Genomic DNA, 115,343 nt, shown 5'->3' with positions numbered 1-115,343 from the left:
CTTTATACGGAGGTTTGAGTGTCACCGCCCGCCCGACTCGGCGTCCCACCGGTCGTCAGCCGGGACCCGCACCGGAATGCAGCGTCTCGTGCGGCGCATCGCCCGGTGCCCGCCGCATGGTTCCCCCGGTGACCGGATCGGCGCGCGGGTCCTTCACGCGCCACGGCGCTGCACCTGGCAGCGCCTCTCCCCCGCACCGGTCGTCAGTCGCCGCGCCAGATGTTGTCGAAGGCCGCGTCCTCGATAGCGCGCCGCTGCCGTACCGCTTCCAGCTCCAGCAACGCGTCACGGACGGCCGCCAGCACCGTCACCACGGCGTCGTCGGCACCACCGAGGAAGTCTCCGGTCTGCTCGTCGCGGATCCCGAGGGCGGCCGCGAGGGCGGCGAGGACGGGCTCGTCCGATGTCCAGCGCTCCGTCGCCTCTCGGCGAGCGGGTGTATCGGCCAGCACCGTCCGGCTGCGCCGGAAGGGCATCCCCCGGCGGCCCTGTCTGCTGAGCTGCCCCTCCGCCTCGAATGCGGCCAGATAGGTGGCGGACAGGCCGCGCCCCCTGCGCCACAGCCAGTCGCCGACCGACTCGTACGGGGTCTCCCGGACCAACGACGTCGCGGCCTCGTCCAACAGGGGATCAGGCAGGACCGGCCTGAGGCCGGGAACGATGTGATCACCGACCAGGCTGATCGCTTCGGCGCCGAGGAGGTCGATCGCCTCCGCCCCCGCGAGCGCGAGCGACAGGTCTCCCTGCTCCACAGTGCGTTCGGGCGCCAGGTCCATGGTGGCGATCATCAGGTCCCGCGGTGTGGTCATCAAGGGCTCCCACGGCACAGGCGTCGACGGCGATTGAGGCGACCCGACATGGCGAAAGGCACGTTCGGCCCGTCGCCGAACCCTCCCGCTTACGAGCTTACGGAGCGCGGACGTCGACTGCATCCCGGTTCGCCGTGGTGGTACACCCACCTCTCGTGTTCGACACTTCGCCCACGGGCCGGAATCACGAACGCGGACTGGTCGCGACCCACTTGCGGCAATGCCGGTGCGGGCACGCCGCACCCCGTCGCGGCGGAGTCCTGCGCCCGCCCCGCACGCCGGTCCACGACGCCCCGACCGGCTGCGTCAGGCCCTGCGGCCGAGCAGGGCGAGCAGTTCGGTCTGCGGGTCGGCATCCTCCGTGGTCTCGACCGCCGGGGCGAACAGGCCGGTCTGCGACAGACCCTTCGCGTACGGTCCGACCTCGCGCCGTGTGAACCCGACCAGTTCCTCCGGCAGTCGTTCGTCGGCGCCGATCGCCCGGGAGAGGTCCCAGGCGTGAATCACCGCGTCGCTGATCATCTGCGCGCAGTACGCGTCGGCGGCGGTGTCCCCGTACGAGAGATTCACCGTCCGCTCCAGCGCCCCGGGGGCCGCGAGCGCCGTGCGGGCGTCTGCCGCCGCCCGGTCCCACGCGGCGGCCGGATCGTCGCCGAGCACATCGCCGTCGACGGCGTCACCGACTTCGGCGACGGTGCGGCCCTCCGTCACCAGCGGCGGGACCCAGAGCTGCTCGGTCGTGAGATGGGCGACCAGATCACGGACGGACCACTGGGTGCACGGCGTCGCCGCGGACCATTGGTCGTCCCGGACGGCGTGCACCCGGTCGGTGAAGAGCCGCAACGCCTCGGCGTGACGGTCGAGAAGTTCCGGACCGGGGGAAGAAGATGCCATGTGACCACTGTCTCCGCCCTGAGATCCGTGCGCGAGCGCGGCTTGCGCTTGGGCACGACCGAGGAGGGTATCCGCACTCCCATGTCCTCACCGAGCCACGCTTCGCCCGTCCCGTCGTCCACCGGTCTGCGGACCTGGCTGCATCAACGCGACCTCGCCGTCTTCCGGGGTGTGGCGGGCAGACACTGGCCGGGCGCCGACCACGTACTGCCGCGGCTGAGCCGCGCCGCCGACCACGGACTGCTGTGGTTCGGCGCCGCCGTGGGCATGGCGGCGCTCGGCAGCAGCGCCCGGGCCCGCCGGGCCGCGCTGCGCGGGGTCGCCTCGCTGGCCGTGGCCTCGGCCGCGATCAACACCGTGGGAAAGGGCGCGGTGCGCAGGGAGCGGCCGCTCCAGGACGTCGTCCCGGTGCTGCGGCAGCTCAAGCGCCAGCCCTTCACCACGTCCTTCCCGTCGGGACACGCCGCATCGGCCGCGGCCTTCGCGACGGGTGTCGCCCTCGAATCGAAGGGTTGGGGCGCGGCGGTCGCCCCGCTCGCCCTGGCCGTCGCGGCCTCCCGGGTGTACACCGGGGTCCACTATCCGAGTGATGTAGTGGCAGGGGCCGTGCTCGGCGCAGGCGCTGCGTTCGCTCTGCGCGGTGTCGTACCGACGCGTGGACAGCTGCCCGCACCGGGCAGACCGCCGGCCCACGCGCCCGCGCTGCCGGGCGGCCGGGGCCTGGTGGTCGTCGCCAACCGGGAGTCCGGGACCGCGACGGCCACGGCCTCCTTGGTGCGGAACTCGCTGCCGCTCGCCGAGGTGGTGGAGTGCGCACCCGGTGACCTCTCCGCCGAGCTGGAGAGGGCGGCCGGACGGGGCCGCGCCCTGGGCATCTGCGGCGGCGACGGCACGGTCAACAGTGCCGCGGCCGTCGCCGCCTCGCACGGTGTGCCGCTCGCGGTGTTCCCGGGCGGAACCCTCAACCACTTCGCGTACGACCTGGGCATCGAGACGGTGGACGACGTCTGTGCGGCGCTCGCCGCGGGTGACGCGGTACGGGTGGACGTGGGCCGCTTCCGGCCGGGGCCGTCAGCGCGCGACGGTGCGCCCGGCTACTTCCTCAACGCGTTCAGTCTGGGCGTCTACCCGGAACTGGTCCGGTCCCGCGAGCACTGGGCACCGCGCATCGGCAGCTGGCCGGCGGGCCTGGTGGCGGCGTTCCACGTCCTGCGCGGGCAGCGCCCGCTGGAGGCCGAGCTGCAGGGCAGGCGGCGGCCGCTGTGGCTGCTGTTCGTGGGCAACGGCATGTTCCAGCGGGTGGGACCGGCGCCGGGACGGCGGCACAACCTGGCGGACGGCCTGCTGGACCTGCGCGTGGTGCACGGCGGCCGCTCGCCCGGCCTGCGTCTGCTCGCGGCAGCCGTCGCGGGCCCGCTGACCCGCTCCCCCGTCCACGCAGCGGAGCGCCGCCGTCAGGTGCGCATCTCCGGGCTGACCCCTGGGACTCCTTACGCCTACGACGGAGAAGTCGCGGAAAGCGAAAGGGAGTTGCTGATCGACAAGCTCCCGGAGGCACTGACCGTGTACTGCCCGCTGCCGATATAGGGCTGTCCACATCGCAAGACCCCTATCTCACCATCCGACATCTCGGCGTACGGTCGACGCATCGCTCAGCGCTTCACCTCACACTCCGAGAGAGGACGCACAGCCATGCCGAAGGAGACCGCCGTCTACACCCACGGCCACCACGAGTCGGTGCTGCGCTCGCACCGCTGGCGCACCGCCGCCAACTCCGCGGCGTATCTGACCGCTGAACTCCGCCCCGGCCTGGCGGTGCTGGACATCGGCTGCGGACCCGGCACGATCACCGCGGACCTGGCGGCGCTGGTCGCCCCCGGCCGGGTGACCGCGGTCGACACGGATCAGGGGATCCTGGACCAGGCCGCCGGGGTGGCCGCCGAACGCGGTCTGGACAACGTCGAGTTCGCCATCGCCGACGTGCACGACCTGGACTTCCCCGACGCGTCCTTCGACGTCGTCCACGCCCACCAGGTGCTCCAGCACGTGGGCGACCCGGTGCAGGCACTGCGCGAGATGCGGCGGGTCTGCCGCCCCGGCGGCATCGTGGCCGCCCGCGACAGCGACTACGCGGCGATGACCTGGTACCCCGAAGTGCCCGGCCTGGACACATGGCTGGAGCTGTACGGCCGGGTGGCCCGGGCCAACGGCGGCGAGCCGGACGCGGGCCGCCGGCTGCTCTCCTGGGCCCGGCAGGCGGGCTTCACCGACATCACCCCGTCGGCCGCCGCCTGGTGTTTCGCCACCCCCGAGAACCGGGTCTGGTGGAGCACCCTGTGGGCGGACCGCACGGTCGGCTCGGTGTACGCGAAGCTGGCCGTGGACGGCGGCCATGCGACCGCCACGCAGCTGGCCGAGATCGCGGCGGCCTGGCACGGCTGGGGTGAACAGGACGACGCGTGGTTCATGGTCCCGCACGGCGAGGTGCTCTGCCGCGCCTGACCCGCCCGGAAGCCGGCCCGGAATCGATCACAGGGGCCGGGCCCGCCAACTACCCTGATCCGTATGGAGATTCTGGGCACCACGCTGCGTATATGCGTCGACGACCTGGAGGCCGCGGTGGCCTTCTACGAGGATCTGACGGCCGGCCGGGCGCTGCGCTTCGAGCGCGGCGGCGTCTCGGTCGCCGCGATCAGCTGCTTCCTGCTGATGAGCGGGCCCGAGTCGGAGCTGGAGATCCTGCGCAGGGTGACGGCGACGATCGCGGTGAAGAATGTCGACGACGCACACGAGTCACTGACCCGGGTCGGCGCCCGCATCGTCGCGGGCCCGGTGCCGACTCCGGTCGGGCGGAACCTGATCGCCGTCCACCCGGACGGGTCGGTCTTCGAGTACGTCGACCGGAACCTGCCGGCCTGAGCCGGCAGGTTCCGGTCGAGGCGGACGTCACCACCGCTCCACGCCCCGTGCGCCGACGCCGTGTCCGCCCGTTCGCACGTGGGCCGCTCGCCGTCCGGAGGGGCACCTCCACGGTGTCGCGCAGGACGTGACCGATCCGCTCGGGCCGTGGGCGAGGGCGCCGGGTCACCGCCGGTGCGGTTCGGCAACCGGCGTGGTCCTGCCGTTGCCGAACGCCCCGTTCCCCCCACACGATCACACGTCGCTCCGCACCTGCCCGCACTCGTTCAACTCTTCGGCCGCATCCGGTAGTTGTACACGTCGGGCAGCGGATCGTCGCTGACCGCGGCCCAGACCTCGTCCAGGATCTCCGCCCCTTCGCGCAGGTCCGCAACCTCGAAGCCCTCGTCGAATACCGCCCGCGCCGCCGCACGGTCGCCCTCGGCGAGCAGGAGGCGGGCCTCCAACAGGCGGAACCGGCCGCGCTGCCGGATCGCCGGCCGCAGTCCGGCCCAGACGGCGCGGGCCTTCTCGGGCCGCCCTGCGGACAGCAGCGCCTCGATCGCCTCGCGGCCGAGGGCGGTGGTGGCGGCCGTCCAGGCGTCGCCGTCGTCCCGGCGCTCCGCACAGAGATCCTCGAACGCCTCGGCATAGTGGTCGGCAGCCCTGTCGCACTGGCCGCCCTCCTGGGCGGCGACGGCCAGGCAGCGCAGCAGCGGCCAGCGGGACGGGGCGAGGGCCAGACCTCGCTCCCAGCTGCGGACCGCCTGCGCGCGGTCGCCCGCGTGCCACTGCGCGACGCCGAGGTGGTACTCGGTGAGCGGTGCGGCGGGCGCCGTCTCCAGCATGTCGCGCCAGTGGGCGGAGACGAGCGACGGTCCGGGCGGCACCACCCGGCGCGGCTCGGGGAAGGTGCCCTGGTCGAGCAGGCCGAGCCAGGGTGCCTGCTGTTCGCCGAGCGTGGACTCGGCGAACGGCGTTCCCGGGAGCTCGTACTTGCCGCGCCGGACCTCAAGGGCGCCCCAGCCGGAGCCGGTGGCGAGGGACTCGCCGGGCTCCGTGTCGGCGTGCGGGCGCCAGGCCGCGTACGCGGCGTCGACATCGGCGCGCGGCAGCGCCGCGGCGAGCCGCTGCTCGGCCTCGGTGCGGGCCGCGGCCCAGTCGTCGCCGTGCACGGCACCGGGGTCGGCGCTCAGTGGTCCGTACGACTCCAGCCAGCTGAACTCGGCGCCGGGTTCGAGCGGGATGTGCTCCAGCTGGGTGCGGGCGAGTCCGGCCTGGATCTCCGCGTAGCCGACGGTGCCGGGTTCGGTGAGCCACTGCTGCCACCGGCGGCCGCCGGCCCCGCTGCCCCAGATGAAGAGCTTGCGGCCGCGCAGCAGGTCGGTGGAGGTCTGGACGAGTCCGTGCCCGTCCTCGTCGAGGGAGGCGATCCAGCGGCGCGCGCCGTCGGGTACCTCGTAGAAGTAGTCGGCGGGGAAATCGCTGCGTAGCGGGTACGTGCGGTCGATGGAACCGGTCTCCGGCACCGGCACCCGGGTCAGGGTCCGCGCGTATCCGAAGTGCCAGGCCTCGTCGGCAGGGGCCAGGACCCTGGTCCGCGCGCCCTCGGGGACCGCGATGTTGGACCACCAGTAGACGGGTGCGGTGCGCTCGTGCGGGTTGCGTATCCGTACCCCCACATGGAGGAAGTCGGAGTCCTCCGGCAGCCACAGGTCCACCTGGTACGGCAGGTCACGCAGCCGCTCCCACTCCCAGAGACGGACCATCTCACCGCCGTCGGGGGCGGGGACACGCGCAGCGTGTACCGGGGCGCAGGACAGTGTGGTGTGGCCGGTCGCGCCGATGTTCCACTCGATGCCGCCGGAGAACCATGCACCGTTGAGCGCGAAGTCAGCCGGCTGCAGGACGGGGTTGGTGTAGAGCAGCTCGCGGCCGGTCGGCTTGTGGTGGAGGGAGTGGATGCGGCCACCGAGCCCGGGCAGCACGGTGGCCCGGATCCGGTCGTTCTCGATGATGATCGCGTCCAGTTCGGTAGGGGTGCGCTCGCGCCCGTACCCGTCGAGAATGCGCACCGGCAGAACGGTGGCCAGCGGCTCGTAACCGATCTGCCGTGCCATGTCGCGCGGCAGTGCGGCCCGGTCGCGGTCGTCGACGACGTGCATCTCGTCGAGCGGCCGCAGCGCCGGCAGTGGGTTCTCCGCCCCCAGCGGTGCGGCGGGCAGTGTCAGTACGGCACGTCGTACGGTCGTGGCCAAGGCAACCTCGCTCCCTCGCGCGGGCCGCCGCAGGTCCGGGCGCCCCCGATGACCATCGAACACGCTCAAAGCCGCGCCGACCAGGGGCGCAGCCGTCACTCTTCGGCAAAAGCCGCCATGATCGGACCGGTGGGCGGCGTACCGGCCGTGCCGGGCCGGGGCCCCGTAAATGCCGAGCCCCGCACCGCGTCGCCGTCGTAGCCTTGATCCTCGAAGACTCGAGCCAGGGAAGCGAAGAAGACGATGAGCACCCAGCACACCTACCGAGTGATCGTGCGCGGCACCTGGGAAGGCCTCACCGACGAGGCCCGCGCCCGTCTGCTGGCCGAGGTGGAGCAGCACGGCCTGGCGGCCATGCAGTTCACCGAGGAGGGCTCGCTCACCTACGACGCGGTGCTCAAGCATTTCAGCTTCCGGTACCTGGTCGTCTCGGATGCCGGGGACGGCGAGGAGATGGCCTCCGCGATCGCCGAGGACAGGGCGGAGACGACGCTCAAGGGGTACGGGTACGGCTATGGCCGGCTTCGCTCCACCGCGACGGACATGGACACCATGAAGATCAACTACAAGGGTCGGCGGACGTCAGGGGCGGCGTAACGGCGGGCCGATGGCTGCTACAGGAGCGCTGACCAGGCATTTCTCTACATTCGGCTCTGTCACGGGCTTACCGGTTTACACGCCGGATCGTCCCGCGAAAAGTCCCTCTGACAGAGCTGAAAGTCCCTGAAAAGTCCCTGGCTCAGCCCGCTTCTGGGTACCGCGATCGAGGTGGAAACAATGACTCCGCAGCCCTCTGGACACCTCCGACAGCACTCGCCCTCGCGAAGCCGGTGTCGACCCGGGCGGCGACGTGTACGGCCGCCTGCTTGCCGCCCTCCTGGTGGCCGGGAACGAGGCGGTCTAGCTTCAGTAGTTATGGGCAGACGGCAGGCGTGACTCAGATGTGCCTCGAGGTGGTCGACTTCGCCGAGGTCCGCCTCGGCTCCCGCGACGACGCTGCCGAGGACATCACAGCCATGTCCGGCGGGGACGGCCCCAGGTCGAGCGACCTGCGCGCAGCCCACTGACCCACGACGCATTTACGCAGAGCGTCAGCCAGGGCACGGCCTGCCCTGGAGCAGCCCAGGCGCCCGAAGTATCTCGGGATTCCGACTCGCATCTGACCAATCGCTTCTTTTGACAATGCCTTGCATTTTTGGGTCGCGTGCGTCAGCGTGGCAGGCGACACATCAGGGATGTCAGACCGGGCTAGTTGCGGGGGAAGAGGGCTTCACAGTGCGCATCAACGCTGCAGGTGTGGCGCTCCAGCTAGGCGTGGTCACCCCTAGGTCGACGTCCCTTTCCTCTCTGTGCGTTGAGCACGAGACATTGAAAACACCCCCGGGAAGCACGCGCAATGAGCCGGATGGAGATGCACTCATGAGGAACAACGTGCGGGACCTAGTGCCCCCTGACGGCGCCAGGAACCGACCCTACGGCACCGTGGTGACGTCGAATGTCAAGGTGGGGGGCTGACATGGCAGCAGCGCTCGAGCTCCGCAACCTCGGCGTCCACCTGCAGACGCTCGACGGGGAGGTCCAGGCGGTTCGGGACGTGTCCCTGAGCGTAGCGGAAGGCGAGATCGTCGGCCTGGTCGGTGAGAGCGGCAGCGGCAAGTCCGTCACGTCGCTGGCGATCATGGGGCTGCTCACTCCGGGCCTGAGCCGCACGACCGGTTCGGTCCTGCTCAACGGCCGCGACCTCCTCACCCTGTCGCCGACTGAGCGCGCCGCGGCGCGAGGCCGCGAGATCAGTATGATCTTCCAGGAACCAATGACGGCCCTCGATCCGCTGTTCCGCATCGGGGACCAGATCAGCGAGACGATCCGGGCACACCAGAAGGTCTCCCGGCGTGCTGCTGCCGACCGAGCGTTCCAGATCCTCACTGACGTCGGCATCCCCGACGCCGCGTCGCGCCTCAAGGCCTACCCCCATCAGCTCTCCGGAGGTATGCGCCAGCGGGTCATGATCGCCATGGCCCTGGTCTGCGAACCGTCGGTCCTCATCGCCGACGAACCCACCACAGCACTCGACGTCACGGTGCAGGCCCAAATCCTCCGACTGCTTCACCGGCTGAGCCAGGAGCACGGGACCGCCGTCCTGCTGATCACCCACGACCTCGGGGTCGTCGCAGAAACCTGCAGCCGGATCCACACGATGTATGCCGGCGAGATCGTCGAGCAGTGCAGCGTCGATCAAGCATTGGCCGGCCCGAAGCATCCGTACACATCAGGCCTGATCCAGGCGATCCCGCGTAGCGAGAGGCGTAGGCAACCGCTCTTTGCCATCCAGGGCCGGGTTCCCGCGCTGACGGCGATGCCGCCCGGCTGCCGTTTCCAGCCCCGGTGCTCCCATGCCCTCGAAGAGTGCCTCGCACCGCAACCAGAGATCCGGACCGGCGACCGCGGAGTTCGTTGCTGTCGCCAGGACGAGCTCGCGCTCGCCGGTGCCGTCCCCCAAGAGCAGCGATGAGCACGCAGCCGATGACCGCCACCGGCCACAGCAATCCGTCGGCCTTGCTCTCGGTCGAGAACCTGGCGGTCCACTACAAGCTTCCCGGCCAGTCCGAGCCCCTGCGCGCCGTGGACGGCGTCTCCTTCGAGATCGGGACCGGCGACGTCTTCGGACTCATCGGAGAGTCCGGCTCCGGCAAGTCGAGCGTCGCGAAGGCCGTGATGCGACTGGCTCCGATCGGCAGCGGTTCAGTCAGCCTCGGCACGACCCGTCTCGACCAGCTCAAGGGCAAGGAACTGCGCCGCGCACGCCGGCGCGTGCAGATGGTCTTCCAGGACCCGCACGAGTCGCTCGACCCACGGATGACGGTGTTCCAGGCGGTCGCCGAACCGCTCAAGCTCGGGGGCAGCCGGGTGGCCAGGAGCGAGCTGAGGGCCCGGGTACTCGACCTCCTTCACCGGGTCGGCCTAGACGAGACCCACCTGGACCGTAAGCCCCACGCCATGTCCGGTGGACAGAAACAGCGCGTCAACATCGCCCGGGCGCTCGCCCTGGAGCCCGAGTTGTTGGTGTGCGACGAAGCGGTCTCCGCACTCGACGTGTCGATCCAAGCGGGCATCATCAACCTGCTTCTCAGCCTCCAGCAGGACCTGGGCATCTCGGTCCTGTTCATCTCCCACGACCTCGGCGTGGTCTCGCACCTAGCCGACCGCGTCGGGGTGATGTACCTGGGCCGGCTTGCGGAGATCGCTCCGGTCGAATCGCTCACGTCCCGACCACGGCACCCCTACACCGAGGCCCTGCTGGCCGCCGAACCGGAAGCGCGCCCGTCGACCCATCGCACGCCGCAGACCCCGATGGTCAGCGGTGACGTCCCGAGTGCGGCCAGTCCCCCGTCGGGGTGCCGGTTCCGGACCCGCTGTCCGTACGTCGCGGAGCGGTGCGCCGAGGAACAGCCCTCCCTGCGGCACATCGACGACGACACGTTCGTCGCCTGCCACCGCGCCGAAGAGCTCACGTTGACCGGGAGGAGAGCATGAAACGGCTATTGGTGGGACGGGTCCTCGCCTTGATCCCGACGGTGCTGCTCGCCAGCTTCGGTATCTTCGTGCTGGTCCAGCTGGCTCCCGGCGACCCCGCCATCGCGATGGCCGGCGAAGGCGCGACGACTGGGCAAATCGAGGCCATCCGCGAGCAGCAGGGCTTCGACCAGCCGATCCTGGTCCAGTACTGGCACTGGCTGACCTACGCGCTGCACGGCGACCTGGGGACGTCGATCACGTCGGGAACCAGCGTGGTCAGCGAGATCAGCCGTACGCTGCCTCCCACGCTCACCCTGGTCATCGGCGCGCTGGGCGTCGCGATCACCCTGGGTGTCGCTGCCGGAGTCGTCTCGGCCCGCCGCGCGAACCAGCCGGTGGACACAGTGATCACCTCGGCCTCCGCGGCCGGCGCCGCGATGCCCAGCTTCTGGCTCGGCCTCGTGCTGGTCTCGGTGTTCGCGCTGAACCTCGGATGGTTCCCTGCGACCGGGTTCGTCGGCTTCAGCACCGACCCGGGGCTCGCCCTCCAGCATCTGGTCCTGCCCGCGATCGCGCTCGGGATCGCGGGGGCGGCGGAGATCGCGCGACAGCTCCGCGCGGTGCTGATCGAAACCCTCGCCTCGGACCACGTCCGCACCCTGCGGGCCAAGGGCCTCCCTGAGCGGCAAACGGTGTGGCGGCACGCGTTGAAGGGCGCTGCCGTGCCGCTGATGACGGTGATCGGCCTGCAGGTGAGCCGCTTCCTGGGCGCCACAGTCGTCGTCGAGGCCGTCTTCGGCATCGCGGGCATCGGCAGCCTGGTGGTCGGCGCAGCGCAGAACAAGGACTACCCGGTCGTGGAGGGTGTAGTTCTCGTCATGGCTTTCATGGTGATCCTGACCAACTTCGTGGTGGACGCGTCATACAGGATCTTCGACCCGAGGATCCGAACATGACCGATATCCAGACTCCTGTTCCGGTCGTCGCCTCCGCAGCGGCAGAGACCAGTCCGTCATCCCGGCGCCGCCGTAACAGCGTCCTGTACCAGTGCCTGTGGGGTGACACCCGCTCGCGGCTGGCGACGTGCTTCCTGATCCTGCTCGCCGGGTTGGCCCTCCTCGCGCCGCTGACCGCGCGGTACTCCCCCTCGGCGCAGGACTTCGAACCGTTCAACGGTATCTCGTGGCAGCACTGGCTCGGGACCGACGACCTCGGCCGGGACGTGTGGGCGCGCCTGGTTCACGGAGCGCGGGCGTCGATGACGGCCGCCTTCATCGCCGTGAGCCTGGCGCTGGCGATCGGGGTGCCCGTCGGCCTGCTGGCCGGCCTGCGTGGTGGCTGGGTCGACGCGGTGCTGATGCGCATCGCCGACACACTGCTGTCGTTCCCCGGCATCGTCATCGCGATCGGGATCACGGCGGTTCTGGGACCCGGGCTGGTGCACTCGATGACCGCGGTCGGCATCGTCTTCTCCCCCAGCATCGCTCGCGTCACCCGCGGACAGGTACTCGTGGTCAAGGAGCGGGTCTACGTCGATGCGGCCGTCACCTTCGGCAGCCCCAGTTGGCGCACCGCACTGCGCCACGTCGTACCGAACTGCATGCAGCCGGTCATCATCCAGACCACGTTCATGCTCGGTCTCGCGGTCATTGCCGAGGCGAGCCTCTCGTTCGTCGGGCTGGGCGTGCAGTATCCGGACCCGAGCTTCGGAATCATGCTGCAACGAGCGGCACAGTTCATCTCGAGCAACCCGGCGGGCGTCTACCCGCCCGGCCTCGCGATCGCCCTGACGGTTCTGGCGTTCAACACCCTCGGCGACTCGTTGCGGGACGCGCTCGACCCGGTCGCCAGTACCCGGCGGCGCCTGAAGGGATCCTCCCCCCGGGTTCTCGGACGCAAGGGCACCCGCAGGGCACGACCCCGGGCAGGCCGCCTCGCCCGGACTCAGAAGCGTGCCGAGGCACCGACTCGGTCCGCACCACTTACCTAGCAGGAGAACCACGGACGTGAACGACACCCAGCATCGACCGGGCACCGAGATGTTTCCCGCGCTGCTCGCCGAGCGGGCTCAGCGTGCAGGAAGCGACATCTGCCTCATCGAGGCCGAGACCGACCACAGCGTCACCTTCCACGAACTGAACGAGGACGCGCGACGACTGGCCCAGGGACTGCGCGGCCTCGGCGTCGGCGCGGGCGACACGGTGGCCACCATGCTTCCGCACTCGGTGGACACCTACCGGATCTGGTTCGGGCTGACGCACCTGGCCGCGCTGGAGGTGCCGATCGGGACCAAGTACCGCGGCAGGATGCTCAAGCACATCCTTCAGGACTCGGGCGCCCGGGTCCTGATCGTCGACGAGGCGCATCTCGCCGAGCTCGCCCCGGTTCTCGGCGACGGCGATCTCCCGACGCTCGCCACGGTGATCGTCAGGGGCGCCGGCACGGCCGAGGTTCCGGGCGGCTTCGACGTCCGGTCCCTGGACGACCTGCGCAAGGCCGCCGACGTCGAGCCCCTGCCCGAGCGGGAGGCGGTCGCCCCGCACGACCTGGCCATGGTGCTCTACACCTCCGGCACCACCGGGCCCTCGAAAGGGGTGCTGATCCCGTGGGGGCAGATCCACGCGACCACGCTCGGCGCGTTCCCGGACGGCACCTTCGAACCCGGCATGGTGATCTACGGGCCGTTCCCGCCCAACCACGTCGGTGGCCGGCTGTTCCCGTGCCTCGGGATTCTGCACGGCGTCCCGGTCGTCCTGCGGAACACCTTCAGCGCCTCCGCGTTCTGGGTCGACATCCAGAAGTACCGCTGCACGACCACGGCGTTGGTCTCGGCGATGGCCTCGATCCTGTGGAACACCCCGGTCAACGAGCACGAGGCCGACAACCCCCTGCATGACGTGCTCATGGTGCCACTGATCGCCGAGTACGACCGGTTCCAGCAGCGTTTCGGCGTCCGGGTGTGCACCGACTACAACATGACCGAGACCAGCATCCCCCTGCACAGCGGCTGGGACTTCGAGGACTGGCGCAGCTGCGGTCGGGTCCGTCCGGGCTACCCGGGTTACGAGCTGAGGATCGTCGACGCGGACGACAATCCGCTCGGACCCGGCGAGGTCGGAGAGCTGGTGTGTCGCACCGACGCGCCGTGGACCCTGAACGCCGGCTACCTCGGCCGTCCCGACGCCACCGCTGAAGCCTGGCGCAACGGCTGGTTCCACACCGGGGACGCGTTCCGGTACGACGAGCAGGGGCAGTTCTACTTCGTCGACCGCACCAAGGACGCCATTCGCAGACGCGGCGAGAACGTCTCCTCCTTCGAGGTCGAGCGCGAGGTCCTCGACCATCCCGACGTGATCGACTGCGCCGCGATCGGCGTTCCCTCCGAGCTGAGTGAGGAGGACATCAAGGTGTTCGTCGTCAAGCGTCCCGGCTCGGAGCTGACCGAGGCGCTCCTGGCCGAGCACGTACGGGAGAAGGCAGCCTCGTTCATGGTGCCTCAGTACATCGAGTTCCTCGACGCGCTGCCGGTGACCGAGGCGACCAACAAGGTCAAGAAGTCCGAACTGCGCGCCCTCGAGGCGCAACGGCGCGAGCAGGCGAGCTCGCTCACGGCTAGCGGATCGGCGGGCTGATCGTGGTTCCCACCATCCCCTCGTCTGCGGGCGCCGGGCGTCCGGGCACGCTGAGCGTCGATCGTTTCGGGTACACCGGACCGGTGAGCGGCACGAACATCGACCCGCCCCCGCACTACTTCCGCGGCACCGAGATGGCGACGTTCGACTTCGAGACCGACAGCGCTGCGGCAGCGGCTCTCGTGCCCGAGGGTCTGGTCCTGGCTCACGAGCCGGCCCGGGCCAGGGTGATGTTCGCCGACTTCACGTTCTCCACGCTGGGTCCGTACCGGGAGGCGATCCTGGCGATCTCCTGCCTGTGGGAGGGGCGCCGGGTGCTGTACTGCCCGTACCTGATCGTGACCGGTGATGTCGGCCTGATCGCCGGGCGCGAGATCTGGGGTGCACCGAAGCTCCTCGGCGACATCGGCTTCACCCGCGCGAACGCTGTGATCAGCTGCCACGTCGACCGGCCGGCGGGTCTCAACCGAATCGCCACCGGCGTGATCAGGCCGCGGGATCCGCTGGTGCCGCGTGGTGGCGAGGATGTCCCGATGGTCTTCCTCAAGGTCATCCCCAGCCCGGAGCAGGGCGCTGCGCCGGAGGTGTGCGAGCTGGTCGAGGTGACGATCGAGAGCAGTGTCCATCTCGGCAGCGACGGGCGTCCGATGCTGTTCAGCGGGCCGGGCAGCCTCTCCTTCGACTCGCGGTCCCCGGCTGACCCTTGGGCCGCGCTGCCGGTCAACCGGATGGTCCACGCCACCTACGGCCGGTTCGACTCCGTACTCAAGCACGGCCGCGTGCTGCACAGATACGACACGGCTGCCGAGGCGAGCCCGTCCACCTCGCCGGTGTTCCCGCGCCGATAGTGCGGTCAGCTTCTCCGCACCGATAGCGCGGTCAGCCTCTCGGCATGCATCGACCTGTCGTCCGGCTGCCCGAAGCCGGACACGAGAGAAGGAACTCCGCGGATGGATCTGTCTCCCGACGGGCTCGGCGCCCGTACGACCCCGGTCGTCCTCGCCGAGCGGGCCGTCACCGAACCGACCAGGACCTGCCTGGTCGAGGCCGAGACCGGAGCTCGGATCACCTACGCCGAACTCCATGCTGACGCGAGCGCGTTGGCCGACCGGCTCGAAGAGCTGGGCGTCAGCCCTGGCAGCACAGTCGCCACGATGCTGCCGCACTCGATCGACACCTACCGGATCTGGTTCGCGCTCGCGGCGCTGGACGCGGTGGAGGTCCCGATCGGCACCCGGTACCGGGGACGCATGCTCGAACACATCCTCAGCGACTCCACCGCACAGGTGCTCATCATCGAGGCCGGGCTCCTTCACGAGCTGCAACGGAGTCCGGAGCTCACCGCGGTGGCGGCGCGGCTGAGGGCCGTGATCGTCCGCGGCGAACGGCCTCCCGGTCTCCGGCTGGGTGAGGCCTCGATCATCGGCCTCTCCGAGCTTGCTCAGCAGGGCAGGTTGACGTCCTCACCTTCACCCGCACGAAGTCACCGTCCCGCGGCCTCAGACCTCGCCGCGGTCATCTACACCTCGGGGACGACCGGGACGTCCAAGGGCGTCCTGGTTCCCTGGGGCCAGGTGCACGCCACCGCCATGGGTACCTTCCCTGACGGAACGCTGAACCGCGACAAGGTCATCTACGGGCCGTTCCCGCCGAACCACATCGGCGGGCGCCTGTTCGTCTGCCTGGGCATCGAGTACGGCGCGCCGACCGTCATTCGGCACGTGTTCAGCGCTTCGGCCTTCTGGACCGATGTCGAGAGGTACGGCTGCACCACGGTGGGCCTGGTCTCAGCCATGGCCGCGATCCTTCACCAGGCGCCGGCGACCGAGCACGACGCGGAGAACCACCTCGCCGAGGTCCTGATGGTGCCGCTCGTCGCGGAGCACCGTGACTTCGGGGTGAGGTTCGGCGTGCGGGTGTGCACCAGCTTCAACATGACCGAGGTGAGCATCCCGCTCGTCAGCGACTGGTCGGTCGAGGACTGGCGCAGCTGTGGTCAGGTGCGCTCGGGGCATCCGGGCTACCGGGTGCGCGTCGTCGACGAGCACGACCAGCCACTGGGACCCGGACAGGTCGGCGAGCTGGTGTGCCGCACCGACGTTCCGTGGACCCTGAACGCCGGCTACCTCGGCCGTCCCGACGCCACCGCTGAAGCCTGGCGCAACGGCTGGTTCCACACCGGGGACGCGTTCCGCTACGACGATCACGGGCGCTTCTACTTCGTCGACCGCGCGAAGGACGCCATCCGTCGACGTGGTGAGAACGTCTCCTCCTTCGAGGTCGAGCGCGAGGTCCTCGACCATCCCGACGTGACCGGCTGCGCCGCGATCGGCGTTCCCTCCGAGCTGAGTGAGGAGGACATCAAGGTGTTCGTCGTCCGGCGCGCGGGCGCGGAGGTCGACGAGGCGGGACTGATCGCGCACGTCGCGGCGAAGGCCGCGAGCTTCATGGTTCCTCGCTACGTCGAGTTCCTCGAGTCCCTTCCGATGACAGAAGGGACCAACCGGGTCAAGAAGGCCGAACTCCGCGATCGGGAACGGCGACAGGGCGCCGGCACCCCCTCCTGACCGAGCGTCGGGTCGCACGGTCGAGCCCATTGTGACGATCATCTTCAAATAAATGTTGAGATCTTTTGACAACCACTTACATTTTACGAAGATGTACGCCAGTGTGGCAGAGCAATGACGCACCGGCGGGCTCACAGCCCCGAGCGCGTCGGCGAAGCCATGCAGAGCATCCCGGCGCACGGGAACAAGACCCAGGAGGATCGATGACGCAGGCAGCTACGGACACGGTGATTGGTGGCCTTCAGGACGCCCGGGTGCTGGTGACCGGCGGTGGCACCGGGATCGGACGGGCCACGGCGCTCGGATTCGCCCGGTCCGGAGCGAAGGTCGCGGTGCTCGGCCGTCGTCCGGAGCTCCTGGAGAAGGTGGTCGCTGAGCTGCAGGAGCTCGGTGCCGAAGCGATGCAGGTGGTCGCCGACATCCGTGACGAGGAGTCGGTCAACCAGGCCTTCGCCGAGATCGAGGCCGCCTGGGGCGGTCTGGACGTGCTGGTCAACAATGCCGGTGGTCAGTTCCCGAAGCCCGCGCTGGAGATGTCGGTGCGGGGCTGGCGTTCGGTGGTCGATCTGAACCTGAACGGGACGTTCATCTGTTCCCAGCGGTTCACCCGGGCCGCGGTGGAACGTGGTGAGGCGGGGCGGATCGTGAACGTGACCACCGCCGCCGCGCTGCGCCCCTCCCGCGGGCTCGCCCACTCGACCAGCGCCCGCTACGGCGTGATCGCCCTGACCCGTTCGCTGGCACTGGAGTGGGCCGAGCACGGGGTCACCGTCAACGCGGTCGCCCCCGGCATGATCAACACTGCCGGCTTCGTGGAGGCCGAACTGCACGGCGACAGCAGCCACGTCGACCAGCTGGCGCACGCCGTGCCGCTCAAGCGGGCCGGAACCGCCGAAGAGGTCGGCGGCCTGATCGTGTTCATGGCTTCCCCCTCGTGCGCGTACATGACCGGCGAGACGGTCCTGCTCGACGGCGGCTACGTCCTCGGCCCCGGCATGCACCTCGACGAGAGCGGTGTCTTCGCCTGACCCGCACGCGAACCGCTCCGACAGCGGTCGCCGTTCAGCAGTGGCCCCCTCGCGCCAGCGGGCCGGCCCCACCCGACCGACGAAAGGCTCCACGATGCAGTTCTTCCACTTCAACGTCGTCTGCTCGGACTTCGACAAGTCCTACGACTTCTACACCAAGGTCCTCGGGATGACCCCGCTGACAAGTTCGAACGCCGGCACCGCCGGCGGCGGCCGGGAGTCCTCCGACATCCGTCCCGGTGAGGGCCGTTCCCGCCCCGGCGACGGCAAGCAGATCGCAGAGCTGCTGGGTTACGAGGGCTCCGGCGACTACCGCGGCTGCTTCCTCTACTTCGGTACGCACCGCTCCGGCGGATACATCGACCTGCTCGAGTGGGACGACAACCTGCCCCCGGTCGAGCGGAACCCGCGCAACGTCGGTCTCTCCCGCGTCGCCATCCGCGTCGACAACATGGACGAGGAGCTGGCCCGGCTCAAGGAGCACGGCGTGCCGCTGCTGAGCGAGCCCAAGGAGCTGACCCTGGGTGTCACCAAGGTCCGGGTCGTCTGCTTCCGCGACCCCGACGGCGTGCTCCTGGAGTACCTCGAGTTCGTCGAGCAGCGCGCCTGGGGCGAATGACCCCTCCGGGTAGCCCGGCGACAAGCCTGGCACCCAGAGGTCCAACCCCTTCCCCCCGTGCAGTGACCACGCCTTCTGTTGACTAGGAGTCAGTTCCATGCCCGAGGCAGTGATCGTCTCGACCGCCAGGTCTCCGATCGGACGAGCCGTCAAAGGATCCCTCAAGGAGATGCGCCCCGACGACCTGACCGCCCAGATGGTGCAAGCCGCCCTGGCGAAGGTACCCGGCCTGGACCCCCGCGACATCGATGACCTGATCCTTGGCTGCGGTCAGCCCGCCGGCGAAGCCGGCAACAACCTCGGACGCGCGGTAGCCGTCCTCGCCGGGATGGACCACCTGCCCGGTGTCACCGTCAATCGCTACTGCTCAAGCAGCCTGCAGACCACCCGAATGGCCCTGCACGCGATCAGGGCCGGTGAGGGCCAGGTCTTCATCTCGGCAGGTGTCGAGACCGTCAGCCGGTACTTCAAGGGCAACGCCGACGGCATGCCCGACACCCAGAACACGCTCTTCGACGAGGCGCAGGCTCGCACCGACAAGCTCGCCGGCGGGGGTCAGACGTGGGTCGACCCGCGCACCGAGGGCCTCCTGCCCGACCTGTACATCACGATGGGGCAGACCGCGGAGAACGTCGCCCAGCACGCGGGCATCAGCCGGGCGGACCAGGACGCGTTCGGCGTGCGCAGCCAGAACTTGGCCGAGGCCGCGATAGCCAGCGGCTTCTGGGCACGCGACATCACCCCGGTGACGCTGGCCGACGGCACGGTGACAAGCACCGACGACGGCCCCCGCGCCGGCGTCACCCTCGAGGCCGTGTCCGCGCTGCGGCCGGTGTTCCGGCCGGACGGCACCGTCACCGCGGGCAACTGCTGCCCGCTCAACGACGGAGCCGCGGCGTTGGTGGTCATGTCCGACACCAAGGCCAAGCAGCTCGGCCTCACCCCGTTGGCCCGGGTGGTGAGCACCGGTGTCTCCGGCCTCTCCCCCGAGGTCATGGGCCTCGGGCCGGTCGAGGCCTCCCGCCGGGCACTCGCCCTGGCCGGCCTGACCATCGACGACATCGACCTGGTCGAGATCAACGAGGCGTTCGCCTCCCAGGTGATCGGCTCGGCGCGCGAGCTCGGCATCCCCGAGGACAAGCTGAACGTCAACGGCGGCGCGATCGCGATCGGTCACCCGTTCGGCATGACCGGCGCGCGCATCACCAGCACCCTGATCAACTCGCTGCGGTGGCACGACAAGCAGTTCGGCCTGGAGACCATGTGCGTCGGCGGCGGCCAGGGCATGGCGATGGTCCTGGAGCGGCTCTCGTGACCGGCCGGCACGCGGGCAGGACCGCGATCGTCACCGGCGCCAGCCGCGGCATCGGCCTGGCCATCGCCCAGCAGCTCGTCACCGAAGGCGCCAGGGTCGTCATCACGGCCCGGAACAAGGACACCCTCGACGAGGCCGTGGAGCAGCTCGGCGGCCCGCAGCACGCCCTGGCCGTCGCCGGCAAGGCCGACGACCCGGCCCACCAGGACGACGCGATCCAGCAAGCACTGAGGTCCTTCGGCAGGGTCGACTTCCTGGTCAACAACACCGGGATCAACCCGGCGTACGGTCCGCTCGTCGACCTCGACCTCGGCCTGGCGCGCAAGATCGTCGAGGTCAACTGCATCGCGGCGGTCTCCTGGGTGCAGAAGGTGCACCGGGCCTGGATGCGGGAGCACGGCGGCGCGATCGTCAACGTCTCCTCGATCTCCAGCGTCCGCACCGCACCGGGGATCGGCTTCTACGGCGCCTCGAAGGCGATGCTGAACTCGATCACCGAGCTCCTCGCCGTCGAGCTCGGTCCGGACATCCGGGTCAACGGCGTCGCGCCCGCGGTGGTAAAGACGAAGTTCGCCATCCCCTTGTACGACGGCCGCGAGGCCGAGGTCGTCCAGGCCTACCCGCTGGGGCGCCTGGGCGAGCCCGAGGACATCGGGACCGCGGTCTCCTTCCTCCTCTCCGACGACGCCGCCTGGATCACCGGGCAGACCGTCCCCATCGACGGCGGCATGTCCCTGACCGCGGGCCTCGAGTAGCCCCGCCCGGTCCTCGAACTCGCACTGATGACAGGAATTCGCATGAGCACCACAGCCCGAACCGACACCCGCGTCGCCATCGTGACCGGCGCCGCCCGCAACATCGGCGCCGTGGCCGTCCTCGACCTCGACGCGGACGCGTGCGCGCCCGTGGTCGCCGAGATCGAGACCGTCGCGCTGATGGTGCCGTGATGAGCAGCGCGGACCTGCAGCGTCGCATCGAGGATTTCCTCGCGGCCCACGACCCGGCCACGACCGATCGGACGGAGTTCCTCCGGTCCCGGTACGACGCCGGACTCGCCTGGATCTCCTATCCCGAGGGTCACGGCGGCCTCGGCCTGCCTTCAGTGTTGCAACCCGAGCTGGACCGGCTCTTCGCCGAGGCCGGTGCCCCGGACAACAACCCGCAGGCCAACACGATCGGGCTCGGGATGGCGGCCCCGACGATCCTCGCCTTCGGTACCGAGGAGCAGAAGCAGCGATACCTGCGACCGCTGTGGACCGGCGAGGAGGTCTGGTGCCAGCTGTTCAGCGAGCCCGGCGCCGGTTCGGATCTCGCCGCGCTGGCCACCCGCGCGGTGCGAGACGGCGACGGCTGGACGGTGAACGGCCAGAAGGTCTGGACCTCCAGCGCCCACCTCGCCCGGTTCGCGATCCTGGTCGCACGCACCGATCCCGACCTGCCCAAGCACCGCGGCATGACGTATTTCCTGTGCGACATGAACGACCCGGGGGTCGACGTGCGCCCACTGCGGCAGATCACCGGCGAGGCCGAGTTCAACGAGGTCTTCCTGACCGACGTCCGGGTCCCGGACACGCAGCGCCTGGGGGAGGAGGGTCAGGGCTGGGCCGTGGCCAACGCGACCCTGAGCAACGAACGCGTCGCGATCGGCGGGAGGGCCGCTCCCCGCGAGAGCGGGATGGTCGGGGTGGTGGCACGCACCTGGCGTGAGCGCCCGGAACGCCGGACGCCGGAGCTGCACGACCGGCTGCTGCGGCTGTGGGTCGACGCCGAGGTCTCCCGCCTCGCCGGCGCACGGTTGCGCCAGAAGCTAGCGCAGGGGCAGCCCGGGCCGGAGGGATCAGCGATGAAGCTGACCTTCGCCCGGCTCGCCCAGCAGCTCTCCGGCCTGGAGCTCGAGCTGCTCGGCGAGGACGGACTGCGATTCGACGACTGGACGATGACCCGCCCCGACCGGGTGGACCTCCTTGCCCGGGACGCGGGCTACCGCTACCTGCGGGCGAAGGGCAACTCGATCGAGGGCGGCACCTCGGAGATCTTGCGCAACATCGTCTCCGAACGGGTCCTGGGCCTTCCGCCGGAGCACCGCGTCGACAAGGACATCGCCTGGAAGGAGCTGGCCAAGTGAGCGAGCTTGATCTGTTGTACACCGAGATCGAGGACGACCTGCGCGCGAGCGTGCGAAGCCTGCTGGCGGCGCGGTGCGACCCGGCGGCCGTGGTCGCGATGTACGACGGCGACCGGTCTCTGGTCGACGACCTGTGGAGTTCCCTGGCGGCGGACCTGGGCCTGGCCGGCCTGCTGGTGCCGGAGGAACGTGGCGGACAGGGCGCCTCGGCGCGCGAGGCCGCGGTGGTCCTGGAGGAGCTCGGGCTGAGCATGGCCCCGGTTCCGTTCCTGACCAGCTCGGTGATTGCCACGACGCTGCTGCTGCACACGCGCTCCGGGCTGCTCGGTGCCGTCGCCGCCGGGGAGCGGACCGCGGCCCTGGCCGTGCCGTGGTCCACGGCTGTCTCCGACGCCCTCCCGGCGCTGCGGCTCTCCGGGGAACTCGTGACCGGCTCGGTCACGAGTGTTGCCGGGGCGCTGGAGGCCGACGTCCTGCTGGTTCCCGTCGCGACGCCGACCGGTGTCGCCGTCTACGCGGTGGAGGCTGCGGCGGCCTCGGTCGCCCCGGTCGTCTCCCTCGACATGACGCGCCAGCTCGCCGACGTCAGCTTCGACTCGGCCCCGGGCACCCTCGTCCTCGCCGAAGCCGAGGCCGAGGCCGCGATCCGGGACGCAATCGGCGCCGGCGCCTCCCTGCTCGCCTCCGAGCAGCTCGGCGTCGCGCGCTGGTGCCTCGACACGACCGTCGCCTACCTCAAGGAGCGCCGCCAGTTCGGGCGGGTCCTCGGCGGCTTCCAGGCGCTCAAGCACCGGCTGGCCGATCTGTACACGGGCGTCGAGTCGGCCGCCGCCGCCGCGCGCTACGCCGCCGCGGCTCTCGCGGAGGACGGCTTCGACGTCCCGGTCGCGGCCGCGGTGGCCCAGGCCTACTGCAGCGACCTCGCCGTCGCGGCCGCGGAGGAAGCGGTCCAGCTCCACGCGGGTATCGGCATGACCTGGGAGCACCCGGCTCACCTGTACCTCAAGCGCGCCAAGTCCGACCAGATCGCGCTCGGCACGCCGGGCGGACACCGGGTTCGCCTGGCGGCACTCGTCGACCTGCCGCGGTGAAGGCCACTCGTCATACCCGCACCCCTCACCTCGTCACTGACAGGGAGCACCACTCATGATCATCGGAGTCTTGAAGGAAGCGCGGTCCGGTGAGACGCGCGTCGCGGCGACCCCGGAGACTGTCGGGCGGCTGCTCGGCCTCGGCTATGAGGTCGTCGTCGAGCAGGGCGCCGGGCTGGGGTCGGACTTCTCGGACCGGGCCTACTTCGAGGCGGGCGCGAGCATCGCTCCGACGTCGAGCGCCGATGTCGTCCTGGGCGTCAACGCCCCGTCGCCCGATCAGCTGGCCGCGCTCAAGCCCGGCGCGACGTTGGTCAGCATCCTCGGCCCGGCGCTCGACCCGGCCCTGGTCGAGGACCTGGCCGGCAGACCGATCACCGCGCTCGCGATGGACGCGGTGCCGCGGATCTCGCGCGCACAGTCCCTGGACGTGCTCTCCTCAATGGCGAACATCGCCGGCTACCGCGCGGTCATCGAGGCAGCCCACCTGTTCGGACGGTTCTTCACCGGCCAGGTGACGGCCGCCGGAAAGGTGCCGCCGGCACAGGTCCTGGTGGTCGGGGCAGGCGTCGCGGGGCTGGCCGCCATCGGCGCCGCCGGCAGCCTGGGTGCGGTGGTCAGGGCCACCGACCCCCGGCCTGAGGTGGCGGACCAGGTGCGCTCGCTCGGCGCCGAGTTCCTCTCGGTCGCGACGGCACGGGCCGACGAGAACAACGTCTCGGCCACCGGCTACGCCACCCCGATGTCCGATGACTACAGCGCCCGGGCCGAGAGGCTCTACGGGGAAACCGTGCCGGGCACCGACATCGTCATCACCACGGCGCTGATCCCGGGACGGCCCGCCCCTCGCCTCATCACCGCCGAAATGGTGACCGCGATGCGCCCCGGCAGCGTGATCGTCGACATGGCCGCCGCCAACGGGGGCAACGTCGAGGGCACCGTGCCCGGTGAGGCCGTGGTCACCGAGAACGGCGTGACGATCGTCGGCTACACCGACCTGGCCGGACGTCTCCCGGCGCAGGCCTCGCAGTTGTACGGCACCAACCTGGTGAACCTGATCAGGCTGCTGACGCCCGGCAAGGACGGGGAACTCGTCCTCGACTTCTCCGACGTCGTCCAGCGAGCCATGACCGTGGTCCGTTACCAGGACGGGAAGAGCGAGCTGACCTGGCCGCCGCCTCCGGTCCAGGTCTCGGCAGCCACCCCCTCCCCGGCGGCCGTCTCACTCGCACCGGTCGCGGCTGCCGATGAGAAGGCGCAGTTGAGCGTGGGACGTCTTCTCGGCGGCGTGCTTGCCGCGGCGACCGTGTTCTTCGCGCTCGTCGCGCTCGCACCGCCGGCCCTGGAGCCCCACTTGGTGGTGTTCGCCCTCGCCATCGTGATCGGCTACTACGTGATCGGGAAGGTGCACCACGCGCTGCACACACCGCTGATGTCGGTGACCAACGCGATCTCGGGAATCATCGTCGTCGGAGCGATGCTCACCCTCGTCGACGACGCGCGCACCGTGGTCGTCCTCGCCACCGCCGCGACTCTGCTGGCCTCCGTCAACGTCTTCGGCGGCTTCGCCGTGACCCGCCGCATGCTCGCGATGTTCTCGCGCAGCTGACCCTTTCGTCCTGGAGTTGACTACCCATGACCGTCGACACTGCCACCCAGGCGGCGTACATCGTCTCCGGGCTGCTGTTCATCCTGGCGCTGGCCGGGCTCTCCCAGCACGAGACGGCCAAGGCGGGCAGCTACTTCGGCATCGCCGGCATGGCCATCGCCCTGGTCGCGACCGTCGCGCTCGCCCTCGACCACGACATCAGCCGCACCAACCTCGGGCTGATACTCGCCGCGACGTCCGTGGGGGGAGCGATCGGCCTGCACCGGGCGAAGGTCGTCGAGATGACCGGCATGCCCGAACTCATCGCGCTGCTGCACTCGTTCGTCGGCCTGGCGGCCGTGCTGGTCGGCTGGAACGGCTTCCTGCTCGTGGAGCGGGACCGGCACAGCGCCGAGGCGCTGTCCCTGGGCGCCTCCGGCACACTGGGCATCCACCACGCCGAGGTGTTCATCGGCGTCTTCATCGGCGCGGTGACGTTCACCGGTTCGATCGTCGCCTACCTCAAGCTGTCCGCACGGATCAGCTCGGCGCCGCTGGTCCTCCCGGGGAAGACGGCGCTGAACGCCGGCGCCCTGGTCGCGTTCGCCGCGCTGACCGCCTGGTTCTGCGTCGACCCGCAGCTGTGGCTGCTCGCCGCGGTCACGCTGCTGGCCCTCCTCCTCGGGTGGCACCTGGTCGCCTCCATCGGGGGCGGCGACATGCCGGTGGTGGTGTCCATGCTCAACAGCTACTCCGGGTGGGCGGCAGCCGCGTCGGGCTTCCTGCTGGAGAACGACCTCCTAATCATCACCGGCGCCCTGGTGGGCTCCTCGGGTGCCTACCTGTCCTACATCATGTGCAAGGCGATGAACCGCTCGTTCGTCTCCGTCATCACCGGCGGCTTCGGGATCGAGGCCGGACCGAGGACGGACACCGACTACGGCGAGCACCGCGAGGTTGCCGCGGACGGTGTGGCCGAACTGCTCAGCACTGCCCGGTCGGTTGTGATCACCCCCGGCTACGGCATGGCCGTGGCGCAGGCCCAGTACGGCGTGGCCGAGCTGACCCGGAAACTCCGAGACAGGGGCGTCCAGGTCCGGTTCGGGATCCACCCGGTCGCCGGCCGGCTTCCTGGGCACATGAACGTACTGCTGGCCGAGGCGAAGGTCCCCTACGACGTGGTCCTGGAGATGGACGAGATCAACGGCGACCTCGCTGAGACCGACGTCGTACTGGTCATCGGCGCGAACGACACCGTCAACCCAGCCGCTGCCGAGGATCCCACCAGCCCGATCGCCGGGATGCCTGTCCTCACTGTCTGGAACGCCCGGGACGTGGTCGTGTTCAAGCGCTCGATGGCCTCGGGCTACGCCGGAGTCCAGAACCCGCTGTTCTTCCGGGAGAACACGTCGATGCTCTTCGGCGACGCCAAGGACCGGGTCGAGGACATCCTGCGGGTGCTCTGAGCCCACCTTTCCCGATGTGGCGCACGCGCTGACCGGATCGACGGACGCGAGCCTGACGCTGGTCCACGCGAAGACGCTCGGCACCGTGCTCTCGGTGTGCGGGAAGGAGCCTACGTCGTGGATCAAGCACGGGCAGCCGTTCCGTGCTGTCGGCGGCGCCCGGACCTGTGAAGCGTGCTTCCGGGCTGTCGCCGATGAGTAGCGACACCGCGCGTCCGCGACCGCGACCAAACGGGCCGCGTACAGGGCCTGAAGTCGTTGAACTTTTCGACTGTCATCGTCTAGTGAAAGTAATCGTCATATGAAAGCATTGGGCACATGGATCTGGTGAACCTGCTCGACCCCCAGCTGACGGACCTGGTTGAGACCTATGGCCGTTTCGAGCTCGCGGACGCCAGCCCGGCACCTGCGCTCTCAGCGCGCGCTGCCGCAGCCCTCTCCGACGGGGTCGTCCGCCGCGACCTGGTGGTTCCCGGCGACCCGGACGTGACCATCCGCGTGCACCGGCCGGCGGGCGCCGACGGGCCACTCCCTTGCATCGTCAGCATGCACCCCGGCGGGTACGTGCTTGGAGACATGTCGTGGGACGACCCGCTGTTCGACGACTGGTGCCCCCGGCTCTCGGTCGTAGGCGTCTCGGTCGACTACCGGCTTTCGCCGACCACGCCGTACCCGGGTCCCCTGATGGACTGCTACACCGCCCTGAAGTGGGTCTACGAGAACGCCGCCGAACTCGGCATCGACCCTTTCAAGATCGGCCTCCACGGCATCGGTGCCGGCGGCGGACTCGCCGCGGCGCTCGCTCTGGTCGCCCGAGACCACCGCGAGGTGCCGCTGGCGTTCCAGCTACTCGACAGCCCGATGCTCGACGACCACCAGCAGACGCTTTCGAGCCGTCTGCCGGGTCTGCCGATCTGGTCCTCCCGGTCCAGCGAGGTGGGCTGGCAGGCCTACCTCGGTGAGCTCCACGGCACCGAGGACGTTCCGATGTACGCCGCAGCGGCACGGTGCGGGAACCTGCGCCGGCTGCCGCCAGCCTTCGTGAGCGTCGGAAGCCTGGACGGGTTCCACGACGAGGACGTGGCGTACGCGACCCGGTTGAACCAGACCGGGATCCCGACCGAGCTGCACGTCTACGCGGGAGCACCGCACGGTTACCACCTCGCGGGCGACTCCGACGTCGCGCGCCGCGCAGCCACCGACAAGGCCAGCTGGCTGCGTCGGCACCTGACTCAATAGCACGGCTGCCAGCTGCGCTGACGCCGCACCGTGAATCAGCACGCCCGCTTTCGGCGGGCGTGCACCAACGACAGGAGAAGACAGTGACGATGCACCTGGACGAGCTCGCCACGAAGGTCGGCGAGGAACTCGGCGTGACGGGCTGGATCAGTGTCGAGCAGGACCGCGTCGACCTGTTCGCCGACGCAACCGGGGACCACCAGTGGATCCACGTCGACGCCGAGAAGGCAGCCTCCGGACCGTTCGGCGCGACGATCGCCCACGGCTACCTGACGTTGTCGATGATGCCGATCTTCCTGGGCCCGTTCATGGAGTTCGACGGCGTCGCGATGTCGCTCAACTACGGCGTCGACAAGGTCCGCTTCCCGCACCCCGTGCGGGTCGGCTCGAAGGTCCGCGCCCGCGTCTCTGTCGTGTCGGTGGAGGAGAAGCCCCAGGGCATCCTGCTGACGATGGGCTGCGTCGTAGAGATCGACGGCGTGGACAAGCCCGCCTGCGTCGCGCAGCCACTGGCCCTCCTGGTCCGCGGGTAGGGACCAGAAAATGAAACGCGACATCTACGAGGAGGACCACGAGGCGTTCCGGTCCTCTGTCCGGGAGTTCCTGCAACGCTCGGTCGTATCGGACGTCGGGGAGTACGCCACGAACAAGGCGATCCCACGGGAGTTCTGGCTCGAAGCGGGCAAGCAGGGATTCCTGGGTCTGGAGATCCCCGAGGAGTACGGCGGCTGCGCGGCCGGGGACTACCGGTTCAACGCCGCGCTCGGCGAAGAGTTCGCCAAGGTGAACGCGGCACTGATCTCCTGCTGGGGGATCCACGCCGACATCGTGGCGCCGTACATCGTCGAGCTGGCGACCAAGGAGGCCAGACAGCGCTGGCTGCCCCGCATCGCGTCGGGCGAGCTCATCTGCGCCATCGGCATGACCGAACCGTCGGCCGGTTCGGATCTCGCGGCGCTGAAGACGACCGCGGTGCGCGACGGCGACGGCTGGGTGATCAACGGTTCGAAGACGTTCATCACCAACGGCTACTCGGCGGACCTCGTGCTCGTCGCGGCCCGGACCAACCCCGCCAAGGGAGCCCGCGGCATCACCCTGTTCGGCGTGGAGGCGGACAGGGAGGGCTTCAGCCGCGGCCGCAAGCTCGACAAGGTCGGCCAGGACGAGTCCGACACGGCGGAGCTGTTCTTCGACAACGTGCGGGTCACCGATGCCGAGATCATCGGCGAGCTCGACCAGGGCTTCGTCCACATGATGCGGAACCTGCCCCAGGAACGCCTGGGCGCGGCAGTGTCCAACATCGCGCACGCGAAGCAGATCCTGCTCGAGACGCTCGAGTACGCCCTCGACCGGAAGGCGTTCGGGCAGTCGATCGGCTCCTTCCAGCACAACAAGTTCCTGCTTGCGAACCTGTTCACCCAGGTGGAAGTCACCGAGGCATATGTCGACAAGTGCGTGCTGGCACATGCTCGCGGCGAACTCGGGCCGGTGGACGCGGCCAAGGCGAAGCTGTGGTCGTCGACCGTGCAGAACGACGTGCTCGACCACTGCGTTCAGCTGTACGGCGGTTACGGCTACATGAACGAGTACCGGGTCGCCCGCGCCTGGAGAGACGCCCGGGTCACCCGGATCTGGGCCGGCTCGAACGAGATCATGAAGGAGCTCATCGGCCGCGACCTCGGTCTGTAGCTCCCGAACCCGCACCCGCACCGAGAGGAGTCGAACGTCGGTGGAGCCAGGAACGACGACCCGGGGTGCCCGACCCGGAACATCGGCGAGCACGCCAACTGCCTACGCGGTCTCGCCGGACTCCGGTGAGCACTGGAGCGCCGAGGGCGCGTGGAAAGTAGCCGACGGCATCTACCGGATTCCGTTGCCGCTGCCCATGGACAGCCTGAAGGCCGTCAACGTGTACGTCATCGAGCACACGGACGGGCTCACCCTGGTCGACGGCGGGTGGGCGATCGAGGTCGCGCGCAGCACCCTGGAGCGCTGCCTGCGCCAGATCGGGTACGGCTTCGGCGACATCAGGCGATTCCTGGTCACCCACATCCATCGCGACCACTACACCATGGCAAGCGCGCTCGGCGGCGAGTACGCAGCGGAGATCCTCCTGGGCGCCGCAGAGAAGCCCGGCCTGGAGCTGGTCCACCGGCTCGACCAGCTGGCCGAGAGCCCGTTCGCCGGCGCGTTGGCCTTGGCCGGCGCACTCGAGCTGGCCGCCGCTTGGTCCCGCGTGGATCACGAGGTCTACGACCCCCGTTGGTGGCGCTCCCCCGACCGCTGGCTCGACGGTGACGTCCAGATCGATGTCGGCACCCGGACGTTCGGGGCGATCCACACACCCGGGCACACCCCGGGGCATTACGTCTTCACCGAGCTGGAGGCCGGCCTGCTGTTCGCCGGCGACCACGTGCTGCCGACGATCACGCCCTCGATCGGGTTCACCGCCCCGCCGTCGCCTGACCCTCTGGGCGACTTCATGGCGTCGCTGACGAAGGTGCGGGCCCTGCCCGACCTTCAGCTCCTGCCGGCGCACGGCCCGGTCGCGCCGTCCGCGCATGCCCGGGTCGACGAGCTGCTCGCCTTCCACGAGCACCGGCTCGAGGCGAGCCTGCAGGCACTGGCGCCGTCGGCGGCGACCGCGTACGCCGTGGCCCACCAGCTGCACTGGACGCGCCATGAGAAGGCGATGAGCGAGCTGGACACGATGAGCCAGGGCATGGCGGCGATGGAGACCAAGGCGCACCTGGAGCTCCTGGTCGCCCGGGGTCAGGCCACCCGGCAGGACTCCCCCGATGGCGTCGTCTTCCGTGCCGTCCACCCCGGGACCACGGCATGACGACGTCGGCCGGCTCCGCGCACGACAGGTCCGACTGCGAGAGAGGTGACGCATGCAGAAGGCAGCGGTAGCAGGGATCGGCAGCACCAGGTTCACCGAGGACCTGGATGCCTCGGGCACCGACCTCGCACTGGAGGCAATCACCCTCGCCCTCCACGACGCGGGGCTGGACCCCAGTGAGGTCGACGGCGTCGTGAAGTACAGCCTGGACACCTCGACGTCCCCCGAGATGCTGGCAGCGAACCTGGGCGCCGACATCGGGATGTGGGCCGAGCTCCCCCACGGAGGCACCGCGTCGTGCGCGACGCTCGCCCACGCCGCGATGGCGGTGGAGAGCGGTGCTGCCGAGGTCGTGGTCTGCTTTCGTTCCGTGACCGCCTACGACTTCGGCGCGGGCGCGCGGCACAACTCCCAGTGGATCGCCGCCCGGCAGGCGGGCCTGCGCGAGTTCGTCCGCCCCTACGGCTGGGGCCAGCTCGCCCAGACCTTCGCACTGCAGTGCCGGCGCCACATGCACGAGTTCGGGACGACCGAGGAGCACCTGGGACTGATCGTGGAGGCGATGCGCGCCCATGCCGTGACCAACCCGAACGCGCTGCGCGGAGCGCTGGCGCCCGGCGAGTACGGCGCGTCGCCGTACGTCGCGGCGCCGCTGCGCGAGGCCGACTGCTTCATCTTCCCGAGCGCGGGGGCGTGCGCGGTCGTGGTGACGTCGACGGCACGGGCGCGCAGCCTGCGCCAGCAGCCGGTGGTCATCGCCGCGGCTCTCGGAGCGACCGCGCCACGCACGACACCGTTCTGGGAGCTCTGGCCGCTGCGCGACGGCCCGATCACCGAGTACGCGTCCCGGACGCTCGCGCCGCGCCTGTACGCCCGCGCCGGGATCTCGGTCGCGGACATCGACGTCGCCCAGATCTATGACTGCTACAGCTACACCCTGCTCGCCCAGCTCGAGGACTACGGATTCTGCGAGAAGGGCGAGGCCGGCCCGTTTGTCCAGGACGTTGGGATCCAGCTGGGCCAGGGCCTGCCCGTCAACACGCACGGCGGCCACCTCGGCGAGGCGTACATCCACGGCTTCAACCACATCGTCGAGGGAGTCCGTCAGATCCGGGGCACCGCGGCCGCGCAGGTGCCCGACGCGGAGGTCGCGCTCGTCACCGGCGGCGCGCCGGGTCCGACCAGCGCCCTCGTCCTGACCCAGGATCGGTGAGACGTGCGTACCACTGTCGTCCCCCGCGTCACGCCCGAGACCGCAGGCTTCTGGGCGCACTGCCGCGACGGCGTGCTGTCAGTCCAACAGTGCTCCGACTGCGGCCACCGGCGGTTCCCGCCGCAACCGATGTGCTCGCAGTGCCATTCCCGGTCCAGCTCCTGGGCGCCGGTCGACCCGAACGCGACGCTCTACACCTACACCGTCGTCCCGGGTCCCGGTGCCGCGTGGGAGGTGCCCCTTCCCGGGGAACACGGGTACCCGTTCGCGATCGCGATCGTCGAGCTCGGCACGGCCAACCCCGTTCGGATGGTCACCGACATCGGCACGGAGTGGCTCGACCGGATTCGGATCGGGATGCCGATGACGGTGGTGTTCGAGCGCGTGAACGACGAGATCAACCTCCCCAGATTCGTGCCCGACCCCGAGGAATCCACAGGTGCCGCTGCGCGAGCCGAGAACCAGGAAGGGTGACCGAGAGCTGATGACCGAGGTGACGACGCGACCCGGTTCGGCGATCGACCGGGACGGCCCTCAGAGCCGGACACTGCCGGGGTTCCTGGCCGAACGAGCACGGGACCGAGGCGACGACGTCTGCCTGATCGACGCGACGACGGGCGAAAGCGTGAGCTACCGGGCGCTGTTCGACGGCGCCCGCCGCCTGGGTGCGGGCCTCGATGTTCTCGGGGTTGCCGCCGGCGACACCGTGGCCACGATGGTCACCCACTCGCTGGACACTTACCGCCTCTGGTTCGGACTCACCGACATCGGCGTGCTCGAGGTCCCGATCAACACCAAGTACAAGGGGCGGATGCTCGAGCACATCCTCCAGGACTCCGGCGCGACCGCGGTCGTGATCGACCCAGCCTTCCATGACGACCTGTGCGAGGTGCTCAGGTCGGCGTCGCTGCCGAACCTGAGGTGGGTGCTGGTCACCGGTTCGGCCGCCGTCCCGAGAACTTCGGCGCACCTCGAGACCCGCGCACTCACCGAGATCTGGTGCGACGCGCTTCCCGAGGACGTTCCGGCGGCCCACGACCGGGCACCGCACGACCTCTCGATGGTCATGTACACCTCGGGCACCACCGGGCCCTCGAAAGGCGTCCTCGTGCCGTGGGGCCAGGTCGACTCGACGACCACGGGCGTCTTCCCCGAGGACACCTACGTGCCGGGGACCGTCCTCTACGGCCCGTTCCCGCCGAACCACATCGGCGGCCGGCTGTTCGCCTCGATCGCGATTCGGTACGGGGTCGTCGCGGTCATCCGCGACACGTTCAGCGCGTCGGCCTTCTGGACCGATGTCGAGCGGTACGGCTGCACGACGACGGCGCTCGTCTCGGCGATGGCAAACATCCTGTGGAAAGCCGCGGCCGGTGGGCACGATGCCGACAACAGCCTGCGCGACGTCCTGATGATCCCGCTCATCCCTGAGTTCAAGAGCTTCGAGACCCGCTACGGCGTCCGGATCTGCACGGTGTTCAACATGACCGAGGTCAGCGTCGTGACCGAGAGCGAATGGGCCGTCGACGAGTGGCGCAGCTGCGGCAGGGTCCGCCAGGGAGGTCCCGGTTATGAGCTGCGGATCGTGGACGCGCACGACTACCCGGTCCCGGCCGGCGAGGTCGGAGAGCTGGTCTGCCGCACCGACACGCCCTGGGCGATGAACGCCGGCTACTTCGGGCAGCCCGCTCAGACCGCCGCCGCGTGGCGCAACGGGTGGTTCCACACCGGCGACGCGTTTCGGGCCGACGACGAGGGGCGCTTCTACTTCGTCGACCGGATCAAGGACGCCATCCGCCGACGCGGCGAGAACGTCTCCTCGTTCGAGGTCGAGCGGGAGGTGCTCGACCATCCCGACGTGCTGGACTGCGCCGCGATCGGCGTACCGGGCGAGCTCGGCGAGGAAGAGATCAAGGTATTCGTCGTCCGGACAGCGGGCGCGGAGCTGAGCGCGGAGCTGCTGATCGCCTTCATGGCCTCGAAGTGCGCGGCCTTCATGGTGCCGCGCCATGTCGAGTTCGTCGATGCTCTGCCCAAGACCCAGGCGACCGACCGCGTGAAGAAGGCCGAGCTGAGGCAGCTCGAAGCGCAGCGCCGGCAGGCGCGGGGCGAGGTTCCGGTCACCGAGACCGGCTCCTGAGGAAGCCACAATTTCGGTGATACTCGTCAGGAGACTGCTACTTTCAATAGACTATTGTCGTCTGATCGGTGATGGCGGCTCCGTGGCGTCCCAGCCGGAGCAGGGTCCCGGTCGCCCATCGAAGCGAAGAGAGTCAACGTGGCGAAGACCCAGTCCTCGAGTACGGCGAACGCCGGCGAGCAGTCCGAATCCCGGATTCCCGCGAACGCCGCTCCCCCCCGCGACCTGCGGGCTCGCAAGCAGCGGCGCGCACGCGAGCGGGCAGCCCAGGTGGCGAGCCAGCTCTTTCGGGAGCGTGGTTACGACGAGACCTCCCTGGAAGAAATCGCAGACGAGGCGGAGATGTCGGTCAGCTCTCTGCTGCGCTATTTCGGCAACAAGGAACGCTTGGCCCTGGCTCGCCACATCGACCACCTCGAGGCCTTCCGCTCGCACATGACCGAGGATCAGCTGACGACCCTGGAGCGATGGCGCGCGTTCATCGTGGACCAGACCACGTCATTGCTCTCGTTCGACAGCTACAACGAAGAGCGACAGCTGATCATCTCCGTCCCGGCGCTGCTTCGGCTCCTGTCCCGGATCCAGCTCGACCAGCAGGACGAGCTCGCCGAGGCGTTCGCGCGCGAAGCCGACCTCGATCCCGAGGAGGACCTCTACGGTCGCCTTCTCGCGGCGCTGCTCGTCGCCGGCAACGAGGCTGTCTACATCCAGTGGCTGCGGTCCAAGGGCAAGGGGGACCTCGCACAGATGTCCCTCACGGTGGTCAACTTCGCGGCGACACGCCTCGGCTCACGCGATGAGGTAGCCGCCGACTTCGTCACGATCGCGCCGGGCCCGCGCGAGGCTTCCCACCTCTGACCTCCCGAGGCCGGCGATGATCCGGCACCTCGTCGACCGAGCCCTCATCAGTGCCGACTGCCCGCAGCGCACCTTCGGGGCCGCTCGGCACGTCGCGCGCCGCCGGGGCGCAGCCTGCCCGGGCGCACAACCGGGCGCGCCCTGCCGGCGACCAGGGCTCCTCAAAAAGAAAGTGATTCGCATCTGACGAAAGAATTTTTCTGACAATCATTTGTATTTTGGAGTGACTTGCGCCACGCTGTCGGGGACAGCCGATCACGGGGATAGCTGACAGCTAGTAAATGGAGAATCTTGTGCGCACAAAGCTTGCGGGTCTCGTGCTCGTGGTCGGATTGGCGACCGCGGCCTGTGGAAGTAACGACAGCGCGGCACCGGCCGACCTGTCGGCGGCGCCGAAGGCCGGCGGCAGCCTCACGGTCGCGGACCCGCTGGTCCCGTCGTCGCTGGACCCGATCGCCAGCTTCGGCGGCGGAGACCACATGTCGCTCTACCCGATCTACGACCGCCTGGTGAACTTCGACGCCAAGACGCTCAAGCCGGAGCCCGGCCTGGCCACCTCCTGGAAGTTCTCGGACCCGAAGACGCTGGTGCTGGCACTCCGCGACGGCGTGAAGTTCCAGGACGGCACCCCGGTGAACGCCGACGCGGTCAAGTTCAACCTCGACCGTGCCATCAACGACAAGACCTCGAAGATCGCCTCCGACCTCGCGACCGTCGACTCCGTGAAGGTCACCGGTCCCGTTGAGGCGACGATCCACCTCAAGCAGCCCGACGCTTCCATCGTCCTGACCCTCGCGGACCGCGCCGGCATGATGGCCTCCCCGACCGCGGTCAAGAAGTGGGGCGCCGACTACAGCCGGCACCCGGTCGGCGCCGGCGCGTACGTGTTCGACAAGTACGCGGCCAACGACCAACTGGTGGTCCAGAAGAACAAGGACTACTGGCAGGCGGGAAGGCCGTACCTGAACACCATCACCTTCAAGTACTTCGCCGATCAGCAGACGGCGAACAACGCGCTGCAGGCGCACCAGGCCGATGTCGTGCTCAACGCCGACCTGGCTGACGTCTCGACGCTGAAGGCGATGTCCGGCGTGAAGGTGCTCAGCGCGCCGTCGCTGCTGACCGGCGGCTGCTACATCAACTTCTCGCGTGCGCCGTTCAACAACGTCGACGCACGGCACGCGTTGGCCGTGGCCATCGACCGGAAGGCGCTGAACAAGTCCTACGCGTTCGGACTCGCCGAGCCGACCAGCTCGATCTTCCCGAAGGGCTACTGGGCTGCTGACGCCAAGCTCGACGACACTTTCGCCTACGACCCCGACAAAGCCCGTGACCTGCTGGCGAAGGCCGGCCACTCCGGCGGTCTGAAGATCACCGGGCTGGCGTTCCAGGACACCGGCGAGGTGCGTCGTGCGGAGATCATCCAGGAGCAGCTGAAGAAGGTCGGGATCGACATGAAGCTCGAGGTCTTCGACGCCGCGACGGTGGCCAAGAAGTTCTTCACCGACAAGGCCTACGACATCGCCTGCGCGAGCTGGAGCGGTCGGCCGGACCCGAGCCAGACGGCCGGCAGCCTGCTCTCGAGCACCTCGTTCTACAACGCCGGTGCGTACGCCGCGCCCGGCATGCCTGAGGCCCTGTCCGCCGCCGCCGCCGCGCAGACCGATGCCGACCGGGTCGCCGCGCTGAGCAAGGTCGTGGACCTGAACCAGCAGTCCGTCGTATGGCTCCCGCTGCTGAGCGAGCCGAACGTCACGGCAGCCTCGGACAAGGTCCAGGGCATCGATCCCAACCTCTACGGGAAGATCGACGTCTCCTTCCTCTCCCTGATCAGCTGAGGCATCAGTCCACCCGGTACCGGGTGGACTGATCCCACTTCCCTGGCGTGCTACCCCCCGGCGCACCTGAGCGAGGGTCGGACGGGTCACCGCCCTTCCGGCCCTCGCGTGCACCCTGACCTCACGGGCAGGACGCGTGACCGCCATACCGCGCCGCGCCGGACGAAAAGGCCCTCTCATGACGGCCCGCAAGAGCACTTGCGCCCGCTCCACCGCAGGTGAGCAGCCGCGCCTCGTGGAATGCTTCGCGCCCGGCTGCGGCGCGGAACCCAGCGTCCTGCGCACGGTCTGGGAGAGCGAGTGCCTGCGTGAGAGGGAACCAGTCAGCCTTCCGGAGGACGCCTCGCTTCCTGCCGGCGCACGGCTTCTCAACGCTCTGAAACACCCTCCACGTACGCGCCGGCCGCCCCACGCCGTACGGGACGGGCTCCTCACGGAAGGAGCGGTGTATCTGTCGGGGCAACACGCCCCGGGCGGGACGGAGCAGCCGCCGCCCCGACTGTCGGCCTAGCTGAGCTGGCCTCGGGCTTTCACCATGAGTGGTGTCCGGTGGGTGACCGGGACAGCAGAAAGCACTCCTGACCTGCAACGATAGGACTTGCTGAGGGTCCTGTACGCGGCGAGGAAAGAAGCACTTCTCAGGTGAAGAAGAGTATCGGGTCCCATCGCCTGTCCGCCTCGAGGGCGGTGGCCGCTCGGTGGTCTCGCAGGCCGGGTCGGTGCTGCTGGTCGAGACGGTCCGCAAGTCCGGCCTTGACCGAGCGATATCGACGGCGCTGGCGCCCTGGTGCAAGCCGCGGGCGGTGCACGATCCGGGCAAGGTCCTGCTGGATGTTGCGCTCGCGACGGCTCTGGGCGGGGACTGCCTGGCGGATGTGGCGATGCTGCGGCACGATCCGCTGTAACGGCTGGCCTTCTTGATCCGTCAGTCTCCGGACCTTGATCGGCTCCGCCACCGCGCCTCCCCGAACCTCGGATACCTGCCCACATCCAAACGGTCCGGACCGTGCCACCGCCGGCAGCGGGAAGAGGCGAGTGAGGTCGGCATCCAGGACACCCGGCCGGTCAGCGGCGGGGACCGGGAAAAACCCGGACAACGCCGTCGAAATGTCCGCCTTGGTGCGGCCGCTGTACGACTCCGCCATGGAGGTGCCGACGTGCCCGTATTGCAGTCCAAGGACGATCCGGCCGCCGGGACGGCGGTAGATGAACCAGGCGACCGTGCGTCGCAGCCGCCGCAGGGTGACGGACCCGTGCGGGTCGGGGGAATAATCTTGTGATCGCGGCCGAGGCGGATGGCCTGCTCGTTGGCCCAGGCGATGAACTTCTTGATCCGGGCGGGTCAATCGCCCCGCCGTGGAACTCTTCCTCGTCGTCGGACCTCGCCTTCTGTGTCAGTGAGCGAGGGAACAGCAGTTGGTCGTCGTGTAGGGATTCGAGCACCTTCACGGCCCGGTCAACCAGCTCGATGACGGTCCAGGGCGCGGGGCGGATCTCTCCTTCCGGGAGGGTGTTGCCCTCGTCGTCGGTGATGCCTTTGAAGTGCCGGCCGGTGATCCGGTACCGGACGGTGCCGTCCTCGCGGTCCTGGCGAGTGGAGCATCCGCGCTCGAGGTGGAGCACTTCTTCAGGACGCATCCCGGACAGGTATCCGATGGTGACCAGCGCGGCAGTTGACAGACGGACGGCCAGGGCGCGGGCCTCGGTGAAGTCAATGAAGTCCGTCCAGCACTGCCCGTCGACGGCGCCAGTGATCGCCGTCTGCAGGAAGGCGCCGTCGGCGAACTCCAAGCCGTCTAGCTCATGTGCGTGGTCCCGGACTGTCTTGACGACCTGGCCCTCACTGATGCGCCCGGAGCGCACCGTCGCTGAGAGCGCGACATTATGCCCTTCCATTCCGTCCAGATGTCCGGTTCATCTCCGCTCGCGCGGCGAGCACCCCGACTGGTCGTGAGCAGCGGTTTTCACAGGCTGTCCCGCACTTCCCGGCGGATCAAGCAGCGGAGCCCGGTGCGTGCGAACGCAAGACGGCCGGAAGGCCTGGTAGCGGAGCCACCAGGCCTTCCGGCCGACGCGAGGCCTAGCCGTTGACGACGTTGTCGTAGCGCAGGGCGACGTACCCGGAGGCGGCGTGGCCTGCGATGCGGCCGTCGGTGCCACCGTTGAGGTAGTCCTGGCCGCGCATCATGTCGTCGTTGGTGTTGGCCTCGTGGATGTACGAGAACTTGCCGGCTGCCTTGTCGACCCACTTCTCGAAGAGCACCACATGCCCGTCCTGGGTGTTCAGCGCGTCGCCGGGCTGGAGGTCGGACTTCGAGATGGTGCTGCCGGCGCCCGGCAGGCTGGCGGTGGTGTAACTGGTGGCGGCGTGCCAGGTCATGGAGACGAAGCCCGAGCAGTCGGTGCGGTACGTGTGGTCGCCGTCCGGGTCGGAGGCGTACGCGCTCTGGCTGTAAGGGATGTCGCGGTTCAGCCAGTTCACGGCACGGCTCATGATCTCGGTGCGAGTGATCTGACCGCCTCGGGTGGAGGGGGTGGAGGTGGGAGGCGCGGGCTGCTGGTAGGTGCAGTCGCCGGCGTAGGCGGAGAGCAGGGTCTGGGTCCAGCCGCTCGCATCGACCGGGTCGTCGGAGTGGTAGGCGATGTCGCTGCCGTTGCCGTCAGTGGGGTCGGCGTCGTGGTACCAGTACATACCGCCGTTCGTACGGCCGTAGTAGAGACCGCCGCCGGGTGAGACCAGGCTGTCGACCGCAGACCAGCCGCTGCTCTTCAGGTCCGAGCGCTCCCAGTCCCCGACGCCGTTGATCTGGTACGAGAGGAGCTTGCCGTCGGACGTGGTGGCGAGGAGGACGTCGTCACCGACGGCCGCGAGGGTCTTGAGGACGAAACCCTCGTCGATCACGACGTGCTTCGCGATGTGGGCGGGCCCGCTGGGCTTGGCCTGGGACACGTTGTAACGGTGGAGTTGGCCAGCGACCGTGCCGTAGAGGTGACCGGCGCCGTCGTACGTCATCTTGTCGAAGGTCCAGCCGCTGTCCCAGATCCGGGTGACGCCTGCCAGGGCCAGGGCGTTGTTGTTGGTCTGGATGTCTACGCGATAGAGCTCACCGGCCGTCGAGGTCACAAGGACGGTGTTGAAGTTGAGGGTGGCCATCGCCTTGGGTGTGAAGCCGAGGTCAGGGCCGATCAACGTCTTGACCCGGTCGCCGGTGTTCGGGGATATCGCGGTGTAGGTGAGGCGTCCGTCGGGAAGCGTGCCGTAGACCGAGACGTCGCCACCGCAGATGGCGGCGGCCTGGGCGGGAGCCGTCGAGAGTGTGACCAGGCCGAGGCTGGTGGCGCCGAGGGCGAGGGTGGCGGTCAGACGGCGCTTGAGGGACGTCGAGAGCATGGGATTCTCCGATTTCGGGCAGCCCTGACACAGGCGCGTCGGGCTGGAGGTGTGTGAACGGGGAGGAGGTGCGGTGCCGGGCAGGCGTGAAGCGGCCGGCTGCCTCGTGAAGCCGGGTGGGAAGCGGGTCGGTCGGGGTGCTCGGGCAAGCTTGGTTGGCCGGCCTGGGCGGGGATCGGATCGATGAGCGTTCTGATGGTCGTCCGAGTGAGCGCCAGGGACTCGAGGTGGTCCCGGCCTCCCTCAGCGGGCCCTGTGCTTCGTCGAGGCGGGGCCCCGGTGGTTGCGTGGCCGTTGTGCGTGTTCAGGTCTGCCGGGGGCGGGTCCTGAACCAGTGACTGCGGATCGGTGGATTCCGCCCGCACCCCGCCATCGGACGAGGGCGGAGTCGCTCATGGACTCGTGAACTGCCTTCTCAGTACCAGTTGTTGTTCACGAAGTGGGTCCAGGCGCCGCAGGGTGTGCCGTACTGGCCGTCGATGTAGGACAGGCCCCACTTGATCTGCGTGACGGGGTTGGTGAGCCAGTCGTCGCCGAAGGCGTCCATCTTGGAGCCGGGCAGCGCCTGGGGGATGCCGTAGGCCGTGGAGTTCGGGTTGTCGGCCCAGTAGCGCCAGCCGCTCTCCTTGTCCCAGAGCTGCTCCAAACAGTTCCACTGGGTGGTGCTGTTCCAGGCTCCGCCGTCGTACTTGTTCATCAAGTCGTGGCCGGCCGCCTTCACGGCGGGGATGTCGGTGCCGTCGAGCGGGTCGACGCTGGTGGTGCAGCCGAAGGTCTCCGGCTGGGCAGAGAGCAACTGTTGTGTCCAGCCACCCGTGTTGACGGGTGTGTCGTTGTGATACGCGATGTCGGTGCCCGTGCCATCGGCCGGGTCGGCGTCCTTGTACCAGTACATGGCGCCCGTGGTCGCGATACGGCCGTAATAGAGGCCGCCGCCTGGCGAGACGACCTGATCGAAGCCGGACCAGCCGGACGTCTTGAGGTCGTCCCGGTCCCAACTGCCGTCGCTGCTGATCCTGTACGAGAGGAGCGCGCCGGCCGCGGTGGTGGCAAGAAGGCGGTCGTCGCCGACGGCGGTGAGGGTTTTCAGGACGAAGCCGCTGCCGATCTCCTTGCGCTGGCCGATGTGGGCGGAGCCGGTCGGCTTGGGCTGAGAGACCAGGTACTGGAGGAGAAGGCCGCCGGCCGTGCCGTAGAGGTGGCCGTGTCCGTCGTAGGTGAGCTTGTCGTGGGTCCAGCCGCTGTCGAAGAGCTTGACGGGCGGACGCTCCAGGACGAGGGAGGTGTTGTTGGTCAGGACATCGAGACGGTAGAGCGCACCGGTGGTCGACGTGACGAGGATGGTGTTGAAGTTGAGCGTGGCAATCGCTCGCGGCTCGAAGCCCAGGTCCGCTCCGACCAGTACCTTCTTCAACTCGCCCGTGGCAGGCGTGATGGTGCTGAAGGTGAGGCGACCGTCGGGCAGGATGCCGTAGATCGAGGCGGTCCCGCTGCATGTGGTCGCGGCCTGCGCGGCCGGGGCGGTGGCGACGGCGCTGAGCAGCCCGGCGCCGAGGAGGCCGGAAAGGGCTGTCAGAGTGGTCTTGCGGGCAGTCATGCGGAGAGCGGTGGGCACGGTGTTTTCCCCCAAGGAACATCAGGTGCAGGCAGGCCGGGCGCAGAGCCTTACGACGGTGGTGTGCCGCAGCGCTGCGACGTCGTCGGCCCCGGTGCGGCGGGTTCAGCGGAGCGGTGCGGCGATGGTGTAGCCGAAGGCACGCAGCGGCGTGCGGGCGCTGGTGAGGATGGCGTGGGCCTGGCCGAGAGCGGCGGCTTCCGAGGTGGCCCGCAGGAAGAGGTAGAGGTCCATGCCGTCGTCGGAGGCCCTGGCCCGCAGATGCTCGAGCCCGTGCGCCGCGGTGGTGTGGGCCCAGACGAGATCGGTGAGGACGGCGGGCACGTCGCGGTGGACGTGGTGCGGTCCCGCGAGTGTGGCCCTGATGACGTGCACGCGCTCTAGTCCCAGTTGATGCTGCCGGCCACGGACCCGGGTGCCGTGTCCCCGTTGGTGCTGCCTGCCGCGGATCCGGGCACCGTGTCCCAGTTGATGCTGCCGGGGACGGAGGCGCTGACGCGATGGCCCTCGGCGCCGGCCGCCGCGGTGGTGACGGCGATGCAGCAGAGAAGGGTGACGACGGCGACAGAGGCGGTGCGGGCGGTGCGGGACATGGTTCCCCCAGGATCAGAAGTCGGGATGCGGTTCCTTCGGTGTGCTGTGTCGCGCGCTGTTCCGGACCGTCCTTGCGGCTCTGGCCCCGAGCCGGGGACTTTCGCCCCGCCGTTCCGGTGAGCACCATGCTGCTGCCTCCGCCACCTGGCGGGAAGGGATTCCGGCTGTCCCCAAGAAGCCTTGGCACGTTGGTGACAGCCTTCGCCTACGATCGCGTCAGGCGCCGCTCGGGGAGGGCGGCCGGACTTCAGCTGGGGGGCCGGAGGACATGCTGCAGGCACTGGGTCTTGAGGCGAACGCGGAAGCTGTGTACCGGGGGATGCTGGCGGACCCGTCGGGCGGGATCGCCGAACTGAGCGTCCGTCTGGGGCGCACGGAGGCGCAGGTGCGCGCGGGATTGGATCGGCTCGTCGATCTCGACCTGCTCCGGCCCTCCCGTGACAGTCCCGGTGCGCTGCGCCCGGTAAGACCCGAACTGGGCCTGGAAATACTGCTGTTCCGTCAGGAGGAGGAACTGGCCCGGCAGCAGAAGGAGATGATTCGCAGCAAGGCGGCCGCGGCGCAGTTGGTTTCCGAGTTCGCCGAGCTCCGTCCGAACACCGAGGTCGACGGCGCGGAGCGGCTGGTGGGGATGGACGCCATTCAGGATCGGCTCGAACAGCTCGCCCGCGGCCTGGAACGGGAATGCCTGGCGATCCTGCCGGGCGGCGCGCTCTCTCCGGCCAGCCTGGAGGCGTCCCGGCCGCTCGACGAGCGGGCGCTGGCTCAAGGTATCGAGATGCGTTCGGTGTACCAGGAGAGTGCCCGCAAGGATCCGGCGACGCTGTCCTACGCCCGGTGGCTGACGGAGCAGGGCGGACAGGTGCGCACCAGTCCGCTGCTCCCGCCGCGCCTTCTGGTGTTCGACCGTACGGTCGCGGTCGTCCCCATCGACCCCGATCACTCGCGCCTGGGCGCACTGTGCACCCGCGCGCCGGGTATCGTCGCCTCGCTCATCACCTTGTTCGAGCAGACGTGGAACGCCGCTGTCCCGCTCGGGGCGGACCGTCCCAGTGCCACCGATGCACGTCCGAGCCCGGTCGAGCTCGAGTTGTTGAAGCTTCTGGCCTCCGGCATGACCGATGAGGCGGCCGGTAAGCGTCTGGGTGTCTCGTTGCGCACCGTCAGGCGACAGATGTCCGCGCTGATGGAACGCCTCCACGCCACCAGTCGCTTTGAAGCCGGCCTCAAGGCGGCGCGGCAGGGCTGGATCTGAGAGAACAGGTCGGCGCCGAGACCCTCACCCTCAACGGCATCCGCCTCGACGCGGGCGCCGCCGTTCGACGGACGCAAGAACTCCGGCATCGGCCGGGAGTTCGGCCCCGAGGGCCTTGCCTTGTACTTCGCGTACCGGACCGTCAACCTGCCCGCCCCTGCCCCGGTCTCCCGACGGAGCGCCGTCGGCCCAGCCGTGCCGGCGGCTCCCGGTACCTCCCAGGCGGCCCGTCCGAGGCACTGTTCCGGCCGGGCACCGCCGGGCGGGCAATGCCCGGCGGGTCCGTGCGGCGCCACTGCGTCGCACGGACCCGCCGCCCCGGCGGGCGTGCACCCCACCGGCGAAGTCGATCCCTCGGCCGAGCGGTGCGCTGCGGCTCAGCCGGTGAAAGGCACGTACAGGCAGGGCACGGGCTTCGGGTGGGCGGGGTCCAGTGCGTTGAGCACCAGGGTCAGCGCCCGCGGCCGGAAAACCAGCTCGACGTGGCCGGACAGGTCGATGGCACAGCCGTCCTGGAGCGTGATGTTGGTGACGTCCGGACCGCTGAGGAAGTCGTTGGTGTACGGCGAGGCCAGCTCGTCGTACTTGCTGGCGATCACGGTGTAGTGGACCCCGGGGACGGTGTCGCCGCCCGCGTTGAGGTCGGCCAGGAAGTCGGAGCCGGCCAGCTGCTGGGAGCACGCGTCGCAGACGATCGAGTCGACGTCGGAGACCGCCCCCAGCAGATGCAGGTAGTCGAGTAGGGGGGTGAACCCGCTGACGGTGCCGCCGTGGTTGGTGGGGCCGAGGCCGACCAGGGTGTGGACCTTTGCGGCGCCGCTCAGGTACTTGAGGTAGTAGCGGGGCACCATGCCGCCCTGCGAGTGGCCGACCAGGTCGACCTGGTCGGCTCCGGTGGCCGTGAGCACCTGGTCGACGAAGGTGCGCAGGGTGTCGGTGCTGCCCTGGATCGACCAGACGCCCTTGTTGACGAACAGCTCGGGGCCGCCGTAGTTGAAGGTGAAGACGCAGTAGCCGTTGTTGTGGAGCAGCGGGGAGAGCACGTCCCCGTTCAACCGCTCGTTGGCGAGCGTGCCGTGGACCAGCACGACCGGACGCGGGTGGGCGGCGCTCGGTCGGCAGGACCAGTCGTTGGCGCCGGGGGGCGGGGTGTTCGGCGACCGGCGTGTACAGAGCCGTGCACAGCCCGGGAGGGCGGCGCCGAACAATGTGTCCCGCCGCACAGTTCGCCGCGCCTCGGACTGGGCTCCGCAACAGCCGTTCCGTCACGTCGTCCCATGTCGATGACACACAACTGTCGGAGGCCACCGCGGGTGGAGCGGTGGTCTCCGGCAGTCTGGATGTGTCCCGTGATTCAGTCCGCAGGGTGGCCGGCGAACTCCGCCCGGGTCAGCTCCTCGTACCGCTGCTCGGCTGCCGTGGCCTTCGGGCGGTTGAGGACGCTGCCGAGCCAGCCGTGCTGACCCGCGAGTTCCGCCCTCAACTTGCCCGGATGTCGGCGCAACAGCCCGCAGATGGCAGGACAGGACATGGTCGCGCGGCCTGTTTGATCGTCACACACCAGACAACTTGCGCGGCGTCACCAGGTCCCCGCCTCTACCGACCAAGATCAATCGCAGGTCGGCTCGATTAGGGTCGGAGGCATGACGACACCCCTTGCCGGCAGTGCCTTCGACTCGCTCCGTCTCGACGCCGTGCCCGACCAGGCGGCGTTGCGCCGGGCTTACGAACTCCCCAGCGACGCGGCCGTGCGCAAGCAGATGACTGAACTCACCGAACACACACGGCGGTTGATCGGCTGCTCATCGCTGGTCCTGGTCGCCAGCGCGGACGCCGAGGGCAACTGCGACGTCTCGCCGCGCGGCGGCCCTGCCGGGTTCGTCGCCGTCCTGGACGCACGGACGGTGGCGATTCCGGACGCGACCGGCAACAAGCGGCTGGACACCCTGCAGAACGTCATCGCCACCGGACGGGCCGGGCTCCTGTTCATCATCCCCGGGCGGACCACCACCCTGCGGGTGAACGGCCGGGCCGTCGTCTCCACCCGCCCGGAACTGCTGTCGCAGCTGACCGCCGTGGGAAAGCCGCCGGCCAGTGCGCTGGTGCTGGGGATCGAGGAGGTCTACCCCCACTGCCCCAAGTCGCTGCTGCGCAGCGGGGCCTGGAAGCCGGAGCAGTGGCTGCCGGCGGACGCCCAGCCGACCTCGGCCGAGGTGACACTGGCCCAACTGCGGATACCGGAGCTGACGATCGCCGACATCGAGCAGGCTGAGGCGGACTCGCTGAAGTACCGGTACGAGTAGCGGGCCGATCTGCGAGTGAACACCGGCCGGCCGAACCCCCAGGCCGGCACGCCCCACGATCAATCGCGGGTCAGCCCGTTGGACGCATGGGGAGCGTTGGGTGGGGCTGGATCGTTCCGGACGGGCTGTGGGAGAACGACGGGCTACGGGAGAGCGCGGAGCCCTTGTCGGCAATCGGGCGACGGATGTCCTGCGCCTACGACAGCTCTGGCGCCACCACTGACGCCCGACGAGCCAGGGACGGGCGACACGGCGCCCGACGCCACGCAGCCGTTCTGCTGTCAGCCGAGACGGTCGCACCTCCTGAAGCCTGGGCGACAGGATCGTCACATGCAGCCGATCTTCGTTCTCGTGCACAGTCCGTCCGTGGGTCCCTCCACCTGGGACCCGGCAGCGGAACACCTCAAGGCTGCGGGGTACCAGGTACGGGTGCCGTCCCTGCTGGACATCGGCGCAGGTGCTCCGCCCTTTTGGCCCCGCATCGCCAACACCGTCCGCGACGACCTCCGGCAGGTCGCGGCCGACAGCCCCGTCACGCTGGTGGCGCACAGCAACGCAGGCTTGTTCCTGTCGGCGATTCGCGCGGGTATCGACCAGCCGGTGACCAGCTCGATTTTCGTCGACGCCGCGCTACCGGCCCGGATCGGACCGACGCCCGTCGCGTCACCCGAGTTGTTGGAGTTCCTCGGCCCGATGGCGGTGAACGGCAGGCTGCCGCGCTGGACCGATTGGTGGGACGAAGCAGACGTCGCACCCATGTTCTCCGATCCGACGGTGCGGCAGACAGTCGTCGATGAGCAGCCCACTCTGCCGCTGTCCTACTACGAGCAGCACATTCCGGTCCCCGACGGCTGGGACGACCATCCCTGCTCCTACCTGCTGTTCGGCCCTCCGTATGACGACTGTGCCACCGAGGCGCGCGCACGTGGCTGGCGTGTGGCACACCTGCCCGGCGCACACCTCCATCAGATCATCGATCCCGCCGGCACAGCCCGGCACCTCGTCGAACTCGGCGCTACGACGTGATCCACTTCCGATACACGCCTCAAGCTTGATCTTTAACCCTTCAACCGTTGCAGGGCGGTAAGCGTCTTCTCGCGTCGGACGGTCTTGCTCACGTCGCAGCGGGGTGCCCGGCTCCCCTTCCTCGTGCCGGGTAGTCGTCACGGCCGGGCCGGTGAGGTTTCGGTGCTCCGGCGGGGCAGGGCATGTGCCGGCGGAGGCCCGAGACGTCCGGCGAACCCGGGCCGGGGTGAGCCGGCCGGGTGCGCCCGGCTTCGGCCGGATCAAGCCTCACCCTTTGACGGCCTCGGCGACCCGCAGGGCGGCCTCGGCGGGCGTGAGGTGCGTGGTGTCGACGACCTCGGCCTCGCCGTGCAACCACGTGCGGGCCGCCTCGGCGTAGGGCTCAAGGTATGCAAGACGGAACGGGGAGTCGGGGCCCATCACCGTGTCGCCCGCGATGCGTGCGCGGAGGGTGTCCTGGTCGGCGTGGAGGACGAAGTGCCTGACCGGGATGGCATGTTGGGCCAGGCCCGCGCTGATCTCGCGCCAGTACTGCTCGACCAGGACGGTCATGGGAATCACCAGAGTGCCGCCGGTGTAGTCGAGTACGCGGCGGGCGGTCTCCACGACGAGTGGCCGCCACGGCGGCCAGTGCTGGAAGTTGTCCGTCGCGGGCAGCCCCGGCTTGATGTCCATGAGTGTCTCGCCGACCTTCTCGGCGTCGAACACGCGTGAATCCGGGAGAAGCTGCTGCACGAGTGCACTGGTCGTCGTCTTGCCTGCGCCGTGGGTGCCGTTGAGCCATACGATCATGGGACGGAGGCTAGCGGTGTACAGCCCGCAGCCGACGACGGTCACGTCACAGAACAGGCACGGCGGGGTGTGGCCGGGCTTGGGCAGCCGGGCCACCGCCCGTGCAGCGACCGTCACGGCGGACCGGGCAGCTCGCATCCGGGCCACCCGGGTGTGGCCGGGCCCGACCCCACCAGGCAGCCTGTACTCATGACAGCAGCACCGATCGTCGTCCATGCGCCCACGCCGTCCGGCGGCCGGCCGGTCACCATCAACGGAGAGAGCGCCGGACTCGCCCACGACGACCGCGACCTCATCGAATTCCTCCGGCGGGCCGGGATCGACGACGCCGAGAGCTGCCTCGACGACCCGCACTGGATCGAATGGCGCGGCGGCCAGGCCCACGAGTACGAGGCGGCATAGGAGCGGACAGACCCCGACCCTCCCGTGGGGAGGGCCGGGAGGGGCGGCACGCCCCGCCTGCTTCGCAACACGCGGCGGGGCCCGAACGGGATGCCTCGGCCTGGGGGCTTCGGGGATCCCGCGTGATGAACGATGCACCCGAAACCGGCCACACGGATAGAGGCGTGACCGGAAACGTTTGGTCAGCCTGTGCCCGACCGGCACTCGTACTGTCCCGTCTCCGGCAGCTCGTGGGTGACCTGGGTCCCGGAACTCCGGGCAGTAGTGGGTAACCGCCAGTACCAGCAGCTTGTTCGCGTCCGGCCCGGCCGTTCTCCACTCCGGCCGATCGGGTGGGCCGGCGCGTCTTTGCGGCGTCACCGACACACCGGCAACGCCGCCGCCCCGCGCACGTCACGGCTCAACATCGGTACGGGCAGATGGAACACCAACCGCGTCATGTTCCGATGGGGTCTCCGGTCCAGGCCACCGTCGGCCCGGAACGGCCCTCTTCTTCGGTGACAAATCGCGATGGATGAGGCATTCCGCGTCCCGCCCCTCGCAAACAGGTCGACCGGTGTAGATCTCGTGCAGCGGTGCTGAGAAGCTGTGATCCGCCGTGCCGGTCCGGCACGGCGGATCACAGCAGAACCACATACATGGAGAACTACGTGGCCAAATTCTCTGGCCTCAAGGGCACGGGCTTCGTTTCCCGTGCCACGGTCGCGGCGATAACCGCCGCTCTGGTCGGCACGACCACCGTTGCGGTGGCTGCCGACAACCCGCAGGGTGCCGCTGAGGTCGCGGCGTCCGCGGGGACGTTCCAGTCGGCCCCCGCGATGAAGGCTGCACCGCTCGCCTCCACCACGTCGGCCGGCGCGGAGAACCGCGCCTTGATGGCCGTCTCAGGCTCCAGCCTCTACTTCTACGAGCCGAACGGCTCGGGCGCGTACAACGCTCGCGAGCTGCTCACCACCGACTGGGGCGACGTCAAGAACGCCCAGCAGGCCGACAACGACGGCGACGGCGTCGCTGACGACCTCTGGGTGTGGACCACCGACGGCTACCTGGGCTATGCGTCCAGCGAGGCCACAGACGGCATCACCGTCGGCGGTGGCTGGAACACCTACAACAAGGTGCTCTCGCCGGGCAACCTCGGCGGTGCCGCGGCTCCGGACATGATCGCCCGTGACTCGGCCGGCGCCCTGTGGCTCTACCTCGGCTACGGCACCGGCAAGCTGACCGGCCGTACCAAGGTCGGCAGCGGCTGGAACATCTACAACCAGATCGCCGGTGTCGGCGACCTGAGCGGTGACGGCAAGGCCGACATCGTCGCCCGCGACGCGGCCGGCGTGCTCTGGCTCTACAAGGGCACCGGCGACTACAAGGCCCCCTTCTCGGGCCGCACCAAGGTCGGCGCCGGCTGGGGCGTCTACAACTCGCTCGTGGGCGTGGGCGACCTGGACGGGGACGGTCGGAGCGACCTGATCGCCCGTGACAGCTCCGGCGTGCTGTACCGCTACTCGGGCACCGGCAACGCCGCGGCCCCGTACAAGGCGCGTGTGAAGATCGGCGGCGGCTGGAACACCTACCGCCTCATGTTCTGATCCACACCCGTGTGACAGCACGAACGGGCCGCGCTCCTCTTCGAGGGGCGCGGCCCGTTCCGCGTTTCTACCCGTCGCCGGCCGCACGGGTCACTCGCGGAGAGGAGACGGACGAGGAATTCAACGCCGGCATCGGCACCTTCACCCTTGAACCGGTCCAGCTCGCCGATCGCTCGTACCGCTCGAGCCGGACCCGCAGCGCCCCTCGTCTCATACGCGCCGACGCCCCCAGGACTGCAGACCGCCTCGGGCGTTCAGCCCATCCGACTCGTCGCACATGCCCGGTCACCGGCCCCTGCCCCGTCCGGGGAGCGCGGACGGCCGGGGCGAGAACTCAGCCTCGCCCCGGCCTGTGCCCTTACGGGCGGTTCGCCGCCTGCGGCGGCACCCGTCAGCGCAGCGTGTACGCGCTGGGGATGGTCTGCCTGACGGTGTTGCCCTTGCTGTCGGTCGCGCTGATCCTCAGTCCGACGCCCTTGGCGGCCTGGTCCCGCCGAGGGTTCTTGACCGTCGTGGTGAAGGTGTTCTTCCCGGCGGACCTGGTGGACGCCGGGTGCCAGGTCCTGCCCCCGTCGAAGGTGGTCTCCGCCTTCAGGGAGGTCACCTTGGGCAGGGCGGCGAGGCTTTCCTGGTAGTAGCCGACGACGGTGATCTCGTGGTTCTCCCCGGCCTTGACGGTGTTGTCCAGGGCCAGGTCGAAGTCGTAGCGCAGGAAGATCAGCGGCTCCGGGCGGCAGGCCGCCTGGTTGCCGCCGACCACCTCGCCCATGCACGGGCTCAGCTTCGGCGCGTCGTTCTTGATCGCCTCGGCGGAGGTGTACTGCCACACCGTCTTGACCTCGTTGGTCTGCGCCTCGAACGTGTACCGGGCCGACTTCGCCGGAAGGTCGTACGAGACGAGGTCACCGCCCTTGCAGCCGGAGAGCCCCAGCATCACCGCGGCGGCGAGCACCATGAGGGCCCCTCTGCGGCGCCGTGCCGATGGCACAGGGGTGTTCATCGTGTCGGTCTCCTTGGCTGTCTCGCGTGCCATCACAGGGTGTCCCACTTCTTGTCGGGAAGGTGCTGCGTGTGACGCTCGATCTCGTCACCGGACGCGTTCAGCAGCTTGAAGTCACAGGTGGAGTCGAGGTTCGGCACGGCGGGCGAGGGAACCGGCCCGCAGGAGGGAATCTCGACGAACTCGTGCTGGAGCACCTCGTCGCCGACGATGCCGATCAGCGCCTGGCGGCCGCCGCCGCTGCCCGTCAGATAGACGGTGGGGTAGAAGGTGTCGCCCTGCCGGCAGCCCGAACACGGTCCGGCCCCCACAGAGAAGCCGGACTTGGTCCGCACCTGCGGCACGGCCCCCGGTACGGCCGGTCCCGCGTTCCAGTGGATCTCGTTCCTGCCGGTGAGAACCAAGTCGTTCATCTCGGAGCGGTTGTGCGCCAGGAAGGAGTCCCCTCCGACCTCGGCCCAGGAGGCGGTGAACCGGCTGATGGCGTTGTCCTCCCGCTTGACGAGGACGGTCATGGTCTGCCGCGTGGACGGGTGCGGCAGCTCCACGTCGGACGTGATGGGGGTCGCCTGGAGGAACTGCTTCCAGCTCAGCTGGTGGACCTCTCCGAGCCGTGCCGCGTGGAAGTGGAGGTCGACCCGGTCGAGATCGTCCTTCTCGACCCGGTAGGCATTCGGCCGGATCTGTCCCTCGTCGTGGTACCTGGCGACGTAAACCCTCGGCACGACGCTGCCGCCGAGACTGATCCCGACGTGCGAGCGATCGGCCTTGATCCGCTTGATCAGCCCTTCGGCCTCGGCGTAGGGGACGGACACCACGGGCAGTTCGCCGTACTGCTGGATCGCCGGACAGCTCTGCGGCCCGTCCAGGCACTGGTCGAGCGTCGAGGGGCGGCCCAGCGAGGTGAGGTCCGGCGCCGCGACCAGCACGCCGACGGCGCCCGCGGCGGCAGCGGCCGCCACCCGCTCGTCCCGGAGCTTCGCGAAGTCGCAGGTGTCCTGGCAGATGTCGGTCGGCGTCAGGAGTACGAGCTTGCCCCGGGCGTCGACGTCCGCGAGTTCGGCGGCCGTGCCGGTACCGGCGTGGACCACCGGCAGGTGTCCCTTGACCGGCAGTCGCGGAACCGGAATCACGCCGTCGCGGATGCTCGGGTCACCGTTGTCGCGCAGCCACGCCTGCGACTCGGTCAGCGCGGCGTCCGGGGTCACGTAGCGGGCGGACAGGCTGGAGGGGGCGCCTCCGCCCGTGGTCCGCATGGTGACGACGGGAGTCGTCCGTGAGCTGTAAAAGTCGTGGGTGAGGGTGCCCATGCTCACCTTGCCGGTGGGCAGTACCCACCAGTTCGGATCGTGGGCCTTGTAGTCGGCGTCGAGGGCCGTCTGAATCCCCCACGCCCCGGTAGCCGAGACCCGGTCGACGAGGTCGTTCGCCCGGTAGCTTTCGGTGGTCTCCGGATAATGCACGCTCAGCGGCTTGGCCTTGCGCAGGTCCAGCGTGACCGTGGTCGCCTTGGTGAGGCTCACCTCCGGTGCGATCGGCTGGGCTTGCTGCCACTCACCGGTCGCGTCCCGCCAGCTGACCGGCATCTGCACCGCATAGGTGCCGCGGAAGAGCTGCTCGGTCATGCTGTCCGTACCGTTGACGCTGACCGGGCCCGCGTGCAGGTGTACCTGGCCGTCGACCGGCATGAAGGTGGCGCTGCCGTAACGGACGTCGGTGGCACCCGCCGGGGGGACGACGTTCAGGGTCAGCGGGAACTCCTGGGCCTCGACAAAGGTGTGGATCCTTGAGCTCAGCCGTATGGCGCCGGAGTCGTCCCGGGCGCTCAGCAGCCCGTTGTAGCCACCATGGGCCCCGTCCGCGCCCAGCACGCTGCCGTCGAGTGTCACCGACACCTCGGCCGAACCGCCCGCGGGGACGACCACCGTGTCCGTGCTGAGGGTGAACAGCCCCGCCGCGGCCGGCTTCCCGTCGGCGAAGGAGACCGGCATCGTCAGATGCAACGTGGTCGCCTTGTCACCGCGGTTGGTGTACGTGATCTTCTTCGTCACCGCCGACTGCGGGTAGGCCAGGCGGCCGAAGTTCAGGTTCCCCTTCGGGACGATCTGCGGATTGGTCGCGGCCGCGAGGTCCACCAGGCCGGTGCCCTGGGCGTACATGTCGTGCCCCAGGTCGGAGGCGGTGTCCATCAGCAGCGCCTTGATCTGCTGACCGGACAGCTCCGGGTGCTGCTGGGCGACGATGGCCGCGGCGCCGGCCACGTGGGGCGTGGCCATCGAGGTCCCGTCGGCGGCGGTGTAGTACTGGTCCACCGGCCTGCCCATGGCCGTGCCGGCCGCGCGTGCCGCGATGATGTCGACACCCGGGGCGGCGATGTCGGGCTTGGCGGCGCCGTCCCCGATCCGCGGTCCGCGGTTGGAGAAGCCGGCCATCTCGCCGCTCTTGTCGACGGCCGCCACGGTCAGGGCGTCGTCGGCGGAGCCAGGGGAGACGACCTTCTGGGCGACGAAGCCGGAGTTGCCGGCCGCGACCACGAAGAGGGCCCCGGTGGCGCGGCTGAGCTCGTTGAGCGCCTGACTCAACGGGTCGGTGCCGTCGGTGGGTTCACCGCCGAGGCTCATGTTGACGACCTTGGCTCCGGAGTGCGCGGCCCAGTCCATCGCCGCGATGATCGCGTCGTCAGCGCACTGCCCGTTGTCGTCGCACACCTTGCCGACCAGCAGCTTGGCGCCGGGGGCCACGCCCTTGCGCAGCCCCTTGGACGCAGCGCCGCTGCCCAGCACCGTGGACGCCACGTGGGTGCCATGTCCGTGCCCGTCCTTGGCGCCCGTGGGACTGCCTGTGAAGTCGACCTGCCCGGCGATGCTTCCGGACACGTCCGGGTGGGTGGCATCGATGCCGGTGTCCAGCACCGCCACGGTCACGCCGGTGCCGTCGTAGCCGCGTTCCCAGGCGACGGGCGCGCCGATCTGCGGCACCGACTGCTCGAGGTCGACGTGGGCCAGGCCGTTGAGCCAGACCTTCTTGACCCCGGCCAGGGACCCGGCGGACCGGGCGGCGGCGGACGTGGAGGCCGTCTTGCCACGGACCTGCTGCCACCATTGGCCGCCGTCGGCGATGTTCATCGAGCGGCCGTTGATACTGGGCAGCGCCCTGCCGCCGGACGCCCCGGCGGCCTTCCGTGCGTGGTCGGCGCCGGCCGTGCCGGTGTAGGTGACGAGCACCGGCACCGCGTCGCCCTTGCCCGCCGCGACGAGCGTCACCAACTGGGTCACGTCGAAGAGTCCCCAGTCGAGCAGTCCCTTGCCGACCAGCGCGAGGGCGTCGTCCGGCACGGCGTACACCCGGCCCTGCCGGGTGATGGTGTGGAACACGACCGGGAGTCCATCGGGCCGCGCCGCGCTCTCGATGTCGCGGACGACCGGTCTGCCGTCAGCGTCGACGCCGACGTGCACCTTGTCGCCGGTGATCAGGGTCACCGGGACGGACCCGCCGAACGCCGAAACGACTCGTGCCAGGTCTTCGTTGGCGATCTTCGTCGGGCTGTTCGTCTGAACGACACCGGGAATCGGCGTCCGCCTGGTCGGCTCGGCAGCCTGGCTCGCCGTCGTCGACACGACCATGCCGAAGACGGTCAGGCCGACGGTCACCGCGCCCAGGCGTCTACCGAGACGCTTCCTTGCGCTTCGACTCATCTATGGGTCTCCTGTGAGATGAATGACGGGGGAATTCGGAGGGGTCCGGCGTGGAGGCGTGCAGCACGTCGGCGATCACGGGCCGACGACGGGACTCCGCGCTAGAGCGGTTCGTACTCGCCGGCAACAGCGGCATCGCCCGCGGCCTCGGTGGTCGGGGCGTCTTCCGGGTAGGCCTTCGGTCCTGCCGGTACCGGTCCGTCCTTCGCACGGCGTGCCGAAACGGCCGGGCCGTCCGCCGGTCCGGGTGTGAGCGGTTCTGCGGGCAACATGGGCACGAGTGTGCAACCGGGCCGGGCGCCGGTTCGATTGGTCAGATGCGGGATAAAACTCGTCGTTCGCCCGGGCGCCTTTTTTCGTCCCGGGCGACGGCGGTGAATTCACTCGTCGGCCGGCGGTGTTTGCCCCTGCGCGCCGACGAGTCCCAACTCCACGACCCTGAGGGCGAGCCCGGTCCGCGTCGTCACCTGCAGTTTGCGCATGGATGACTTCACCTGGCTGGCCACGGTCTGTGTGGACACGACCAGCACGTCGGCGATCTGCCGGTTCGTCCGGCCACCGAGCAGCAGGCGGACGACTTCCAGCTCGCGCGGGGAGAGTTGGTTGCCGTAGCCGGGCCGTCCCCGGCCGCGCGACTCACGGGTGTCCCCACCCCGCTCGTCGAGGGACCGTGCCACCCGGTCTGCGTCGTTCTGGGCGCCGAGCTCCGACAACGCTCGCCGGACGTCGGACAGCACCGGCAGAGCGGTCTCGTCGCGGCCATCGGCCAGCAGGCAGCGGGCGTGGCCCTCCCGTGCGAGGAGGGCGTCGTAGGGGCGCGGCAGCGCCTGCCAGGCGTCGGCCGCCCGGGCGAACAGCGCGGCGGCGTCCGCGAGCCGGCCGCCGGCTTCGGCCAGGATGGCGCGGCACAGCACCAGGGACGCGCGCGGCGCCGGGGCGTCCCTGTCGCCCAGGGCCCCCTCGAAGGTGTCGGCCAGGTCGGCGGCGCAGCCGAACCGACCGGCGGCGACCAGGGCCGCGACCCGTGCCGGAGCGAACTCGACGGCCCGCGACCAGATGCCACCGCTGAGGGTCATCTCGGCCGACTGGTCCGTGAGGCGGAGCGCCTCGTCCACGTCGCCGTCGCGCAGGCGCAGTTGTGCCAGCGCGGCCGCGGCCTCGATGCGCTGCTGGTCGTCGCGCGCGGCGAAGCGCAGGCGTGCCTCCGCTGCCTCCCGGTCGCCGGCGGCAGCCTGGATCAGGCCCGCCACGAGCGCGGCCTCGCACCGGTCCTTCAGCCGTACGCCGCCGTCGTCGACCAGCCGGGCCGTCCGTTCGGCGAGTCCCGGCCAGTCGCCGGTGAACCAGTCGAGGTGGGCCCGGGAGGAGGCGATGCTGTCGAGGTAGTCCAGGAGTTGATGGCGCTCGGCAAGTTCCTGGGCGATGGCCAGCCGTGCCCTGGCCTCGTCGTACCGGCCCCACCGCGTCGCCTCCTCGCCGACGTTCGTGTGGCCTGTCGCGACGATGGCCGCCGCCCGGGGATCGGACACGTCGTCCGGGATCTGCCGGGCCGCGTCCCAGCCGGCCTCCTCGCCGAGCGTGAGCAGCGCGAAGGTGCGTTCCACGAACAGGCGCAGTCGCTCGTGGGAGGCCATCGACTGGGCCGGCGGCGGCGCCTCGTGCAGCCATCGCAGGTGTTCCGCCACCGGGCGCGCGTTCCCCAGGGGCAGCGCGAGCAGGATGCGGGCGCGCGCGGCTTCCGGCGAGTCCGGCGCGAGATGGGGCACCGCTCCGAGTATCTCGAGGCGGCCCGCCTCGAACTCTCCCGCCACCATGAGCACCCGGCCGACCTGGAAGCGGACCAGGGCCTGCTGTCCCGGCGTCAGGACCTGGCTGCCGAGGGCCGCTCGCAGCGCGTCGATGGTCTCCGAGTACGGATCGGAGCCGGACAGCACCTGGAACTGGATCTTCGTCACGAGTCGGACCAGAGATTCCGCCGGGAGGGCCACGGTGGTCACCAGGCTGTGCAGCAGCAGTGCCGCGGTGGCCACGTCTCCTGACTGGACGCAGAGTTCGGCCGCCTGCTCGGTGTACCGGCGAGCCGCCTCGACCTCGCCGGCCAGCCGGAAGTGCCGGGCCAACTGCGCCACCGGCGGCACCGGCCATTGCTCCAGCGCCCGGCCCGCACGCAGGTGCATGGCACGCCGCTCCTCGGCCGGGATGGCGTCGTACACGGCGTGACACGCCAGCGAGTGGCGGAACGACCACTGCCCGGGTCTGTCCTCACGCAGCAGGCCGCCGCCGAGTGCTTCGGCCGCCTGCGCGGCGAAACGGTCCGCGGGCAGGCCGGTGACCGCCCCCAGGGTCGTGTGGTCGGCCGGGCCGGACAGTACCGACACCGCGTACAGGACGGTCCGGGTATCGGGCCGGAGCCGCTGGACGCGTTCGAGCATGGCGTCGCGGATCGTGGGCGGCACGTCAATGCGGTCCAGCCGGCGCCGTGCCCACCGGCCGTCCTGGCTGACCAGGTCGGCCCGGTCGTGCATCAGCCGCACCGATTCCTCCACCGCCAGCGGCACACCCTCCGTGCGTGCGTGCAGGAAGGCCGCGAACTCGGTCGAGACATGGCCGCCGGCCAGCATCGACGAGACGAATGACGCGGTCTCGGCGACGTCGAACGGCTGCAGTGTCAGCCTGACCAGGTGCGCGTCGGCGGGCGGCCGGGAGGACAGCCGCAGCAGCAGGGAATCGGCGGGCACTTCCTCCCGCCGGTAGGTCAGCACCACGCTCAGCGTCTGCGGTCGGCGTGAGACGAGGAACAGCAGGAACTCCAGCGTCGCCTCGTCCGCCCAGTGCACGTCCTCGATTGCCAGCACCGCGACGTCGAGCCGGCCGAAGACCTCGACGAACGCGCGGAACAGCCGGTGCCGGGCGGCGGTCGCGTCCTCCAGTGGCTCCGGCGCCGGAGGCAGGTCGTCGGCCCACTCGGGGAAGAGGGGCCGCAGCGCACCGCCCAGCCCGCTCAGGCCCAGCGTGGCAACGTTGTCAACGCCGTCGCGCACCGCGTCCACGACCGCCCCCAGCGTGTACGGCACGCGCAGCTCCGGGCAGGCGCCGACCACCACGCGACACCCACGCTCGGCCTGGGAGGCCAGGAACTCCCGCAACAGCCGGGACTTCCCGATGCCCGCCTCACCGTCGATCAGGACCACGGCGGGCCGTTTCCCGAGCGCTCCGCCGAGTGCGGCGACCTCCCGGTCCCGCCCGACGAACCGCGGCACGGAAAGCGCTGGAAGTGGACTGACATCGGTACTGGCCCGTCTGACCAACGCGCGCCCCCTCGGTCGATCACCGCTACGCCAGTGTTGAACTGTAGCCGCACCGGCACACGGGGCGGTGGCGCCGTGACCGCCCATCAGGCCATGGCCCACGACCTGCCCGGATCCGTCGTCGGCCTCGCCCGTCCGCCCGCGGCGTCGTAGCGGTATGGCCCGGCCGATCCCAGCATTAACCCGTGGTCAGCGGTTGCTCAAGGCCGCCTTAAGAACCTCCCGTACGCCGCCGACCAGCCCTTTCCCCGCCTGCGCCGGCCCTAGGTTGACGACGTGACGATCGAGGCGGCCGAAAGCCGCAGCACCCTGCCCACGCCGCCGCCGCGGATTTCGCGTCGGGTCCTCCGGGACGCAGTCACGGCCGGCGCCCTGGGAGTTGTTCTGATGTGGGCCGTCCAGGTCGAGCCGTCGGCTCGCCTGGATGCGGTCTTCGCCACCGGCGCACATCTCAGTGGACTGCTCGCCGGGTACGGCATCCTGGTCATGCTGCTGCTCATGGCGCGGATACCCGCGATCGAGCACGGCGTCGGTGCCGACCGGCTCGCCCGGTGGCATGCGCTCGGCGGCCGGCACGTCCTCGGCCTGTGTCTCGGGCACGCGCTGCTCGCCCTGTGCGGTTACGCCGCCCACACCGGCACGGATCTGTTCGCCGCCACCGAGGAACTCCTCGGCTACGACGGCATCGCGGCCGTCGCAGCCGGAACGGTGCTGCTCATCACCGTCGGAGCGGTGTCCGCCCGTGCCGTACGCCGCCGGGTGCGGCACGAGACCTGGCGCGCCGTCCACCTGCTCACCTACCTCGGCGCGGCACTCGCCTTCGCGCACCAGCTGGCCGGGCCCGACGTCGCGGGGACCGTCGTGGCCGGGTGGCTGTGGGCGATGATGCATACGACCGTCGCTGTTCTGCTGCTCTGGTACCGGGCCGTCGTCCCCGTACGGCAGGCGCTGCGCCACGGTCTGCGCGTCGTGGCGGTGCACCGGGAAGGCCCGGACGTCATCTCCGTCGTGATGCGGGGGACGGGGCTCGACGAACTCCACGCAGAGGCGGGCCAGTTCCTCCGCTGGCGGTTCCTGCAACGCAGGCTGTGGCACACGGCCCTGCCGTTCTCGCTCTCCGCGCCCGTCCGCGACGACACCCTGCGCGTCACCGTCAAGACGATCGGCGACCACACCCGCCGGATGCGCCGCCTCCGGCCGGGCACGCGGGTGTGGTCCACCGGGCCGTTCGGGGCGATGACCGCGCACCGCCGCACCCGGCGCAAGGTGCTGCTGCTCGCGGGAGGCGTCGGGATCACACCGATGCGGGCGCTGTTCGAGGTGCTGCCCGGCGACCCGGGAGACCTCACGTTCCTGTACCGCGCGGCAGACGCCACCCAGCTCGTGCTGCGCAGCGAACTTGACGAGATCGCCCGGGAGCGCGGGGCGGCGCTGCACTATCTGCTCGGCCCCTCCGACGCGGCCTTCGACCCACTCGCCCCGCAGGCGCTGCGCCAGCTCGTGCCCGGGCTCACCGAGCACGATGTGTATCTGTGCGGGCCGCCCGGCATGACCGAAGCCGCGACCGCGGCGCTGCTGCGGGCGGGCGTACCGGAGAACCGAATCCACAGCGAATGCTTCGCGTTGGCCTAAGGGCTGTCCCAGAGGCGCGCTCTGGTCATCCGGCACACCCTGGGCTGCCGGCGAACGCCGACCGACTTGAACCCGGGTGGCCCCGGCACGATTCCACGATCTGCCGGACCTCTCTGACCGGGGGCCCGAGCCCACCCTGCCCCTTGCCCCCCGGTCGAACCCCGGCCGGAATCCCGCGCCCCGAGTACTCCCAGGAGCCCATCCCCGTGGCACGCCATCGCAGACCGACCCGCCGTACCGACGAAGAGGCGCGTCGCCGCCTTGCCGCCACGCTCGCCGTCGCGAGCGCGCTCACCGCGACCCTGCTCACCGTGGTGGTCCAGCCGGCCGCCCCGCCCGCCCCCGACCGGACAGCCACCGGCGGAACCACGGACGTTGCTCAACCCTCCCGGGAATAGGGGACGCTGCATGTGCCTTTAACCACGCCCGGCCGACGCGTGGCCGGCGTGCCCGGCGGCGCCACCCGCGCCCTCCGGGTGAGCGGTGCCGACGGCACCGGGCAGCGACGGCCTCCACCGGCCGCACCCTGCTCGCGCCGCTCGGCAGCGGTCAGGCCTGGAGGTGGGCCAGGACCGCGTGGTGGGCCGCGGCCACGGCATGGCGGGAGTCGTCGATGTGGTCGGCCGCGTCGAAGCCGTGGTGGCCGGAGGGGACGTCGACAATCTCGATCCGGGCGCCGACGTCCTCGGCGGCGGCCAGGAAGTCCGCCACGGTGGCCGCGATTTCGGCCTGCTCCAGGCCGGCCCGGCTGAGGACGATCGGCAACTCTCCGGCCGACCGGACGGCGGTGACGGGGCGGAACCGCGCGTCCACGGGGCTCCACCCGGGGAGCGGTGCGAGGACCGGATAGCTCGCGGCCACACAGCGCAGCCAGGGCGGCGGTGCGGCGAGCCAGTCGGCGGCAAGCAGCCCGCCGGCGGAGAAGAACCACACGGCGATGCGGTCGGCGTCCACCCGCGGGTCCGCCCGGACGAGCTCGACGGCCGTGGCGATGTCCCCGGCGGCTTGCGCGTAGTCGGTGAGGGCGTGCAGGCCGTGGTCGACGGTCACACCCACGACGCCCCTGCTCGCCGCGTACCGGGCGTGGCCCGTGTAGAGCGGCCAGTCCCGCGGAGTGGGGCGCACCTCGGCGGGGACGGGGCCGCCGTGGACGAACACGACGGCGGGCCGCGGCCCGTCCACGTCCGGCAGGAAGAGGTCGACCGCGCCCGTGCGCTCGTGCGGCCGCTCGGGGACGTCCAGCACGAAGGGCTTCAGATAGAGGGGCTGTTCGTCGCGGCTCACGGTGATCCGGTGCCCCTCGCCTGCGGCCGCCCGCAACAGGACGGCGGCCAGTTCGGCGGGGGCGGAGAGCATGGGCCAGTGCCCGGTGGCGAGTTCGAAGAAGGTGACCGCGGGATCGGCGAGCGCGCGGAACTGCGGCAGCCCGGTCCGCGCGAAGGCCTCGACCATGGCGATCGTCATCCCGCCCGCGGCGTTCGTCCCGGACTCCCCCGGCGAGGTGCAGAAGATGCCGGTGCTGGGCAGTCCGGCGAGCGCCCCCGTCAGCCGCAGCGGCTGTACGAGGGTGCCGGACGGATGCGGTGCGGCGTCGCGGGACAGTCCGGCCAGCGCCTCATCCGAGAGGCCGGCCGTACTGCCCCAGCGCTGCCACTCGTCCGGGCGGGGCACCGGAATGCGCCAGTCGTGCTCGGCCGGCCCGTCCGGGCGCAGCAGCCGCTCACGGACCTCCTGGTCCGGGACGAGAGCAAGGGCTGCGTCACCGTCTTGCGGCAGGCCCGCGTCGAGATGGACGATCCGGCCGATCCGCTTCGGTCGTCGGTCGGCGGCGGCCAGCACCGGGTGGATGGCGTAGTCGTGGGCGACCATCACCAGCTCCGGCGCGTCGAGGTGGTCGATCAGCTGCACCACGTCCTCGATGTGCGTCTCCAAGTCGGTTGCTGCTCCGTCCTGTTGGAGACGCTCACCCAGACCGGTGAGGGTCAGCGGATGCACCTCGGCCCCCGACTCACGCAGCCGCTGGGCCGTCTCCCGCCAGATCCAGCCCCCGGTGAAGGGGCCGGAGACCAGTACGAACACCGTCATGATCGCCTCCTTGCACAGATCGGTCCGCGCGGTCGGCCGTACAGGGCGTCCGCGCTCACGGGTACGGTAGGAACTCCCCCTGAGGGAGGTTCAAGTGGTGTTTTCCGACGGCGCGTTGAGCATCGGTGAGCTCGCCGAGCGGGCGGGCGTCACCGTGAAGACCGTCCGCTTCTACTCCGACCGGGGCCTGCTGCCCGAGGCCTCCCGCAGTTCCGGCGGCCACCGGCGTTACGGGCCCGAGGCGCTGGAGCGGCTGCGGCTGATCCGCTCGCTGCGCACCCTCGATCTGCCGGTGCCGGAGGTGGGCCGGGTGCTCGACCACGGTGAAGGGCTGCCGGACGCACTGGAGAAGGCCATCGACGGTCAGTTGAGCAGGCTCGGCTCGCAACTGACCGCCCTGCGGTGGCGGGAGGCCGCCCTGCAGCTCGTCCGCGAGTGCCCGGCCGAAGAGCGCGCCGAGCGCCTGCGACTGGTCGGCGCGGTGTCCGCCCCACCCAGTACGGCGCCGATGGCCCGCTTCTGGCGGGGCGCGCTGCCCGTCCGGCTGTCGCCCCGTCTGGTCTCCTCGATCCTCGAGTACGCGGTCCCGCAGCCGCCGACGGATCCGACGCCCGCCCAGGTGCTGAGCTTCGCCCAGCTGCACGCCATCGCCACCGCCCCCTGCCCGTCCACCGATCCACGCCGGCCGGCGGGCAACCGTACCGACGTGGTCCACCGCCCCGACGTGCTGTACGACGGCCTCTTCGACGCGTACGTCTTGGCCGCCCCCCACCTGAAGGCGAACCGGACGCCGGCCCGGGGGCAGGCGCTCGACTGCTTCGTCGCGGCCCATGCCGAATCGCGTGGCCTGCGGGACGGACCCGTGTTCCGCCGCAGGCTCAGCGGGCTGCTGGCGCAGGCCGCCGATCCGCTGGTCGAGCGGTACTGGGAGCTGACCGGCGAGGTGTCCGGCTCGCCCGACCCGACCCTCGGGGCCGCCCATGAGTGGCTGCGGTCCGCACTCCACGCCGACGTCGCCGCAGCAGCCGCCGTCGAGCCAGGCGACCCCATGTCACGGTGATGTCACGGATTCGAACATGCCCGGAAAAGTCACCATGGGCGAACAATCATGTACCCCAGGTCACCATCCAGTGTCTTGGGAGCAGCTGTGTCAGGTGTTGCGCTGGCCGGAATCCTGGGGGCCCTCGCCCTGGCGGTGTTCCTCTTCCAATGGGTGCATCAGAGATATCGAGAGACCACCACCCAACTGAGCGCCTCCGTCGGTGACCGAGCCCAGCCCGTCTGGAAGGGGCATCGCGCCGCCACCATCGCGGTGACCGCCGCCGCCGTCGCCGTCGCCGTCGCGCTCGTCCTGACGCCGGGCGGAGGCACACCCCGAACTGCCACCGCCGTGCCGCCCACCGCTTCATCGGGCTCCGTCCCGGACGCCGGCCAGGACGAGAAGGGGCACAGTCACGAGGCGGAGCGCAGCCCGGCCGAGGACGGTGACGACGCAGCCGTCACCCATGACGACAGCGACACACGCACGTTCTCCGGCCCCGGATCGGTGGCCCCCGTCGAGGGCGAGCCCACGCCCGGGACCAGCAGCACGTCCGCCTCCGGTGACGGGGGCCGGGCCGAGCCCACCGAAGGCACCACCGCCCCGGGCAGCACGACTGCGCCCGGCGCGCCCGAGACCACCGCACCCGGCCCGAGCACGTCCCCCACCACGACGCCGCCACCTCTCCCACCGAAGCCGACAGCGCCGCAGAAGCCGGACGAGTGTGATGGCCTCATCGACCTCCACCTCCCACTGCTTCCGGACCTCTGCCTCATGTGAAGCAGCGGGCGAAGCGCGCCGTGCGACCTGCTGAAGGGAAGCCACCGGCCCCCAGGTGCCAACGGCTCGTCGAACGGCGGCGGCCTGCTGGGCGTCACTGCGGGCGTAGCCATCGGAATGCGGCGATGGTGACGAGGACCGGCGTGGACCGGACCATCGCGGTGGCGTCGCCTTCCTCACCCCCACCGAGGGTGTTGCCGGCGTGGACGATGCCGCGCGTGTGGACCGAGGAAGGGGTGACCCCGTTCGCCCGGTCGGGCGAATGTCCTTCCCATTGGTGGCCTTCGGCGTGCTGTTCTCCGCCTCGCAGGGGTTTGCTGGCTGGGAGCAATGGAGATCCACATGAGGCACACCATCGGCAGAGCGCACGCCGCGCCATGCGGTGGTCTGCGCGCCGTGGTGCTCATCGTCCTGCTGGCCTTCGTGCACTCGATGTTCACACCCGGCCCGATCCACATGCCGGCATCCGACGCAGACGACTGCCGCCGCGGCGTCGCCGCTTCCACGGCTCATTCATCCGGCGTGGGCGAAAACTGTCCCGCGACGTGCGCCGGGGTCACCTCAGGTGAAGGCGGTGAGTCCCCCGGCGGCGGCGCCGCGTCCGGTTGCGCTGCCGCGGCCTACACACCGCGGTCCCACTCGGCGGCGGCACACCCGGCGAAGGCCATCGTCGGCACGCCGTCGGGCGACACACCGGCGGGGCACGGAAACGCCCCTGCCTGCGCCGGCTCCTCGGTCGTTTCTGACGCACGGCCGTCACGGGCCGGCGTCCTGCGGTGCTGACGGACCCCGACTGCCTCGCCCGCCCGGCTCTCCCACCGAGATCCGACGGGTAACGGGCGGTCCGCTGCCACCGTTCATTCCGGACCAGCACCGCAAGGGATCCGCCATGCCCATCGACGTCTATGCCGCTGTCTGCGCACTGGTACAGGCCGAAGCCACTCGCTCCGGACGCACGCAGACACGCACACCCGTGAGCGCCGTGTGCTCCTCGGCCGACCGATCCGTGGCAGAGGAGCAACCTCCCGTGCCGGACGCGCTCACCGGCCCTCGGGTTGCAGAGCATCGTCGGCCGGCGCGCCCCGTCTCGGACGCCCTGCGTCGGCTCGCCGCCATTTTCCACTGACGCCCTCGTGCGTGGCCGCACCGGACATCGGGTTTCTTCGGCATCCACGAGCCGGCGAAGCACCATGGCGGACCCGGCCGCCGGGAGATGGCCGGACCGTCGTCGTCCGGCGGCACCTGACGGCCCGGCTCGACGACCGGCGCAGCCACCCCGCGGGTCGCCCGGCGCCGGCATCCGGGCGGCTGTGCCTGCATGCCCGGTACAGCGCCGTCAGCACCGGCGAGGTCCCGGCCGACCGCCCCGGAAGACCGGCTTCCGGCCCCTGTGAACCCGCCCGGACGACGGCCACCCGCCGCACCGTCCGGTCGCGACAACGCGACGTTCCTTCCCCTCCGACGAAAGAACGCCATGCCCGCCATCTGCACTCCGCTCCAGCGCACTCTGCGTACCGATCTGACTGCTTCCCTCGTCGTCTTTCTCGTCGCCCTGCCGTTGTGCGTGGGCGTCGCCGTCGCCTCGGGCGTCCCGGCCGAACTCGGCCTGCTCACCGGCATCGTGGGCGGACTCCTCACCGGCCTGCTGCCCGGCAGCAGCCTCCAGGTCAGCGGGCCGGCCGCCGGCCTGACCGTCCTCGTCCACACCGCCGTGAAGGAATTCGGACTGCCCGTCCTCGGCGTACTGGTCCTCGCCGCCGGACTGCTCCAACTCCTCATGGGTGTCCTGAAGTGGGGACGCTGGTTCCGCGCGATCTCGCCCGCCGTCATCCACGGCATGCTGGCGGGCATCGGGCTGGTACTGATCGTCGGGCAGCTCTACGCCCTGACCGACACGAAGGCCCCCGGCACGAGCGCGGCGAATCTCGCCGGGCTGCCCGGCCTGGCCGCCCGGTCGCTCGGCTCTCCCACAGCCGTGACCGCCGTGGGCATCGGGGCAGGAACCATCGCCGTCGTGATGCTCTGGAAACGGCTGCCGGCCAAGGCACAGCTCGTCCCCGCGCCGCTCGCCGCGGTGGCGATGGCGGCCGCCGCCGCAGCAGCCTTCGACCTGCCGGTCGCCCGGGTCCAGGTGCAGGGTCTGCTCGACTCGGTCCAGCCGCCGGGGGCCGACGCCTTCGGTCGCCTGGCCGAGTTCGGGGTTCTCAGCACGATCGTGGCGTTCACCCTCATCGCCTCCGCCGAAAGCCTGTTCAGCGCGGCAGCGGTGGACCGACTGCACGACGGGCCCCGCACCCACTACGACAAGGAACTCATGGCCCAGGGAGCCGGCAACACCGTCTGCGGGCTGCTCGGGGCACTCCCGATGACCGCGGTGATCGTACGCAGCGCGGCCAACGTCCAGGCAGGGGCACGCACCAAGGCATCCCGCGTGCTGCACGGTGCATGGCTGCTGCTGTTCGCCGCGCTCCTGCCCGCGACACTCGGCGTCATCCCCAGCGCCTCACTCGCGGGCATCCTCGTGTACGCGGGCTGGAAGCTGCTGCCCGTGAGCGAACTGGGCCCGCTCTGGCGCGAGCACCGCGGTGAGGCCGTCGTGCTGGCCGTCACCGCCGGAGGGATCGTGCTGACCAACATGTTCGAGGGTGTGCTGATCGGGCTGCTGCTCGCGATCGTCAAGACGGCCTGGGCCACCTCTCACGTGCACATCGACAGCATCGACCCCGCGGCAGGCCCGATCCGGGTCCGGCTCCAGGGCAACGCCACCTTCCTGCGGCTGCCCCGGATTCTGGACACCCTCGCGGATGTCCCGAAGGAACGTACCGTCGAGCTGGATCTGGCCGGGCTTCGGCACCTGGATCACGCCTGCATGACAACACTCCACGCCTGGGCCGAGCAGCACAACACCCGGGCCCGGCATGCCGTCGGGGCCTCTTCGCCGGCCTGATGCCGGCGGGACGGACGACCGCGATGCAGCACCAGCTCTCTCCCCCGGGGACCGCTTGCGCCACCCGCCGGACCGCGGACACCCTGTCCCCTGCCATCGGTGGGTGGCCGGGATCCGATACGGGGAGGCAGTCATGGGCGGCGGCGGAGGGCTGGTCTGGCGGGACGGCGAGCAGTCACTTGATGCGTGGATCGAGTGGGTGCGCAGGTGTCTCGTCGGTGACGGCGGCTTCCGGGTCATCGGGGATGTGCAGTGGCCCGACCAGCCCTACGGCAGGGAGCTGCACTCCGGACTCGATGCCGCCGGGCTCGCGGACGTGTTCCGTGGTGCCGGGGTGACAGCACTGTACGTCTCCACGACGCACGGCCTCGAGCTGTCGTCGCCGGGCGTGGAGATCATGCCCGTGCCCGTGGGCCCGCCGGGCCCACCGCTGCTGCGGGCGCAGGCCGAGCCGGGCGGCAGTGTCCGGCTGGCGGCGCCCGTGCGGAACTTCGCCGAGCTCGACGCATGGCTCACCCAGTTGTCACCCCTGCTCCCCCGGCCTGTCCCCGCGCGCGGCGGATCGGAAGCGCCCTTCGCGCGGCCGCTCGCCGGCGGGCTGCTCGGCCGGCCCGACGGCATCCGGCTGTGTCTGGACACTCTGGAGTCGCGGCTGCGCCGGTTCGGGAACCCCACCTCGGTGGTCTCCCTGATCTCGTCCGCCGAGCGGCTCGCGGACGACACCGTGCTGCTCCGCGATCCGCGGGTCGTGGAGGAGTCAACCGTCGGCACTGTGCACGAACTCGCCGAGGCCCTCGCCGCTTTGGAGCGGGTCTGGAGTCCCGGAGGAGTGCCGGACGGATCGCCGTTCACCGGGCTCGGGATATGGGCCGGGTCCGGAGTGGTGGGCTCGGGCAGCCGGATTCGGGTCGTGCGGATCGAGCACGGCAGTGCGCAGCTGAGCATCACGCGCAGGCGCACGCCCGAACTCCGGGCCGAGGGCGCGGCGACCGAGCTCGCCATCTGGGCACGTCCCTTGCTGGATCCGGCCGTGCACGCCACCGCGTACGCGGGTCGGCGGCGGGCTCTCGTCACGTGGCTGGAGCGGCTGGAGCGGGCCGTGTTCGGCACTCCGGCCCGATGGAGCGTCTCGGGCGGTCGGAACGAGGAGGTGCCCGCCGGGCCGCTCGACGCGTCCGGGCTCGGACAGTGGCTGCACTCCCGCTTCCCGCAGCAGCGGGTGTCGGCGGGACTCGTGACCGCCGACTCGCTCCAGCTGGACGACCTGCTCACCGGCACCGGGCGTCTGACGGTGACCGCGCACAGAGGCTGACGGCGCTCGACCGGCGCCGGTGCGGTCGCACCCGCTGGGGGAGAGGAACCCCGCTCGGCCGGGCGGGGGACGACGCCCCGGTTCGGTGTACGTCTCCCCCGGCGGCGCGCCGAGCGGCATCGCCTCGGGTGTCCTGGACCGCGGACCGTTCCATGCGACCGCATCGACAGCCGACGGCTGCGACAGCGCGCAACGGGCGTCGATCGCATACATCGTCAGTGACCAGGGCACCGCCTCGGTCCGGGCGCACTGAAATCACGCCCGAGCAGGTCTGGACCGTGCGGTTCCCGGCCCGACGGGCGCGGTCCTGTGCTGTGGCGCACGATGGGAAAAAGACGCCAGAGGTACACCTCGTCGTCGCCATAAAGGAGTGTGCCTCCCAGCCTGCCCTGTGCGGAGCCGGGGCCGGTACCGAGCCGGTCGATGGCAATCGGGCGATGAATCACGCAAAACGGCATGGATAGCCAGAAAGTGTTAGAAATATCGCCATGGTCGACCCTTCCGACCGGTCCCGCAGTGGACCGGTGCGGTCACCGCGCGGCAGGCTTCCGCGAAGCGTGGCCGGGCAGGTATTTCTGCTACAGGCGGTGGTCATCGTCCTGCTCGTGGCGGGCGCGGTTGTGGCCCTGGTCCTCCAGTCGCTGCACGACAGCGAGGAGGAGGCGCAACGTCGTTCAGTGGCCGCGGCGGAGGCATTCGCACACTCCCCGGGGATTGTGGAGGCACTGGAAGCTCCCGATCCCTCCAAGGAGCTGCAACCGCTGACCGAGGAGGCGCGGAAGCTGGCAGGCGTCGACTTCATCGTGGTGATGGACACCCACGGAACTCGCTACACCCACCCCATTCCGGGTCTGATCGGCAAGAAATTCGTCGGCAACATCCAGCCCGCGCTGGAAGGCAAGGTCCATGTCGAGAGCGTCCAGGGCCCTCTCGGCCGTGAAGTACAGGCCGTGGTCCCCGTCGACGCACCCGACAACTCGATCGTGGGCCTGGTGGCTGCCGGCCTGAAGATCGAGAGCGTCGCCAACGCGCTCAACCGCCAGATGACGGTCATCCTTGTCAGCGGAGGAGCCGCGCTCGCCCTGGCCACGGGCGGGACCGCGCTGGTGGCCAGACGGCTGCGCAGGCAGACCCACGGGCTCGATCCCGCCCAGATGACCCGGATGTACGAACACCATGACGCGGTGCTGCACTCCGTGCGCGAAGGAGTGCTCATCGTCGGGAGCGACGGTCGGCTGCTGCTGGCGAACGACGAAGCCGAACGGCTTCTCGATCTGCCGCCCGACGCCCAGGGACGACCCGTCGGAGAACTGGAGAACCTCGACCCGGCCACCGCGGAACTGCTCACCTCCGGCCGCGTGGCCACGGACGAGGTCTACCCGGCGGGGGAGCACATGCTGGTGGTGAACCAGCAGCTCACGGACTACGACGGAGTCGCCCTGGGAACGGTGGCGACCATGCGCGACTCCACGCAGCTCCTCGCGCTGTCGGGCAAGGTGGAATCGGCGAACGCGCGCCTCAGGCTGCTGTACGACGCGGGGGGGAGCATCGGCACCACCCTGGACGTGACGCGCACGAGCGAGGAACTGGCCGAGACGGCCGTCCCCCGGTTCGCGGACTTCGTCACGGTGGACCTCGCCGAGCCCGTCCTGCACGGCGAGGAGCCGACCGGTGCGGCCGACGAGATGCGCCGCACCGCCGTCAGCGGTGTGCGCGACGACCACCCCCTCTACCCGCTCGGCGCGCACATCTCCTTTCTGCCCTCCACGCCTCAGGCACGCGGATTCGCCACCGGCCGGTCGGTGGTGGTGCCCGACCTGTCCTGCGCACCCGAGTGGCGCGCCCAGGACCCGGAACGGACGGACGCCGTCGTCGCGTACGGAATCCACTCCTTGCTCACCACACCGCTGCAGGCGCGGGGCGTGCTTCTGGGCCTGGCCAATTTCTGGCGCCTGCGGGAGTCCGAGGTGTTCGACGAGGACGACCGGTCACTCGCCGAGGAGCTGGTCGCCCGTGCGGCCGTCAGCATCGACAACGCGCGCCGCTACACCCGCGAACACGCCCTGGCCGTGATGCTGCAGCGCAGCCTGCTGCCCCGCGCCTTTCCCGAGCAGAACGCCCTGGACGTCGCCCACCGCTATCTGCCCGCACAGTCCGGAGTCAGTGGTGACTGGTTCGACGTGATCCCGCTCTCGGGCAGTCGCGTCGCGCTGGTCGTCGGTGACGTGGTCGGCCATGGGCTGCACGCCGCCGCCACCATGGGGCGGCTGCGCACCGCGGTGCACAACTTCTCCACGCTCGATCTGCCGCCCGACGAGATCCTCGTCCACCTCGACGACCTCGTCGACCGCATCGACAAGGAGGAGGGCAGCGCCACGGACGACGCGGGGGTCGTGGGCGCCACCTGCCTGTACGCGATCTACGACCCCGTCTCCCGGCACTGCACCATGGCCCGCGCCGGGCATCATCTGCCCGCGCTGGTCCACACCGACGGCAGCGTGGAGTTTCCCGACCTCCCTGCCGGGCCGCCGTTGGGCCTGGGCGGCATGCCGTTCAAGACCGCGGAACTGGATCTGGCCGTGGGCGCCCAGCTGGTCCTCTACACCGACGGGCTGATCGAGGACCGCACCCGGGACATCGACGTGGGGATGGAGCTCCTCCGCCGGGCCCTGGCCCATCCCGGTCGTTCGCCCGAAGAACACTGCCGGGCCGTGCTCGACGCGCTCCTTCCCACCCAGGCCAAGGACGACGTCGCCCTGCTCATCGCCCGCACCCGCGCGCTTGCCGCCGACCAGATCGCCGAATGGGACGTTCCGTTCGATCCGGCCGCCGTGGGCGAGCTCCGCGCCGCCGTCGCGGAGAAACTCGACGACTGGGACCTGTCGGATCTGGCGTTCACCACGGAACTGGTACTCAGCGAACTGATCACCAACGCCATCCGGCACGCCTCGGCACCGATCCGGGTGCGGCTGCTGCGTGACCGCACCCTGATCTGCGAGGTGTCCGACGGCAGCAGCACCTCACCCCATCTTCGGTACGCGGCCACGATGGACGAGGGTGGCCGCGGGCTGTTCCTCGTCTCCCGGATCGCCGAGCACTGGGGCACGCGGTACACCCCTGACGGCAAGGTCATCTGGGCACAGCAGGCGCTGCCTCCCCACACCCTGGGCACGAACGGCGCGGACCCGGCGCCGGCGGCCTCGTCGTCCTGACGGCACCCGGCCCGCCGGCACCGGTCCTGTGCCCCGACGACCGCCGTCGGCGCATTCCACCGCCGGTCGGGGCAGGGCACTGTCGAACGGGCGGCCGTCACGGGATATCTTGATGTCAAGCAATGTTGCAGACGTGGAGCGGAGCACCCGGTGACTGACTCGACCATCATTTACACGCACACCGACGAGGCCCCGGCCCTCGCCACGTATTCGTTCCTGCCGGTGATCGAGGCGTACGCCTCGACGGCCGGGGTCACCGTGGAGAACCGCGACATCTCCCTGTCGGGCCGGATCATCGCCACCTTCCCCGAGCGCCTCGACGAGAACCAGCGCATCGACGACGCACTCGCCGAGCTCGGCGACCTGGCCAAGACGCCCGGCGCGAACATCATCAAGCTGCCGAACGTCTCGGCGTCGATCCCCCAGCTGAAGGCGGCCATCGCCGAGCTGCAGCAGCAGGGCTACGCGCTGCCGGACTACCCGGACGACCCGCAGACGGACGAGGACAAGGACGTCCGCGCGCGCTACGACAAGATCAAGGGCAGCGCGGTCAACCCGGTCCTGCGCGAGGGCAACTCCGACCGTCGCGCCCCCGCCTCGGTCAAGAACTACGCCAAGACGCACCCGCACCGCATGGGCGCCTGGACGGCCGACTCGAAGACGAACGTCGCGACCATGGGCGTCAACGACTTCCGCTCCACCGAGAAGACCGTCGTGATCACCGAGCCGGGCACCTTGCGCATCGAGCTCGCGGGCGAGGACGGCACCACGTCCGTCCTGCGTGAGTCCGTACCGGTCCTCGCGGGCGAGGTCGTGGACGCGTCCGTCATGCGCGCCGCCGCGCTGCGCGAGTTCCTGACCGCGCAGATCGCCCGGGCCAAGGCCGAGGGCGTGCTGTTCTCCGTGCACCTGAAGGCCACGATGATGAAGGTCTCCGACCCGATCATCTTCGGCCACGTGGTCCGCGCCTTCTTCCCGAAGACCTTCGCCGCGTACGGCGAGACGCTGGCCGCGGCCGGTCTGTCCCCGAACGACGGCCTCGCCGGCATCCTCAAGGGTCTGGACGCGCTGCCCGACGGTGCCGCGATCAAGGCGTCCTTCGACGCCGAGCTGGCCGACGGCCCGGCCCTCGCCATGGTCGACTCCGACAAGGGCATCACCAACCTGCACGTCCCGAGCGACGTCATCGTCGACGCCTCCATGCCGGCCATGATCCGCACCTCCGGCCACATGTGGGGCCCGGACGGCCAGGAGGCCGACACCCTCGCCGTCCTCCCGGACAGCAGCTACTCCGGCGTGTACCAGGTCGTCATCGACGACTGCCGTGCGCACGGCGCCTACGACCCGTCCACCATGGGCTCGGTCTCGAACGTCGGCCTCATGGCGCAGAAGGCCGAGGAGTACGGCAGCCACGACAAGACGTTCGAGATCCCCGCCGCGGGCACCGTGCGCCTCGTCGACGAGGCGGGCAACGTCGTACTGGAGCAGCAGGTCGGCCCGGGCGACATCTTCCGCGCCTGCCAGGCCAAGGACCTGCCGATCCAGGACTGGGTCAAGCTCGCCGTCACCCGCGCCCGTGCGACCGGCGCCCCGGCCGTGTTCTGGCTCGACGAGGACCGTGCGCACGACGCCACCCTCATCGAGAAGGTCCGGACGTACCTCGCCGACCACGACACCGAGGGTCTGCAGATCGAGATCATGTCGCCGGTCAAGGCGACGGCGTTCTCCCTGGAGCGCATCCGCCGCGGCGAGGACACGATCTCCGTCACCGGCAATGTGCTCCGTGACTACCTGACCGACCTGTTCCCGATCCTGGAGCTCGGCACCAGCGCGAAGATGCTGTCGGTCGTCCCGCTGATGGCGGGCGGCGGTCTCTTCGAGACGGGTGCCGGCGGCTCCGCCCCGAAGCACGTCCAGCAGCTCGTCAAGGAGAACTACCTGCGCTGGGACAGCCTCGGCGAGTTCTTCGCCCTCGCGGCCAGCTTCGAGCACCTCGCGACGACCACGGGCAACGCGCGTGCCCAGATCCTCGCCGACACCCTCGACCGCGCCACGGGCACCTTCCTCAACGAGGACAAGTCGCCGAGCCGCAAGCTGGGTGGTATCGACAACCGCGGCAGCCACTTCTACCTGGCGATGTACTGGGCCCAGGAGCTGGCGAAGCAGACGGACGACGCGCAGCTCGCGGAGGCGTTCGCCGGTCTCGCCAAGACGCTGACCGAGCAGGAGCAGACGATCGTCGACGAGCTCATCGCCGTGCAGGGCTCGCCCGTCGACCTCGGCGGCTACTACCGCCCGGACGCCGCCAAGGCCGCGGCCGCCATGCGTCCGTCGGCGACGTTCAACGAGGCCATCGCGTCCCTCGGCTAGAACAGCGCCGTCCTGTCCCCCGGGCAGGGCCGTCCGAACCGCCCCGGCTGCACTTCTGTGCGGCCGGGGCGGTTCCCGTTCACGGCGGTACGGACCCCGCCGCGGATGAGCCTGCCCGGACAACCGGACGGCTCGGGCGGGCTCATTTCGGGCGACGGCGGAAGAGGTAGCCGCCGCACACCATCCCGGCGACGAACATCGCCAGCAGCGCCAGCGAGAGCGGCAGCGTCACCAGGGGGACCAGCAGACGGAGGGTGACCTCGCCGGTGTTCTCGACGATGAAGACGATCGACAGGATGGCGAGGACGAGAACGACGATGCGGGACGGCGTGAACGGCCCGGTGGAGCCCTTGGCGCCGCTCGACACGTCCTTCGGGCTCATTGGCCGGCCCCTTCCCTGGTCCTGATGCTCCACCGCCCCCGCCACCAGGATGTCTCCCTCAGGCGCCCCGGGGGCGGTGGTGCGCGGCCGTACGGGTGACGGTCCGGCCGCCGTCGGGCGGCCCTCTGCCGGTCCGCCCGGTGTCAGTTCACCCGGCCGGCGACCACGGGCAGCTCCAGCACGCCCGTGTCGTCCGGGGCGCTGACGACCGTGACCGGCTTGATGCCGCGGTTGCCCACGTACGCGCTGTCGCTGGCCGCGATCACGAACTCGAGCCGGTGGCCCGCTGCGTACCGGTGCACGATGCCCGGCAGGTGCACGGTGAACGACCGGGTGACGTCCGGCACCCGCACCGGCGACACGAGGCGGTTCACCAGGGTCCTGGAGCCGTCCGGTGCCACGTCGTACACCTTGGCGAACAGGACCAGCTTGTCGGCGGCGTCACCGCTGTTCTGCACCCGCTCCGTCTTCGGCGAGACGACCCTCAGCGTGGCCTTCGGCGCGCCGACGACATCGACGGCGGAGGTCAGCGGGGCGCTGGTCCAGCCGAGGTAGGTGCCCTTGGTGTCGTACGGTTCGGGGTCGGGCAGTCCGATGAGGCCGGCCAGCGAGCTCTCCGAATGGCTCGTGGGAACAAGCCCGTTGGTGTACTGACGGCTGCCGCGGGCGACCTTGGAGCGGTTGTCGACGAGTCTGCCGTCACCGGAGAGGTAGACCTTCTGCGACAGCGCGGGCACGGCGGCCGCGGTGCCGTAGCCACTCGCCCAGTCGCGGTAGTAGGCGAACTCCGGCCCGGTGTCGGTCTTCTTGTGGTGCCGGAGGTAGCGGTCGAACCAGGCGAGGACACGCTGTCCGACGTAGCTGGTCTCCAGATTCCCTTCACCCAGGTCGAGTTCACCGGGCACCTGGCCGCCGCTGTGTCCCCAGGACTGCCAGATCATCTTGGTCGTGGTGCCCTGCGACGTGAGCGTCCGGTACGTGGCGGTCGCCTCGTTCAGGTTGAACAGGCTGTCCGTCTGGCCCTGGACCAGCAGGGTGGGTGCCTTGACCTTGCCGAGGTAGGAGACGGGCGAGACGCTGCGCGCGTACGCGAGCATCGCCGCCGCCCTGTCCGCGGGGTAGCGGCCGGAGTTGAGCAGCCGGATCGTGTCGCAGGCCTGCGCGGCGAAGTGCAGACAGGTGAGACTGCCGAACCGGGACGGGTCCAGGGCGGGAGCGGTGATCGTCTGCCCCTCCCCCAGCAGGTAGAAGCCGTTGGTCCACTGCCACTTGAAAACACCCGGGGTGTCCGAGGAGACGCCCTTGCCGGTGGCCGTGTTGTTGGGCGCGAGTGCGTACGCCAGGTCGTTCCAGGTGATCAGCGGGACGAGGGCGTCCACGCGGCGGTCGACGGAGGCGGCGGCCAGCTGGATGGCGCCGCCGTACGAGCCACCGATCATGCCGACACGCGGGTCGCCCTTGCCGTCCTTGGTGACGAAGTCGGCCCTTGTCCCGTCGTCGGCGGCGCGGGTCCCGGCGAGGAAGTCGATGAGTCCGGTGGCGGCCCTGCCGTCGACCGCCGGGTCGTCGAGCGTGATCAGGCAGCCGGACTTGCCGAAGCCGAGACCGGAGTAGACGAGTCCGACATAGCCGCGGGCGGCGAAGGCCTTGCCGATGGCGTCGGTCGAGCCATCCGATTTGCTGCCGCCGAAACCGTTGGTGGCGAGGACCGCGGGGGCGGGGTGCCGGGCGTCGGCTCCGGCGGGGCGGTAGAGGTCGGCGTCGACGGTGCAGGAGTGGCTGCCCGCCCCGACGGTGAACTTCAGTGCGGTGACGGTGTATGCGGAGGCCGCCGGTCCGGTCGCGGCGTGTGCCGTACCGGTGAGGGCCAGGGGGGCGAGGAGCGCCGCCCCGGCCACGTGGGCGAGTGACATGCGGGACAGGGACCTGCGAGCAGCACGCGACACGAAGACCTCCACGCCGAGGGCATCTTACCGACCGGTAAGTACCGGGTCGCGCCCATGCTGTGACATGTGTCATGGCGAAGTCAACGACCGTGACGGCGTTTCCTGAGGGTTGTTCAACTTCTTCGCGTACGCGCGCGGTTCAGACCAGCGCGGGCACCTCGACCGTCAGCGTGCCCGGGCTTCCGTCCTCCGGGGCGTCCAGCACGGCGGGGACACCGAACGGAATCGTGAGCGCCGTCGGACCGTGCCCGAAGCCCAGCTCCTCGACGACGGGCACACCCAGCCCGCCGAGCCGGTCGGCCAGCACCGTCCGCACCTCCTCGTACGGCCCGCAGTCCGCCCAGGATCCACAGGCCACTCCGGATATCCCGGCGAACGCCCCGGCCCGCAGCAGCTGGGTGAAGATGCGGTCGAGATGGTACGGCTCCTCCGTCGTGTCCTCGATCATCAGCAGCCCGCCCCGGGCCGACGTCCACGCGTGCGGGGCACCGATGCCGGCGGCGAGCAGGCTCACACAGCCGCCGTACGTGATGCCGCGGGCCCGGCCCGGGACCAGCACCCCGGCCGTGCGAAGCCCCAGGGTCCGTACCGACTCCGGCTCGAACAGAGTGGCCCGCAGCGACTCCTGGGTGTCCGGGTCCTTGAGGAAGGTCCCCGTGGCGACCATCGGGCCGTGCAGCGTCGAGAGCCCCACGCGCCGGGCGAACGCCTCATGCAGCACGGTGATGTCGCTGTAGCCGACGAACACCTTCGGCCCGGCCGCGCGCATCGCCGCCCAGTCGACCAGGTCGACCATCCGGTGCGCCCCGTACCCGCCGCGCGCGCACAGCACCGCGTCGACCGACGGATCGCACCAGGCCTCCTGGAGGTCCCGGGCGCGCGCCTCGTCCGTACCGGCGAGATAGTCCAACTCCGGGTGCACAGCGCGGACGTGAGGCATCTCGACGGGCTCGAGGCCCCAGCCCCGCAGCACATCGAGGCCCGCTTCCAGCCGGTCGGCGGGCACCGGCCCGCTGGGCGACACGACGGCGACCCTGGCCCCCGGTCGCAGACGGGCGGCACGGGTCAGAGGAGTGAGCGTCACTTCTTCAGCTCCAGGTGCGGTACGTCGGGGCGGTCGATGCCGAAGGTCTGGGCATAGAGGGAGAATTCGGCCTCGAGCGCGCGGATCATGGTGTCGGCGCGCCGGAACCCGTGACTCTCCCCGGCGAACGTGAGGTATGCGTGCGGGATGCCGCGTCCCTCGATGGCGGCCAGGAACCGCTCGCACTGCACCGGTGGGCAGATCACGTCGTCGAGCCCTTGGAGCAGCAGGAACGGCGTGGCCAGCCGGTCGGTGTGGTTGATCGGCGACCGCGACCGGTAGCGCTCCGGAACCTCGGCGAGCGGGCCGACGAGGGATTCCAGATACTGCGACTCGAAGTCGTGGGTCTCGTCGGTGCCCCAGCCGGTCAGATCGAGGATGGGGTAGATGACGGTGCCGCAGGCGTAGACATCCGTGCCGGTCAGGGAGGCGGCGGCGGTCCAGCCGCCGGCGCTGCCGCCGCGGACGGCGAGCCGGTCCGGGTCGGCCGCGCCCTCGGCGACCAGCGCCCGGGCGACCGCGGCGCAGTCCTCCACGTCGACCACACCCCACTGCTCGCGCAGCCGGTTGCGGTACGTCCTGCCGTAGCCCGTGGACCCGCCGTAGTTGACCTCGGCGACACCGATGCCGCGTGAGGTGAAGTAGGCGATCTCCAGGTCGAGTACGAGCGCCGCATGGCCGGTGGGGCCGCCGTGCGCCCACACCACGTAGGGCGGCAGCTCGCCGTCGGGGCCCACTCGTCCGGGATGGCGCGGCGGGTAGATCTGGGCGTGGACCTCGCGGCCGTCCGGACCAGTGAAGGTGCGCTGGCGCGGTTCGGGGTAGTACGCGGGGTCGACCTCGTCCCGGTGCTGCGCGCCGATGATCCGGGTGCGTCCGGTCGCCGTGTCCAGCTCCACGATCTCGTAGGCGCTCCGCGGGCTCGCGGCGACGCCGACGATCCGGCTGCCGTGCACGGCGAGCGTCTCGGCCCATTCGGTCCACGGACCGGCGATGTCGGCGAGTTCACCGGTCTCCGGGTCGAGGATGCCGAGGGTGGTGGTGCCCTTGCCGTGGATGGTGGCGATCAGCCCGTTCGCCAGGGGCCGGAACCAGCTCAGCCCGACGCGCCACAACGGCCCGCCGAACTCCTCCTCCCGGGGGCAGAGGGCCACCGTGCCCCCGTTCAGGTCTGCGCGGTACAGGTTCCACCAGCCGCTGCGGTCGCTCGCGTACAGAAGCTGCCCGTCGGCGGCCCATTCGATCTGCGGTACCGATTCCTCGGGTCCGCCGCCGAAACTCCGGGCGTCGTGGAACGTGCCGTCGTCGGCGAGGTCGGCGAGCATCACCTCGGTGCCGTCCCACGGCATCCGCGGATGGTCCCAGGCGATCCACGCCACCCTGCGCCCGTCGGGCGAGAGCTTCGGTCCGGTGACGAACCGGTGCCCGTCGTCGGTGAGTTCGCGCACCGCGCCGCGGTCCTCGGCCGCCGATCCGTCCAGCGGCACGGCGGCGATGACGCGGCGCACATCGGTGGGCCGCTCGCCGGTGAACTCCTCCAGGACGCACCACACCTCGCCCTGCTCGCCCCGGTCGAGATGCAGCTGCGGATCGGCCCAGCGCAGTCCGTCGCCGACGTCCGACAGCGGGGTGAGCGGCCAGGGTTCACCGGGACCGTCCGGCGCATGCGCATACAGCCGCTGGTCGGTGAAGTCCACGAAGACGACGAGCGGTCCGCCGTCGGCGCGGATGGCCCCGGCCCAGGGTCGTCCGCCGTACTCGATGACGCGGCTGCGGACATTCCACGGCGCGGGCAGCACGGAGTCCGTGCTGCCGTCCGCCCGGCGGCGGACCAGGGCGCGGCGGCCCGCCTCCGCAGGACGCGGCTCCGTCCACCACACCTCGTCGCCGACCGTGCCGACGAACTCCGGGCGGCCGTCGTGCGACGCCGCCAGCCGTGCGTCGATCGGCGACGGCCATGTGCCGTAGGCCCCTGTGGACACCATCATCAATCTCCCCCCGTGCGGGTCAGGCCGTACGCAGATAGTGGTCGAGTACGCGGACGCCGAAGTGCAGCGCCTCGACGGGGACGCGTTCGTCCACCCCGTGGAAGAGCGCCTGGTAGTCGAAGCCCGCGGGGAGCTTCAGCGGCGAGAAGCCGTAGCCCGTGATGCCGAGCCGGGAGAACTGCTTGGCATCCGTGCCGCCCGACATGCAGTACGGCACGACATGGCCGTCCGGGTCGAAGCGTTCGATGGCGGCGCGCAGTTTCGCGTAGGTCGGCGAGTCGACCGGAGCCTGCAGGGCGACCTCGCGGTGGTGGAACTCCCACTCGACATCGGGTCCGGTCAGCCGGTCGAGGGTGGCGCGGAACTCGTCCTCGCCGCCGGGCACCATTCGGCCGTCGACGTACGCGACGGCGTGGCCCGGGATCACGTTGACCTTGTAACCGGCCTCCAGCATCGTCGGGTTGCTGCTGTTCCTGACGGTCGATGCGACCAGTGCGGCGGCCGGACCGAGCTTGCCGAGGAGTTCGTCCACGTCGAAACCGGGGGCGTCGACGTCGACATGGATACCGTGCAGCGCGGCGATCTCGGTGAGGGCGGCACGCACCGTCGGGGTGAGCCGAACCGGCCATACGTGCGCGCCGATCCGGGCCACGGCGGCGGAGAGTGCGGTGACCGCGTTCGCTTTGTTGACCTTGGAGCCGTGGCCCGCCTTGCCGTGTGCGGTGAGCTTCAGCCATCCCGTACCGCGTTCGCCCGCGGCGATCGGGTAGAGCTGCATCCCCGGTCCGGCGTGGAAGGTGAAGGCACCGGACTCGCTGATGCCCTCGGTGCACCCTTCGAAGAGATCGGGGTGCTGGTCGGCGAGAAAACCGGAGCCGTCGGCCGCGCTGGCCTCCTCGTCGGCGGTGTACGCGATGACGATGTCCCGGCGGGGGCGGATACCGGCCCGCGCCCAGGCCCGGACGACGGCGAGGATCATCGCGTCCATGTTCTTCATGTCGACGGCGCCGCGGCCCCAGACGACCCCGTCGCGGACCTCCCCGGAGAACGGGTGCACGGTCCAGTCGTCGGCCTCGGCGGGCACGACGTCCAGATGTCCGTGGACGAGAAGCGCGTCCGCGGACGGGTCCGTACCCTCGATCCTGGCGACCACGTTGGTGCGGCCCGGCGTGCGTTCCAGCAGCGTGGGCGTCAGTCCGGCGGCGGCCAGCCGTTCGGCGACGTACTCGGCGGCCGGGCGCTCCCTGCAGTCGCCGTCGCCGCGGTTCGTCGTGTCGATCCGGATCAGTTCGGAGGTGAACGTCACCGATTCGTCGAGCGCCAGATCGTCGACGGAGTCCTGGGGGGTGGTGGCCTCAGCCATACTGCTCCTCCACGGCGGACGACACGATCGTCGTCACCGCCTTGAACGTGCGAATGCCTTCGTACATCGTCGTACTGGTGTAGGCGACACGTCGTTCACCGCTCGGCGCCACGCCGGGAACGACGGTAGCGGCCGCCGCCAGATGCTCGGCGTCGAACTCCAGCTCCACGGTGAACGAACCGCCCCGCGCCGGTTCGCGACGCCCGGCGAGCGCGGTCGCCTCCTTGGCCGCCGCACGGATGTCCGCGGCGGTGCGGGTCGGGGTGCGGCACACCGCCGCGTACCGCGACACGTAGTCCTTCACCGCGACCTTGCGGGCCTCGGGGGCGTATCCGTCCGCGTCCACGCAGGTCAGGTCGTCGCCGGTGACGAGGACGACGGGCACACCGTACTCGGCGGCGACATGGGCGTTGAGCAGCCCCTCGCTGGCGCGGACACCGTTCAGCCACACGCCGGTGATCGAGTTGGCGAGGTAGGTGTGGGCGAGCACGCCCTCCGTACCGGCACCGGTGTGGTAGCCGATGAACGCGACCGCGTCGACGTCACCGTGCTGGATGCCCTCCACCATGCTGAGGGACTTGTGCCTGCCGGTGAGCATCTGGATCCGGTCGTCGAGCTGCTCCAGCAGCAGGTTGCGCATGGACCAGTGGGCCTCGTTGACGAGCACCTCGTCGGCGCCCCCGTCGTAGAAGCCGAGAGCCGCCGCGTTCACATCGGAGGTGAACATCGAGCGGCAGCGCTCCCACTGCGGGGTGCCGGGCAGCACGTCGGCAGGCCAGGTCACCCCCGTGGCCCCTTCCATGTCAGCGCTGATGAGGATCTTCACGATGTACCAGTCCTCCCACAGGTCAGAATTCCGTGCAATCTTCCTGCCGCCACACCGTACGCGGCGACAGAGCCCCAGGCCAGCGGCGTTTTCGGCTCCAGAGGTCCAGTCCTTTGCCAGGTCGCCGTGGTCCCCTGCCCGCGAGCCGTGCGGAACTCGGCCGGGACCGGGGCCCGGTCAGCGCGTGGGTTCGCGCCGCTTGCGGGCGGCCCCGATCAGTCCGCAGCCCGTCAGCACGGTCACGCCCGCGAGACCACCGAGGCCCACGAGGGCCAGGGTGCCGACCCGGCCCGTGGCGGCCATGGCCGGCTGTGCCGGTGACGCGTCAGCGGCGGCCTGGCGGATGAGTGCGGTGATGGCCACCGCGTTCGGCACCGGGGCGACGCGGGAGCCGGCGGACGTGACGGCGGACGAGGCCCCGGGGAGGTTCGACGCCAAGGTCGCGTGGGACTTCGCGGTCTGCACGTAGAGGTCGGACACCCCCGTGCCGCCGTTGTTCAGGAGCGGTCCGGCCCGCAGGGCCGGACCGGGTCCGCCGCCCGGGAGCCTGTCACTCAGGACGCCGGGGGCCGGGCCCTTGTCCGGAGTGAGCGGGGAGACGTACACCAGCGACTTCACCTGGGGGTTCTCGGCGGCGGCGGTTCTGATCACGGCGCCGGCGTAGGAGTGGCCGACGAGCACGATCGGCCCCTGAATGCTCTTGAGGACGCCGGCTATGTACAGGGAGTCCCGCGCCAGTGCGCGGAGCGGATCGGCCGGGGCGAGGACGCCGTATCCGTCGTGCTGCAGGCGCTCGGTGACACCGTCCCAGCCGGAGGCGTCGGCGAACGCGCCCTGCACCAGCACCGCGGTCGGCTTGGTACCGATGTCGGCCGCGGCAGTTCCGGCCGCTGCGGCGAGGACCGTCGCGGTGAGCACGGCGATTGCCTGCCCGCGGCGCGAACACAGCGAAAACACCGAACGTATCCACCGGTTCCGGGGGGCGAGGACGGGTGACACTGTCATGCGGATCTCTCTTCGGAAGGAGGGGACGACGCACCCAGCGTTTCCGGGGCCGGCCGGTGTGGCGCGGTCCGGAAAGCAGCGGAGTGACGTCGGCCCGCCGTCCGGGTGAAGACGGCGCCCGACCGCATGCCGACGGGGAGATCGGGGCATTCCTGCGGGCCGCCCGGCCGGCTCCGCCCCACGACGACGCAGCCGTTCCTGACGCGAGAGGCTTCAGGAGGTCTTCAGCAGGTCCTCGATACGGGCCAGTTCCACGTCGCTGAACTCCAGGTTCCGTACCGCCTCGACGCTGTTCTCCAGCTGGGCGACACTGCTCGCCCCGACCACGGCGGACGTGACCCGTCCGCCGCGCAGCACCCAGGCGAGCGCCAGCTGCGCCAGGGACTGCCCGCGCTCCGCGGCGATCGCGTCGAGCGCACGCAGGCGGCTGATCAGTTCGGGGGTGACCGCCTCGGGTGTCAGGAAGGGGCTGCTGCCCGCCGCGCGCGACCCCTCCGGGATCCCCTGCAGATAGCGGTCGGAGAGGATGCCCTGTTCCAGTGGCGAGTAGGCGATGGAACCGACGCCCAGTTCGTCCAGCGCGGTGAGCAGTCCGTCCTCGGGCCGGCGGTCCAGCATCGAGTAGCGCGGCTGATGGATGAGCAGCGGGGTGCCGAGGTCCTTGAGGATCCGGGCCGCCTCCCGGGTCTGCTCCGGCGAGTAGTTGGAGAGGCCGACGTAGAGCGCCTTGCCCTGCCGGACCGCCGAGTCCAGCGCCCCCATCGTCTCCTCGAGCGGGGTGTCGGGGTCGGGCCGGTGGGAGTAGAAGATGTCGACGTAGTCGAGGCCGAGCCGGGTGAGGCTGCGGTCGAGGGAGGCGAGCACCGACTTGCGGGATCCCCACTCGCCGTACGGCCCGTCCCACATGAGGTAGCCCGCCTTGGTGGAAATGACGATCTCGTCCCGGAGCCGGGCGAAGTCCGTGCTCAGGGCGCGTCCCATCGCGCTCTCGGCCGCGCCGGGCGGCGGGCCGTAGTTGTTGGCGAGGTCGAAGTGGGTGATCCCGAGGTCGAACGCCCTGCGCAGGATCTGCCCCTGGGTCTCCGGGGTCCGGTCGCTGCCGAAGTTGTGCCAGAGGCCGAGCGAGAGGGCGGGGAGCAGGAGTCCGCTGCGTCCGGTGCGCCGGTACGGCATGGCCTGGTAGCGGTCGGGCGACGGGAGGTACATGCGGGGCTCCACGGGGAGGAAGGGGGTGCGGCAGTGCGCGGGGCTCCAGCCTCCCCGACAACGATCCAGCAGTCCAACAGAAAATTCAGGTTGGATTTATCGTCTATGTTTCTCAATCATGGAGCTGCGCCAGCTGGAACATTTCATCGCCGTCGCCGAGGAACAGCACTTCACGCGCGCCGCCGAGCGCGTCGCCGTGTCCCAGTCCGGGCTGTCGGCCTCCATCCGCTCCTTGGAGCAGGAGTTGAAGACCCCGCTGTTCAGCCGGACCACCCGCACCGTGCGGCTGACCGAGGCGGGCCGCGCACTGCTGGTGGAGGCGGAGCGCACGCTGGCGGGAGCCCGGGCGGCGAAGGACGCCGTGGACGCGGTACGGGGACTGCTGCGCGGCACACTGACGGTGGGGGTCGAGCAGTGTGTGGCCGGTGTACGGGTTCCGCGGCTGCTCGCCGCGTTTCACCACAAGCATCCGCAGATGGAGATCCGGCTCCGCCAGGAGGGCACGTCGAGTCTGGTGGACGGGGTGGCGGGCGGGCGGCTCGACGTCGCGTTCGCCTCGACGGTCAGCGCCGGGGAATGGCGTGGCGACCTCGTCCCGCTGGCGCGGGAGCGGATGGTGCTGCTCTGCGCCCCCGGTCACCGGTTCGCACAGTCGGTCCGTGTCGCGTGGGACGAGCTTCCCGGCGAGTCGTTCATCGACTTCCATCCGGACTGGGGTCCGCGGCGCGCCGCCGACGAGGCGTTCGCCGCCGCGCGGGTGCGCCGCACGGTGGGCCTCGAGGTGAACGACGTGCACACCTTGCTGGAACTGGTGCACGAGGGACTGGGGATCGCGGTGGTGCCACACCACTTCTCCCGGAAGCCGGAGGCCCGGGGGCTGGTCGCCGTGGAGCTGGACGGGGCGGCCCGGCCGTTCTACGAGAGTGTCGTGGTGCTTCCGGCCGCCGGGGCGATGAGCCCCGGCGCACGGTCGCTGATGGCCCTGGTGCGCAGCGACGCGCACGACGGCGCCGTGCGCTGACCGCGGCAGGTCACCCGCCCAGCGCGGTCGCGAAGGCTCCCGGCTTCTGCTCGACTCCGCTGCATGTGTCGCTCGCCGTCGAGGTGTCCTCGCCGGCGGCGCACTCCCGGTCGCGGAAGGTGGCCCACAGGGAGAGCGCGCCGACGCCCGTCCGTCGGGCGAAGGTGCGCAGCGAGGCCGCGTCGGCGAGGGTGAACGTCTCCCCGGCCATGTCGTTGACACCGAGCATCACCGTGATGTGCAGCGCCTTCCACGCCTCGGTGTCCGACAGGCCGAGTACGTCGGTGAGCTGGTCGTGGGTGGCATCGGCGGCCTGCTGCGCATAGTCGCTCATGTCGCCGTCGTGGGACGTGCTGTAGTTCATGGCCATGATGTTCACCGCGGAGAGGTCGACCTTCTGCTCGGCGGCGTCGTCGAGGAGGTCCGTACCGGTGGACTCCAGGCCGTCCGGCATCACGGGCAGGGTGTACGTGACGTCGAGGTGCCGCTTCTTCTGGAGCAGGCGGAGCGCCTTGTCGCGGAGCGTGATGGACGCCCGGTCGGTGAGTGCGTCGCCTTCGATGTCGAAGTCGGCCTTGGTGGCGCCCACGGCGTCGAGCACCCGGGCGTAGGCGTCGGCCAGTTCCCCGGCGCTGTCGCAGGCGAGCGCCAGCTCGGTTCCCGCGGCGCCGCCGAACGAGACCCGGACGTCCGCGCCGGTCGCGGTGAGTGCGGCGACGCGTGAGGTCACCGCGGTGCTGGTGGGCTCGGTGGTGCCGCCCCAGAGCGGGGTGCAGGCGTCGCCGTCGGCGACGACGAAGGCGAGGTTGTACGTGTCGGGCGAACCGGCGGAGTCGGTGCCGGTCGCGGTCGTGGCGCTGACGTACGGGGTGTAGGCGGTCGTGGCGACGGAGGCCGTGGGGCCGCCGGAGCGGGAGGGGGCGTCTTTGCCCTGGTCCGCCGCAGCGCCCGTCGTGCACGCCGAGCAGGCGAGCCCGAGTGCGACGAGTCCGGCGACGGCGGCGGTCACCCGCCTCGTGCGGCCCGTGCCACCCCCCGAAGAGCACTCCGGTGACATACGCATAAAGTTTGCACCCGTTCTCGCGAGAATTGTTCCGGAACAGCAACAGTAAAGAAAGCTGAACACCGGAAACCTCTCACACATCGCCCGGTTTCCGAATCCGGATAATTTTCTCCCGAGTCCGTCGAGAAACCTCAAGAAATTGTCCATTCGGCCGCCGGCAAAGCCCATATGACGAGGCGTCACGCATGTGGGAAGCCAGGTGGAGAGCCGTCACGTTCTCAGTCCGCCCACAGGCTTCCCGCCCTCTCACAGCGTTCGGCCAGGAACGGCTCAGACTTCGCACATAGCAGTTCGTCAGCATGCGCACATGCATTCCGACACCGCCATCGAGAAGAATCCGACCGGACACGGCCGCCGTAAACACGCCGGTGGACGCAGGCCACGGACCGGCGCCGAAGCACAGGACGGTCCCGTCTTCGTGGACAGTTCCGGGCGCCGGGCCCGGCTGCTCCGCCGCGCGGGCATCGCTCTGGGCATCGCCTGCGTCGGTTACGCGGCCGTGCTGGCTCTCGCCTTCATGGGCGGCATCTCCATGTCGCCCTCGGAGCTGCTTCCCTTCGACGGCGCCCCCTCCGCCCAGCGCGGCCCCCAGGGGATCACGCCGCCGGGAGTCACCGGCGCACCCCCGAGCGGCCCTCCCGCCGACGGGGTGGGACCGTCGCCCTCGGCGTCCGTATCCGTGTCCCTGCCCGCGACCACGGCGACCGGCTGACCCTTGATGAACCGGAATCAGCCACGACCCCAGGGACGCCACGCCACACCGAGCCGGATCGGGCGGGCCCGCCGCCAGGCCGCGCCCGGACCGCGGGTGATCATCGCCCTGCTGCTCCTGCTCGGTCTCATCTCCGCGATGCTGCTCGACGGCTATCTGCGGGCCGAGGTCGGCAACGACCAGCGCGTCCGCTCCGGGGCGAGCGCGAGCAATGTGCCGGACAGCGTCCTCGACGGCGGGCCGTTCCTCAGCTTCGAGGGCGGCACGGCGCGGACCCGGTCCGTACCGGACAAGACCATCGTGCTCACCTTCGACGACGGACCGGACCCCGAGTGGACGGAGCAGGTGCTCGACATCCTGGACGACAACGATGTGCCGGGCACGTTCTTCCTGGTCGGCTCGATGATCTCGCGCTACCCGGACGTGGTGCGCCGGATGGTCGACGACGGCAACGAGGTGGGCGTCCACACCTTCACCCATGTCGATCTCTCGTACCAGAGCACGGCCCGCGTGACGCGGGAGATCGCACAGACCCAGCTCGCCCTGGCGGGCGCCGCGGGCATCACGACGACCCTGTTCCGCGCTCCGTACTCGTCGACGAGCGACGCGATCGACAACTACAGCTGGCCCGTCTACAAGAAGCTCGGCGCGATGGGCTACACCAGCGTCTTGATCGACACGGACAGCGAGGACTGGCAGCAGCCGGGCGTGTCCGACATCGTCAAGTGGGCCACGCCGAAGGCCGGGAAGGGCGCCTCGGTGCTCTTCCACGACGCGGGCGGCAACCGCGCCCAGACGCTCGAAGCGCTGCCGCAGTACATCAAGATAATGAAGTCGAAGGGCTACACCTTCACCACGGTCAGCGGCGCTCAGCAACAGACGCAGGGGCAGCAGGCACAGGCACAGGCGCCGCAGGGCGCCCCCGGCGCCGTGGGCAACGCCCGGCAGAGTAACCCCGAGCAGTCCGCGCACCGCACGGCCGACACCGCCACCCTCTGGGAGGGCCGCGCCCTCCTCGGTGCGGTCGCCGTCGCGGAGTGGACCGTGCCCGGCCTGGCCGCGGTGCTGGCGGTCGTGGGCGTCGCCGTACTGGGCAGGTTCGCCATGATGCTCGTCCTCGCCCGGCGCCACCACCGGCAACGCAACGGGCGGAGATTCGTCTGGGGCCCCGAGGTCACCGAACGGGTCAGCGTGATCGTCCCCGCGTACAACGAGAAGGAGTGCATCGCCAACACCCTCAACTCGCTGGCGGCCAGCACCCATCCCATCGAGATCGTGGTCGTCGACGACGGTTCGACCGACGGCACCGCCGAGATCGCCGAGTCCCTGGGGCTGCCGAACGTGCGGGTGATCCGCCAGGCGAACGCGGGCAAGCCCGCCGCGCTCAACAACGGTGTGCGGCATGCGCGTCACGGCATCGTGGTGATGATGGACGGCGACACCGTCTTCGAACCCGACACCGTGCACAGGCTCGTGCAGCCGTTCGGCGACCCGGCCTTGAGCGGCACGATCAGCAGGGACCGGTGGGTGATCAGCGGGCGCAGATCGCGCTTCTCGAACTCGCCGGAGATCCGGTTGCTCAGCTCCTCGCTGACGTACGGAATGAGGACGGGCTCACCGGTCACCATGCACTGGAAGAACGGTGTGTGCTCGGGGAAGGCGATGGACTCGCCGACCGGGACGGTGTCGTCCCAGCGGCCGGGTTCGTCGTTGTGCTCGACCCAGACCCGGTGCCAGACGGTGGTGACGTCGGGCGGCCCGTCCGGAAAGCCCTCACCGGCGAGGACCGCGGCTCGCAGATGCGTGCCGGCGAAGTCGGTGAAACGGGGGACGGCGGCGCTGGTGACCTCGCGGATGGTGCGTTCGAGATCGAGGGAGGTGCCGATGCGGCCGCTGACCTCGTTGAGGAACTCCAGCCGTTCGCGGACCGCACCGTATTCGAGGTCGAGTTCGGGGCGGGGCACGGCCCGGGGCGCGGCCGCCCCGTCGGGAGCGGCCCCCGGATCCTCGGCGGGGCGGCGCGGGGTCCGGCGGGGCACACCCCAGTCGGGGGTGACCGGGACCCGGTCACGCTGACTGAACTCCAGGATCGGGTACCCGAGTTCGAGGACCTGCGAGACGATCCGGGTGGCCTGGTGGACGCTCATGTTCGGCAGGATCTCGGGGAGCCGGCCGGCCAGTTCCCGGGAGCCGGGGAATTCGGTGTGGAGGGCGAAGCCGGGCGCGATCGTCTCGCTGTCCCGGCCACCGCCGCCGTCGCCCAACTGCCCGCCGTCCGCGGCGAGGACGAGGAGCCGTTCGGTGCCGGGCCCGACCAGCGGGTAGGCCCACCACAGGACGTCGATCCGTCCGCGCTGCGACTCGTCGACCCGGGCGCGTCCCGCCGCCGGATAAGCGGTGCTCCCGCTGAGCGAGCCGTCGAGACCGTGGCCGGGCCCCGCGTACGCACCGCCGCCATGACCCGACCCGGCGTACGCACCGCCGCCGTCGCCGGACCCGGCGTACGCACCGTCGCGCCCCGGCTCCCCGTCACCTCTCAACGCCCCGGAAACCGGAAGGAGTTCACCGGCCGGGCAGCCGATGGCTTCCTCCCGGGCAACACCGAAGAGCCGTCCGGCCCCACTCGACCAGTGCGACACGAGCCCGGCCGTGTCGACGACGACCACGGCGAGCGGCACACGTCCCGTTGCGGCGTCCCGGGGCTGCGGTGCCCTCTGCGGCGGTACACCAAGGTCCATGGCGGAAGGCTCCTTCCCTACCGCAAGGCTCTGCGGCATGTGACTCCACGGTACGACTCCGTGTCCGGCGCCCGCCGGTCATCGGCGGAATCACCTCCGGGGGTGGTGCGCCCCGCGCGCGCCGCCGCGCGGGACGGGGCCGGCTGCCGCGGGAGGCGGCCTGCGGCCGCGCGCCCCGGCCGTCAGTCCTCGTGCCCGAGCTGGAGGTCGCGTTCGGTGCGCCCGCCGCCCGCGACTTGGAGGACGGTCGCCACGGGCGGGTATCCGGCCGCGATCACCGTGTACTCGCCGGACGACAGGTCCACGAACCGGAACGCCCCGTCGGGCCCGGTGGTCAGGGTGTCGACGACGTTGCCCGCCGCGTCGAGGAGCGTGACCCGGGCGTCCTCGACGGGCCGGCCGCCGCTCGCCCGTACGATGCCGCGCAGCACCGCCCCGCCCGCCAGTTCGATGTCCTGCCGGGTCTCCCTGGCCGCCTGCACGCTGACCGGCAGGGCGGCGGGCCGAAAGGCGGGGGCGCTGGCGGCGAGGGTGTACTCCCCCGCCACCAGCTCCGAGATCACATAGCCGCCTTCACGGCTGCTGCGGGTGGACGCGACGACCTCCCCGCGGACATCGGTGAGGGTGACGGCGGCGTCCCGCACCGGGATCCCGTCGGCCGTGACGACCGCCCCGGCCAGCCGGCCCGCACCGCCGAGCACCACATCGAGCTCGACCGGCCGTTCGCCGACGGTGACGCTGACGGCCTGCGGCTGATGCCCGCCGGCCGCCGCGATCAGGACGTAGCTGCCGGAGCCCGGCACGCTCAGCGCGTACCGCCCGTCGTCACCGCTCGCACCCCGCCCGACCTGCCGTCCCTGGACGTCGATCAGGGTGAGGGCGGCGCGCGGGACCTTCGTGCCGTCGGGGTGTTGGACGCTGCCGCACACGGGCACGCCCGAGAGGTGGACGGGCGGCGCGGTGGCGGTGATGCGGGCGGCGGGGATCGAGGCGGACTCGGCGGCTGTTTCGGGGCTGTGGTGGGACACCAGCGGTTTCTCCTTGAGGAAGCAGGCGATGACGAGGCCGAGCACGAGCACCGGCACGAGGTAGAGGAAGATCCGTGGCATCGCGTCGGCGTATGCCTGGATGTAGCTGTCGCGGAGCGCGGGCTCCATCGCGTGGACCAGCTGAGGGGTGATCGACTCGGGGTCGGGGAGGCCGGCACCGGACGGCAGGCGGACGGCCAGGGCATCCGCGAGACGGCCCGCGAAGAGCGTCCCGAACACGGCGGCGCCGACGCTGCCGCCGATCTGCCGGAAGTAGTTGTTCGCGCTGGTGGCGGTGCCGAGGTCGGCGGGCGGAACGGAGTTCTGCACGGCGAGGATGAGTACCGGCATGATCAGGCCGATCCCGATGCCGAGCACGGCCTGCGCCACGCTGTATTCGATGCGTGGGGTGTCGGTCTCGAGGCGGGAGAGCAGCCACATGCCGACCACCGAGATCGCGCTGCCGAGGATCGGGTAGACGCGGTAGTGGCCGGTACGGGAGATCAGCTGGCCGGAAACGACGGACGCGCCGACGATGCCACCCATCATCGGGAGCATCAGGAGGCCCGATTCGGTGGCGGTGGCGCCGTCGACCATCTGCAGGAACGTCGGCAGATAGCTGGCGGCACCGAACAGGGCGACGCCGACGACCGCGCCGACCAGCGCGGTGACATTGAAGATCGAGTCGCGGAACAGCCGCAGCGGGATGACGGGTTCGGGTGCGTGGTGCTCGACCACGAGGAAGAGCAGTGTCGTTCCGGCAGCTCCGGCAGCCAGCCCCAGGATGGTGCGCGAGCCCCACGCGTACTCCGTACCGCCCCAGCTGGTCAGCAGCACCAGGCAGGTGGAGGCGGCGGCCAGCAGCAGTGCGCCGAGCACGTCGAGGCGGGGCCGGACGGTGGGCCTGGGGAGCTTCAGCACGACGGTGATGACGGCGAGGGTGACCAGGCCGAACGGGACGTTGATGTAGAAGCACCAGCGCCAGGAGGCATGGTCGGTGAAGAAGCCGCCGAGGAGCGGTCCGGCGACGGACGCCAGGCCGAAGGCGGCGCCGATCAGTCCCATGAACCGGCCGCGTTCGCGGGGCGGGACGACGTCCGCGATGATGGCCTGGACCCCGATCATCAGCCCGCCCCCGCCGACGCCCTGGACGGCGCGGAAGGCGATCAGCTCGTCCATGGTGCGTGACCAGCCGGCCAGCGCGGAGCCGACGACGAAGACGACGATCGCGAACTGGAAGACACCCTTGCGGCCGAAGAGATCGCCGAGTTTGCCGTAGATCGGCAGTCCGATGGTGGAGGCCAGAAGGTAGGCGGTGACCGCCCAGGACATCTTCTCCAGACCGTGCAGTTCCCCGACGATCTTCGGCAGCGCGGTGGCGACGATCATCTGGTCGAGCGCCGCGAGCAGCAGAGTGAGCATCAGCCCGATGAAGACCAGCCGGATACGGCGGGGGCCGATCTCCTGTCCGGCCGTATCCTGCGAGTCCGGGACGGACGGTGGCGAGGACGAGAGCGCGGTCTCCGTGCCGGGCGGGGCGGCCGTCTCCGCGCCGGTGTCTCCCGCGCCGTCCGGCTCGTCCTTCACCAGAGTGATCCCGCCGCCCACCACGTGCCGCTCCCCTCGTCGCATCTGCGCCGCCCATTTCTCGCATTGCGCGACAAGAGAGGCAAACGCGACGAAGGGGCGCTGACGGCGCACTCGGGGGCTTATCCCCCGGTGGGAGCCACTACGGCGCGCAACCGACGGCCTGGGAAAACCACCCGAACCGGTGAGTCCGGTACGGGGCGCCCGGTGCTACTTCTCGACCTCGGTGGCGAGGTTCTGCAGCAGCTCGTCGTAGATGCGGCCAAGCCCCTTGGGCGCAAAGGTCTTCTCGAAGAACCCGCCGATGCCGCCCGCGCCGTTCCAGACGGTCGAGACGACGGCCTTGGACCTGCCCTCGCCCGCCGGTGTGACGGTCCAGGTGGTGACCATCGACGAGTTGCGGTCCTTCTCGACGAGCTGCCCGTCGGTGGGCTCGCTGACCTCCAGCAGGCAGTCGCGGACGCGCTTGCTGGTGGCCTGGAGCTTCCAGTGGACGAGGGTGCCCTCGCCGTCACCGCCCTCGCGCACCTCGTACTCGCTGAAGTGACCGGGGAGCACCTTGCCCCGGACCTCCTTGTAGTCGGCCAGCGCGTCGAACACCGTCTCCGCGTCCGCGGCGATGATCCGCTCTGTCGTGGCCTCGACCTGCGCCATGGCTGTTCCTCCACCACTCGGTTGTTCGGGGTGTGCTGAGCCAATCACTTCGGGCACTCCGCTCAAAATCCGGACCGGGGACGAAGGGGAGAAAGCGATCAAGGGAACAAGCGTTCTATTCTGTCGCCAGTGCTACCGAGGAGGCGTCCATGCGCTGGGACAATCTGGTCGAGAACACCCGGGGGGCCGGTACCGGGGCGCTCTTCGCCGCCGACGCGGTGACCACGCATACCTTCGACACATCCGAACTTCCCTCAGACGCACATCAAGCCAGCTACGCTGCCGTCCATGACGACACGCCGCCCGCGGGCCAGCCTTTACGCCCGATTGTCCGTTGCTGCCGACGCGGAGAACGTCTCCCTGGAGGGCATGATCGATGACATGCGTGCCCTGTGCGAACGGGAGGGGCTGGAAGTCCTGGAGCCAGTCCACGTTGACGACGGAAAGTCCGGCGGCTACCGCGACCGCGGGGAGTTCGAAGCATGGCTGGACGATGCCCGCTCCGGCCGCTGTGAGGTCCTGGTCCCGTACCACACAGACCGGTTGACCCGAGAGGGCCTGAACGTCGCTGCTACGATCCTGGACACGATCGAGGGCAAGAACCCTGCCACGGGTCGGCCCAGCCATCGCCCGGTGCGCCTGGTCGACTGCTTCGGCCTGGACTCCAACCACGGCGACGCCTTCCGCTTCCGCTTCGTGATCCAGGCGGAGGTAGGCCGCTCCGAACGTGAACGCATCAGGCAGCGAAGCAAGGACAGGGCCCGTCGCCTGCGCCGCGCTGGCCGCTGGGGAGGCGGTACGCCACCGTTCGGATACAAGGCCATCGAGAACCCTGACGGGCCTGGCTGGGCTCTAACCATCGAACCGACGGAAGCACATCACGTCAGAGAAGCTGCAGAAGCACTCCTTAAGACGGAGCCTGACCCGCTCAACCGCATCGTCCGACGTCTCAACCACGCTGGTGTGAAGCCCAGGCGGGCCAGGGAATGGTCCCGCGTGACCCTGGCGAAGGTTCTGACCGGTGACGCCATCATGGGCCGGGCCACGGAGAATGGCCGCCCGCTCCGCGACGATGAGGGCAACATTCTGACCCCGTGGCCGGCGGTCCTCACGGCGGGCCAGGTAGCCGCTATTCGCACTGTCCTGGCTCCCAACCCAGCCGCGCCCTATAGCGGCGGCAGACACCCCGCCAGGCTTCTCTCAACACTGCTGTCCTGCCAGGGCTGCGGAGCAACCCTCCAGGTCTACCGGCGCCGGAGTCGCACGCAGAATCCGGAGCCTGTCATCGGCTACCGCTGCACGGCGCGGAGCCAGGGCGGGACCTGCGGAGGACCTGTCAGCGTGACGGCCGGCCCGATCGAGGAGTACCTGACGGACCGCTACCTGACCGCTGTCGGGCACATGCCTATGTACAGGGAGCGCGCCATTGTCTCCGGCGTAGAGGAGCTGGCCACGGTGGAGGCCGACATCCGTGACACGCTGGCGGACCTGGCTACGGCCGCCGATACGGAGACTTTCGCCAGGCTCCAGCGTCTCCAGGCCCGGCGGGATGAGCTGGCGGACGAGGAGCCGGAGCGCCGGACGGAATTGGTCGCGACGGGTCTCACGATGTCAGAGTTCTGGGCGCAAGCCATGGTTGACGATCGCCGCGAGCTACTCGCCGACGCCTTCGAGGAGTTGATTCTCCTGCCTGGCCGCCGTGGCCCGAAGGGCTTCGATCCAGCGCGGCTTGTCGTGCGCTGGGCAGATGTCCCGGACGTCGGCGGGGAAGAGGAACACGCCGCGTCGGAGTAGCCGCCGACAGCGCAGACGTGGGGCTGGCCCGCCGGGGTCGGCCCCTTCGTTGTGCCGCTGACCTGGGGTTTCCTGCGGCAGGTGGCACCCTCACCGGTCTAGTACCGCGAGGGTTTCTCACGTCCTCCCCGGTCAGTGATGACGGCGCGGTTCAGCGCCACCGACAGCGCGGCAGCTGCCAAGCACTCCGCCCGCGCATCCTCCGAAGATCTCCGGCAACGAGGACAGCCGGTAACCAACGTCCTCCCGTGGGCCTGTCTCGGCAGGCGCGCGCTCCTTCCCTTGCCTGGCAGCTGGGGGTCGGATGCGTCGCGCTGTCGTGGCAGGCCCATTTGCGATCCCAGACTCCGGGGTGCGGACCGGTCAACTCCGCACGGCTCCTTTCGGGATGGGTGAGACAGCCCGGGTCGACAGCCAGTCGGCCCGGGTCGTCGCCGTGCCTGCTCAAGGAGCGTTCACAACCCCATCCAAGAACCAGCAAGGAGACTACCCCGATGAACGACGCCACTCCCCAGGTCACGCCGCGCGTCACCCGAAAGTTCCAGGTCAGATCGCATGGACAGCAGACGACGACGTCCTCCTGGTCCAACTTCCTGGCCGCGCGGCCTGTCCGCTTCGCTGCCGCTGTCCGGCCGGCACTGGCCTGGTGGCCGGTCTGGCCGGACACACCGAAGGCCCTGACCGCTCCCAATCTCGGGAGTGGCCAGGGCCTTTGTCGTTGTGGCCGCTGTCGTGGCCAGGGCGGCCACTACTGGCCGCGGGCCTCTCCGTCCTTCTTGCAGCGACGGCAACGGCACGGGGGCCAAATACCCGTGAGGAGCGGCGAGAGATTGTCAGCGGACGTGAATGCAGTCCGCGCGCCCCAGGTCTTCCCGCCATCCCGGCTGACCCGCAGCGTCAGGAGGGGCCTGGGTGCGTCGCTCATGACGTCACCGCCGGGAACGCGTCGAACAGCCCGTCCAGCGTGAGCAATGCGTCAGCCAGTACATCGGCGTCCGACGCGTCCACGCCCAGGGCCAGCACCGACAACACCACCGCTCCGAAGACCACATCAGCAGACTCGGAACTGATGTCACCCAGCATCGCCGTCAGGAAATCCGCCCTGTCGGCCACGGTCTTCCCGAACGTGCTGCGGTCCTTCTGGGGCGCCTGGTCCGGCTTGGACCACCAGGCATAGCCGTTGTGGTGGCTACCGTCATGCCCGGGGGCCAGACAGCAGTCGGCTGCCAGCTCCATCAGGGCGTCCCTGGAGTGGTCCGCAGGGACGGGGGCTTCGTCGCCGCAGGTCTCTATGATGTCCACCGTCGCCTCCTTGTAGGCAGCCAGCCCCGGGACGTTCGCTGCGTCGCCGGGGCGCTTTCATCTCCGACCTTACGCGCTTACGCGGTACCGCGGTAGCCCGCTGACGCATAACCGCACACGCTTGTGACATGGACCTTGATCGCTCTGTACCCGTCTGGCCCCAGGTGGCCGACGACCTCCGCCGCCGCCTCGATGCCGGCGAGTGGGCGCCAGGCGAGCGGTTCCCCGGAACAGTCCCGCTGGCAGCGGAGTACGGGGTAACCCAGTCCACGGTCCAGAAGGCAGTCGTGGCCCTGCGTGAGGAGGGACGCCTCCGCACCGTCCTGGGCGCTGGGAGTTACGTCCTGCGTTAACGGCCGTCGGCAGGGCCGAAGCGTCGTGACTGACATCCCAGCCCCCGCGTTGCCCCACGAAACAAGGCCCCCGGCTTCGGCTGCGGGGCCTTCTTCATGCCCGGGACGAGCTTGACCCCGCATGGGAACGGGTGTTCTATTTTGAATGCGAACACCGACAACTATGGGAGCGCCCATGCGCTGGGACAGCTTGAGAGAGGGAACGCCAGGCCAGCTGGGACTCTCATACACTATTGATGACAACTCGGACACCCCCGAGTTCCGGGGGATCACCTTCCATGAGATCCGGGCCCGCTCGATCGTGAACCGGGTACCGGGCGCGTCGCGGATGCCGTTCGAATGGACCGTGAACCCGTACCGGGGCTGCACGCACGCCTGCGTCTACTGCTTCGCCCGCAAGACCCACAGCTATCTGGACCTCGACACCGGGCTCGGCTTCGACTCGCAGATCGTCGTCAAGATCAATGCTCCCGAACTGCTCCGCCGCCACCTCGCCTCCGGCCGGTGGCACGGCGCGCACATCGCGATGGGCACCAATGTCGACTGCTACCAGCGCGCCGAGGGCCGCTACCGGTTGATGCCCGGCATCATCGAGGCGCTCCGCGACCACGCGAACCCCTTCTCGATCCTCACCAAGGGCACGATCGTCCTGCGCGACCTGGAGCTGCTGCGGCAGGCCGCGGAGGTCACCGAGGTCGGCATCTCCGTCTCGGTCGGCTTCGTCGACGCCGAGCTGTGGCGCACGGTCGAACCCGGAACCCCCTCCCCCGAGCGCCGCCTCGACGTCGTGCGCACGCTGAGCGAGAACGGCATCGACTGCGGCGTCCTGATGGCGCCCGTCATCCCGTTCCTCGGCGACCGCCCGGAGCAACTGCGCGCCACGGTCCGGGCGATCGCCGAGGCCGGGGCGAGCTCGGTGACCCCGCTCGTACTCCACCTGCGGCCCGGCGCCCGCGAGTGGTTCATGCAGTGGCTCGGCCGGCACCACCCGCAGCTGGTGCGGCGTTACGAGCGGATGTACGCGGACGGGTCGTACGCACCCACCTGGTACCAGCGGGCCATCACCCGCCGGGTGCACGAGCTTGCGGCCGAGTACGGGATCGGTCCGGCGCGCCGGGGCGAGGCCCGCCGGATCCCCGTGCAGCAGGAGCCGCAGTCGCCGGCGGACGGCTCCGCCCCCACCCAGCTGACCCTGCTCTGAGTCGGCGGTCCGACGCAGGACCCGGGCGGGGCCGTGGCAGCGCGGGCCCTGCATCGGGCCCGTGCGGACCGAGAGCGGGCAAATGGGTCAACTCTCCCCAGAACATGTCCTTCCGCCCCCGAATGTGGGGAGCATGCGGCGGGGGCTGTGCCACGCGCAGCCGCGTTCCCCCCACCACGGGAGGCCATATGACGAACCGTTCAGGAATTCTGTTCGCCGTCGGTGCGACGCTCGCCGGTCTGGTGACCGCCGCACCGTCCGCGGCGACCGCCGAGGCAGCCGCGCCGCCTGCCGCGCCGCTCCACTGGACCGCCTGCGGCACCAAGAAGTACCCGAGGCTGCAGTGCTCAACCGTGCGTACGCCGCTCGATCATGACGACCCGTCGGGCAGGAGCATCACTCTCGCCCTGTCCCGGATCCCGCACACCGCGAAGACCTCCCAGGGCCCGCTGCTCGTCAACCCGGGCGGCCCCGGCGGCAGTGGGCTCGCGATGGCCGGCTTCGTGGCGGGCACGCTGCCCGAGAAGGTCGCCGCGCAGTACGACGTGATCGGCTTCGACCCACGAGGGGTGGGGAAGAGTTCCCCGGCGCTGAACTGCGTACCGAAGTACTTCCAGCCGATGCGCCCCGACTCGGTGCCGCTGGACCCCGAGGACGAGCAGGCCAACCGCGACCGCGCCGCGTCCTTCGCCGCGGCGTGCGGCAGCAAGTACCCCGATCTGCTGCCGTACATGGACACGATCAGCACCGCCAAGGACCTCGATGTGATCCGGCAGGCCCTCGGCTCCCAGCAGCTCAACTACTTCGGGTACTCCTACGGCACCTATCTGGGCGCGGTGTACGCCAAGCTGTACCCGGTGCGGGTGCGGCGCCTGGTACTCGACTCGAACGTCGACCCGGACGGGGTCTGGTACGACGACAACATCGGCCAGGACTACGCGTTCGACGCCCGGCAGAAGGCGTTCGCCGCCTGGGTCGCCGCGCACAGCTCGACGTACCGGCTCGGCAGCGACCCTGCGGAGGTCGAGGCCGCCTGGTACCGGATGCGCGAGGCGGTCAGGCAGAAGCCCGCGGGCGGGAAGATCGGCGCGAGCGAGCTGGAGGACACGTTCCTGCCGGGCGGCTACTACAACGGGTACTGGCCGTACCTGGCGAACGCGTTCGCCAGGTACGTGAACGACAAGGACCAGAACGCGCTCGTCGACGCGTACAAGAAGCTCGGCGCCGTCGACGCCGAGAAGGACAACGGCTATTCGGTCTACACCGCCGTGCAGTGCCGCGACGCCCCGTGGACGCGCGACTGGAACACGTGGCGCAACGACAGCTGGCGGGTGCACGCGAAGGCGCCGTTCTTCACCTGGAACAACGCCTGGTACAACGCGCCGTGCACGTCCTGGCCGGTCGAGCCGCTCAACCCGGTGCGGGTCTCCAACGAGGCGCTCCCGCCGGTGCTGCTCTTCCAGGCCACGGAGGACGCGGCGACACCGTACGAGGGCGGGGTGACCATGCACCGCAGGCTCGACGGCTCCAGCCTCGTCGTCGAACAGGGCGGCGGCAATCACGGCATCACGCTGAGCGGCAACGCGTGCCTGGACGGGTACTTGGCGGACTACCTCGACAAGGGCATCGTCCCGCGCGGCGGCGGCAGCAGCTCCGACGCGGACGCGGTGTGCGCGAAGTCGCCCGACCCGAAGCCGGAGCCTGCCGAGGCGTCGGCGAAGTCGGCACGGAGCGCTGCGGCGGACCCCGCGGGCGCCACGCTGCACGGCATGCTCGGCTTCCGCGGCTGACGGCATCCGCCGGCTCCCGGCCCCGGAACCGGTATCCCGGCCGCAGGCCTTCAGGGGGCGTACGCCACCATGGTCCGTATGACCACACGGACCACTTCCGCGTACGCCCCCGGCCTGTCCGTCCGGCCCATGACCGTCGACGACTGCGAGGCCGTCGCGACGGTCCGGGTGCGCGGCTGGCAGGCCGCCTACGCCGGGCTGATGCCGCAGTCGCATCTGGACGCCATGGACATCGCCGAGGACGCGGAACGGCGCCGCGGATTCTTCGCCGAGGGCAACACGGTCGTGAACGTGGTGGCCGAGCGGCCGGGCCCGGGAGTGATCGGCTGGGCCTGCTACGGCCCGTACCGCGAGAACGGCAGGCGCCTGGAACGGGGCGAGCTGTACGCGATCTATGTGCTGCCCGAGCACATCGGGACCGGGGTCGGCCGCGCCCTGATGACGGAGATGCTCACCCGCGCCACCGCGGACGGCTTCCCGGACCTGGCGCTCTGGGTACTGAAGGAGAACGCCCCGGCGCGCCGTTTCTACGAACGCGCGGGTTTCCTCCCCGACGGCGCCGAGGAGCCTTTCGAGGTGGACGGCGTACTCGTGCCGGAGATTCGGTACGTACGCGCCCTCACGCCTTCTGCTCCCTCAGCCGGCTGAGGGCTTCCCGCGCCGCGCCGCCCAGCCGCGGGTGAGGCAGCGCCGCCTCCAGGAGCGGGCGGGCCTGCTGATCCCCGAGCTGTCCGAGCCCTTCCACGCAGGCGAGCGCGACCCGCCAGTGCGGATCGTCCGGAGCCAGGAGCCGCCGCAGGGTACTCATCAGCGCCGGCACGGACTCCGGGGCCCCGAGCGCGGTGAGCAGCCGCACCGGGTGCAGGGCGTACGCGGTGCGCAAGGTGTTCGTCGCCAGGGCGGCGGCGGCCCGGGGAGTGCGCGGATCACCCAGGCGCACCAGGGCGTGCGCCGCGGAGACACAGCGCTCCGGGTCACGGTGGTTGAGCAGCAGGACCAGCGCTTCGAAGGCGCGTCCGTCGCCGCTGCAGCCGAGCCGGAACGCGGCGATCTCGCGCGCCCAGAGCGGATGTTCGCGCTCCACGAGGACCCGGGCCAGCTCTTCGTCGTCCTCGGTGGCGAGCAGCCTGCGGTACGCCGCCGACTCCCCCGCCTCGTCCGCCAGCCGGTCGGCCAGCGACCGGAACTCCTCGTCCATGACTGTCAGCCTATCGGCGGGCACGGTGAGTGTGAGCGGGCCCACAGCGATGCGGGACTGGCGCGCTCGTTACCCACCAGTTAAGCTCATGTGAGCGGGACACACTCCCCGCCGACTCCAGTGGCCTGGTGACGCAGCCACCCGGAGTGCTTGTCGGTTCGGCAGCTTTGCGCGACGTGACTCCGGGACAGAGTCCGTCACCCCCATCCCGGTCCGGGCGTGCTCCACGCATCCCGGCCCTGGGCACCACGACACGCAATTCCCGCACACCATGCGCCGGTTGGGCTTCGCGGCCCCACCTGAATCCGTACGCACAGTGCGCCCACACAGTCGTCACTCATCCCTGGAGTCCCGTGATGGACACCCCTCTCTCCACCATTGCCGTCGTCGGTCTCGGCACCATGGGCACCGGCATCGCCGAGGTCCTCGCCCGGGCCGGCCGCGAGGTCATCGGTATCGACATCAGCGAGGCGGCCGCCCGCCAGGCCGTCGCCGCCCTGGAGGCCTCCACCGCCCGCAGCGTGCAGAAGGGGCGGATCACCGAGGACGAGCGGCACGACGTCCTCGCGCGGTTCCGCACCTTCTCCGACCTGCAGGCCGCCGCGGAGGCGCAGCTCGTCATCGAGGTCGTGCCCGAGTCGTACGAGATCAAGCAGCAGGTCTTCCGGGAGCTCGACGCGATCACCTCGCCCACCGCGATCCTGGCGACCGGCACCAACGCCCTGTCGGTGACCCGGCTGGCCGCCGAGTCCCTGCGCCCCGAGCGCGTGCTCGGCCTGCACTTCTTCAACCCGGCGCCCGCGATGAAGCTGGTCGAGGTGGTCTCCTCGGTGCTGACCGCGCCGCCGGCCGTCGAGGCAGTCACGGAGCTCGCCCGCGAGCTGGGCAAGGAGCCGGTCGCGGTGGGCGACCGGCCGGGGTTCGTGGCCGACGGGCTGCTGTTCGGCTACCTCAACCAGGCTGCCGCGATGTACGAGGCGAACTATGCCTCCCGTGAGGACATCGACGCGGCGATGAAGCTGGGCTGCGGGCTGCCGATGGGCCCGCTCGCCCTGCTCGACCTGATCGGGGTGGACACCGCCCGTACCGTCCTGGAGGCGATGTACTCCGAGTCGCACGACAGGCTGCACGCCCCTGCCCCGATCCTCAAGCAGCTCAGCGAGGCCGGACTGACCGGCCGCAAGTCGGGCCGCGGCTTCTACACGTACGCGGCGACCGGCAGCCAGACCGTCGTGCCGGACGCGAAGACGCCGCAGGAGAGCGCCGGAGCGGCGGCCGGACGCACCGTGCGGTCGGTGGGTGTCGCCGGGTCCGGGACCATGGCCTCGGGCATCGCGGAGGTCTTCGCGAAGGCCGGCTACGACGTGGTGCTCGCCGCCCGCAGCCAGGAGAAGGCGGACATCGCGAAGGGCCGGATCGCCAAGTCGCTGGAGCGTTCGGTCACCAAGGGGCGGCTGACGGCCGAGGCGCGGGACGAGACCCTCGGCCGCATCACCACGGCCGGTTCGCTGGACTCGTTCGACGACGTCGATCTCGCCGTCGAGGCGGTCGCCGAGGACCTGGCGGTCAAGCAGCAGCTGTTCACCACGCTGGACAAGGTCTGCAAGCCGGGTGCGGTGCTCGCCACCACCACGTCGTCGCTGCCGGTCGTGGCGTGCGCGCGGGCCACCTCACGCCCGCAGGACGTCATCGGGATGCACTTCTTCAACCCGGCGCCCGCGATGAAGCTGGTCGAGGTGGTCCGTACGGTGCTCACCGCGGACGACGTCCACGCCACCGTCCGTGAGGTGTGCGGGAAGATCCGCAAGCACCCGGTGGACTGCGGGGACCGGGCCGGGTTCATCGTCAACGCGCTGCTGTTCCCGTACCTCAACAACGCGATCAAGATGGTCGGCGAGCACTACGCGACGCTCGACGACATCGACGCCGCGATGAAGCTGGGCGGCGGCTACCCGATGGGCCCGTTCGAGCTCCTCGACGTCGTCGGGCTCGATGTCTCGCTCGCCATCGAGAAGGTGCTGCACAGCGAGTTCCGCGACCCGGGCCTGGCCCCGGCACCACTGCTGGAGCATCTGGTGGCCGCGGGCTGCCTCGGCCGCAAGACGGGGCGCGGCTTCCGCGAATATGCCCGCCGCTGAGGGCCGGCCGACGGCCGCGGGGCCGGCCGGCCCCGCGGTTCCGGGGCCGGGGGCCGGCTGGGGCGGGCTGCTCGATCCTCCGGGCGGCCCGCCCCCGCAGGCGCGCTCCCCTGCGCCGATGCAGTACGTTCACACCATGTCCCAGCCTGCCAGGTCCCCCCGTGTCTCCGCCGCGCCCGACGCCCCGGAGAGTGCCGCAGGCACGCGCGCCGCCGCCCAACGGCTCAAAATGCGCCGCGAACTGGCCGCCGCGGCGATGGAGCTCTTCGCCACCAAGGGATACGAGGCGACGACGGTCGACGAGATCGCGGGCGCCGCGGGAGTCGCCCGGCGGACCTTTTTCCGCCACTTCCGCTCCAAGGAAGAGGCGATCTTCCCGGATCACGACGACACCCTCGTCCGGGCCGAGGCCGTCCTCAATGCCGCTCCCGCGCACGAGCACCCGCTCGACACCGTCTGCCGCGGCATCAAGGAAGTCATGAAGATGTACGCGGCCAAGCCCGCGGTCTCCGTGGCCCGGTACAAACTGACCCGTGAGGTCCCCACGCTGCGGGAGGCCGAGATCGCGTCGGTGGCCCGCTACGAGCGGCTGTTCACACGCTATCTGCTGGGCCATTTCGACGAGCGCGACCACCATGTCGGCAACGACGATCCGCTGCTGGCGGAGGTCGCGGCGTCCGCTGTCGTCACCGCGCACAACCATGTGCTGCGCCGCTGGCTGCGGGCGGACGGCCAGGGCGACGTGGAGGCCCAGCTCGACCACGCGTTCGCGATCGTCCGGGACACCTTCGGGACCGGGATCGGTGCGGGCCGGATCGCCGGGACCGAACCCGCGTCCCCGCCGCCCGCCGCTTCGGTGAGCACGGAGGGCGAGGTGCTGGTCGCGGTTGCGCGCACCGACGCACCGCTCGACGAAGTGATGCGGACGATCCAGCAGGCACTCAAGGACCGTTGAGCGGGGGCCTGTTGGCCGATCCGCCACGTCGGACTCCGCACGCCGGACGGGCTCGCCGCCGAGCCCGTCCGGCGTGCGCGTACCCGGGCGCCGAAACCTGGTTGCCACCCGGACTCCCCGGTGTTGTGGTGGGCGCATGATCCCTGATGACAACACCTTGCTGTCCCTCTTCGACCACGAGATGCGCGAGCACGCCCGCCCCGACGGCCCCGGTGTGCGCGTCGAGCGCACCGCCGACGTCGTACGTCAGGTCGGCGCGGCCGACGACTGGAACGGCGTCGTCTGGTCGTCACCGGATCTGGACGCCGTCCGGGCCGATGCCGCGATCGCGGCGCAGGTGGAGCACTTCGGCGCACTCGGCCTCGACGCGTTCGAGTGGAAGCTGTACGCGCACGACCGGCCGGCGGACCTGGGGCAGCGGCTGCGGGCGGCCGGCTTCGTCGCGGAGGAGCCGGAGACCCTGCTGGTGGCCCCGGTCGCGGACCTCCCGACCGCGGTGGAACTCCCCGAGGGCGTCCGACTGCGCACGGTGACCGACGCGGCCGATGTGGAGCTGATGGCCCGGGCCCATGAGCGGGCGTTCGGCTCGGACTGGTCACGGCTGCGGCACCAGGTGCTGGCCCGGCTGGCCGAGGACCCGGACAGCTTCGTCGCCGTGCTGGCCATGGCGGGCGACGAGCCGGTGAGCTCGGCCCGCATGGAGCTCTACCCGGGCACCGGCTTCGCGGGGCTGTGGGGCGGCGGAACGGTCGAGCCATGGCGGCGGAAGGGCATCTACCGGGCGCTGGTGGCCTTCCGCGCCCGGATCGCCGCCGAGCGCGGTTTCACGTATCTGCAGGTCGACGCGTCCGACCAGAGCCGTCCGATCCTTCAGCGGCTCGGTTTCAGGGCGCTCGGCACCACTACGCCGTATGTGTACCGGGGCGCCGTCTGACCGTACCGAGCGGGACAGAATCCGGCGAAACACCCCACATGTTGCTCATGCGTGCCCGCCGGACGACAAGTGAGTGAAATTGTTGGCACCGAGTGCCTTGCCAGGTGTCACGGAGTGCCATACGTTGAAGTTGTCCGGGCGGCCGGCGTGCAGAGACCTCACGTACGCCGGCTGTCCCCGCAAGCCATGTGCCTGCGCGCCCGGGCGCCTGCGTCACAGGCAAACCCTTCTGCTCCACCAGAGCAAGCCGAAGCCTTACCAGCCGAACCGACGGCAGCACCTCCACATCGCACCGCATCCCCCCGTTGGCAGGGAACTCAAGCGTTCCCTCGACGCACTCCCCGAGCTCTCGGCTCCGCTCGAGCAGGGGAGACCCCATTCCGGAGGCACACCGTGAAGGAAATCCTGGACGCGATCCAATCGCAGGACAGCACGGCCGCGGATTTCGCGGCCCTGTCCATCCCCGAGTCGTACCGCGCGGTGACCGTGCACAAGGACGAGACGGAGATGTTCGCCGGGCTCGACACCCGCGACAAGGACCCCCGCAAGTCGCTGCACGTCGACGACGTCCCGGTCCCCGAGCTCGGGCCCGGCGAGGCGCTGGTCGCCGTCATGGCCAGCTCGGTGAACTACAACTCGGTCTGGACCTCGATCTTCGAGCCGATGTCCACCTTCGGCTTCCTGGAGCGCTACGGACGGCTCAGCGAGCTCACCAAGCGCCACGACCTGCCGTACCACGTCATCGGCTCCGACCTGGCGGGCGTCGTCCTGCGCACCGGCCCCGGCGTCAACGCCTGGCACCCCGGTGACGAGGTCGTCGCGCACTGCCTCTCGGTCGAACTGGAGTCCTCGGACGGCCACAACGACACGATGCTCGACCCCGAGCAGCGGATCTGGGGCTTCGAGACCAACTTCGGCGGCCTCGCCGAGATCGCGCTCGTCAAGTCCAACCAGCTGATGCCGAAGCCGCAGCACCTCAGCTGGGAGGAGGCCGCCGCTCCGGGCCTGGTCAACTCCACCGCGTACCGCCAGCTCGTCTCGCGCAACGGCGCCGGCATGAAGCAGGGCGACAACGTGCTGATCTGGGGCGCCAGCGGCGGACTCGGTTCATACGCCACGCAGTTCGCGCTGGCCGGTGGCGCCAACCCCATCTGCGTCGTCTCCAGCGAGCAGAAGGCGGACATCTGCCGGAAGATGGGCGCCGAGGCGATCATCGACCGCAACGCCGAGGGCTACAAGTTCTGGAAGGACGAGCACAACCAGGACCCGCGCGAGTGGAAGCGGTTCGGCAAGCGCATCCGTGAGCTGACCGGTGGCGAGGACGTGGACATCGTCTTCGAGCACCCGGGCCGCGAGACGTTCGGCGCCTCCGTGTACGTGACCCGCAAGGGCGGCACGATCGTCACCTGCGCGTCCACGTCGGGCTACAACCACGAGTACGACAACCGCTACCTGTGGATGTCGCTGAAGAAGATCGTGGGCTCGCACTTCGCGAACTACCGCGAGGCGTGGGAGGCCAACCGGCTGGTCGCCAAGGGCAAGATCCACCCGACGCTGTCGAAGGTCTACTCCCTGGAGGAGACCGGCCAGGCCGCGTACGACGTGCACCGCAACCTGCACCAGGGCAAGGTCGGCGTCCTGGCGCTGGCCCCGCGCGAGGGTCTGGGTGTGCGCAACGAGGAGCTGCGCGAGCAGCACATCGACGCCATCAACCGCTTCCGGGACATCTGACATGAGTGGCCGTCAGAAGGACCGCCCATGGCTCATGCGGACGTACGCCGGTCACTCGACCGCCGAGGCGTCCAACGAGCTCTACCGGCGCAACCTCGCCAAGGGCCAGACGGGTCTGTCGGTCGCCTTCGACCTCCCGACCCAGACGGGTTACGACCCCGACCACATCCTCGCCCGCGGCGAGGTCGGCCGGGTCGGGGTCCCCGTCTCGCACCTCGGCGACATGCGGCGGCTGTTCCAGGACATCCCGCTGGAGCAGATGAACACCTCGATGACGATCAACGCCACCGCGATGTGGCTGCTCGCGCTCTATCAGGTGGTCGCCGAGGAACAGGGCGCCGACGCCGCCAAGCTCCAGGGCACGACGCAGAACGACATCGTCAAGGAGTACCTCTCGCGCGGGACGCACGTCTTCCCGCCCGGCCCTTCCCTGCGGCTGACCACCGACATGATCACGTACACGGTCAACCGCATACCGAAGTGGAACCCGATCAACATCTGCAGCTACCACCTGCAGGAGGCGGGGGCCACTCCGGTCCAGGAGATCGCGTACGCCATGTCGACGGCGATCGCCGTGCTCGACGCGGTCCGTGACTCCGGGCAGGTGCCCGAGGAGAAGTTCGGCGATGTCGTCGCCCGCATCTCCTTCTTCGTGAACGCGGGCGTCCGCTTCATCGAGGAGATGTGCAAGATGCGCGCCTTCGGCCGCATCTGGGACCAGGTCACGCGCGAGCGGTACGGCATCACCGACGCCAAGCAGCGCCGGTTCCGCTACGGCGTCCAGGTCAACTCCCTCGGGCTGACCGAGGCGCAGCCGGAGAACAACGTCCAGCGCATCGTCCTGGAGATGCTGGCCGTCACCCTCTCCAAGGACGCCCGCGCGCGGGCCGTCCAGCTGCCCGCCTGGAACGAGGCGCTGGGGCTCCCCCGGCCCTGGGACCAGCAGTGGTCGCTGCGGATCCAGCAGGTCCTCGCGCACGAGAGCGACCTGCTGGAGTACGAGGACATCTTCGCCGGATCGCATGTCATCGAGGCCAAGGTCGACGCCCTGGTCACCGACTCGCTCGCGGAGATCGACCGGATCCAGCAGATGGGCGGCGCCATGGCCGCCGTCGAGTCCGGCTACCTGAAGTCGGAACTGGTCTCCTCGCACGCACAGCGGCGGGCCCGGATCGAGGGCGGCGAGGAGAAGATCGTCGGCGTCAACATCTACGAGACGACCGAGCCGAACCCGCTCACCTCGGACCTCGACGGCGCGATCATGACGGTCGACCCCGCCAACGAGGCCAGGGTGGTCGCGGCGCTCCACGAGTGGCGCGACAACCGGGACGAGACCCGCGCCACCGAGGCGCTCGCCGCACTCAAGAAGGCCGCGGCCGGCACCGACAACATGATGGAAGCGACCGTCGAATGCGCCCGAGCGGGTGTCACCACCGGCGAGTGGTCGTGGGCGCTGCGCGATGTGTTCGGCGAGTTCCGGGCCCCGACGGGCGTGTCGTCCGCACCGGTCGCGGTGACCGCGGAGGCGGGCACGCCGCTCGCTCTCGTACGGGAGAAGGTCGCCCGTACCGCCGAGGACCTCGGAGCCGGGCGGCTGCGGCTGCTGGTCGGCAAGCCGGGCCTGGACGGGCACTCCAACGGCGCCGAGCAGATCGCCGTACGGGCCCGTGACGCCGGGTTCGAGGTCGTCTACCAGGGGATCAGGCTGACCCCCGAACAGATCGTCTCGGCGGCACTCGCCGAGGACGTGCACTGCGTCGGTCTGTCGATCCTGTCCGGCTCGCACGCCGAGCTGGTGCCGGACGTGCTGAACCGGCTGCGCGAGGCCGGCGCCAACGACATACCGGTCATCGCGGGCGGGATCATTCCGCCCGCCGACGCCACCGCGCTGATCGAGGCGGGCGTCGCCGCCGTATTCACCCCGAAGGACTTCGGCATCACGGAGATCATCGGCCGTATCGTCGACGAGATCCGGAAAGCGAACAAGCTCGACCCTCTGGAGGTCCCCGCATGACCCAGCCCGTGAACCGTCTGCGTCCGCGTCGCTCCTGCCTGGCCGTCCCGGGCTCGAACCCGCGGTTCCTGGAGAAGGCCCAGGGCCTCCCGGCCGACCAGGTCTTCCTGGACCTCGAGGACGCCTGCGCCCCGCTCGCCAAGGAAGGCGCCCGGCACCACATCGTCGACGCGCTGAACAACGGCGACTGGACGGGCAAGACCCGGGTCGTGCGAGTGAATGACTGGACGACGCACTGGACGTACCGCGATGTGATCACGGTCGTCGAGGGCGCCGGCCAGAACCTCGACTGCATCATGCTGCCGAAGGTCCAGGACGCCCAGCAGGTCGTCGCGCTCGACCTCCTGCTGACCCAGATCGAGAAGACGATGGGCTTCGAGATCGGCAAGATCGGCATCGAGGCGCAGATCGAGAACGCCAAGGGCCTGGTGAACATCGACGACATCGCCGCCGCCTCGCCGCGCCTGGAGACACTGATCTTCGGCCCCGCGGACTTCATGGCGTCGATCAACATGAAGACCCTGGTCGTCGGTCAGCAGCCGCCCGGCTACGGCGCGGACGCGTACCACTACATCCTGATGCGCATTCTGATGGCGGCCCGTACGCACGACCTGCAGGCGATCGACGGCCCCTTCCTCCAGATCCGTGACGTGGACGCGTACCGCGAGGTGGCGGGCCGTGCGGCGGCGCTGGGCTTCGACGGCAAGTGGGTGCTGCACCCCGGTCAGGTGGACGCGGCGAACGAGGTGTTCTCGCCCTCGCAGGAGGACTACGACCACGCGGAGCTGATCCTCGACGCATACGAGTGGTGCACCTCGGAGGAGGGCGGCAAGAAGGGTTCGGCGATGCTCGGCGACGAGATGATCGACGAGGCCAGCCGGAAGATGGCCCTGGTCATCGCGGGCAAGGGCCGCGCGGCCGGAATGCAGCGCACCTCCAAGTTCGAAGCTCCGGAGGCCTGATCATGCAGTTCGGACGCACATACGAGGAGTTCGAGGTCGGTGCGGTCTACAAGCACTGGCCGGGAAAGACGGTCACGGAGTACGACGACCATCTTTTCTGTCTGCTGACCATGAACCATCACCCGCTGCACATGGACAGCAACTACGCGGAGAAGACCACCGATTTCGGCAAGAACGTTGTCGTAGGCAACTACATCTACTCGCTGTTGCTCGGCATGTCCGTCCCGGACGTCTCCGGCAAGGCGATCGCCAACCTGGAGGTCGAGTCGCTGAAGCATGTCGCACCGACCTTCCACGGCGACACGATCTACGGCGAGACGACCGTTCTCGACAAGATTCCGTCAAAGTCCAAGAGCGACCGCGGAATCGTTTACGTGGAAACCAAGGGATACAAGCAGGACGGCACGCTCGTCTGTGTGTTCCGTCGCAAGGTGATGGTCCCCACCGAGACGTACATCAAGGAGCGCGGCGGCGAGCAGCCCGGCCGCCCGGAGCTGAACCAGCCTTCGCAGAAGAACGTGGAGAAGTAGCCATGACGCGACTCGCCCAGACCGCCGGTCTGAACGACATCCAACAGGAAATCCTCTCCACGGTCCGGGATTTCGTCGACAAGGAGATCATTCCGGTCGCCACCCAGCTGGAGCACCGCGACGAGTACCCGACGGAGATCGTCGAGGGGCTCAAGGAGCTCGGCCTGTTCGGTCTGATGATTCCCGAGGAGTACGGGGGTCTGGGTGAGTCGCTTCTCACGTACGCGCTGTGTGTGGAGGAAATCGCCCGCGGCTGGATGAGCGTGTCGGGAATCATCAACACGCACTTCATCGTGGCGTACATGCTCAAGCAGCACGGCACTCAGGAGCAGAAGGACACGTTCCTGCCGCGCATGGCACTGGGCGAGGTCCGGGGCGCGTTCTCGATGTCCGAGCCGGCGCTGGGTTCCGATGTATCGGCGATCACTTCGAAGGGCGTCAGGGACGGCGACGAGTACGTCCTGAACGGCCAGAAGATGTGGCTGACGAACGGCGGCACGTCGTCGCTCGTCGCCGTGCTGTGCCGAAGTGACGAAGGACACCCCGAGGGCACGGCCCCGCACAAGTCGATGACGACCTTCCTGGTCGAGAAGGAGCCGGGCTTCGGCGAGGTCCGGCCGGGGCTCACGATCCCCGGAAAGATCGACAAGATGGGTTACAAGGGCGTCGACACGACGGAACTCATCATGGACGGACTACGCATTCCGGCCAATCGTGTACTCGGCGGCACCACCGGCCGAGGGTTTTACCAAATGATGGACGGCGTCGAGGTCGGCCGGGTGAATGTGGCCGCACGTGGCTGCGGGGTCGCCCAGCGTGCATTCGAGCTGGGCGTTTCCTACGCCCAGCAGCGCCACACCTTCGGAAAGCCGATCGCCCAGCACCAGGCCATCCAGTTCAAGCTGGCCGAAATGGCCACCAAGGTCGAAGCGGCCCATGCAATGATGGTGAACGCGGCACGCAAAAAGGACTCCGGGGAACGAAACGACCTGGAGGCAGGGATGGCGAAGTACCTCGCCTCCGAGTACTGCAAGGAAGTCGTCGAGGACGCCTTCCGTATCCACGGCGGTTACGGCTTCTCCAAGGAGTACGAGATCGAGCGCCTCTACCGGGAGGCTCCGATGCTGCTGATCGGTGAAGGTACCGCCGAGATCCAGAAAATGATCATTGGGCGCCGACTCCTCGAGGAGTACCGGTTCCAGGGGTGATCATCCCCTTTGTGGCGATTTAACCGCGAAGAAGATCACACCCTGTCATCCTCAGCCGGTGCCTTCCAGCCGTCCGACTCGGCTGCTGGCTTGCCCAGTTGCGGGCCGCAACCGATAGCATCGCCGGAAAAGCCGCCGTCCCCCGTTGCCAGCGCGGCATCATCCGCTACGAAGGTCATCCATGCCCGACAGCCAAACCTCTGCACCACGCGGCGGAGTCCGCCTTGCGCGCGGAGCTTCGCCGTGGCTCCTCCCGACCGTCGCCACCGCGGCACTCAGCCTTGCCCGGGCCCGCAAGTCCGGACGCTGGGCCGCCGTGGCGGTGCCCACCACCGCCCTCGCCGCGGGCATGCTGTGGTTCTTCCGCGACCCCGAGCGCGAGATCACCCAGGGCCGGGTCATTTCGCCGGCCGACGGCGTGGTGCAGAGCATCATGCCGTGGAAGGACGGGCGTACCCGCGTCGCGATCTTCATGAGCCCGCTCAATGTTCACGTCAACCGCGCGCCGCTTGCCGGCACGGTGACATCGGTCGAGCACATCCCCGGTGGGTTCGTTCCGGCGTTCAACAAGGAGAGCGAGAACAACGAGCGCGTTGTCTGGCACTTCGACACCGAGCTCGGCGACATCGAGATGGTGCAGATCGCGGGTGCGGTTGCCCGGCGCATCGTCCCGTACATCCCGCAGGGCACGAAGGTGGAGCAGGGCGAGCGCATCGGCCTGATCCGCTTCGGCTCCCGGGTCGACATCTACCTTCCGGAAGGTATCGATGTCGCGGTCGAGGTCGGCCAGGCCACCACCGCGGGGGTGACTCGAATTGACCGTGATTGATCCCGACACGCAGGCCGGCTGGGTCCCGGAGGGCGAGTGCGAGGCGGACGCCGAGGACATGCCGCTCTCTTTGCGGCTGTCGATAGCCGACACCCTCACTCTCGGTAATGCCACGTGCGGTTTCATGGCGGTGTACTTCACCACCACCGGGATCCTCATCCCGCACCTCACCGGCAGCGACGAGAGCGGCATGGCCCGGCACTCCGCGGCCACCGCGGTGATATTGATGCTCCTCGCCGCGGTCTTCGACCTCTTCGACGGGCTGGTGGCGCGCAAGCTCCGCTCGTCGCCGATGGGCGCGGAGCTGGACAACCTCTCGGACCTGATCAGCTTCGGCCTCGCCCCGGCGTACTTCGTGCTGGTGTACGGCATGGTCGCGGACGACGCACACCAGAGGGTGTCGGCGCTCGCGGCGATCGTCGTGCTGCTGGCGGTGGTGCTGAGACTCGCCAGATTCTCCTGCGTCACCATGAAGGACGGCATGTTCCAGGGCATGCCGAGCCCCTTCGGAGCACTCACGGTCGTCTCGATCGTGCTCCTGGAGCTGCCCTTCGTACCGACGCTGCTCGCCATCGTGGGCGTGGCGTGGCTCATGGTCAGCCGGGTCGAGTACCCGAAGCCGCGGGGTGTCCTCGCGGTGGCGATGCTCAGCTGGATCGTGGGCGCGATGGGGCTGCTCGCCGCCTGGGCGTTCGACGCCCCCGGCGGTCAGCTGCTCCTGCAGACCGGCTGCGCGCTGCAGGTGGTCCTGGGAGCGGTCATCCCGCTCTTCGCCACGGCGCGGCGGGTGAACACCTTCCGCGACAACCGGCGCGAGGCACGGGCGACTCAGCTGCCCTAGCGGTACGGAACGCGTCATGACGCACGAGGGCCCGGGTGCTCCCCAGCACCCGGGCCCTCGTGCATGCGGTGGTGACGATTCACCGCCGGGAGCACCTCGCCGCAGCTGCGGCGAGGTGCTCCCGGCCGCGTAGGCCTCGACGTCCTCGCTCACCACGCTGACCGAGGACACCGATCCGTCGGGCCGGGTGTACGCGGCCATGACGGCAGCAAGAGCCAATCGCAGTGCCGACCGTCAGGGCGCGCCGTCAGGCGACAGCGGTCATCGCGGAGGACGACGTAAGGGTTGGGCGGTCCGGCTCTCGTGGTGGAGTCCGCGGTAGTGCACCGGCCCGTATCCGCCCTGGGCGTCGTGCAAGGGGCCGGCCCCGGGAATTCCTCCCGGGGCCGGCCCCTTGCAGATCAGCCGTGCGTCAGCGGACCAGGGCGGTGCTGGTGGCCTGTACGTCCAGGACGGTGCTGCGGCCGGCGGTCAGTCGACCGGACAGGTCCAGGCTGAGGGCGCTCCAGACCAGGTTGGCCAGAGGCAGGAGGGCCGGGGAGCCGTCTGCGTTGGCCTTCACCGGTTCGGTCTCCCAGACGGACGAGATGCGTCCGCCGCTCGGGAAGACGTTCTGCGCGTCGTAGGCGCGCGTCCGGTCACCCTGCGGATGACGCAGTCTCAGCGGGGTCCGTCCGTTACGCGGAGTCCCAGCGAGCGGCGAGCAGGAGTGCGATGTCGTCGGGCCGGTCGGCCTCCCGCTTCGCCTCCCGGATCACCAGGTCCGCCATGTCGGCGAGGGACGGCGAGTCGGCGTGCTCGATCGTGGAGCGCAGCCGCTCGATGCCCACGTCGATGTCGGTACCGGCCTGCTCGACCAGCCCGTCGGTGAACAGTGCCAGGCCCGCACCCGGGGCCAGCAGGAAGTCGCTGACCGGGTACGAGGCGCCGGCGGTGACACCGAGCACGATGCCGCCGGGGAGGTCCATGACCTCCGTCGTACCGTCGGGATGGCGCAGCAGCGGCTGCGGGTGCCCGGCCCGGACGGCCTGGGTGCGACCGGTGACGGGGTCGAGGACGACGTAGCAGCAACTGGCGAACTGGCCGGAATCGAGGTCGATGAGCAACCGGTTCGTGCCGCTCACCACCTCCTGCGGCGTGTGCCCGCTGAGAGCGAAAGCCCTTACGGCGCTGCGCAGTTGGCCCATGGTCGCGGCTGCGGCGACCCCGTGTCCCTGGACGTCCCCGATCACCAGGGCCAGCCCGCGGTCCGTCTCGACGACGTCGTACCAGTCGCCGCCGACGTCCATGCCCAGAGTGCCGGCGAGGTACCGCCCCGCGGTGTCGACGTGATCGAGTACGGGCAGCCGGTGCGGCAGCAGTGCGTTCTGCAGCCCCTTGGCCAGGGCTGACTCGGTGTCGTAACGCTGGGCTCGTTCGAGGGACTGGGCGATGAGTCCGGCCAGCGCGGTGAGCACCGTGCGCTCCTCGGGGGTGAAGCCGCGCGGCTGGTCGAAGCCGAGGATGCACGAGCCGACGGGTCGCCCGGAGGCGATGAGCGGCAGGAAGGCGCGGGCCCCGACATCGGCGTCCAGCGGAATGCCGGGGTAGGAGGCGGCCAGGCGCTCCATCGACTCGAAGAAGATGGGACGGCCGGTGGTGAGCGTATCGACGCCCGGCAGGTGCGCGTCCAGTCCGACCCCGTCGAACCGGTCGAGGAAACCGTGCGGGAATCCAGTCTCCCAGGCCAGGTAGAGGTGCCGCTCGCTGAGCAGATAGATCGCCAGTTGTCGGCCGCCGAACGCCGGCAGCAGCTCCTCCGTGACCACCACCGACACCTGCCGGGCCGTGACGGCCTCTGTCAGCGCGATGGCGAGGGCGACCGGCCGGTACAGCGCGGATGCCCGGTCGGCCGGGGAGCCGAGTCCCGCACCCGGTGTGACGACGGACCCCGGCGTATAGGCGGGCTGGTCCGTGACGGTGAGCGTCCCGGTCACACCGTCGTGACCGGGGTAGAGGGACACCGACATCCAGTCGTCCGGGGCGCGCCGTGCGAGGAAGTGCACCGGCTCGTGGGAGAGCATGGCGGCCCGGTGGTGGTCGTCGTACGCGGGGTGTCCGAACCACGGCAGGACCTCCCACAGCACGCTTCCGACCAGTTCGGCCCTCGCCCTGCCGAGCACCTCCTCCGCCAGATCGTTGACGTACGTGATCCGCCCGAGCCGGTCCAGCGAGAAGATGCCGTGCGGGATCCGGTCGGCCGCCTCCGCGACGGCCGGTCCGACGCCGAGGTCGACCAGAAAGCCGGTCAGATGACCGCCTGTGGCGTCACCGGGCGTCCGGGGCGGGCGGCTGGAGATCTCGAGGAAGCTCGTCCGGCCGTCGACGCCGCGCAGCTGCATCCGGCGTACGACCGGTCCGGTCGACCTCGCCGCCCGGCGGGCGACGGCCTGCAGTCCGTACGCGTCCTCCGGAGCCAGCAGCGCTGTCAGCGCGTCGATGGTGCCGGGAAACCGCCCGGGCTCCGTACCGAGGATCCCGCACAGCGCGGCATCGGCGTCGACAGCGCCGGTGCCGAGGTCCCAGTCGAGGTGCCCGATCCTGACCGGAGGCGCAGCGATCGAGGGCAGCTGGACGCAGGCCGGCTCGCCGTCCCACACGACCTCCAGGCCATAGGCCACGAGCTCCGCGAGGTCGGCTCCGAGCTGCTCGGCGACCTCCTGCAGCCGGTGGCGATCGGCTTCCGTGACCTGCTGTCCGGGCGAGGCTGCCTGGCGCATCACCACCAGCACCCCGAACTTCTCGTGCCTTCCCACGACGGGCACGTACAGCGAACCGAACGGGAACGGCAGGCCCGCCATCAGCTGCGGGAACCGGCGCATGGCCTCCTCGGCGTCGGCAAGCATGATCGGCCGGCGTGAGCGGTAGACCTCGGCCACCGGGAAGGGCCGGTTCACATGCATGCGCCACCAGGGACGGAACAGCTGACCCGGCAACCCCGCGAGCACCGCGAGCCTCAGCAGCTCAGGGATGCGGGAGCACAGATATACGCCGCCGGCGAACCCGCCGACGGCCTCGATCGCGCTCACGGCGGCCTGCGCAAGCACCAGGGACAGTTCGTCGGGCACTCGGCTGCCGACCGCCGCCCCCGGCACCGTCCCGCTCTCTCCGCGCGGGCTGCGCCGGGCCGCGCCGTACCAGGTCACACAGTCAGGATGCGCCCTGGCTGTCGTGGCTCGCACCCGGTGGGTGGGGTCACGACAATAAGCTGAATCTTCCAGCAACATGTGAGTCTTTTGCGTGAGACATGGGTGCGTCATGCGCACGGAAGGGGAACTGACCATCGGAGGGTTGCAGATTCAGCCGCATCATCCCCACCATGTTGGGAAATTCCTCGCAAATGCCCCTCATCAAAGTTCTGATTTTGAGTGATCAAGCCATTATTTTGCGCACAGCATGGACGTCTTTGCGGTCTGCTCCTAGCCTGTGGGCGTCCGAAGAGCCCCCACGAGCCGCAAGGACGACGGTCACGTGACCCCACCACCGAAACGCCTCCTGCTCAGACGCTCTCTGTCCGCCTCCCTCTCCCTGGCCCTCGCCGCGTTCGGCACCGCCGCCGCGGTCGTCCTGTCCAGCGCCCCGCCTGCCCGCGCCGCGGGTGTCCCCGCGCCTTCCCCCCTCGCGGTTCCCGGCCGCGGCGCAACCGTTCCGTTCAAGGAACAGGAAGCCGAGTACGCCGCCACCAACGGCACGCTGATCGGACCGAACCGGCTGTACGGCACGCTGCCCTCCGAGGCCTCGGGCCGGCAGGCCGTGACCCTGGACGCCGTCGGCGAGTACGTCGAGTTCACCCTCACCGCCCCGGCGAACGCGATGTCCTTCCGGTACTCGCTGCCGGACAGCCCCGACGGGACGGGCCGGGACGCCTCGATCGACGTGCGCGTGGGTGACGGGGCACCGAAAAGCGTCCCCGTCACGTCGAAGTACGGCTGGTACTACGGCGGCTACCCGTTCAACAACAACCCGGGCGACACCAACCCGCACCACTTCTACGACGAGGCCCGCACGATGTTCGGGTCGACGCTCGCCGCCGGCACGAAGGTACGGCTCCAGGTGTCGTCCACCGCCGCATCGCCGGCGTTCACCATCGACCTGGCCGATTTCGAGCAGGTCGGCGCGCCGGCAGGCAGGCCGTCGGGGGCGCTGGACGTGGTGAGCGACTTCGGTGCCGACCCGACCGGGGCCGCCGACTCCACCGGCAGAATCCAGGCGGCCGTCGACGCGGGCCGGGCCCAGGGCAAGGAGGTGTACCTCCCTCAGGGCACCTTCCAGGTCCGCGACCACATCATCGTCGATCAGGTGACACTGCGCGGCGCCGGTCCCTGGTACAGCGTGCTCACCGGGCGGGATCCGTCGAACCGCAGCAAGGCGGTCGGTGTCTACGGCAAGTACGCGGGGGCCGGCGGCAGCAGCAACGTCACCCTCAAGGACTTCGCCATCATCGGCGACATCCGCGAGCGGGTGGACAACGACCAGGTCAATGCCATCGGCGGGGCCCTGTCGAATTCGGTCGTCGACAACGTCTGGATGCAGCACACCAAGTGCGGCGCCTGGATGGACGGGCCGATGGACAATTTCACCGTCAGGAACAGCCGCATTCTGGACCAGACCGCCGACGGCGTGAATTTCCACTACGGCGTC

At 70.1% G+C, this 115,343-nt stretch carries 95 protein-coding genes and 1 pseudogene (1 of these 96 cut by a window edge); 64 read left to right on the top strand and 32 right to left on the bottom strand.

What is annotated here, in order from left to right:
- Nucleotides 1-203: 203 nt before the first annotated feature.
- Both LRD69_RS29415 and LRD69_RS29410 read right to left on the bottom strand, forming a co-directional pair.
- A complete protein-coding gene (locus LRD69_RS29415) occupies nt 204-809 on the bottom strand; it encodes a GPP34 family phosphoprotein (protein ID WP_277329555.1) in 606 nt (201 codons plus the stop codon).
- A 306-nt stretch (nt 810-1,115) separates the two neighbouring features.
- The gene (locus LRD69_RS29410; protein WP_277329554.1) at nt 1,116-1,703 is read right to left on the bottom strand and encodes a TIGR03086 family metal-binding protein; all 588 of its coding nucleotides are present in this window, start codon (nt 1,701-1,703) and stop codon (nt 1,116-1,118) included.
- A gap of 81 nt (nt 1,704-1,784) precedes the next feature.
- Here LRD69_RS29410 and LRD69_RS29405 point away from each other — a divergent pair, with 81 nt between their 5' ends.
- The 3 genes from LRD69_RS29405 (at nt 1,785) to LRD69_RS29395 (ending at nt 4,622) form a co-directional block, all read left to right on the top strand.
- Entirely contained in the window at nt 1,785-3,290 is a 1,506-nt protein-coding gene (locus LRD69_RS29405) for a bifunctional phosphatase PAP2/diacylglycerol kinase family protein (RefSeq protein ID WP_277329553.1), read from the top strand.
- Between the two features lie 105 nt (nt 3,291-3,395).
- Nucleotides 3,396-4,205: a methyltransferase domain-containing protein gene (locus tag LRD69_RS29400; RefSeq protein ID WP_277329552.1), complete on the top strand. Its 810-nt coding sequence runs from the start codon at nt 3,396-3,398 to the stop codon at nt 4,203-4,205.
- 63 nt (nt 4,206-4,268) lie between these two features.
- The gene (locus tag LRD69_RS29395; RefSeq protein ID WP_277329551.1) at nt 4,269-4,622 is read left to right on the top strand and encodes a VOC family protein; all 354 of its coding nucleotides are present in this window, start codon (nt 4,269-4,271) and stop codon (nt 4,620-4,622) included.
- A 266-nt stretch (nt 4,623-4,888) separates the two neighbouring features.
- Here the strand turns inward: LRD69_RS29395 and LRD69_RS29390 are convergent, their stop codons facing one another.
- A complete protein-coding gene (locus tag LRD69_RS29390; protein WP_277329550.1) occupies nt 4,889-6,859 on the bottom strand; it encodes a DUF5107 domain-containing protein in 1,971 nt (656 codons plus the stop codon).
- Between the two features lie 95 nt (nt 6,860-6,954).
- Complete coding sequence (locus tag LRD69_RS29385) at nt 6,955-7,110, bottom strand: hypothetical protein (RefSeq protein WP_277329549.1); 156 nt, start codon at nt 7,108-7,110, stop codon at nt 6,955-6,957.
- Here LRD69_RS29385 and LRD69_RS29380 point away from each other — a divergent pair.
- The 29 genes and pseudogenes from LRD69_RS29380 to LRD69_RS29240 all read left to right on the top strand — a co-directional run.
- Nucleotides 7,103-7,456, top strand: a complete 354-nt coding sequence (locus tag LRD69_RS29380) for a DUF6204 family protein (protein WP_277329548.1) — start codon at nt 7,103-7,105, stop codon at nt 7,454-7,456. The two genes, LRD69_RS29385 and LRD69_RS29380, sit on opposite strands and share 8 nt — an antisense overlap.
- Nucleotides 7,457-7,791: 335 nt before the next feature.
- Nucleotides 7,792-7,926, top strand: coding sequence for a hypothetical protein (locus tag LRD69_RS29375; RefSeq protein WP_277329547.1), 135 nt, complete (start codon nt 7,792-7,794; stop codon nt 7,924-7,926).
- 449 nt (nt 7,927-8,375) lie between these two features.
- Nucleotides 8,376-9,371 carry an ABC transporter ATP-binding protein gene (locus tag LRD69_RS29370; RefSeq protein ID WP_277329546.1) on the top strand — a complete coding sequence of 332 codons (996 nt, stop codon included), beginning with the start codon at nt 8,376-8,378 and terminating at the stop codon, nt 9,369-9,371.
- Nucleotides 9,368-10,393, top strand: coding sequence for an ABC transporter ATP-binding protein (locus LRD69_RS29365; protein WP_277329545.1), 1,026 nt, complete (start codon nt 9,368-9,370; stop codon nt 10,391-10,393). The genes LRD69_RS29370 and LRD69_RS29365 overlap by 4 nt, the downstream gene beginning before the upstream one ends.
- Nucleotides 10,390-11,331, top strand: a complete 942-nt coding sequence (locus LRD69_RS29360; RefSeq protein ID WP_277329544.1) for an ABC transporter permease — start codon at nt 10,390-10,392, stop codon at nt 11,329-11,331. The genes LRD69_RS29365 and LRD69_RS29360 overlap by 4 nt, the downstream gene beginning before the upstream one ends.
- On the top strand, nt 11,328-12,365 hold the full coding sequence (locus tag LRD69_RS29355; protein WP_277329543.1) for an ABC transporter permease: 1,038 nt from the start codon (nt 11,328-11,330) through the stop codon (nt 12,363-12,365). Before LRD69_RS29360 ends, LRD69_RS29355 begins: the two co-directional genes overlap by 4 nt.
- A 16-nt stretch (nt 12,366-12,381) precedes the next feature.
- Nucleotides 12,382-14,007 (top strand): AMP-binding protein, encoded by a 1,626-nt coding sequence (locus LRD69_RS29350; protein ID WP_277329542.1) that lies wholly within the window; start codon nt 12,382-12,384, stop codon nt 14,005-14,007.
- A gap of 83 nt (nt 14,008-14,090) precedes the next feature.
- Entirely contained in the window at nt 14,091-14,855 is a 765-nt protein-coding gene (locus LRD69_RS29345; RefSeq protein ID WP_277329541.1) for an acetoacetate decarboxylase family protein, read from the top strand.
- Between the two features lie 102 nt (nt 14,856-14,957).
- Complete coding sequence (locus tag LRD69_RS29340) at nt 14,958-16,574, top strand: AMP-binding protein (protein WP_277329540.1); 1,617 nt, start codon at nt 14,958-14,960, stop codon at nt 16,572-16,574.
- Between the two features lie 203 nt (nt 16,575-16,777).
- Nucleotides 16,778-17,602, top strand: coding sequence for an SDR family oxidoreductase (locus tag LRD69_RS29335; RefSeq protein ID WP_277329539.1), 825 nt, complete (start codon nt 16,778-16,780; stop codon nt 17,600-17,602).
- Between the two features lie 94 nt (nt 17,603-17,696).
- A complete protein-coding gene (locus tag LRD69_RS29330) occupies nt 17,697-18,221 on the top strand; it encodes a VOC family protein (protein WP_277329538.1) in 525 nt (174 codons plus the stop codon).
- Between the two features lie 97 nt (nt 18,222-18,318).
- The gene (locus LRD69_RS29325; protein ID WP_277329537.1) at nt 18,319-19,536 is read left to right on the top strand and encodes an acetyl-CoA C-acetyltransferase; all 1,218 of its coding nucleotides are present in this window, start codon (nt 18,319-18,321) and stop codon (nt 19,534-19,536) included.
- Nucleotides 19,533-20,291 (top strand): SDR family oxidoreductase, encoded by a 759-nt coding sequence (locus tag LRD69_RS29320; protein ID WP_277329536.1) that lies wholly within the window; start codon nt 19,533-19,535, stop codon nt 20,289-20,291. The genes LRD69_RS29325 and LRD69_RS29320 overlap by 4 nt, the downstream gene beginning before the upstream one ends.
- A 42-nt stretch (nt 20,292-20,333) precedes the next feature.
- Nucleotides 20,334-20,483: a hypothetical protein gene (locus LRD69_RS29315; RefSeq protein WP_277329535.1), complete on the top strand. Its 150-nt coding sequence runs from the start codon at nt 20,334-20,336 to the stop codon at nt 20,481-20,483.
- Entirely contained in the window at nt 20,480-21,661 is a 1,182-nt protein-coding gene (locus LRD69_RS29310; protein WP_277329534.1) for an acyl-CoA dehydrogenase family protein, read from the top strand. Before LRD69_RS29315 ends, LRD69_RS29310 begins: the two co-directional genes overlap by 4 nt.
- On the top strand, nt 21,658-22,752 hold the full coding sequence (locus tag LRD69_RS29305; RefSeq protein ID WP_277329533.1) for an acyl-CoA dehydrogenase family protein: 1,095 nt from the start codon (nt 21,658-21,660) through the stop codon (nt 22,750-22,752). Before LRD69_RS29310 ends, LRD69_RS29305 begins: the two co-directional genes overlap by 4 nt.
- A 55-nt stretch (nt 22,753-22,807) precedes the next feature.
- Nucleotides 22,808-24,361, top strand: coding sequence for a Re/Si-specific NAD(P)(+) transhydrogenase subunit alpha (locus tag LRD69_RS29300; protein ID WP_277329532.1), 1,554 nt, complete (start codon nt 22,808-22,810; stop codon nt 24,359-24,361).
- A 26-nt stretch (nt 24,362-24,387) separates the two neighbouring features.
- Nucleotides 24,388-25,806 carry a Re/Si-specific NAD(P)(+) transhydrogenase subunit beta gene (pntB, locus tag LRD69_RS29295; protein ID WP_277329531.1) on the top strand — a complete coding sequence of 473 codons (1,419 nt, stop codon included), beginning with the start codon at nt 24,388-24,390 and terminating at the stop codon, nt 25,804-25,806.
- Between the two features lie 16 nt (nt 25,807-25,822).
- Entirely contained in the window at nt 25,823-26,008 is a 186-nt protein-coding gene (locus LRD69_RS29290; RefSeq protein WP_277329530.1) for a hypothetical protein, read from the top strand.
- A gap of 116 nt (nt 26,009-26,124) precedes the next feature.
- Nucleotides 26,125-27,045, top strand: coding sequence for an alpha/beta hydrolase (locus LRD69_RS29285; RefSeq protein WP_277329529.1), 921 nt, complete (start codon nt 26,125-26,127; stop codon nt 27,043-27,045).
- An 89-nt stretch (nt 27,046-27,134) separates the two neighbouring features.
- Nucleotides 27,135-27,578 (top strand): MaoC family dehydratase, encoded by a 444-nt coding sequence (locus LRD69_RS29280; protein WP_277329917.1) that lies wholly within the window; start codon nt 27,135-27,137, stop codon nt 27,576-27,578.
- 10 nt (nt 27,579-27,588) lie between these two features.
- A complete protein-coding gene (locus LRD69_RS29275; RefSeq protein WP_277329528.1) occupies nt 27,589-28,734 on the top strand; it encodes an acyl-CoA dehydrogenase family protein in 1,146 nt (381 codons plus the stop codon).
- Nucleotides 28,735-28,774: 40 nt separating this feature from the next.
- A complete protein-coding gene (locus LRD69_RS29270) occupies nt 28,775-29,887 on the top strand; it encodes an MBL fold metallo-hydrolase (RefSeq protein WP_277329527.1) in 1,113 nt (370 codons plus the stop codon).
- A gap of 52 nt (nt 29,888-29,939) precedes the next feature.
- Nucleotides 29,940-31,100, top strand: coding sequence for a lipid-transfer protein (locus tag LRD69_RS29265; protein ID WP_277329526.1), 1,161 nt, complete (start codon nt 29,940-29,942; stop codon nt 31,098-31,100).
- 3 nt (nt 31,101-31,103) lie between these two features.
- Entirely contained in the window at nt 31,104-31,574 is a 471-nt protein-coding gene (locus LRD69_RS29260; RefSeq protein ID WP_277329525.1) for a zinc ribbon domain-containing protein, read from the top strand.
- A gap of 10 nt (nt 31,575-31,584) precedes the next feature.
- Nucleotides 31,585-33,240 carry an AMP-binding protein gene (locus LRD69_RS29255; protein WP_277329524.1) on the top strand — a complete coding sequence of 552 codons (1,656 nt, stop codon included), beginning with the start codon at nt 31,585-31,587 and terminating at the stop codon, nt 33,238-33,240.
- 138 nt (nt 33,241-33,378) lie between these two features.
- Nucleotides 33,379-34,098 (top strand): TetR/AcrR family transcriptional regulator, encoded by a 720-nt coding sequence (locus LRD69_RS29250; RefSeq protein ID WP_277329523.1) that lies wholly within the window; start codon nt 33,379-33,381, stop codon nt 34,096-34,098.
- Between the two features lie 293 nt (nt 34,099-34,391).
- On the top strand, nt 34,392-35,936 hold the full coding sequence (locus LRD69_RS29245) for an ABC transporter substrate-binding protein (RefSeq protein WP_277329522.1): 1,545 nt from the start codon (nt 34,392-34,394) through the stop codon (nt 35,934-35,936).
- A 654-nt stretch (nt 35,937-36,590) separates the two neighbouring features.
- Nucleotides 36,591-36,835, top strand: a pseudogene (locus LRD69_RS29240) (transposase); the annotation flags it as partial.
- 166 nt (nt 36,836-37,001) lie between these two features.
- Here the strand turns inward: LRD69_RS29240 and LRD69_RS29235 are convergent.
- The 5 genes from LRD69_RS29235 to LRD69_RS29215 form a co-directional block, all read right to left on the bottom strand.
- Entirely contained in the window at nt 37,002-37,727 is a 726-nt protein-coding gene (locus tag LRD69_RS29235) for a hypothetical protein (RefSeq protein ID WP_277329521.1), read from the bottom strand.
- A gap of 289 nt (nt 37,728-38,016) precedes the next feature.
- Nucleotides 38,017-39,327: a hypothetical protein gene (locus LRD69_RS29230; RefSeq protein WP_277329520.1), complete on the bottom strand. Its 1,311-nt coding sequence runs from the start codon at nt 39,325-39,327 to the stop codon at nt 38,017-38,019.
- A 415-nt stretch (nt 39,328-39,742) separates the two neighbouring features.
- Nucleotides 39,743-40,924: a peptidase S1 and S6 gene (locus LRD69_RS29225; RefSeq protein WP_277329519.1), complete on the bottom strand. Its 1,182-nt coding sequence runs from the start codon at nt 40,922-40,924 to the stop codon at nt 39,743-39,745.
- A gap of 123 nt (nt 40,925-41,047) precedes the next feature.
- On the bottom strand, nt 41,048-41,317 hold the full coding sequence (locus tag LRD69_RS29220; RefSeq protein WP_277329518.1) for a hypothetical protein: 270 nt from the start codon (nt 41,315-41,317) through the stop codon (nt 41,048-41,050).
- A 5-nt stretch (nt 41,318-41,322) separates the two neighbouring features.
- Nucleotides 41,323-41,535, bottom strand: coding sequence for a hypothetical protein (locus tag LRD69_RS29215; RefSeq protein ID WP_277329517.1), 213 nt, complete (start codon nt 41,533-41,535; stop codon nt 41,323-41,325).
- 269 nt (nt 41,536-41,804) lie between these two features.
- Between LRD69_RS29215 and LRD69_RS29210 the strand changes: the two genes are divergently transcribed.
- Nucleotides 41,805-42,791 (top strand): helix-turn-helix transcriptional regulator, encoded by a 987-nt coding sequence (locus tag LRD69_RS29210; RefSeq protein WP_277329516.1) that lies wholly within the window; start codon nt 41,805-41,807, stop codon nt 42,789-42,791.
- Between the two features lie 377 nt (nt 42,792-43,168).
- On the opposite strand, the gene LRD69_RS29205 is transcribed toward LRD69_RS29210, so the two are convergent.
- Together LRD69_RS29205 and LRD69_RS29200 are read right to left on the bottom strand one after the other, a co-directional pair.
- Nucleotides 43,169-43,879 (bottom strand): alpha/beta fold hydrolase, encoded by a 711-nt coding sequence (locus LRD69_RS29205; protein WP_277329515.1) that lies wholly within the window; start codon nt 43,877-43,879, stop codon nt 43,169-43,171.
- A gap of 266 nt (nt 43,880-44,145) precedes the next feature.
- A complete protein-coding gene (locus tag LRD69_RS29200; RefSeq protein WP_277329514.1) occupies nt 44,146-44,322 on the bottom strand; it encodes a hypothetical protein in 177 nt (58 codons plus the stop codon).
- Nucleotides 44,323-44,434: 112 nt separating this feature from the next.
- Here LRD69_RS29200 and LRD69_RS29195 point away from each other — a divergent pair, with 112 nt between their 5' ends.
- Both LRD69_RS29195 and LRD69_RS29190 read left to right on the top strand, forming a co-directional pair.
- Nucleotides 44,435-45,094 (top strand): MSMEG_1061 family FMN-dependent PPOX-type flavoprotein, encoded by a 660-nt coding sequence (locus LRD69_RS29195; RefSeq protein WP_277329513.1) that lies wholly within the window; start codon nt 44,435-44,437, stop codon nt 45,092-45,094.
- Between the two features lie 330 nt (nt 45,095-45,424).
- Nucleotides 45,425-46,120 (top strand): alpha/beta hydrolase, encoded by a 696-nt coding sequence (locus LRD69_RS29190; protein WP_277329512.1) that lies wholly within the window; start codon nt 45,425-45,427, stop codon nt 46,118-46,120.
- Nucleotides 46,121-46,387: 267 nt separating this feature from the next.
- Here the strand turns inward: LRD69_RS29190 and LRD69_RS29185 are convergent, their stop codons facing one another.
- Nucleotides 46,388-46,912, bottom strand: coding sequence for an AAA family ATPase (locus LRD69_RS29185; protein WP_277329511.1), 525 nt, complete (start codon nt 46,910-46,912; stop codon nt 46,388-46,390).
- Nucleotides 46,913-47,101: 189 nt separating this feature from the next.
- Between LRD69_RS29185 and LRD69_RS29180 the strand changes: the two genes are divergently transcribed.
- Nucleotides 47,102-47,314, top strand: a complete 213-nt coding sequence (locus LRD69_RS29180; protein WP_277329510.1) for a hypothetical protein — start codon at nt 47,102-47,104, stop codon at nt 47,312-47,314.
- 650 nt (nt 47,315-47,964) lie between these two features.
- A complete protein-coding gene (locus LRD69_RS29175; protein ID WP_277329509.1) occupies nt 47,965-48,900 on the top strand; it encodes a VCBS repeat-containing protein in 936 nt (311 codons plus the stop codon).
- A gap of 391 nt (nt 48,901-49,291) precedes the next feature.
- Here the strand turns inward: LRD69_RS29175 and LRD69_RS29170 are convergent, their stop codons facing one another.
- The 4 genes from LRD69_RS29170 to LRD69_RS29155 form a co-directional block, all read right to left on the bottom strand.
- Nucleotides 49,292-49,933, bottom strand: a complete 642-nt coding sequence (locus tag LRD69_RS29170) for a hypothetical protein (RefSeq protein WP_277329508.1) — start codon at nt 49,931-49,933, stop codon at nt 49,292-49,294.
- Nucleotides 49,933-53,595 (bottom strand): S8 family serine peptidase, encoded by a 3,663-nt coding sequence (locus LRD69_RS29165; RefSeq protein ID WP_277329507.1) that lies wholly within the window; start codon nt 53,593-53,595, stop codon nt 49,933-49,935. The genes LRD69_RS29170 and LRD69_RS29165 overlap by 1 nt, the downstream gene beginning before the upstream one ends.
- Before the next feature lie 101 nt (nt 53,596-53,696).
- A complete protein-coding gene (locus LRD69_RS29160; RefSeq protein ID WP_277329506.1) occupies nt 53,697-53,867 on the bottom strand; it encodes a hypothetical protein in 171 nt (56 codons plus the stop codon).
- Nucleotides 53,868-53,975: 108 nt separating this feature from the next.
- Nucleotides 53,976-56,855, bottom strand: a complete 2,880-nt coding sequence (locus LRD69_RS29155; protein WP_277329505.1) for an AAA family ATPase — start codon at nt 56,853-56,855, stop codon at nt 53,976-53,978.
- A 324-nt stretch (nt 56,856-57,179) separates the two neighbouring features.
- Between LRD69_RS29155 and LRD69_RS29150 the strand changes: the two genes are divergently transcribed.
- Nucleotides 57,180-58,535, top strand: a complete 1,356-nt coding sequence (locus tag LRD69_RS29150; RefSeq protein ID WP_277329504.1) for a ferredoxin reductase family protein — start codon at nt 57,180-57,182, stop codon at nt 58,533-58,535.
- Nucleotides 58,536-58,741: 206 nt separating this feature from the next.
- Nucleotides 58,742-58,933 carry a hypothetical protein gene (locus LRD69_RS29145; protein WP_277329503.1) on the top strand — a complete coding sequence of 64 codons (192 nt, stop codon included), beginning with the start codon at nt 58,742-58,744 and terminating at the stop codon, nt 58,931-58,933.
- 151 nt (nt 58,934-59,084) lie between these two features.
- Here the strand turns inward: LRD69_RS29145 and LRD69_RS29140 are convergent, their stop codons facing one another.
- On the bottom strand, nt 59,085-60,620 hold the full coding sequence (locus LRD69_RS29140; protein WP_277329502.1) for a dienelactone hydrolase family protein: 1,536 nt from the start codon (nt 60,618-60,620) through the stop codon (nt 59,085-59,087).
- A gap of 97 nt (nt 60,621-60,717) precedes the next feature.
- On the opposite strand from LRD69_RS29140, the gene LRD69_RS29135 reads away from it, so the two are divergent.
- The 6 genes from LRD69_RS29135 to LRD69_RS29110 all read left to right on the top strand — a co-directional run bounded on the left by LRD69_RS29135 (nt 60,718) and on the right by LRD69_RS29110 (nt 72,280).
- A complete protein-coding gene (locus LRD69_RS29135) occupies nt 60,718-61,680 on the top strand; it encodes a MerR family transcriptional regulator (protein WP_277329916.1) in 963 nt (320 codons plus the stop codon).
- 87 nt (nt 61,681-61,767) lie between these two features.
- A complete protein-coding gene (locus tag LRD69_RS29130) occupies nt 61,768-62,439 on the top strand; it encodes a hypothetical protein (RefSeq protein WP_277329501.1) in 672 nt (223 codons plus the stop codon).
- Nucleotides 62,440-63,913: 1,474 nt separating this feature from the next.
- Complete coding sequence (locus tag LRD69_RS29125) at nt 63,914-65,386, top strand: SulP family inorganic anion transporter (protein WP_277329500.1); 1,473 nt, start codon at nt 63,914-63,916, stop codon at nt 65,384-65,386.
- 133 nt (nt 65,387-65,519) lie between these two features.
- Nucleotides 65,520-66,698 (top strand): hypothetical protein, encoded by a 1,179-nt coding sequence (locus tag LRD69_RS29120; protein WP_277329499.1) that lies wholly within the window; start codon nt 65,520-65,522, stop codon nt 66,696-66,698.
- 488 nt (nt 66,699-67,186) lie between these two features.
- A complete protein-coding gene (locus LRD69_RS29115) occupies nt 67,187-69,910 on the top strand; it encodes a SpoIIE family protein phosphatase/ATP-binding protein (protein WP_277329498.1) in 2,724 nt (907 codons plus the stop codon).
- A 150-nt stretch (nt 69,911-70,060) separates the two neighbouring features.
- The gene (locus LRD69_RS29110) at nt 70,061-72,280 is read left to right on the top strand and encodes an NADP-dependent isocitrate dehydrogenase (RefSeq protein WP_277329497.1); all 2,220 of its coding nucleotides are present in this window, start codon (nt 70,061-70,063) and stop codon (nt 72,278-72,280) included.
- A 142-nt stretch (nt 72,281-72,422) separates the two neighbouring features.
- On the opposite strand, the gene LRD69_RS29105 is transcribed toward LRD69_RS29110, so the two are convergent.
- From LRD69_RS29105 to LRD69_RS29070, 8 genes are all read right to left on the bottom strand, one after another.
- A complete protein-coding gene (locus LRD69_RS29105; RefSeq protein ID WP_277329496.1) occupies nt 72,423-72,662 on the bottom strand; it encodes a DUF1049 domain-containing protein in 240 nt (79 codons plus the stop codon).
- Nucleotides 72,663-72,805: 143 nt separating this feature from the next.
- Nucleotides 72,806-74,575: a CocE/NonD family hydrolase gene (locus LRD69_RS29100; RefSeq protein ID WP_277329495.1), complete on the bottom strand. Its 1,770-nt coding sequence runs from the start codon at nt 74,573-74,575 to the stop codon at nt 72,806-72,808.
- A gap of 172 nt (nt 74,576-74,747) precedes the next feature.
- Entirely contained in the window at nt 74,748-75,692 is a 945-nt protein-coding gene (locus LRD69_RS29095) for an LD-carboxypeptidase (RefSeq protein WP_277329494.1), read from the bottom strand.
- Nucleotides 75,689-77,677, bottom strand: coding sequence for a prolyl oligopeptidase family serine peptidase (locus LRD69_RS29090; RefSeq protein WP_277329493.1), 1,989 nt, complete (start codon nt 77,675-77,677; stop codon nt 75,689-75,691). Before LRD69_RS29090 ends, LRD69_RS29095 begins: the two co-directional genes overlap by 4 nt.
- A gap of 22 nt (nt 77,678-77,699) precedes the next feature.
- Nucleotides 77,700-79,043 (bottom strand): M20/M25/M40 family metallo-hydrolase, encoded by a 1,344-nt coding sequence (locus LRD69_RS29085; RefSeq protein ID WP_277329492.1) that lies wholly within the window; start codon nt 79,041-79,043, stop codon nt 77,700-77,702.
- Nucleotides 79,036-79,869: a M55 family metallopeptidase gene (locus LRD69_RS29080; protein ID WP_277329491.1), complete on the bottom strand. Its 834-nt coding sequence runs from the start codon at nt 79,867-79,869 to the stop codon at nt 79,036-79,038. Before LRD69_RS29080 ends, LRD69_RS29085 begins: the two co-directional genes overlap by 8 nt.
- A 177-nt stretch (nt 79,870-80,046) precedes the next feature.
- Nucleotides 80,047-80,787, bottom strand: coding sequence for an alpha/beta fold hydrolase (locus tag LRD69_RS29075; RefSeq protein ID WP_277329490.1), 741 nt, complete (start codon nt 80,785-80,787; stop codon nt 80,047-80,049).
- A gap of 300 nt (nt 80,788-81,087) precedes the next feature.
- Nucleotides 81,088-82,080 (bottom strand): aldo/keto reductase, encoded by a 993-nt coding sequence (locus tag LRD69_RS29070; RefSeq protein ID WP_277329489.1) that lies wholly within the window; start codon nt 82,078-82,080, stop codon nt 81,088-81,090.
- 118 nt (nt 82,081-82,198) lie between these two features.
- Between LRD69_RS29070 and LRD69_RS29065 the strand changes: the two genes are divergently transcribed.
- The gene (locus LRD69_RS29065; RefSeq protein ID WP_277329488.1) at nt 82,199-83,101 is read left to right on the top strand and encodes a LysR family transcriptional regulator; all 903 of its coding nucleotides are present in this window, start codon (nt 82,199-82,201) and stop codon (nt 83,099-83,101) included.
- A gap of 10 nt (nt 83,102-83,111) precedes the next feature.
- Here the strand turns inward: LRD69_RS29065 and LRD69_RS29060 are convergent, their stop codons facing one another.
- Nucleotides 83,112-84,158, bottom strand: a complete 1,047-nt coding sequence (locus LRD69_RS29060) for a chitinase (RefSeq protein ID WP_277329915.1) — start codon at nt 84,156-84,158, stop codon at nt 83,112-83,114.
- Nucleotides 84,159-84,471: 313 nt separating this feature from the next.
- On the opposite strand from LRD69_RS29060, the gene LRD69_RS29055 reads away from it, so the two are divergent.
- Together LRD69_RS29055 and LRD69_RS29050 are read left to right on the top strand one after the other, a co-directional pair.
- A complete protein-coding gene (locus LRD69_RS29055) occupies nt 84,472-84,876 on the top strand; it encodes a hypothetical protein (RefSeq protein ID WP_277329487.1) in 405 nt (134 codons plus the stop codon).
- A gap of 6 nt (nt 84,877-84,882) precedes the next feature.
- Nucleotides 84,883-86,952 (top strand): polysaccharide deacetylase family protein, encoded by a 2,070-nt coding sequence (locus LRD69_RS29050; RefSeq protein WP_277329486.1) that lies wholly within the window; start codon nt 84,883-84,885, stop codon nt 86,950-86,952.
- 844 nt (nt 86,953-87,796) lie between these two features.
- On the opposite strand, the gene LRD69_RS29045 is transcribed toward LRD69_RS29050, so the two are convergent.
- Both LRD69_RS29045 and LRD69_RS29040 read right to left on the bottom strand, forming a co-directional pair.
- Nucleotides 87,797-90,250 (bottom strand): MFS transporter, encoded by a 2,454-nt coding sequence (locus LRD69_RS29045; RefSeq protein ID WP_277329914.1) that lies wholly within the window; start codon nt 90,248-90,250, stop codon nt 87,797-87,799.
- A gap of 189 nt (nt 90,251-90,439) precedes the next feature.
- On the bottom strand, nt 90,440-90,883 hold the full coding sequence (locus LRD69_RS29040) for an SRPBCC family protein (protein WP_277329485.1): 444 nt from the start codon (nt 90,881-90,883) through the stop codon (nt 90,440-90,442).
- Between the two features lie 288 nt (nt 90,884-91,171).
- On the opposite strand from LRD69_RS29040, the gene LRD69_RS29035 reads away from it, so the two are divergent.
- Nucleotides 91,172-92,677 (top strand): recombinase family protein, encoded by a 1,506-nt coding sequence (locus tag LRD69_RS29035; RefSeq protein ID WP_277329484.1) that lies wholly within the window; start codon nt 91,172-91,174, stop codon nt 92,675-92,677.
- 921 nt (nt 92,678-93,598) lie between these two features.
- Here LRD69_RS29035 and LRD69_RS29030 read toward each other — a convergent pair.
- Nucleotides 93,599-93,979 carry a hypothetical protein gene (locus tag LRD69_RS29030; RefSeq protein WP_277329483.1) on the bottom strand — a complete coding sequence of 127 codons (381 nt, stop codon included), beginning with the start codon at nt 93,977-93,979 and terminating at the stop codon, nt 93,599-93,601.
- A 128-nt stretch (nt 93,980-94,107) separates the two neighbouring features.
- Between LRD69_RS29030 and LRD69_RS29025 the strand changes: the two genes are divergently transcribed.
- The 4 genes from LRD69_RS29025 (at nt 94,108) to LRD69_RS29010 (ending at nt 97,971) form a co-directional block, all read left to right on the top strand.
- Complete coding sequence (locus tag LRD69_RS29025) at nt 94,108-94,332, top strand: winged helix-turn-helix domain-containing protein (RefSeq protein WP_277329482.1); 225 nt, start codon at nt 94,108-94,110, stop codon at nt 94,330-94,332.
- A gap of 175 nt (nt 94,333-94,507) precedes the next feature.
- Complete coding sequence (locus LRD69_RS29020) at nt 94,508-95,533, top strand: Rv2578c family radical SAM protein (protein ID WP_277329481.1); 1,026 nt, start codon at nt 94,508-94,510, stop codon at nt 95,531-95,533.
- Nucleotides 95,534-95,721: 188 nt separating this feature from the next.
- The gene (locus LRD69_RS29015; protein WP_277329480.1) at nt 95,722-97,323 is read left to right on the top strand and encodes an alpha/beta hydrolase; all 1,602 of its coding nucleotides are present in this window, start codon (nt 95,722-95,724) and stop codon (nt 97,321-97,323) included.
- 78 nt (nt 97,324-97,401) lie between these two features.
- Entirely contained in the window at nt 97,402-97,971 is a 570-nt protein-coding gene (locus LRD69_RS29010; protein ID WP_277329479.1) for a GNAT family N-acetyltransferase, read from the top strand.
- Here the strand turns inward: LRD69_RS29010 and LRD69_RS29005 are convergent.
- On the bottom strand, nt 97,943-98,545 hold the full coding sequence (locus tag LRD69_RS29005) for an adenylosuccinate lyase (RefSeq protein ID WP_277329478.1): 603 nt from the start codon (nt 98,543-98,545) through the stop codon (nt 97,943-97,945). The genes LRD69_RS29010 and LRD69_RS29005 overlap by 29 nt on opposite strands.
- A gap of 332 nt (nt 98,546-98,877) precedes the next feature.
- Here LRD69_RS29005 and LRD69_RS29000 point away from each other — a divergent pair, with 332 nt between their 5' ends.
- From LRD69_RS29000 to pssA, 10 genes are all read left to right on the top strand, one after another.
- Nucleotides 98,878-100,659 (top strand): 3-hydroxyacyl-CoA dehydrogenase, encoded by a 1,782-nt coding sequence (locus LRD69_RS29000; protein ID WP_277329477.1) that lies wholly within the window; start codon nt 98,878-98,880, stop codon nt 100,657-100,659.
- Nucleotides 100,660-100,795: 136 nt separating this feature from the next.
- On the top strand, nt 100,796-101,614 hold the full coding sequence (locus tag LRD69_RS28995; protein ID WP_277329476.1) for a TetR family transcriptional regulator: 819 nt from the start codon (nt 100,796-100,798) through the stop codon (nt 101,612-101,614).
- A gap of 136 nt (nt 101,615-101,750) precedes the next feature.
- Nucleotides 101,751-102,548 (top strand): GNAT family N-acetyltransferase, encoded by a 798-nt coding sequence (locus LRD69_RS28990; RefSeq protein WP_277329475.1) that lies wholly within the window; start codon nt 101,751-101,753, stop codon nt 102,546-102,548.
- Nucleotides 102,549-102,941: 393 nt separating this feature from the next.
- On the top strand, nt 102,942-104,279 hold the full coding sequence (gene ccrA / locus LRD69_RS28985; RefSeq protein WP_277329474.1) for a crotonyl-CoA carboxylase/reductase: 1,338 nt from the start codon (nt 102,942-102,944) through the stop codon (nt 104,277-104,279).
- Nucleotide 104,280: 1 nt separating this feature from the next.
- Nucleotides 104,281-106,293, top strand: coding sequence for a protein meaA (locus LRD69_RS28980; protein ID WP_277329473.1), 2,013 nt, complete (start codon nt 104,281-104,283; stop codon nt 106,291-106,293).
- Nucleotides 106,290-107,255 (top strand): CoA ester lyase, encoded by a 966-nt coding sequence (locus LRD69_RS28975; protein WP_277329472.1) that lies wholly within the window; start codon nt 106,290-106,292, stop codon nt 107,253-107,255. The genes LRD69_RS28980 and LRD69_RS28975 overlap by 4 nt, the downstream gene beginning before the upstream one ends.
- A gap of 2 nt (nt 107,256-107,257) precedes the next feature.
- Nucleotides 107,258-107,785 (top strand): MaoC family dehydratase, encoded by a 528-nt coding sequence (locus tag LRD69_RS28970; protein WP_277329471.1) that lies wholly within the window; start codon nt 107,258-107,260, stop codon nt 107,783-107,785.
- Nucleotides 107,786-107,787: 2 nt separating this feature from the next.
- A complete protein-coding gene (locus tag LRD69_RS28965) occupies nt 107,788-108,993 on the top strand; it encodes an acyl-CoA dehydrogenase family protein (RefSeq protein ID WP_030916553.1) in 1,206 nt (401 codons plus the stop codon).
- 181 nt (nt 108,994-109,174) lie between these two features.
- A complete protein-coding gene (locus LRD69_RS28960; protein WP_277329470.1) occupies nt 109,175-109,822 on the top strand; it encodes a phosphatidylserine decarboxylase in 648 nt (215 codons plus the stop codon).
- The gene (gene pssA, locus LRD69_RS28955) at nt 109,809-110,663 is read left to right on the top strand and encodes a CDP-diacylglycerol--serine O-phosphatidyltransferase (RefSeq protein WP_277329469.1); all 855 of its coding nucleotides are present in this window, start codon (nt 109,809-109,811) and stop codon (nt 110,661-110,663) included. Before LRD69_RS28960 ends, pssA begins: the two co-directional genes overlap by 14 nt.
- 412 nt (nt 110,664-111,075) lie before the next feature.
- Here pssA and LRD69_RS28950 read toward each other — a convergent pair whose 3' ends face one another.
- Together LRD69_RS28950 and LRD69_RS28945 are read right to left on the bottom strand one after the other, a co-directional pair.
- A complete protein-coding gene (locus tag LRD69_RS28950; RefSeq protein ID WP_277329468.1) occupies nt 111,076-111,225 on the bottom strand; it encodes a hypothetical protein in 150 nt (49 codons plus the stop codon).
- A gap of 115 nt (nt 111,226-111,340) precedes the next feature.
- On the bottom strand, nt 111,341-113,848 hold the full coding sequence (locus LRD69_RS28945) for a SpoIIE family protein phosphatase (protein WP_277329467.1): 2,508 nt from the start codon (nt 113,846-113,848) through the stop codon (nt 111,341-111,343).
- Between the two features lie 325 nt (nt 113,849-114,173).
- On the opposite strand from LRD69_RS28945, the gene LRD69_RS28940 reads away from it, so the two are divergent.
- Nucleotides 114,174-115,343, top strand: the 5' portion of a protein-coding gene (locus LRD69_RS28940) for a discoidin domain-containing protein (protein WP_277329466.1). The gene runs 1,185 nt beyond the window's last position; 1,170 of the gene's 2,355 nt are visible here — the first part of the coding sequence; the start codon lies at nt 114,174-114,176; its stop codon lies off the right edge, out of view.

Source organism: Streptomyces sp. JH14 (genome assembly GCF_029428675.1).
Classification (GTDB): Bacteria; Actinomycetota; Actinomycetes; order Streptomycetales; family Streptomycetaceae; genus Streptomyces.
The sequence above is the reverse complement of the archived record's forward strand: the minus strand, read 5'-3'. Positions and strand labels throughout refer to the sequence as shown.

Excerpts from the sequence above, each read along its gene's own strand:
- LRD69_RS29415 (WP_277329555.1), bottom strand. The coding sequence starts at position 809 with ATGACCACACCGCGGGACCTGATGATCGCCACCATGGACCTGGCGCCC.
- LRD69_RS29410 (WP_277329554.1), bottom strand. The coding sequence starts at position 1,703 with ATGGCATCTTCTTCCCCCGGTCCGGAACTTCTCGACCGTCACGCCGAG.
- LRD69_RS29405 (WP_277329553.1), top strand. The coding sequence starts at position 1,785 with ATGTCCTCACCGAGCCACGCTTCGCCCGTCCCGTCGTCCACCGGTCTG.
- LRD69_RS29400 (WP_277329552.1), top strand. The coding sequence starts at position 3,396 with ATGCCGAAGGAGACCGCCGTCTACACCCACGGCCACCACGAGTCGGTG.
- LRD69_RS29395 (WP_277329551.1), top strand. The coding sequence starts at position 4,269 with ATGGAGATTCTGGGCACCACGCTGCGTATATGCGTCGACGACCTGGAG.
- LRD69_RS29380 (WP_277329548.1), top strand. The coding sequence starts at position 7,103 with ATGAGCACCCAGCACACCTACCGAGTGATCGTGCGCGGCACCTGGGAA.
- LRD69_RS29370 (WP_277329546.1), top strand. The coding sequence starts at position 8,376 with ATGGCAGCAGCGCTCGAGCTCCGCAACCTCGGCGTCCACCTGCAGACG.
- LRD69_RS29365 (WP_277329545.1), top strand. The coding sequence starts at position 9,368 with ATGAGCACGCAGCCGATGACCGCCACCGGCCACAGCAATCCGTCGGCC.
- LRD69_RS29360 (WP_277329544.1), top strand. The coding sequence starts at position 10,390 with ATGAAACGGCTATTGGTGGGACGGGTCCTCGCCTTGATCCCGACGGTG.
- LRD69_RS29355 (WP_277329543.1), top strand. The coding sequence starts at position 11,328 with ATGACCGATATCCAGACTCCTGTTCCGGTCGTCGCCTCCGCAGCGGCA.
- LRD69_RS29340 (WP_277329540.1), top strand. The coding sequence starts at position 14,958 with ATGGATCTGTCTCCCGACGGGCTCGGCGCCCGTACGACCCCGGTCGTC.
- LRD69_RS29335 (WP_277329539.1), top strand. The coding sequence starts at position 16,778 with ATGACGCAGGCAGCTACGGACACGGTGATTGGTGGCCTTCAGGACGCC.
- LRD69_RS29330 (WP_277329538.1), top strand. The coding sequence starts at position 17,697 with ATGCAGTTCTTCCACTTCAACGTCGTCTGCTCGGACTTCGACAAGTCC.
- LRD69_RS29325 (WP_277329537.1), top strand. The coding sequence starts at position 18,319 with ATGCCCGAGGCAGTGATCGTCTCGACCGCCAGGTCTCCGATCGGACGA.
- LRD69_RS29315 (WP_277329535.1), top strand. The coding sequence starts at position 20,334 with ATGAGCACCACAGCCCGAACCGACACCCGCGTCGCCATCGTGACCGGC.
- LRD69_RS29300 (WP_277329532.1), top strand. The coding sequence starts at position 22,808 with ATGATCATCGGAGTCTTGAAGGAAGCGCGGTCCGGTGAGACGCGCGTC.
- pntB (WP_277329531.1), top strand. The coding sequence starts at position 24,388 with ATGACCGTCGACACTGCCACCCAGGCGGCGTACATCGTCTCCGGGCTG.
- LRD69_RS29285 (WP_277329529.1), top strand. The coding sequence starts at position 26,125 with ATGGATCTGGTGAACCTGCTCGACCCCCAGCTGACGGACCTGGTTGAG.
- LRD69_RS29280 (WP_277329917.1), top strand. The coding sequence starts at position 27,135 with ATGCACCTGGACGAGCTCGCCACGAAGGTCGGCGAGGAACTCGGCGTG.
- LRD69_RS29275 (WP_277329528.1), top strand. The coding sequence starts at position 27,589 with ATGAAACGCGACATCTACGAGGAGGACCACGAGGCGTTCCGGTCCTCT.
- LRD69_RS29265 (WP_277329526.1), top strand. The coding sequence starts at position 29,940 with ATGCAGAAGGCAGCGGTAGCAGGGATCGGCAGCACCAGGTTCACCGAG.
- LRD69_RS29255 (WP_277329524.1), top strand. The coding sequence starts at position 31,585 with ATGACCGAGGTGACGACGCGACCCGGTTCGGCGATCGACCGGGACGGC.
- LRD69_RS29230 (WP_277329520.1), bottom strand. The coding sequence starts at position 39,327 with ATGCTCTCGACGTCCCTCAAGCGCCGTCTGACCGCCACCCTCGCCCTC.
- LRD69_RS29225 (WP_277329519.1), bottom strand. The coding sequence starts at position 40,924 with ATGACTGCCCGCAAGACCACTCTGACAGCCCTTTCCGGCCTCCTCGGC.
- LRD69_RS29215 (WP_277329517.1), bottom strand. The coding sequence starts at position 41,535 with ATGTCCCGCACCGCCCGCACCGCCTCTGTCGCCGTCGTCACCCTTCTC.
- LRD69_RS29210 (WP_277329516.1), top strand. The coding sequence starts at position 41,805 with ATGCTGCAGGCACTGGGTCTTGAGGCGAACGCGGAAGCTGTGTACCGG.
- LRD69_RS29200 (WP_277329514.1), bottom strand. The coding sequence starts at position 44,322 with ATGTCCTGTCCTGCCATCTGCGGGCTGTTGCGCCGACATCCGGGCAAG.
- LRD69_RS29195 (WP_277329513.1), top strand. The coding sequence starts at position 44,435 with ATGACGACACCCCTTGCCGGCAGTGCCTTCGACTCGCTCCGTCTCGAC.
- LRD69_RS29190 (WP_277329512.1), top strand. The coding sequence starts at position 45,425 with ATGCAGCCGATCTTCGTTCTCGTGCACAGTCCGTCCGTGGGTCCCTCC.
- LRD69_RS29185 (WP_277329511.1), bottom strand. The coding sequence starts at position 46,912 with ATGATCGTATGGCTCAACGGCACCCACGGCGCAGGCAAGACGACGACC.
- LRD69_RS29180 (WP_277329510.1), top strand. The coding sequence starts at position 47,102 with ATGACAGCAGCACCGATCGTCGTCCATGCGCCCACGCCGTCCGGCGGC.
- LRD69_RS29170 (WP_277329508.1), bottom strand. The coding sequence starts at position 49,933 with ATGGCACGCGAGACAGCCAAGGAGACCGACACGATGAACACCCCTGTG.
- LRD69_RS29165 (WP_277329507.1), bottom strand. The coding sequence starts at position 53,595 with ATGAGTCGAAGCGCAAGGAAGCGTCTCGGTAGACGCCTGGGCGCGGTG.
- LRD69_RS29160 (WP_277329506.1), bottom strand. The coding sequence starts at position 53,867 with ATGTTGCCCGCAGAACCGCTCACACCCGGACCGGCGGACGGCCCGGCC.
- LRD69_RS29140 (WP_277329502.1), bottom strand. The coding sequence starts at position 60,620 with ATGACGGTGTTCGTACTGGTCTCCGGCCCCTTCACCGGGGGCTGGATC.
- LRD69_RS29125 (WP_277329500.1), top strand. The coding sequence starts at position 63,914 with ATGCCCGCCATCTGCACTCCGCTCCAGCGCACTCTGCGTACCGATCTG.
- LRD69_RS29120 (WP_277329499.1), top strand. The coding sequence starts at position 65,520 with ATGGGCGGCGGCGGAGGGCTGGTCTGGCGGGACGGCGAGCAGTCACTT.
- LRD69_RS29115 (WP_277329498.1), top strand. The coding sequence starts at position 67,187 with ATGGTCGACCCTTCCGACCGGTCCCGCAGTGGACCGGTGCGGTCACCG.
- LRD69_RS29105 (WP_277329496.1), bottom strand. The coding sequence starts at position 72,662 with ATGAGCCCGAAGGACGTGTCGAGCGGCGCCAAGGGCTCCACCGGGCCG.
- LRD69_RS29100 (WP_277329495.1), bottom strand. The coding sequence starts at position 74,575 with ATGTCACTCGCCCACGTGGCCGGGGCGGCGCTCCTCGCCCCCCTGGCC.
- LRD69_RS29090 (WP_277329493.1), bottom strand. The coding sequence starts at position 77,677 with ATGGTGTCCACAGGGGCCTACGGCACATGGCCGTCGCCGATCGACGCA.
- LRD69_RS29085 (WP_277329492.1), bottom strand. The coding sequence starts at position 79,043 with ATGGCTGAGGCCACCACCCCCCAGGACTCCGTCGACGATCTGGCGCTC.
- LRD69_RS29070 (WP_277329489.1), bottom strand. The coding sequence starts at position 82,080 with ATGTACCTCCCGTCGCCCGACCGCTACCAGGCCATGCCGTACCGGCGC.
- LRD69_RS29065 (WP_277329488.1), top strand. The coding sequence starts at position 82,199 with ATGGAGCTGCGCCAGCTGGAACATTTCATCGCCGTCGCCGAGGAACAG.
- LRD69_RS29060 (WP_277329915.1), bottom strand. The coding sequence starts at position 84,158 with ATGTCACCGGAGTGCTCTTCGGGGGGTGGCACGGGCCGCACGAGGCGG.
- LRD69_RS29055 (WP_277329487.1), top strand. The coding sequence starts at position 84,472 with ATGCATTCCGACACCGCCATCGAGAAGAATCCGACCGGACACGGCCGC.
- LRD69_RS29050 (WP_277329486.1), top strand. The coding sequence starts at position 84,883 with ATGAACCGGAATCAGCCACGACCCCAGGGACGCCACGCCACACCGAGC.
- LRD69_RS29040 (WP_277329485.1), bottom strand. The coding sequence starts at position 90,883 with ATGGCGCAGGTCGAGGCCACGACAGAGCGGATCATCGCCGCGGACGCG.
- LRD69_RS29035 (WP_277329484.1), top strand. The coding sequence starts at position 91,172 with ATGACGACACGCCGCCCGCGGGCCAGCCTTTACGCCCGATTGTCCGTT.
- LRD69_RS29025 (WP_277329482.1), top strand. The coding sequence starts at position 94,108 with ATGGACCTTGATCGCTCTGTACCCGTCTGGCCCCAGGTGGCCGACGAC.
- LRD69_RS29020 (WP_277329481.1), top strand. The coding sequence starts at position 94,508 with ATGCGCTGGGACAGCTTGAGAGAGGGAACGCCAGGCCAGCTGGGACTC.
- LRD69_RS29015 (WP_277329480.1), top strand. The coding sequence starts at position 95,722 with ATGACGAACCGTTCAGGAATTCTGTTCGCCGTCGGTGCGACGCTCGCC.
- LRD69_RS29010 (WP_277329479.1), top strand. The coding sequence starts at position 97,402 with ATGACCACACGGACCACTTCCGCGTACGCCCCCGGCCTGTCCGTCCGG.
- LRD69_RS29000 (WP_277329477.1), top strand. The coding sequence starts at position 98,878 with ATGGACACCCCTCTCTCCACCATTGCCGTCGTCGGTCTCGGCACCATG.
- LRD69_RS28995 (WP_277329476.1), top strand. The coding sequence starts at position 100,796 with ATGTCCCAGCCTGCCAGGTCCCCCCGTGTCTCCGCCGCGCCCGACGCC.
- LRD69_RS28990 (WP_277329475.1), top strand. The coding sequence starts at position 101,751 with ATGATCCCTGATGACAACACCTTGCTGTCCCTCTTCGACCACGAGATG.
- LRD69_RS28980 (WP_277329473.1), top strand. The coding sequence starts at position 104,281 with ATGAGTGGCCGTCAGAAGGACCGCCCATGGCTCATGCGGACGTACGCC.
- LRD69_RS28975 (WP_277329472.1), top strand. The coding sequence starts at position 106,290 with ATGACCCAGCCCGTGAACCGTCTGCGTCCGCGTCGCTCCTGCCTGGCC.
- LRD69_RS28970 (WP_277329471.1), top strand. The coding sequence starts at position 107,258 with ATGCAGTTCGGACGCACATACGAGGAGTTCGAGGTCGGTGCGGTCTAC.
- LRD69_RS28965 (WP_030916553.1), top strand. The coding sequence starts at position 107,788 with ATGACGCGACTCGCCCAGACCGCCGGTCTGAACGACATCCAACAGGAA.
- LRD69_RS28960 (WP_277329470.1), top strand. The coding sequence starts at position 109,175 with ATGCCCGACAGCCAAACCTCTGCACCACGCGGCGGAGTCCGCCTTGCG.